101 protein-coding genes, 1 pseudogene and 1 riboswitch (2 of these 103 cut by a window edge) are annotated in these 112675 nt (G+C 65.4%); of the genes and pseudogenes, 56 read left to right on the forward strand and 46 right to left on the reverse strand.

Going from position 1 to position 112675, the window contains the following annotated elements:
* The 3 genes from ACQY39_RS12515 to ACQY39_RS12525 form a co-directional block, all read right to left on the reverse strand.
* Positions 1-408, reverse strand: the 5' end (the start) of a protein-coding gene (locus ACQY39_RS12515) for an alpha/beta hydrolase family protein (protein ID WP_428506662.1). Its footprint begins 2649 nt before the window's first position; only the first 408 of its 3057 coding nucleotides appear in the window; it begins with the start codon at positions 406-408; the stop codon falls past the left edge of the window.
* A gap of 153 nt (positions 409-561) precedes the next feature.
* Complete coding sequence (locus tag ACQY39_RS12520; protein WP_428506664.1) at positions 562-702, reverse strand: hypothetical protein; 141 nt, start codon at positions 700-702, stop codon at positions 562-564.
* The gene (locus tag ACQY39_RS12525; protein WP_428506666.1) at positions 699-908 is read right to left on the reverse strand and encodes a hypothetical protein; all 210 of its coding nucleotides are present in this window, start codon (positions 906-908) and stop codon (positions 699-701) included. Before ACQY39_RS12525 ends, ACQY39_RS12520 begins: the two co-directional genes overlap by 4 nt.
* Before the next feature lie 170 nt (positions 909-1078).
* Between ACQY39_RS12525 and ACQY39_RS12530 the strand changes: the two genes are divergently transcribed.
* From ACQY39_RS12530 to ACQY39_RS12540, 3 genes are all read left to right on the forward strand, one after another.
* Positions 1079-1546, forward strand: a complete 468-nt coding sequence (locus ACQY39_RS12530) for a PRC-barrel domain-containing protein (RefSeq protein ID WP_428506668.1) — start codon at positions 1079-1081, stop codon at positions 1544-1546.
* Positions 1543-3291 (forward strand): ABC transporter ATP-binding protein/permease, encoded by a 1749-nt coding sequence (locus tag ACQY39_RS12535; RefSeq protein ID WP_428506670.1) that lies wholly within the window; start codon positions 1543-1545, stop codon positions 3289-3291. Before ACQY39_RS12530 ends, ACQY39_RS12535 begins: the two co-directional genes overlap by 4 nt.
* 145 nt (positions 3292-3436) lie before the next feature.
* Complete coding sequence (locus ACQY39_RS12540) at positions 3437-4507, forward strand: AI-2E family transporter (RefSeq protein ID WP_263519348.1); 1071 nt, start codon at positions 3437-3439, stop codon at positions 4505-4507.
* 46 nt (positions 4508-4553) lie between these two features.
* Here ACQY39_RS12540 and ACQY39_RS12545 read toward each other — a convergent pair whose 3' ends face one another.
* On the reverse strand, positions 4554-4811 hold the full coding sequence (locus tag ACQY39_RS12545) for a CsbD family protein (RefSeq protein WP_428506672.1): 258 nt from the start codon (positions 4809-4811) through the stop codon (positions 4554-4556).
* A 163-nt stretch (positions 4812-4974) separates the two neighbouring features.
* On the reverse strand, positions 4975-5292 hold the full coding sequence (locus ACQY39_RS12550) for a BON domain-containing protein (RefSeq protein WP_263519350.1): 318 nt from the start codon (positions 5290-5292) through the stop codon (positions 4975-4977).
* Positions 5293-5592: 300 nt separating this feature from the next.
* Here ACQY39_RS12550 and ACQY39_RS12555 point away from each other — a divergent pair, with 300 nt between their 5' ends.
* Both ACQY39_RS12555 and ACQY39_RS12560 read left to right on the forward strand, forming a co-directional pair.
* On the forward strand, positions 5593-5946 hold the full coding sequence (locus ACQY39_RS12555; protein WP_428510799.1) for a DUF4398 domain-containing protein: 354 nt from the start codon (positions 5593-5595) through the stop codon (positions 5944-5946).
* A gap of 86 nt (positions 5947-6032) precedes the next feature.
* On the forward strand, positions 6033-6977 hold the full coding sequence (locus ACQY39_RS12560) for an OmpA family protein (protein WP_428506675.1): 945 nt from the start codon (positions 6033-6035) through the stop codon (positions 6975-6977).
* A gap of 96 nt (positions 6978-7073) precedes the next feature.
* Here ACQY39_RS12560 and ACQY39_RS12565 read toward each other — a convergent pair whose 3' ends face one another.
* The 4 genes from ACQY39_RS12565 to ACQY39_RS12580 all read right to left on the reverse strand — a co-directional run bounded on the left by ACQY39_RS12565 (position 7074) and on the right by ACQY39_RS12580 (position 18335).
* Entirely contained in the window at positions 7074-16001 is an 8928-nt protein-coding gene (locus ACQY39_RS12565) for a GH36-type glycosyl hydrolase domain-containing protein (protein ID WP_428506677.1), read from the reverse strand.
* Positions 16002-16004: 3 nt separating this feature from the next.
* Entirely contained in the window at positions 16005-16256 is a 252-nt protein-coding gene (locus ACQY39_RS12570) for a hypothetical protein (RefSeq protein WP_428506679.1), read from the reverse strand.
* A gap of 93 nt (positions 16257-16349) precedes the next feature.
* Entirely contained in the window at positions 16350-17606 is a 1257-nt protein-coding gene (locus ACQY39_RS12575) for an OmpA family protein (protein ID WP_428506681.1), read from the reverse strand.
* A gap of 150 nt (positions 17607-17756) precedes the next feature.
* Positions 17757-18335 (reverse strand): sterol desaturase family protein, encoded by a 579-nt coding sequence (locus ACQY39_RS12580; protein WP_428506683.1) that lies wholly within the window; start codon positions 18333-18335, stop codon positions 17757-17759.
* 289 nt (positions 18336-18624) lie between these two features.
* On the opposite strand from ACQY39_RS12580, the gene ACQY39_RS12585 reads away from it, so the two are divergent.
* From ACQY39_RS12585 to ACQY39_RS12615, 7 genes are all read left to right on the forward strand, one after another.
* Positions 18625-19332 carry a Crp/Fnr family transcriptional regulator gene (locus tag ACQY39_RS12585; protein ID WP_428506685.1) on the forward strand — a complete coding sequence of 236 codons (708 nt, stop codon included), beginning with the start codon at positions 18625-18627 and terminating at the stop codon, positions 19330-19332.
* A gap of 142 nt (positions 19333-19474) precedes the next feature.
* Positions 19475-20323, forward strand: a complete 849-nt coding sequence (locus tag ACQY39_RS12590; RefSeq protein WP_428506687.1) for a Crp/Fnr family transcriptional regulator — start codon at positions 19475-19477, stop codon at positions 20321-20323.
* A complete protein-coding gene (locus ACQY39_RS12595; protein WP_428506690.1) occupies positions 20313-21299 on the forward strand; it encodes a diguanylate cyclase domain-containing protein in 987 nt (328 codons plus the stop codon). Before ACQY39_RS12590 ends, ACQY39_RS12595 begins: the two co-directional genes overlap by 11 nt.
* A 167-nt stretch (positions 21300-21466) precedes the next feature.
* On the forward strand, positions 21467-22015 hold the full coding sequence (locus ACQY39_RS12600) for a Dps family protein (protein WP_428506692.1): 549 nt from the start codon (positions 21467-21469) through the stop codon (positions 22013-22015).
* A 30-nt stretch (positions 22016-22045) separates the two neighbouring features.
* The gene (locus ACQY39_RS12605) at positions 22046-22573 is read left to right on the forward strand and encodes an RcnB family protein (protein ID WP_428506694.1); all 528 of its coding nucleotides are present in this window, start codon (positions 22046-22048) and stop codon (positions 22571-22573) included.
* 96 nt (positions 22574-22669) lie between these two features.
* Entirely contained in the window at positions 22670-23200 is a 531-nt protein-coding gene (locus ACQY39_RS12610; protein ID WP_428506696.1) for a (2Fe-2S)-binding protein, read from the forward strand.
* A gap of 2 nt (positions 23201-23202) precedes the next feature.
* Positions 23203-25434, forward strand: coding sequence for a molybdopterin cofactor-binding domain-containing protein (locus tag ACQY39_RS12615; RefSeq protein WP_428506698.1), 2232 nt, complete (start codon positions 23203-23205; stop codon positions 25432-25434).
* Positions 25435-25456: 22 nt separating this feature from the next.
* Here the strand turns inward: ACQY39_RS12615 and ACQY39_RS12620 are convergent, their stop codons facing one another.
* Entirely contained in the window at positions 25457-26449 is a 993-nt protein-coding gene (locus tag ACQY39_RS12620) for a DnaJ C-terminal domain-containing protein (RefSeq protein ID WP_428506700.1), read from the reverse strand.
* Between the two features lie 234 nt (positions 26450-26683).
* Here ACQY39_RS12620 and ACQY39_RS12625 point away from each other — a divergent pair, with 234 nt between their 5' ends.
* Together ACQY39_RS12625 and ACQY39_RS12630 are read left to right on the forward strand one after the other, a co-directional pair.
* The gene (locus ACQY39_RS12625; RefSeq protein ID WP_263519366.1) at positions 26684-26842 is read left to right on the forward strand and encodes a DUF3309 domain-containing protein; all 159 of its coding nucleotides are present in this window, start codon (positions 26684-26686) and stop codon (positions 26840-26842) included.
* 54 nt (positions 26843-26896) lie between these two features.
* Positions 26897-27961, forward strand: coding sequence for a diguanylate cyclase domain-containing protein (locus ACQY39_RS12630; RefSeq protein WP_428506703.1), 1065 nt, complete (start codon positions 26897-26899; stop codon positions 27959-27961).
* A gap of 125 nt (positions 27962-28086) precedes the next feature.
* Here ACQY39_RS12630 and ACQY39_RS12635 read toward each other — a convergent pair whose 3' ends face one another.
* Positions 28087-28899, reverse strand: coding sequence for a sensor histidine kinase (locus ACQY39_RS12635; protein WP_428506705.1), 813 nt, complete (start codon positions 28897-28899; stop codon positions 28087-28089).
* A 77-nt stretch (positions 28900-28976) separates the two neighbouring features.
* Between ACQY39_RS12635 and ACQY39_RS12640 the strand changes: the two genes are divergently transcribed.
* Entirely contained in the window at positions 28977-29621 is a 645-nt protein-coding gene (locus ACQY39_RS12640) for a response regulator (protein ID WP_428506707.1), read from the forward strand.
* Positions 29622-29649: 28 nt separating this feature from the next.
* Here ACQY39_RS12640 and ACQY39_RS12645 read toward each other — a convergent pair whose 3' ends face one another.
* The gene (locus tag ACQY39_RS12645; protein WP_428506709.1) at positions 29650-30054 is read right to left on the reverse strand and encodes a response regulator transcription factor; all 405 of its coding nucleotides are present in this window, start codon (positions 30052-30054) and stop codon (positions 29650-29652) included.
* 359 nt (positions 30055-30413) lie between these two features.
* Here ACQY39_RS12645 and ACQY39_RS12650 point away from each other — a divergent pair, with 359 nt between their 5' ends.
* Positions 30414-31262 (forward strand): beta/gamma crystallin-related protein, encoded by an 849-nt coding sequence (locus tag ACQY39_RS12650; RefSeq protein WP_428506711.1) that lies wholly within the window; start codon positions 30414-30416, stop codon positions 31260-31262.
* Between the two features lie 67 nt (positions 31263-31329).
* Positions 31330-31884: a hypothetical protein gene (locus tag ACQY39_RS12655; protein ID WP_428506712.1), complete on the forward strand. Its 555-nt coding sequence runs from the start codon at positions 31330-31332 to the stop codon at positions 31882-31884.
* Between the two features lie 4 nt (positions 31885-31888).
* Here ACQY39_RS12655 and ACQY39_RS12660 read toward each other — a convergent pair whose 3' ends face one another.
* Complete coding sequence (locus tag ACQY39_RS12660) at positions 31889-33454, reverse strand: PLP-dependent aminotransferase family protein (protein WP_428506714.1); 1566 nt, start codon at positions 33452-33454, stop codon at positions 31889-31891.
* A 57-nt stretch (positions 33455-33511) separates the two neighbouring features.
* On the opposite strand from ACQY39_RS12660, the gene ACQY39_RS12665 reads away from it, so the two are divergent.
* From ACQY39_RS12665 to ACQY39_RS12685, 5 genes are all read left to right on the forward strand, one after another.
* Positions 33512-34138 carry an FMN-binding negative transcriptional regulator gene (locus tag ACQY39_RS12665; RefSeq protein ID WP_428506716.1) on the forward strand — a complete coding sequence of 209 codons (627 nt, stop codon included), beginning with the start codon at positions 33512-33514 and terminating at the stop codon, positions 34136-34138.
* Positions 34139-34197: 59 nt separating this feature from the next.
* On the forward strand, positions 34198-34803 hold the full coding sequence (locus ACQY39_RS12670) for a GNAT family N-acetyltransferase (protein WP_428506718.1): 606 nt from the start codon (positions 34198-34200) through the stop codon (positions 34801-34803).
* 108 nt (positions 34804-34911) lie between these two features.
* Entirely contained in the window at positions 34912-36168 is a 1257-nt protein-coding gene (locus ACQY39_RS12675; RefSeq protein WP_428506720.1) for an MFS transporter, read from the forward strand.
* Between the two features lie 308 nt (positions 36169-36476).
* Complete coding sequence (locus ACQY39_RS12680; RefSeq protein WP_428506722.1) at positions 36477-37076, forward strand: hypothetical protein; 600 nt, start codon at positions 36477-36479, stop codon at positions 37074-37076.
* 122 nt (positions 37077-37198) lie between these two features.
* Entirely contained in the window at positions 37199-37738 is a 540-nt protein-coding gene (locus ACQY39_RS12685; protein WP_428506724.1) for a hypothetical protein, read from the forward strand.
* 315 nt (positions 37739-38053) lie between these two features.
* Here ACQY39_RS12685 and ACQY39_RS12690 read toward each other — a convergent pair whose 3' ends face one another.
* A complete protein-coding gene (locus ACQY39_RS12690) occupies positions 38054-38242 on the reverse strand; it encodes a hypothetical protein (RefSeq protein WP_428506726.1) in 189 nt (62 codons plus the stop codon).
* A gap of 207 nt (positions 38243-38449) precedes the next feature.
* Between ACQY39_RS12690 and ACQY39_RS12695 the strand changes: the two genes are divergently transcribed.
* Positions 38450-38839: a DUF1801 domain-containing protein gene (locus ACQY39_RS12695; RefSeq protein ID WP_428506728.1), complete on the forward strand. Its 390-nt coding sequence runs from the start codon at positions 38450-38452 to the stop codon at positions 38837-38839.
* A 121-nt stretch (positions 38840-38960) separates the two neighbouring features.
* Here the strand turns inward: ACQY39_RS12695 and ACQY39_RS12700 are convergent, their stop codons facing one another.
* Both ACQY39_RS12700 and ACQY39_RS12705 read right to left on the reverse strand, forming a co-directional pair.
* Complete coding sequence (locus tag ACQY39_RS12700; RefSeq protein WP_428506730.1) at positions 38961-40889, reverse strand: S8 family peptidase; 1929 nt, start codon at positions 40887-40889, stop codon at positions 38961-38963.
* 54 nt (positions 40890-40943) lie between these two features.
* A riboswitch (cyclic di-GMP riboswitch) is annotated at positions 40944-41039 on the reverse strand.
* 131 nt (positions 41040-41170) lie between these two features.
* Entirely contained in the window at positions 41171-42859 is a 1689-nt protein-coding gene (locus ACQY39_RS12705; RefSeq protein WP_428506732.1) for an electron transfer flavoprotein-ubiquinone oxidoreductase, read from the reverse strand.
* A 218-nt stretch (positions 42860-43077) separates the two neighbouring features.
* Between ACQY39_RS12705 and ACQY39_RS12710 the strand changes: the two genes are divergently transcribed.
* The 3 genes from ACQY39_RS12710 to ACQY39_RS12720 all read left to right on the forward strand — a co-directional run bounded on the left by ACQY39_RS12710 (position 43078) and on the right by ACQY39_RS12720 (position 44930).
* Positions 43078-43860, forward strand: coding sequence for an SDR family oxidoreductase (locus ACQY39_RS12710; RefSeq protein WP_428506734.1), 783 nt, complete (start codon positions 43078-43080; stop codon positions 43858-43860).
* A 6-nt stretch (positions 43861-43866) separates the two neighbouring features.
* Positions 43867-44544, forward strand: coding sequence for a YceH family protein (locus ACQY39_RS12715; protein ID WP_428506736.1), 678 nt, complete (start codon positions 43867-43869; stop codon positions 44542-44544).
* Between the two features lie 137 nt (positions 44545-44681).
* Positions 44682-44930: a hypothetical protein gene (locus ACQY39_RS12720; protein ID WP_428506737.1), complete on the forward strand. Its 249-nt coding sequence runs from the start codon at positions 44682-44684 to the stop codon at positions 44928-44930.
* A gap of 28 nt (positions 44931-44958) precedes the next feature.
* Here ACQY39_RS12720 and ACQY39_RS12725 read toward each other — a convergent pair whose 3' ends face one another.
* Together ACQY39_RS12725 and ACQY39_RS12730 are read right to left on the reverse strand one after the other, a co-directional pair.
* On the reverse strand, positions 44959-46101 hold the full coding sequence (locus tag ACQY39_RS12725; protein ID WP_428506739.1) for a serine hydrolase domain-containing protein: 1143 nt from the start codon (positions 46099-46101) through the stop codon (positions 44959-44961).
* 17 nt (positions 46102-46118) lie between these two features.
* Positions 46119-48899 (reverse strand): TonB-dependent receptor, encoded by a 2781-nt coding sequence (locus tag ACQY39_RS12730; protein WP_428506741.1) that lies wholly within the window; start codon positions 48897-48899, stop codon positions 46119-46121.
* A 315-nt stretch (positions 48900-49214) separates the two neighbouring features.
* Here ACQY39_RS12730 and ACQY39_RS12735 point away from each other — a divergent pair, with 315 nt between their 5' ends.
* A complete protein-coding gene (locus ACQY39_RS12735) occupies positions 49215-50729 on the forward strand; it encodes a cyanophycinase (protein WP_428506743.1) in 1515 nt (504 codons plus the stop codon).
* Positions 50730-50810: 81 nt separating this feature from the next.
* On the opposite strand, the gene ACQY39_RS12740 is transcribed toward ACQY39_RS12735, so the two are convergent.
* Positions 50811-53558: a TonB-dependent receptor gene (locus ACQY39_RS12740; RefSeq protein ID WP_428506745.1), complete on the reverse strand. Its 2748-nt coding sequence runs from the start codon at positions 53556-53558 to the stop codon at positions 50811-50813.
* Positions 53559-53880: 322 nt separating this feature from the next.
* Between ACQY39_RS12740 and ACQY39_RS12745 the strand changes: the two genes are divergently transcribed.
* The 3 genes from ACQY39_RS12745 (at position 53881) to ACQY39_RS12755 (ending at position 57923) form a co-directional block, all read left to right on the forward strand.
* A complete protein-coding gene (locus ACQY39_RS12745) occupies positions 53881-55212 on the forward strand; it encodes a cyanophycinase (protein ID WP_428506747.1) in 1332 nt (443 codons plus the stop codon).
* A gap of 138 nt (positions 55213-55350) precedes the next feature.
* Positions 55351-56472, forward strand: coding sequence for a deacylase (locus ACQY39_RS12750; RefSeq protein WP_428506749.1), 1122 nt, complete (start codon positions 55351-55353; stop codon positions 56470-56472).
* Between the two features lie 8 nt (positions 56473-56480).
* Positions 56481-57923 carry a YfcC family protein gene (locus ACQY39_RS12755; protein ID WP_428506751.1) on the forward strand — a complete coding sequence of 481 codons (1443 nt, stop codon included), beginning with the start codon at positions 56481-56483 and terminating at the stop codon, positions 57921-57923.
* A gap of 29 nt (positions 57924-57952) precedes the next feature.
* Here the strand turns inward: ACQY39_RS12755 and ACQY39_RS12760 are convergent, their stop codons facing one another.
* On the reverse strand, positions 57953-58855 hold the full coding sequence (locus ACQY39_RS12760) for a CHAD domain-containing protein (RefSeq protein ID WP_428506753.1): 903 nt from the start codon (positions 58853-58855) through the stop codon (positions 57953-57955).
* A 246-nt stretch (positions 58856-59101) separates the two neighbouring features.
* Here ACQY39_RS12760 and ACQY39_RS12765 point away from each other — a divergent pair, with 246 nt between their 5' ends.
* The 4 genes from ACQY39_RS12765 to ACQY39_RS12780 are packed head-to-tail and all read left to right on the forward strand — an operon-like array spanning position 59102 to position 61966.
* Positions 59102-59611, forward strand: coding sequence for a hypothetical protein (locus tag ACQY39_RS12765; RefSeq protein WP_428506755.1), 510 nt, complete (start codon positions 59102-59104; stop codon positions 59609-59611).
* Complete coding sequence (locus ACQY39_RS12770; protein ID WP_428506757.1) at positions 59581-60147, forward strand: helix-turn-helix domain-containing protein; 567 nt, start codon at positions 59581-59583, stop codon at positions 60145-60147. The genes ACQY39_RS12765 and ACQY39_RS12770 overlap by 31 nt, the downstream gene beginning before the upstream one ends.
* A complete protein-coding gene (locus ACQY39_RS12775; RefSeq protein ID WP_428506759.1) occupies positions 60144-61220 on the forward strand; it encodes an arginine N-succinyltransferase in 1077 nt (358 codons plus the stop codon). The genes ACQY39_RS12770 and ACQY39_RS12775 overlap by 4 nt, the downstream gene beginning before the upstream one ends.
* The gene (locus ACQY39_RS12780) at positions 61217-61966 is read left to right on the forward strand and encodes an arginine N-succinyltransferase (protein WP_428506761.1); all 750 of its coding nucleotides are present in this window, start codon (positions 61217-61219) and stop codon (positions 61964-61966) included. Before ACQY39_RS12775 ends, ACQY39_RS12780 begins: the two co-directional genes overlap by 4 nt.
* A gap of 529 nt (positions 61967-62495) precedes the next feature.
* Here ACQY39_RS12780 and ACQY39_RS12785 read toward each other — a convergent pair.
* The 8 genes from ACQY39_RS12785 to ACQY39_RS12820 form a co-directional block, all read right to left on the reverse strand.
* Complete coding sequence (locus ACQY39_RS12785) at positions 62496-63740, reverse strand: hypothetical protein (RefSeq protein WP_428506763.1); 1245 nt, start codon at positions 63738-63740, stop codon at positions 62496-62498.
* A 4-nt stretch (positions 63741-63744) separates the two neighbouring features.
* A complete protein-coding gene (locus ACQY39_RS12790) occupies positions 63745-65484 on the reverse strand; it encodes a hypothetical protein (RefSeq protein WP_428506765.1) in 1740 nt (579 codons plus the stop codon).
* Positions 65485-65509: 25 nt separating this feature from the next.
* Positions 65510-66586 (reverse strand): hypothetical protein, encoded by a 1077-nt coding sequence (locus ACQY39_RS12795; protein ID WP_428506767.1) that lies wholly within the window; start codon positions 66584-66586, stop codon positions 65510-65512.
* Between the two features lie 22 nt (positions 66587-66608).
* The gene (locus ACQY39_RS12800; protein ID WP_428506769.1) at positions 66609-67121 is read right to left on the reverse strand and encodes a lysozyme; all 513 of its coding nucleotides are present in this window, start codon (positions 67119-67121) and stop codon (positions 66609-66611) included.
* A gap of 665 nt (positions 67122-67786) precedes the next feature.
* Positions 67787-68311 carry a DUF7482 domain-containing protein gene (locus tag ACQY39_RS12805; RefSeq protein WP_428506771.1) on the reverse strand — a complete coding sequence of 175 codons (525 nt, stop codon included), beginning with the start codon at positions 68309-68311 and terminating at the stop codon, positions 67787-67789.
* Positions 68312-68368: 57 nt separating this feature from the next.
* Positions 68369-69268: an HD domain-containing phosphohydrolase gene (locus ACQY39_RS12810; protein WP_428506773.1), complete on the reverse strand. Its 900-nt coding sequence runs from the start codon at positions 69266-69268 to the stop codon at positions 68369-68371.
* 80 nt (positions 69269-69348) lie between these two features.
* On the reverse strand, positions 69349-69831 hold the full coding sequence (locus ACQY39_RS12815) for a DUF1348 family protein (protein WP_428506775.1): 483 nt from the start codon (positions 69829-69831) through the stop codon (positions 69349-69351).
* 110 nt (positions 69832-69941) lie between these two features.
* Positions 69942-70490 (reverse strand): carboxymuconolactone decarboxylase family protein, encoded by a 549-nt coding sequence (locus ACQY39_RS12820; RefSeq protein ID WP_428506777.1) that lies wholly within the window; start codon positions 70488-70490, stop codon positions 69942-69944.
* A 142-nt stretch (positions 70491-70632) separates the two neighbouring features.
* Between ACQY39_RS12820 and ACQY39_RS12825 the strand changes: the two genes are divergently transcribed.
* A complete protein-coding gene (locus ACQY39_RS12825) occupies positions 70633-71535 on the forward strand; it encodes a LysR family transcriptional regulator (protein WP_428506779.1) in 903 nt (300 codons plus the stop codon).
* A 3-nt stretch (positions 71536-71538) separates the two neighbouring features.
* Here the strand turns inward: ACQY39_RS12825 and ACQY39_RS12830 are convergent, their stop codons facing one another.
* Entirely contained in the window at positions 71539-72165 is a 627-nt protein-coding gene (locus ACQY39_RS12830) for a pyridoxamine 5'-phosphate oxidase family protein (protein WP_428506781.1), read from the reverse strand.
* A 315-nt stretch (positions 72166-72480) separates the two neighbouring features.
* Between ACQY39_RS12830 and ACQY39_RS12835 the strand changes: the two genes are divergently transcribed.
* From ACQY39_RS12835 to ACQY39_RS12890, 12 genes are all read left to right on the forward strand, one after another.
* Positions 72481-73293 carry a spondin domain-containing protein gene (locus tag ACQY39_RS12835; RefSeq protein ID WP_428506783.1) on the forward strand — a complete coding sequence of 271 codons (813 nt, stop codon included), beginning with the start codon at positions 72481-72483 and terminating at the stop codon, positions 73291-73293.
* A 650-nt stretch (positions 73294-73943) separates the two neighbouring features.
* Positions 73944-74126, forward strand: coding sequence for a phospholipase effector Tle1 domain-containing protein (locus ACQY39_RS12840; RefSeq protein WP_428510801.1), 183 nt, complete (start codon positions 73944-73946; stop codon positions 74124-74126).
* Positions 74127-74145: 19 nt separating this feature from the next.
* Positions 74146-75129: a phospholipase effector Tle1 domain-containing protein gene (locus ACQY39_RS12845; RefSeq protein WP_428506785.1), complete on the forward strand. Its 984-nt coding sequence runs from the start codon at positions 74146-74148 to the stop codon at positions 75127-75129.
* Positions 75130-75182: 53 nt separating this feature from the next.
* Entirely contained in the window at positions 75183-75683 is a 501-nt protein-coding gene (locus tag ACQY39_RS12850) for a hypothetical protein (RefSeq protein WP_428506787.1), read from the forward strand.
* A gap of 585 nt (positions 75684-76268) precedes the next feature.
* The gene (locus ACQY39_RS12855) at positions 76269-76754 is read left to right on the forward strand and encodes a site-specific integrase (RefSeq protein WP_428506789.1); all 486 of its coding nucleotides are present in this window, start codon (positions 76269-76271) and stop codon (positions 76752-76754) included.
* A 250-nt stretch (positions 76755-77004) separates the two neighbouring features.
* On the forward strand, positions 77005-77247 hold the full coding sequence (locus tag ACQY39_RS12860; protein WP_428506791.1) for an AbrB/MazE/SpoVT family DNA-binding domain-containing protein: 243 nt from the start codon (positions 77005-77007) through the stop codon (positions 77245-77247).
* A complete protein-coding gene (locus ACQY39_RS12865; protein WP_428506793.1) occupies positions 77244-77639 on the forward strand; it encodes a PIN domain-containing protein in 396 nt (131 codons plus the stop codon). The genes ACQY39_RS12860 and ACQY39_RS12865 overlap by 4 nt, the downstream gene beginning before the upstream one ends.
* Positions 77640-77651: 12 nt before the next feature.
* Complete coding sequence (locus tag ACQY39_RS12870) at positions 77652-78311, forward strand: hypothetical protein (protein WP_428506795.1); 660 nt, start codon at positions 77652-77654, stop codon at positions 78309-78311.
* Between the two features lie 14 nt (positions 78312-78325).
* Positions 78326-78538, forward strand: coding sequence for a hypothetical protein (locus ACQY39_RS12875; protein ID WP_428506797.1), 213 nt, complete (start codon positions 78326-78328; stop codon positions 78536-78538).
* A gap of 16 nt (positions 78539-78554) precedes the next feature.
* The gene (locus tag ACQY39_RS12880; protein ID WP_428506799.1) at positions 78555-78836 is read left to right on the forward strand and encodes a hypothetical protein; all 282 of its coding nucleotides are present in this window, start codon (positions 78555-78557) and stop codon (positions 78834-78836) included.
* A 47-nt stretch (positions 78837-78883) separates the two neighbouring features.
* Complete coding sequence (locus ACQY39_RS12885; protein ID WP_428506801.1) at positions 78884-79411, forward strand: hypothetical protein; 528 nt, start codon at positions 78884-78886, stop codon at positions 79409-79411.
* A 360-nt stretch (positions 79412-79771) separates the two neighbouring features.
* On the forward strand, positions 79772-79906 hold the full coding sequence (locus ACQY39_RS12890) for a hypothetical protein (protein WP_428506803.1): 135 nt from the start codon (positions 79772-79774) through the stop codon (positions 79904-79906).
* A gap of 953 nt (positions 79907-80859) precedes the next feature.
* Here ACQY39_RS12890 and ACQY39_RS12895 read toward each other — a convergent pair.
* Both ACQY39_RS12895 and ACQY39_RS12900 read right to left on the reverse strand, forming a co-directional pair.
* Positions 80860-81834 (reverse strand): IS3 family transposase, encoded by a 975-nt coding sequence (locus ACQY39_RS12895; protein WP_428506805.1) that lies wholly within the window; start codon positions 81832-81834, stop codon positions 80860-80862.
* 202 nt (positions 81835-82036) lie between these two features.
* Positions 82037-83245, reverse strand: coding sequence for a tyrosine-type recombinase/integrase (locus ACQY39_RS12900; RefSeq protein WP_428506807.1), 1209 nt, complete (start codon positions 83243-83245; stop codon positions 82037-82039).
* Between the two features lie 294 nt (positions 83246-83539).
* On the opposite strand from ACQY39_RS12900, the gene ACQY39_RS12905 reads away from it, so the two are divergent.
* Positions 83540-85318 carry a site-specific integrase gene (locus tag ACQY39_RS12905; protein WP_428506809.1) on the forward strand — a complete coding sequence of 593 codons (1779 nt, stop codon included), beginning with the start codon at positions 83540-83542 and terminating at the stop codon, positions 85316-85318.
* A 2494-nt stretch (positions 85319-87812) separates the two neighbouring features.
* On the opposite strand, the gene ACQY39_RS12910 is transcribed toward ACQY39_RS12905, so the two are convergent.
* Positions 87813-88412 (reverse strand): recombinase family protein, encoded by a 600-nt coding sequence (locus tag ACQY39_RS12910; RefSeq protein WP_428506811.1) that lies wholly within the window; start codon positions 88410-88412, stop codon positions 87813-87815.
* Positions 88413-88711: 299 nt separating this feature from the next.
* Here ACQY39_RS12910 and ACQY39_RS12915 point away from each other — a divergent pair, with 299 nt between their 5' ends.
* Positions 88712-89818: a hypothetical protein gene (locus ACQY39_RS12915; RefSeq protein WP_428506813.1), complete on the forward strand. Its 1107-nt coding sequence runs from the start codon at positions 88712-88714 to the stop codon at positions 89816-89818.
* A gap of 339 nt (positions 89819-90157) precedes the next feature.
* Here ACQY39_RS12915 and ACQY39_RS12920 read toward each other — a convergent pair whose 3' ends face one another.
* Positions 90158-90418 (reverse strand): hypothetical protein, encoded by a 261-nt coding sequence (locus ACQY39_RS12920; protein ID WP_428506815.1) that lies wholly within the window; start codon positions 90416-90418, stop codon positions 90158-90160.
* Between the two features lie 250 nt (positions 90419-90668).
* Here ACQY39_RS12920 and ACQY39_RS12925 point away from each other — a divergent pair, with 250 nt between their 5' ends.
* The gene (locus ACQY39_RS12925) at positions 90669-91295 is read left to right on the forward strand and encodes a DUF1566 domain-containing protein (RefSeq protein ID WP_428506817.1); all 627 of its coding nucleotides are present in this window, start codon (positions 90669-90671) and stop codon (positions 91293-91295) included.
* Between the two features lie 284 nt (positions 91296-91579).
* On the opposite strand, the gene ACQY39_RS12930 is transcribed toward ACQY39_RS12925, so the two are convergent.
* From ACQY39_RS12930 to ACQY39_RS12955, 6 genes and pseudogenes are all read right to left on the reverse strand, one after another.
* On the reverse strand, positions 91580-92533 hold the full coding sequence (locus ACQY39_RS12930; protein WP_428506819.1) for a CysB family HTH-type transcriptional regulator: 954 nt from the start codon (positions 92531-92533) through the stop codon (positions 91580-91582).
* Positions 92534-92536: 3 nt separating this feature from the next.
* On the reverse strand, positions 92537-93634 hold the full coding sequence (locus ACQY39_RS12935; protein WP_428506821.1) for a sulfate/molybdate ABC transporter ATP-binding protein: 1098 nt from the start codon (positions 93632-93634) through the stop codon (positions 92537-92539).
* Positions 93631-94528 (reverse strand): annotated as a pseudogene (gene cysW / locus ACQY39_RS12940) (sulfate ABC transporter permease subunit CysW). Before cysW ends, ACQY39_RS12935 begins: the two are co-directional and overlap by 4 nt.
* On the reverse strand, positions 94528-95430 hold the full coding sequence (gene cysT / locus ACQY39_RS12945) for a sulfate ABC transporter permease subunit CysT (protein ID WP_428506823.1): 903 nt from the start codon (positions 95428-95430) through the stop codon (positions 94528-94530). Before cysT ends, cysW begins: the two are co-directional and overlap by 1 nt.
* A gap of 24 nt (positions 95431-95454) precedes the next feature.
* A complete protein-coding gene (locus ACQY39_RS12950) occupies positions 95455-96483 on the reverse strand; it encodes a sulfate ABC transporter substrate-binding protein (protein ID WP_428506825.1) in 1029 nt (342 codons plus the stop codon).
* A gap of 194 nt (positions 96484-96677) precedes the next feature.
* The gene (locus ACQY39_RS12955; RefSeq protein WP_428506827.1) at positions 96678-98258 is read right to left on the reverse strand and encodes an ABC transporter substrate-binding protein; all 1581 of its coding nucleotides are present in this window, start codon (positions 98256-98258) and stop codon (positions 96678-96680) included.
* 254 nt (positions 98259-98512) lie between these two features.
* Between ACQY39_RS12955 and ACQY39_RS12960 the strand changes: the two genes are divergently transcribed.
* The 5 genes from ACQY39_RS12960 (at position 98513) to ACQY39_RS12980 (ending at position 102755) form a co-directional block, all read left to right on the forward strand.
* The gene (locus ACQY39_RS12960) at positions 98513-99400 is read left to right on the forward strand and encodes a dienelactone hydrolase family protein (protein WP_428506829.1); all 888 of its coding nucleotides are present in this window, start codon (positions 98513-98515) and stop codon (positions 99398-99400) included.
* A gap of 95 nt (positions 99401-99495) precedes the next feature.
* Positions 99496-100200, forward strand: coding sequence for a glutathione S-transferase N-terminal domain-containing protein (locus ACQY39_RS12965; RefSeq protein ID WP_428506831.1), 705 nt, complete (start codon positions 99496-99498; stop codon positions 100198-100200).
* Positions 100201-100307: 107 nt separating this feature from the next.
* Positions 100308-100556 carry a hypothetical protein gene (locus ACQY39_RS12970; RefSeq protein ID WP_263519830.1) on the forward strand — a complete coding sequence of 83 codons (249 nt, stop codon included), beginning with the start codon at positions 100308-100310 and terminating at the stop codon, positions 100554-100556.
* 145 nt (positions 100557-100701) lie between these two features.
* Positions 100702-101853 (forward strand): sensor histidine kinase, encoded by a 1152-nt coding sequence (locus tag ACQY39_RS12975; protein WP_428506833.1) that lies wholly within the window; start codon positions 100702-100704, stop codon positions 101851-101853.
* Positions 101850-102755: a LytR/AlgR family response regulator transcription factor gene (locus ACQY39_RS12980; protein ID WP_428506835.1), complete on the forward strand. Its 906-nt coding sequence runs from the start codon at positions 101850-101852 to the stop codon at positions 102753-102755. The genes ACQY39_RS12975 and ACQY39_RS12980 overlap by 4 nt, the downstream gene beginning before the upstream one ends.
* 94 nt (positions 102756-102849) lie before the next feature.
* Here ACQY39_RS12980 and ACQY39_RS12985 read toward each other — a convergent pair whose 3' ends face one another.
* The 7 genes from ACQY39_RS12985 to ACQY39_RS13015 all read right to left on the reverse strand — a co-directional run bounded on the left by ACQY39_RS12985 (position 102850) and on the right by ACQY39_RS13015 (position 111322).
* On the reverse strand, positions 102850-104658 hold the full coding sequence (locus tag ACQY39_RS12985; protein WP_428506837.1) for an aminopeptidase P family protein: 1809 nt from the start codon (positions 104656-104658) through the stop codon (positions 102850-102852).
* A 106-nt stretch (positions 104659-104764) separates the two neighbouring features.
* Complete coding sequence (locus tag ACQY39_RS12990; RefSeq protein WP_428506839.1) at positions 104765-107209, reverse strand: sensor histidine kinase; 2445 nt, start codon at positions 107207-107209, stop codon at positions 104765-104767.
* Between the two features lie 28 nt (positions 107210-107237).
* A complete protein-coding gene (locus tag ACQY39_RS12995; RefSeq protein WP_428506841.1) occupies positions 107238-108059 on the reverse strand; it encodes an ABC transporter substrate-binding protein in 822 nt (273 codons plus the stop codon).
* Positions 108060-108230: 171 nt separating this feature from the next.
* Complete coding sequence (gene kynA / locus ACQY39_RS13000) at positions 108231-109097, reverse strand: tryptophan 2,3-dioxygenase (protein ID WP_428506843.1); 867 nt, start codon at positions 109095-109097, stop codon at positions 108231-108233.
* Complete coding sequence (kynU, locus tag ACQY39_RS13005) at positions 109094-110392, reverse strand: kynureninase (protein ID WP_428506845.1); 1299 nt, start codon at positions 110390-110392, stop codon at positions 109094-109096. Before kynU ends, kynA begins: the two co-directional genes overlap by 4 nt.
* 40 nt (positions 110393-110432) lie before the next feature.
* On the reverse strand, positions 110433-111062 hold the full coding sequence (kynB, locus tag ACQY39_RS13010; protein ID WP_428506847.1) for an arylformamidase: 630 nt from the start codon (positions 111060-111062) through the stop codon (positions 110433-110435).
* 65 nt (positions 111063-111127) lie between these two features.
* Positions 111128-111322, reverse strand: coding sequence for a hypothetical protein (locus tag ACQY39_RS13015; protein ID WP_428506849.1), 195 nt, complete (start codon positions 111320-111322; stop codon positions 111128-111130).
* Between the two features lie 20 nt (positions 111323-111342).
* Here ACQY39_RS13015 and ACQY39_RS13020 point away from each other — a divergent pair, with 20 nt between their 5' ends.
* Positions 111343-112675 carry the 5' portion of a bifunctional salicylyl-CoA 5-hydroxylase/oxidoreductase gene (locus tag ACQY39_RS13020; protein WP_428506851.1) on the forward strand. 1019 nt of this gene lie beyond the right edge of the window, so the window shows 1333 of its 2352 coding nt (coding positions 1-1333); its start codon is at positions 111343-111345; its stop codon lies off the right edge, out of view.

The following is a 112675-nucleotide window of genomic DNA, read 5'->3' on the forward strand; positions in this document are numbered from 1 at the left end:
CTTGCCGCTGCTCAGGTCCAGCCAGCCGGCGCCGGGCTTGGGGGCGTCCTCGCCTTTTTTCTTGTCCTTCTTGGCTTTGTCCAGCTCGGCGCGGCTGGGCTGCACGGCGTAGGCGACAAAGCGGCCATCGGCGCTGAAGACCGGCGCCGTGCCGCGCGGCACGCGCCATTCCTGGCCGTCCGTCAGGCGGCGCAGCACCAGCTCGCCATCGCTTTCCTGGCCCACCAGGGCGTAGGCCGCCCATTGGCCGTCGCGGCTCAGGGCCGTGCCCTGGATGCTGCGCCAGCCGGCATAGGCGGCATGGTCGATTGCGCGCTTGGCGGGCTTGGCCTGGGCGCTGGCCAACGAGGGCGCCGAGACGGCGTTTGCATCTTGCGCCAGCAACTGCGGGCTGAAGCAGCTGCACATTGCGAGCAGCAGTAGTCTTAGCTGTAGCGGTAGCGCGTGGGCGCGCCGAATAGGGGTCGTACCAGAAGAGCCGGACATTGCAGCGGTCCCCGCAGGGAGTGGTCATCAAGCTGCGCTTTATAACCGTCCTGGCCGCAGTGCCGCCCGGCAGCCTCAATCTTCCAGCGTCATACCGCTCAGTTCGCCCAGGCTCAGGTTGTCGAGGTTGAAGCGCGCCATCACCCACCACATCCAGGCCGCCATGCTGAAGGTCGGCACGATCAGCAGCAGAGTCAGCCACCAGCCCGTGCTCATGAGGAGGCGCCGGTGGCGCTGCCGAGCTCGCGGCCTGGCGTGTGCTGCTCGCGTTCGACGTCCAAGGTGTCGGGCCGTTCGTCATGGCGGCCTTGCGGCGGCAGCTGGCGTTCTTCATCGAAGACGTGGTTGAGGTCGCCCGCCCGGGCTTCGGCAGGGCTCGGTGGCAGGCGCTTGGGCAGGCTGAGGACGGGGCGGTTTTTCATGGGGTTCGCTTTCATGGGGGTGGGTGTCTGCTGTTTATAGGTGCGACTGGCGGCCCGGTCGGTTCGCCAGCGCACGAGTCTGGCCTTTCTGTGTGCGCTGGATAACAGACCAGCTGAGCGGTATGGCCCTAGTCTGCAAGCATCCCAACCCGATCCATCAAGGAGCCTCCATGAACTACGAAGAACGCGATCCCTACGGCATGTACAAGGGTATGAACTCAGCCTCGCTGCGCAGCTCGGCTGCACTGAGCGATAGCATGAATCAGCATGGCGGCCCCGGCCCGCAGCTGATGGGTGCCGACACCTTGATCGGCAACGATGTGGTCAGCCTCAGCGACGACGATCTCGGCGACATCAAGGAGCTGATGCTGGACATGAAGAGCGGCCATGTCGCCTACGCGGTGCTGTCCTTTGGTGGCTTCCTGGGCATGGGCGAAAAGCTCTTCGCCGTGCCCTGGAGCGCCTTGCGCCTGGACACCGTCAACAAGCGTTTCGTGCTCAATGTCGAGCGCGAGCGCCTGCAAGACGCCCCGGGCTTTGACAAGGACCAGTGGCCCGATATGGCCGATTCCGAATGGGCTCGTGGCATTCACGCCTACTACGGCAGCAAGCCCTATGCGGATGCACTGAACCGTTGAGCGCCACACCGGCGCCGCCGGCTCCACCCGAGTCGGCGGCGCCGCTGGCCGCCGGTTTCAACCCCGGTCTGGGCCGGCGCTTTTGGGTCATTGCCCGCCTGTTCTGGGTGGCCGAAGGGCGCTGGCGCTCTTTGGCCATGCTCGGCTTGTTGATCGCGCTTCTGCTGGCTCAGACCGCCTTCAATGTGCTCTTCAACCATGAGACGGGCGAGTTCACCTCGGCCCTGGCCGCCCGCGATGGGCCGCGCTTCTGGGCCACGATCTGGCGCTTTGCGGCTGTTCTGGCCGTGGCCGTGCCGGTCTATGGTTTCTACTATTTCGTGCGCGACAGCCTGGCCCTGCAATGGCGGCGCTGGCTGAGCGAGCATTTCTTGGGACGCTACTTCCAGGGCCGCGCCTACTATCGGCTCGGCATGGGTGCTTCTGGCATCGACAACCCCGACCAGCGCATCGCCGAGGACATCAATGCCTTCACCCAGCAGTCGCTGTTCTTTGCCATGGTGCTCTTGGGCGCTTTGCTGCAGCTGCTGGCCTTTGCCGGCGTGCTTTGGTCCATCTCGCGCGGCTTGGTCTACTTTCTGATCGGGTATGCCCTGCTGGGCACGGTCTTCACCGGCGGCCTGTTCGGGCGCCGCCTGATCGGCCTGAACTTCGCGCAATTGCAGCGCGAGGCCGACTTCCGCTTTGCCCTGGTGCGCGTGCGCGAGCATGCCGAGCCGATTGCCTTCCACGAAGGCGAGGCACGCGAGCGCTCGGCCCTGCAGCGCGTGTTCGGACGGCTCTACGACAACTACCGCCAGGTCCTGCGCTGGCAGCTGCGCCTCAATCTCTTCCAATATGGCCACAGCTTTCTGACCCTGCTGCTGCCCAGCGTCATCATTGCCGATGAGGTGCTGGCCGGGCGGCTGGAGGTCGGGCGGGCGCTGCAGGCGGCCGGTGCGTTTGCGGCCATCCTCAGTGCCTTGACCCTGATCGTCGAGCACTTCGAAGGCCTGAGCCGCTTCTCTGCTGGCATCGAGCGCCTGCATGCCTTTTCTCTGGCGCTGGCCGAGCCGCCCCTGCCGGCCCTGCAATGCATCAGCAGCCGGCCGGCTTTTCAGCTCGGCCTGCAAGACCTGACCCTGTTCACGCCGCGCCATGAGCATCTGCTGATCCAGTCCCTGAGTCTGCAGGTGGAGCCCGGCGCCGGCTTGCTGATTGCGGGCGCCAGCGGCTCGGGAAAAACCTCGCTGCTGCGCGCCCTGGCCGGGCTGTGGACGGCTGGCTCGGGCTGTGTGCTGCGCCCAGGCGGCGAGGACATGCTGTTCCTGCCGCAGCAACCCTATCTGCCGCTGGGGGACTTGCGCAGCCAGCTGCTCTACCCGCAGGCCGAGCGTGACATCAGCGATGCCGAGCTGCTGCTGTGGCTGGAACGGGTCAATCTGCCGCAGCTGGCCCAGCGTTTCGGCGGATTGCAGGCGGAGATGGATTGGGCCCATGTGCTCTCGGTCGGCGAGCAGCAGCGTCTGGCCTTCGCCCGGGCGCTGCTGGCCAAGCCGCGCTACCTGCTGCTCGATGAATCGACCAGTGCGCTGGACCGCGGCAACGAGACCTTGCTCTACGGCCAATTGGCCGCTCTGGCCATCACCCCGATCAGCGTCAGCCATCACGAGGCCTTGCTTGGCTTTCACAGCCAGGTGCTGGACCTGGCCGGCGAGGGTGGGGGCTGGCGGCTGAGTGCGGCGGCGGACTATCGGTGGGGGTGAGGGGAGGTGAATGGGTGAATGGGTGAATGGTGAGTCGTGAATCGTGAATCGTGAATCGTGAATCGTGAATCGTGAATCGGGGCCGGTATGCTGCGGCGCAAGTGCTGTGTGTTTTTTTTCTTGTCATGTCTGGAGTGCCTGTTTCGTGAATCCCAAGCTGCAGCAATACCTTCAACTTGCCGCGCTGGCTGTCGTGGTGGTCGGCTGCTTCCAGATCCTGCAGCCTTTCATTCCGGCCCTGCTGTTTTCGGCCGTGGCTTGTCTGTCCAGCTGGCCTTTGTATGCCCGTCTGCGCCGCCGCTTCGGTGGCCATGAGACGGCCGCGGCCTTGCTGATGACGAGCTTGCTGGTGGTGCTGGTGATCGGCCCGAGCAGCCTGCTGGCCCTGAGCCTGGCCGACGATGTCACCCATGGCGTGGAGTGGTTGCGGCATATGCTGGACGCCGGCCCCGTGCAGCCTCCGGCCTGGCTGCGCGAGCTGCCCTTGATCGGCCAGCCCTTGGACAGCTACTGGCACCGCATCGCCGACAGCCGCGATGAGTTCGTGGCCCTGCTCAAGAGCTTGATCGAGCCGACCAAGACCGTGCTGCTGGTGGCCGGCCGGGCGGTGGCATCGAGCCTGATCCAGATGTTGTTCGCGGCCTTTGTGCTGTTCTTTTTCTACCGCGACGGCGAGCGCCTGGTCGGCGCCCTGCGCGCCATGCTGCGTACCCTGGCGGGCGATCATGGCGAGGAGATCCTGGAGACCGTGGACCACACCGTGACCGGCGTCGTGCACGGCATCTTCGGCACGGCGCTTGCGCAAGCCGCGGTGGCCTTGGCCGGCTTCTGGATTGCCGGTGTTCCCGGCGCCCTGGCCCTGGCGGCGGCCACCTTTTTCTTCTCCATGGTGCCGGTCGGGCCGCCCTTGCTCTGGGGCGGCGCCACGATCTGGTTGTTCCAGCAGGGGCAGACCGGCTGGGCCGTGTTCATGCTGCTCTGGGGCCTCTTGGCCATCAGCAGCATCGACAACGTGGTCAAGCCCTTGCTGATCAGCCGGCACAGCAGCCTGCCCATGCTGCTGATCGTGCTCGGCGTGTTCGGCGGCATTGCGGCCTTCGGCTTCATCGGCGTCTTCATCGGCCCACCCATGCTGGCCGTGGGTCTGACCCTGGTGCAGATGTGGACCGCACGTACGGCGGCGAACAAAGAAAAGCCGGATCAGATGTTGCTCTGATCCGGCTCGCAGCACAGGGCCCAAGGGGGGCTGGGCCCTGCTGGCTCTACATGCCGTCGGGCACCTTGCCGTCGCTCTTGGGCTTGGGCTCGCTGAACCAGCCATCCGTGGCGCGGACTTCCCAGGCGGCCAACTGTTTTTCGGCTTCGTCCTTGAGCAAACCGTAGCGCTCCTGGATCAGGCCGGCCAGCTGTTCGCGGCGGCCGGCGACGATGTTGAGGTCGTCATCGCTGAGCTTGCCCCATTGCTCCTTGGCTTTGCCAGAAGCTTGTTTCCAATTGCCTTGAATGCGATCCCAGTTCATGAGGGGGTCCTTTGGGTGGTGGGTGGTGGGTGATGGGTGAATCGTGAATCGTGAATCGTGAATCGTGAATGCGGATGGGGATGGGGATGGGTGATGTGGGGTTCTGAGCCAATAGCTGCCCACGAATCACGATTCACGAATCGCGATTCACCGCGCCCCTTTGTCACGGCCGTACAGCAATCTCGTTCTTGACCGCCTTCACGCCGACCACTTTCCAGGCCAGCGTTTCGGCCGTGGTCTTTTCGCGGCCGCTCTTGGCGAAGCCGGACAGCATCACCGTGCCATTGAGCGTCTCCACGCTGATGGCCGAGGCGTCCACGTCCTTGTTGTCGACAAAGCGGCCCTTGACGGCCGTGGTGATGGCGCTGTCGTCCAGATAAGCGCCGACGGTTTCCTGGCCGCGGGTGACAGCACAGCCGCTGCCGATGAGCAGCAGGCCGGCGCAGAGAACGGTCCAGCTGAGGGTGCGCAAGTTCTTCATGGGTGGCTTTCGTTGGGTGAAGGAAGCGAGAGGTCCGATTCAATGTAGGCAGCCGCCCGCGGCCTGCGAATAGGCCTGCAGGCGAGGCTGCTGTAGGACGAAACGCCGTCGCACCCACCGGCTTGCCTGTGTTCTCTAACGCACCGACCGAGCGCATGGCAGCCGCCAGGCTTGCAGGTCTACGAAACCCTTGGAGACCGCATCATGTTGAAGTTCCATGCAAGACCCGATTCGCTGCCCGGGTCCATCGGGCGAGCAGTTGCGCCAGCGCGGGGCGCCCCGCGTTCTCCCTTGTTTTCAGTGACCTTGAGCCTGGCGCTGCTCGGCGCGAGCTTGCTGGGCGCTTGCGCCAGCATGCCGCCGCCGACCGAACAGATGGCCGTGTCGGCCGCTGCCCTGAACAGTGCCACGGCAGCCGGGGGTGTGCAGTGGGCACCGCAAGACATGCGCAGCGCCCAGGACAAGCTCGACCGCGCCCGCCTGGCCATGAACGACAAGGACTACGAACGCGCGCTTTGGCTGGCCCAGGACGCCCAGGCCAATGCCCAGCTGGCCGAGAAGAAAGCCGGTGCCGGCAAGGCGCGCAAGGCGGCCGAAGAGTTGGCCGAGTCCAGCCGCGTGCTCAGCGAAGAACTGAGCCGCAAGCGCCCATGAGGCCGGCGACCGCCTTGCCCTCTTTTCCCGCGCTCGCGGCGCCGCGCTCCGGCCGGCCCTCCATTCAATTTCGAAAGGCAGCTCCCATGAAGATCCCACGTCGTATCCATTCCCTGTCCTTGGTCAGCGCCGCGCTGCTGGCGGTCTCGGCCAGCCTGATCGGCTGCAGCAGCCTGCCCAGCAACAACGCCATGCTCGATGAAGCCCGCAGCGACTACCGCGCCGCCCAGGACAACCCGCAAACCCAGTCCATGGCAGCGGGCGAGATGAAGCTGGCCGCTGACGCGCTCGGCCGGGCCGATGCCGCTTGGGCCCAGCAAGACGAAGTGGCCAAGGTCAACCACCTGGCCTATCTGGCCAAGCAGCAGGTCGCCATCGCCCAGGAGGCGACGCGCCAGAAGGTGGCCGAGGCAGCCATCAGCAGCGCCAATGTGCGGCGCGACCAGATCCGTTTGCAGGCCCGCACCGAAGAGGCCGATCGGGCCAGCCGCAAGGCCGGCCAGGCGCAGGCTCAAGCGGCGCAATCGCAGCAGGACAGCCTGAACGCGCAAGCGCAGACGGCGGCTGTGCAGCAGCAGGCCCAGATGCAGGCCGAGGACGCGCGCATCCGCACCTACCAGCTGGAGACGCAAATCCGCGAGCTCAATGCCAAGCAGACCGAGCGCGGCCTGGTCATCACCATCGGCGATGTGCTGTTCGACACCAACCGCGCCGAGTTCAAGAGCGGCGCCCAGCGCAGCCTGGACAAACTGGCCAGCTTTTTGAAGGCCTACCCGCAGCGCCGCGCCCAGATCGAGGGCTATACCGACAGCGTCGGCAGCGATGCCAGCAACGAGTCCTTGTCGACGCGCCGCGCGGCCGCCGTGCGCAATGCTCTGATCGCCCAGGGCGTGGATGGCCAGCAGCTGCTCAGCCAATCCTTCGGCGAATCGCATCCGGTGGCCAGCAATGACAATGCCGCCGGCCGCCAGCTGAACCGCCGTGTCGAGATCGTGCTGTCCGATGACAGTGGGGTGATCGCTGCACGTTGAGGAGCTCGCCTTGCAGGCATGACAAAAAAGCGGCCTCGGCCGCTTTTTCTTTTGGGTCTCTCTGTTTTTCCTCCGTGGGAGAAGCGGCGCCAGCCCTCAGATCGGCAGCACGAAGTGCGCCTCTTGCGGCAGGCCCAGCCAGTCCAGCGCCTCGCCTGGCTGCAGCAGCCGGGCACCTTGGGCCTGGGCCAGCTCCTGGGCCGCCGCCTGGCCCCCGCGCAGCAAGGTGAAGTGCATCAGGCGGCCATGGCGGCGCAGGCTCAGCTCGGCGCGCGGCCAGGCTGCGGGCAGGCAGGGCTGCAGCATCAGGCTGCGGGCGCTCAGGCGCAGGCCGAATATGGACTCGATGGCCGCGCGGTGCAGCCAGGCGGCCGAGCCGGTGTACCAGCTCCAGCCGCCACGCCCGGTGTAGGGCGGGGCGCTGTACACATCGCCGGCCACCGCATAAGGCTCGGTGCCATAGACCGGGCCTTGCCCGGGGTCGCTGGTCCGGTGGGCTGGGCACAGGTAGCGGAAGTAACGGTACACCTGCTCGCCGGCCGCATCGGCCTGTTGCCGCAGCGCCGCGGCTGCCTCGGGTTCGCGTGCAGCGGCCTCGCGCAACTGCAGGGCCAGGCCGGCCTGTGCCATCAAGGCCCAGACACCGGCGTGGGTGTACTGGCCGCCGTTCTCGCGCACGCCGGGTGGGTAGGCCTGGATGTAGCCCGGGTTGGGTGCGGGCTCGGCCTCGGGCTCGGTCTTGCTTTTGGGGGCTGACTCCGGGTTCGCGTCCTGGAAGGGCGGGTCCAGCAGCCGTATCAGCCCCGCCTCGCCGTCCACCAGCAGCGCGTCCATGGAGGCCAGCGCTTCTTGCTGCCGCGCCAGCGGTGCCACGCCCGACAGCACACTCCAGGCCTGCGCGATCAAATCGATGCGGGCCTGCGCATTGGCGTGGCTGCCCAGGGCCTGGCCCTCGTCGAAGAAAGCGCGCCGGTACCAGGCGCCGTCCCAGGCCTGTTCGAGCAGGGCTTGCCGCCAGCCCTCAGCGGCGCTGAGCCAGCGCTGAGCCCGCTCGGCCTGGCCGCGTTCGAACGCCAGCGGCGCGAAGTCGGCCACCAGGCGGCACAGAAACCAGCCCAGCCAGACCGACTCGCCGCGGCCTTGCGGGCCGACCAGGTTCATGCCGTCATTCCAGTCGCCCGTGCCGATCAGGGGCAGGCCATGGGCGCCGACACGCAGGCTGTGGTCGATGCACAGCGCCGCGTGTTCGTAGACGCTTGCGCGCTGGGAACTGATCCCCGGCCGGGCATAGCGGTCTTCGCCGTGCTCGGGGAGGGCCACGCCGTCGAGAAAGGGCAGCTCCTCCTTGAGCAGGCCGGCGTCGCCGCTGGCGCGCAGATGGTGCAGGCAGGCCAGGGGCAGCCAGAGCAGGTCGTCCGAGCAATGGGTGCGCACGCCGGCGCCCAGCGGCGCATGCCACCAGTGCTGGACATCGCCCTCGGCGAACTGGCGCCCGGCGGCCTCCAGGATCTGCGCCCGCAGCAGCTCGGGCGCTGCCCAGGCCAGGGCCATGGCGTCCTGCAGATGGTCGCGGAAGCCGCTGGCACCGCCGGCCTGGTAGAAGCCCGCCTTGGCCCAGAGCCGGCAGGCCAGGGTCTGGTACAGCAGCCAGCGGTTGACCATGGCGTCGAACAAGGGGTCGGGCGTGCGCACCTCGGTGGCGCTCAGCAGCTCATCCCAGCCGGCCCGGGCTTCGTGCAGCCGGGCGGCCGGTGGCTGCTGCAAGGCCTGGGCGAGCAGGGCTTGGGCCGCTGCCGGGCTGTCGGAGTGGCCGAGCAGAAAGCTGTGCTCGCTGCGCTGCCCGGCGGGCAATGTCCAGCGGCGGCTGATCATGGCGCAGGGGTCCAGGCCGGCGCCGCTGACCTCGCCGCCATGGTCAGGGAGCTGCAGGCGGCCGCGGGCGTCGAAGAGCTCGCGCCGGTCGCAGGTCCAGTCCAGTCGTTCACCCTCAAAGCCTTGGCCCGCCGCCCCGGCTGTCCCCGCCAGTTTGGGCAGCAGGGCCAGGAAGGCCGTGTTCTGGCCGAAGCCGGCCGAGGCTTCGGTCTGCGTGCACAAGAGGGCGGTGGCGCCGCCTTGCTGGAGATGGCTGCAGCGGCTGCTCATGCGCTCGTTGCGGCTGGCCCCCATCAGCCACTCCGTCAGGCCAATCAGGCGCAGATGGCGCTCGCGCTCGCCGCTGTTGTGCAGGCTGATCTGCAGCTGCTTGATCGCCAGGCGGCTGTCCACGCACCAGCGCAGGGTCCAGCTCAGGCTGCCGCGCTGCTGGCTGATCTCGCTCCAGCCCTGGCCGTGGCGCACCTGGGCCGGCCCGCCGTCGCCCCAGGCCGAGGGGCACAAGCTCCAGGTCTCCTGGCTGCGCTCGTCCTGCAGCAGGCACCATTCGGCCGGCGTGTCGGCCACCGGGTCGTTGGACCAGGCCGTCAGCTGATGCAAGCGGCTGTTGACAGCCCAGCTGTAGCCGGTGCCGCTGTCGGAGATCTGGCAGCCGAAGCCGGCATTGGCCAGCACATTGATCCAGGGTCGATCGGGCCGCTGCCTGGGGCTGACCTCGAATTCAAAGTGACTGCCGTCGGCACTGAACTGGCCTGGCGCGGCCTGCTGCTGTGTCGGCATGGGGCGCAGCTGCACGCTCAGCGCTCCGCCGTCCTGGCGCAGCGCGCAGGCCGTCTCGAACTGTTCGGCCCAGGCCTGCACATGGTGGTGCAGGGGGCGGCCGTCGGCGTCCAGGGTGATGCAGGCGAGGCTGCGCAGGCTGGCGAACTCGGCAGCGCTCAGTTCCTCGGCGCGCAGCAGATGAAAGCCGCTGCGGCTGGGCTGGCCCGGGGGCTGCTGCATTTGCGCTTGCGCACTGCACTCGGCCAGATGGCGCTCGCGCAAGGCCGCGATCTCGCGCTGCAAGCTCATCTGGTAGGACGCGGCCTCGCCATTGACCACCACCAGATCACAGGCCACACCGGCCCAGGCCCAGATCCGCATGGCCTGCGCCAGGCTGCGCAGCAGGCCCAGGCCTTCGATCACGCCGGCTTGAACCAAGACGATGGCTTGATCCCCGGAGATGCCGAAACGCCAGAGCAGGCTGCGGTCGCAGGTATCCGGGGCCGTGCCGGAGCCGGCAGCGCCCGCCTGGGCCAGATGCGGCCGGCTCAAACTCATCAGCAAGGCGGTGCTCAGGGTCTGGGCGGCGGCCAGATTGGCCGGGCTGATGCGCAGGCTGCGCAGACGGATGCCGGTCAGCGTGGCCGACATCAGCGAGGCGCGCTGCACATGGGCGGCCTGGCGGTATTTGTCGATCACCGCATGGAGCAGGCCGGGCAGATGGCTGGCCGCCGTGGCAAAGGTCAGGGTCAGCTTGGCGCCTGGCGCAATGCGCAGCCGGGTTGCCAGCACGCAGACCGGATCAAGGCCGGTGTCCAGGGTGACCGACTCCCGGCCACCGGGCACGGCGCGTACTTGCCCCAGCGGCTGGCTGGCAGGCCGCAGCCGCCCACGCCAGCGCTGGCGGTCGGTCTGCACGGCCAGGCCGAGCAGCGAGCCGCGTTCGGCTGGGGCGTCGCTGTCTTCGCTGAGCACCAGCTCGGTCAGGAAATGCGCCAGGTGCAGCTCCGGCTCGCCGGGCAGGCGGGCCTTGCGCTGCCAGAGCAGGGCTTGTTGCTGCGGGTTCCATTCGGCGCGCAGAAACAGGTTGCTGAAGGCCGGGTGGGCCTCGTCCGCGCGCGGCTCGGCCAGGGTCGGCTCGAAGGCCGAAATCAGCTCCAGCTCCAAGTCCTGCTCGCCGAGGTTGTGCAGCTCCACCTGGCGGAACTCGATGTCGTCTTCGGGGCTGATCCAGACGGTTAGCTGGCTGCTCAGACCCGGCCAGCGCGCGCTCAGGCAGACCCGGTCCGGGTGAAAGCTGCAGCGGTAATGGGCGGCCGCATCGGGCGCCGGGTGCTGGGTCAGCGAGACCAGGCGCTGCGGCGCCGCGGCGTCCAGGCCGCGCAGAAAGAAGAAGCTGCCGTACTCGTCGCGCAAGGCGTCGTCGCGGCGCCGGCTCAGGCCCATGGCGCCCAGGTTCGACGCACCCGCGCCATTGGGGCGCAGGCTCAGCTGGTAGCGGCCGTTGGACAGCAGCTGGCTTGGTTCGATCGCCGCCATGCCAGGGTGGACCTCGCGCAGCAGGCCGCCCGCGCGGCGCTCGAACACCTGGGCCGGTAGCACCGCGGGGGCCTGGTAGAGGCGCGAGATCTCGCGCGGCGAGCGCTCATGCAGCAGCGAGGCCACCGCCTCCAGCGGCGCGCAGGCCATGCCCCAGCGCTGCACCTGGCCGGCCAGCAGCACATTGGCCAGGGCGGCGATGCTCATGCCCTGATGGTGGGCCATAAAGGTGGCCACCGGCACATGGCCGGCCGGACCGGCCTGGGGCAGGCCCGGGCCTTGCTCCTGACCCTGGCGGGCCGGGCTGAAGTCCAGGGCTTCGATGAAACCGTAGCGGCCGCGTGCCGCCAGCGCTTCCAGACGTTCGAAGTTGCGGCAGGCTCGCTGCGGCTCCAGCTGCGCGGCCAGGGCGGTGGCATAGGGCGCGATCACCAGCTCGTCGGGTGGCGTGCGACGCAGGCTCAGGCGTGGCACGCCCTGCGGCGCGTACTGGTAGGCCAGGCTGTGGTCGCGCCCGGCATAGGCCGACTCCGAAATGCCCCAGGGCAGGCCAGCCGCGGCCGTGAACGCGATCTGCTCTTCGATGGCGGCACGGCAGGCCTCGCGCAAGGCGCTGCCCACCGGCTCGTCCAGCATCAGGCTGGGCATCAGGTACTCGAACATGGAGCCCGACCAGGAGCGCAGGCCCGCGGCCAGGCCGACGGCGAAGAATGGCCGGCCCAGCGCCGCCCAATGGCGCACCGGCACATCGCCCTTGGCCATGGCCCAGAGGCTGGTCAGTCGCGACTCCGAGGCCAGCAAGTCGTAGAAGCCGGCATCGAGTTCTTGCTCGGCGACCCGCAGGCCGATGTGCAGCAAATGGCGCTTGGGGTGGTAGAGGAAGGCGAAATCGGGCTCGCCGGCATGGGCCTCGCAGCGCTGCGCCAGGTCCAGCAGGCGAGCGCTGGCGGCTTGCTGCGCAGCGGGCAGGCAAACCGCCAGCTGGTCCTCCAGGGCCGAGCGCAAGGTGTTCAGGTGATCGATCAGCAGCCAGGCCAGGCGCTGGCGCGCCGAGCTTGGATCGATGCCTGGCCCGGGCCGGTTCAGTGCGTCCATGCCCTCGGCGGCCTCGCGCAGCAGCTGCTCAAAAGCTTGTGGCGCGCGGCGCGCTTCCTGCAAGGGGTTTTCGATCAGCAGCAGGCGCATCAAGCCCTGGTTGAGCATGATCTGTGGCTGCTCCGGCCACAGCGGCGCCAGCTCGCGCAGGCGCTGCAGCGAATCCTGTACCGCAGCGGCGGCCGGCTCGGCGGCATACGGTGCCAAGGCCAGGGCGCGGCAGGCCTGGGCCACCGCCAGCAGGTGGCCGCAGAGGTTGCCGCTGTCCACGGTCGAGACATAACGTGGCAGCAGGGCGGCGCCGGTTTCGGTGTCGTACCAGTTCAGCCAGTGGCCGCGGTGGCGCTCCAGCGTGCCCAGGCTGTCCAGCGTGGCCTGCAGGCGGCGCATCAATTCTTCCGTGCCGATCCAGCCGAACTGGCGCGCGCAGGCCACGCTGAGCAGATAGAGGCCGATATTGGTCGGCGAGCTGCGATGGGCCAGCATCTCCTGCGGCAGCATCTGCAGATTGTCGGGCGGCAGGTGGCGGTCTTGCGGGCCGACGCAGCGCTCGAAGAAGCGCCAGGTGTCGCGTGCGATGCCGCGCAAATAGGCGCGCTCTTGCAGGCTGACGCGCTCGGACCGGCGGCCGCCGATCAGGCCTTGCGGCCGGCTGGCCCAGCCGACCCAGAGCGGCGTGGCGGCCCAAAGCAGGCACAAGGCCGTGGCCAGAGCCGGCGCCTCGGTGCCGGCCAGCAAGAGGCCGGCCAAGGCCAGCAAGGCGCCCAGGCTGGCGCGGCGGTGGCGGGCGAACACGGCCGGCCAGCTGCGCGCGGCTGCCGCTTGAGCCGCTGCCGCGGTGGTCCATTGCAGCAGCAGCCGGTGGCTGTGGCCGCTGCGCCAGAGCGCGCGCACGATGGCGTCCAGGGCCAGGGCGCTTTGTTCCAGCAAGAGGGCCAGCTGCCACAAGCTGCCCAGCAGGGCGCGCGCCAGCTCGGTCAGACCGCGCAGCCAGAAATGGCCCGGCGCAAAACCGCCGTGGCTGGGCAACAAGCCGGCCAAGGCGCCCAGCAAGGGCCCGGCGAGGTGGGCGGCCAGCACCAGGGACAGGGCCGGGCCCGGCGCCAGCCACAGGCCCGCGGGCAAGGCCAGGGCCAGCAGCAGGAGCAGCAGGGAGGCGGGCGCCACCAGGGAGCGGCGCAGATTGTCGAGCAGCTTCCAGCGGTTCAGCGCGCCCAGGCGCAGGGCCTGCTGGCTCCAGCGGCGGGGCAGCAAGAAAGGCAGCAGCTGCCAGTCGCCGCGGATCCAGCGGTGCACGCGCGAGGCGGCCACATCGGCGTGAAACGGTGCGTCTTCGACCAGGCTGATGTCGCTGACGGCGGCGCAGCGGGCCAGGGCGCCTTCCAGCAGGTCATGGCTCAAGACCTGACCCTCGGGCAGGCGGCCGTTCAGCACCGCCTGCAGGGCCTGCACATGGAGCAGGCCCTTGCCGGTGAAGCTGCCTTCGTCGAACAGGTCTTGGTAGGTCTCGGAGCTGGCCGAACCATAGGGGTCGAGGCCGCACTGGCCGGCGAACAGCCAGTGGTAGGGCGTGAAGTCGCCGCGCGCCGGCAGCGGCGTGAGCACCCGCGGCTGCAGGATGGCGTAGCCGGCCACCACCCGGCGCGGCCCGGCCTGGCCGGCCGCATCGGCCGGACTCAGGCGTGGCTCGTTGCGTGGGTGTGCGGCCACGCCCACCAGCTCGCGCAGGCGGCCCGGTGGCATCTGGGTGTCGCTGTCCAGGGTCAGCAGATAGCGGGTGTGCGGCGCGGTCTGGGACAGCGGGCCCAGGTCGGCGAAAGCCAGGCCGCTGTTTTCGCCTTGCGCCAGCGCTTCCACCAACTGCTCCAGCTTGCCGCGCTTGCGCTCCCAGCCGATCCAGCGTTGCTCGCTGTCGCTGAAGCGGCGCTGCCGGTGCAGCAGCAGAAAGCGCGCCGGTGCGCCCGCGGCCACCGGTGTGGCCAGATTGAGGGCACGGATCGCGGCCACGGCGGCGTCGAGCAGGGCTTGATCGCCGGGCAGGCTGGCGCTGTCGGCATCGGCCCAGTCGCTGAGCAGGGCGAACTGGGCTTGTGCTTCCGGGTTGGCCAGCTGGTGCAGCTGCAGGCGGTGGGCCAGCTCGGCAATGGTGGCGGCGTCGCTGAGCAGCACCGGCATCACCACCAGCACGCGCTGGGTCGGCGCAATGCCCTCGGCCAGGGCCAGGCGCGGCAGCTGGGCCGGCCGCAGCGATTCACTGAGCAGGCGGTTCATCAAGGCCAGCCAGGCTTCCGAGGCCGGCAGCAGCATCAGCGCCAGGCAGGCCAGCAGCCAGGGCCAGGGGGCGGCGGCCAGCGCGGGATCGAAGCGCGCCAGACCGGCCAGCAAAGCGGCGCAGCCCAGGCCCAAGCCGCCCAGATAAAGGACCAGGGCATGGCGGCGCAGTGCGGCCCGCCAACGCAGGCTGGCCGATTCCTGCAAGCCCAGGGCCTGCAGCAGGGCGGGGCGGCCTTCGCCCTGCAGCCAGTGGCCGGCGGTCTGGGCATGGGGCGGCACGGGGGCGCCGCCGGCGTGTGGGCATTGCATGACATCGATCAGCACCTGCGCCACGCCGAGCTCGCTGCGGCCGCAGCGTCGCGCCAGGGCCTCGATGCCGTGCAGGGTCTGGTCGCGGGTGCGGCTGTGTTCGGCGGCAAAGCTGTCGCAGCTCAAGAGCAGCTGCATCAGCGGGCTGCTGCGCGCCACGATCTCGGGCCAGTCGGCCTCGCCGATCACGCGCAGCGAGCTGACGGCATTGCTGACGCTGAGGTTGTCGGCGGTCTGCTCGGCGGCCTGCTGCAGCTGCGCGCCGGCCGGGTCGGGCAGGGCCTGCAGCAGCCAGGCGCGGCGCAACTCGGCCCCGGCCTGCTGCAAGGGCGTGTCCGCGACCGGGCTGATGCTGCCCGTGCGGTGCAAGAGGCGCTGCGCCATCTGCGCCAGAAAGGCCTGGTCCAGGCCGCGCTGGCGCAGGCCGGCGAGCTGCTGGTCGAGCTCGGCCAGGCCCATGCGCTCGATGCGGTCGCAGCATTGGTTGGCCAGTTCGCGTGCGGCCTTCTGGCCGGCCACGCGTTCGGCCAGACGGCGCAGGTTCTCGATCAAAACCACGCGCAGCGTGGTCGGCAGCGCCCACATCTCACCCAGATTGAGCGGCCGCACCTCCTGGTAGGCACACAGAAAGTGCACCAGCAGCTCTTCGTCAAAGGCACCGTCGGTGTGGGCCACAAAAGCCCAGGCGACCCCGTAGACGCGCGGCAGTCCCGCCAGAGGCGGGTCTTGCAGCACCGGCAGGGCGCGGAAATAGCGGCGCGGCAAGCCCTCGTGGACTTCCTTGAGCTGGGCCTCGATCAGATGGAAATTGTCCAGCAGCCATTCGGCGGCTGGGCTGATGTCAAAACCGGTGCTGGCTTGGGCGGCGAGAAAACGGTGGGCCCGGCGCAGGATGTCGACATTGCTGCGCAGGCGCGGGAAGAAGGTCTGGCCCCGGCGCTGCTCGCGCACCGCGCGCACCCGGTGCGTGGCCGCCAGGCTGCGGCCATGCTGGGCAAAGCGCTGCTGGCCGAAGATCTCGGAGCGTATCGGCGCCAGCACCGGGCCCTCATGCGGGTCCAGCATTTCCTGCAGCAAAGCCGGTGCCTCCGGCTCGGTGGTGGTCAGGAAGAATGCCGGGCCGACATGCCGGGCCAGCCAGGCCCAGGCCTTCAAGCTGCGCAGTTGGACCATGGGTCAGAGCAGGCACAAGGCCAAGAGACCGCCAGCCAGCAGCAGCACCAGAGCGCTGGTGACCAGGCGCGCGCCGATAAAGCTGCGCAGGGCATCGGCGCTGCAGCGCAAGGCGAACAAGGGGCCGCGCAGGCGCAGGCAGGCGATCAGGTGCTCGCCCAGGCCGCTGTGTGCGGCCGGCTCAGCGGAGCCCGATTCGGGTGCGAAAGCGGCCGTGCTCCAAGGTCCGGAGGCGAAGGTCTTGCTGGGGTTCATGAGAGGCTCCTTGTCTGCTCTTAGCGTAGAAACGCCGGGCGGCGCTGTCTGTCAGACAGTCCGGCCCGGCGCTGTAGGACAAGCCGCTGGGCTTCAGCGTTGCGCGCTGATTTCGGCCTGCACTTCGACCTCGACGCGGCGGTCCGCCTTCAGGCAGCTGATCAGGGCCGCGCTCTTGCCCTGACCCTTGCAGTCTTCCGGCCGGGTCACTGGCATGGACTCGCTCTTGCCGACCGCGCTGATCTTGTTGGCGGCGATGCCGCCGGTATTGACCAGGTAGTTTTTGACCGCCTCGGCGCGCTCTTGCGACAGGGTCTGGTTGTACTCACTGCTGCCCAGGCGGTCGGTGTGGCCCTCCACCATGATCAGCTGGAAGTCCGTCCCCTTGAGTTCCTGGGCCAGGGCGTCCAGTGCCCGGGCACCGGCCGGCTGGATGGCGGCCTCGTCAAAGCTGAACAGCGACTCCGCCGAGAAGCTCATGCGGCGCGGCGGGATCGGAATGCCGGCCGCCGGCGGCGGCAGCGGCACGGGCACGACCTCGGGCATGGGCGCGGCCGGTGGCGGCGCGGCGGCCATCATCACTGGCTGCGCTTGCTGCACGGCACTGACACGCGGTGCCGGCGTGGGCGAACGGCCGAAGGGGAAGACCAGGCTCAGCGACACCATGTTGACGGGGATGTGATAACCCAGGCCGTTGCGGACCCGGTAGCGCTCGGCCTCGGCGCGCAGCGCCATACCGCCCATCTGGTATTGCAGGCCTGCGCCAAGCTTGATGTTGGTGTCGCGACGGCTGGGGTCGGAGGTGGCGGCAGCCGCTGCGCCCGAGCCTTCGAAATGGGTGCGGGTGCGGTTGAACTGCGTGCCGATGCGGCCCAGCAGCGACCAGCTCTCGTTCATGGGCAGGCTGCCGACCAGGTCGAGGTTGATGCCCTTGAGGTCAAAGCGCCCGGCGACCGCACCGGTCGGCGTGGTCTGGGCGCCGAGGTTGAAGCGGCCCAGCTGAAAGTAGCCCGCTTCAATCGCCCAGTTGCGGTTCATCTGGTAGCCGAGAAAGGCTTTGTAGGCGGTGTCGCGTTCGTCGCGGCTGATGTCCTGGGCGCTGACGCCGGCTGGCAGGACGGCATTGATCGCCCGTTCAGCGTCCAACTTGGCGCGTGACTGCCCGACGCCGAAGCCGCCGTAGACATAGGGCTCCTGGGCGAGTACGGTGCCGCACAGCAGCGGCATCACGCCGGCCATGCCCAGCCAAGCCAGGCGCTGCAGCGGGCGAGGCCGAGCGCAGAGTGATGATGATGAGGAAGAAGATGAGGCCGGAGTCGGCGAGGGCTGGTGATTGGAACGCTTGTTCATGGTCATCCTTGTGAACGGCAATAGGACCGGATTCCCGATGAGCCCTGCGAGGTTCGGCCAGGGGCCGGTAGCGAACTTTCAGTTTCAGCGGATACAGCGGACCCGGTCTGTGCGTTGGCGTACCGGCCGGGACCCTGTTGTTTTGTGGGCTCATGGGCTACGGCTGCGCTCGCTGAGGCCGCGCTGGCGCAGGTGGCTGCCCAAGGCGCGGTCCCAGAAGGTGGTGCTGACGCCGTAGCAGCGGGCTTGGCCAGATTGGTGGTGCAGGGCATGCCAGCGCTTGCGCCGCTCCATCCACATGCCGCGTGCCGGCCAGTGGTGGCTGGCGTGGTGCGCCATGGAGTAGATCAAGTAGCCGGCCAACACCCCGATCATCAGCGGGCCGGCGCTTGCCGCGCCGAGCATGGCCCGCAGCGGCAGGTAGACCAGGGCTGTGAACAGGGCCAGGCTGAGCCAGGTCGGCAGACCCAGGTGCTCGCGCGGATGGACATGGTGCTCGGTGTGCCAGCCCTGAAAGGGCTGGATGCCGTGCAGCACGAAGCGGTGGGTCAGGTATTCGATCAGCGACCACAGGGCCAGGCCCAGCAGGGCCAGCACCAGCAGACCGACTGCGGCGCGCGCGGTCTCCTGCGGTGCTAGGCTGCCGGCCAGCCCCACCATCAGCAGGGTGTAGACCGCAAAGTCGAGGTAGCAGGCGCGCAAACTCTGGCGCAGGGAGATCAGGGTCATGGGTGGCCTCGGTCAGCAAGAACGGACGCAGACCCGGCTGTGTGCCGCGGGTCCGTGGAAAGTTCAAGGTAGGGGGGGGCTGGGCCAGGGTCTGTGCGCCGACGAACGCTGACGCACTGCTGAATTAGGCTTCTCTGCGGTGCCGAGGCGCTTTTCAGGTATGTGCGCTAGCGAACATACCTCCATGCCGTGCAAACCTATAGTCAGATCGCCAAGGGCATGTCAGGCCGGCAGGGGGGCATGCCTCTTATTGCAGTATGTACAGGGAGTTTGTTAGATGGCGCACACCATGGATCCGAAGAAGAACCACTTGCTCGCCGCCTTGCCAGAGGCCGAATGGCAGCGCTGCCGCGGCTTCATGGAGGCGGTGGACATGCCGCTGGGTCAGGTGCTGTATGAGTCGGGCCGGCCGATGAGCCATGTCTATTTCCCCTGCAATTCCATCGTCTCGCTGCTGTTCGTGATGGAAAACGGCGCCTCGGCCGAGATCGCCGTGGTCGGCAACGAAGGTCTGGTGGGCATCTCGCTCTTCATGGGTGGCGGTTCGACGCCGAGCCGGGCCGTGGTGCAGAGCGCCGGCCAGGGCTACCGCATGCGCGCAGCTGCCTTGAACGAGGAGTTCAATCGCAGCGGCCCTCTGATGCATCTGCTGCTGCGCTACACCCAGGCCCTGATCACGCAGATGGCGCAGACGGCTGCCTGCAACCGCCACCACAGCCTTGATCAGCAGCTCTGCCGCTGGTTGTTGTTGAGCCTGGATCGTCTGCAAGGCGATGAGCTGGTCATGACGCAGGAGCTGATCGCCAATATGCTGGGCGTGCGCCGCGAGGGTGTGACCGAGGCCGCGCTGAAGCTTCAGAAGCTGGGCCTGATCCGCTATGTCCGCGGCCACATCTCGGTGCTTGATCGCCTGGGCCTGGAAGCGCGCAGCTGCGAATGCTACGGCGTGGTGAAGAAGGAATACGACCGACTGCTGCCAAGCAAGCTGGTGGGCTGAGTGGGCGAGCGGCCTCGGACCCGCTCCATGACAAGGCCCTGCCTGTCTGTCTATGTGTGCTGGCAGACAGTTCTACGGCGTCGCAGCCCTCATGCTTGGACCGCAAGCGTCTCTTGTCCTGTGGCGCACAAAGGATTCCGCAGTGAGCGACCTCCGAGTATTGTGCGGCACCGAGACGGCTGCCAGCAGTCGGGCTCCTCCCTCAGCCTCGGCCGTCGAGGCGGCGCTGCAGAATCGCCTGATCGCCGCTTTGCCGGCGGCGGCGCGCAACAGCTTGCTGGCGCTCTGCGAGCCGGTGCAGCTGAGCTTGTCCGAGACCTTGTGCGAGGCCGGCGAGGACACCCGCCATGTCTACTTTCCCACCGAGGCCTTCATCTCCCTGCTGGCTCGCATCGACAAGCATCCGAGCCTGGAGATGGGCATGATCGGCCGTGAGGGCATGCTGGGCATTCAGCTGAGCTTGGGCGTCAACCGGGCGCCCCTGCGAGCGCTGGTCCAGGGCGACGGCCAGGCCTGGCGCTGTGCCGCACCGGTGTTTGTGGCCGAGCTGGCGCGCAGCAAGCCCTTGCAGGCGGTCCTGCAGCGTTATCTCTATGTGCGCCTGGCCCTTCTGACCAGCGCGGCCGGCTGTCTGCGCTTCCATCAGATCGGCCCGCGCCTGGCGCGCTGGCTGCTGATGAGCCAGGACCGCGCTCGCGCGCCGCAGCTGGCCGTCACCCATGAGTTTCTCGCCTATATGCTGGGGGTGCGCCGGGTCGGCGTGACCCAGGCGGCCGGCGCCATGCAACGCAGCGGCCTGATCGAGTACCACCGCGGCGAGCTGACTGTGCTGGACCGCAGCGGCCTGGAAGCCGCCGCCTGCAGCTGCTATGCCGCTGACCTGGCAAATTATGCCGATCAGTTCCCCTGCCCGCAGCTGCAGCCCACGCTGCGCCGCAGCGGCTTGAAGCGCGCGGCCTTTGTGCCGCGCCGGGTCGTGCATGGCCGCTAACCTTCGCCCCGCCAGGCTGGGTCTGCCCCAGACACCGCCGCCTGCGGCCGCCGCGCCGGTGTCAGAGTTGCCAGCCCATGCCCTGCTCAAGGCGGGTGCCGTGCTGGCGGCTCGCGGGCGCGACGGCGTGGCCGTGCAGGACTGGGAGTTGCTGTTCACCGCGGTCAAGCACCGACTGCAGAGTCTGGACGGCGCCGATCGCCCGCCCGGACAGGCGCCGGATGCCTGCGTGGCCGACTGCGTGGAGGCACTCGATCAGCTGCAGCAGACCCTGCGTCATGAGCTGGAACGGCGCGGGCGCTTGGAGCAGGACGCCGAGCAGGCCCTGGGCGACCTGCAGCAGGTCCGCCAGGAGCTGGACCATGCGCACCAAGCCGCGCGCCAGGCCCAGGTGCTGGCGCGCCGCGACAGCCTGACCGGTCTGCCCAACCGACGCTGCTTTCGCGAGCGCCTGTCGCTCACCTTGAGACAGCTCGATCGGGCCTTGCCCGCGGCCACTCAGACGTGCAAGGAGACCGGTCTGGCTGTGCTGTTTCTTGATCTGGACGGGTTCAAGGCCATCAACGATGTGCTCGGCCATGCGGCCGGCGATGAGCTGCTCAAGATCGTCGCTTTGCGCCAGGCCCGGGCCTTGCGCTCGGGCGATCTGGTGGCGCGCTGGGGCGGTGACGAGTTTGCCTGCCTGCGCACCGAGGGCCTGGGTCGCGAGGCCCTGGAGCGCCTCGCCCGCAAGCTATTTGATGCCGTGTCGGCGCCGGTGCAGCTGCAGGGTCAACTCGTGCAGATGCGCCCCAGCATCGGCATCGCCTGCTGGCCTGCCGACGGCCGCAGCGCCGAAGCCCTGCTGCTGCAAGCGGACCGCGCCATGTACCAGGCCAAGCGCCTGCAATGCGGCTCGGTGTTTGCCGCGGACCTGTGCGACAGCGCACCGAGCGAAGACGGGGGCGGGGGTATGTTGGGGGGAAGTGAGAAGTGAGAAGTGAGAAGTGAGAAGTGAGAAGTGAGAAGTGAATGGTGAATGGTGAATGGTGAATGGTGAATGGTCTTGCCTCTCCCCACCCTAAGCCCTAAGCCCGACTCACGACTCACGACTCACGATTCACGATTCACGATTCACCACCCCCCCCACCACCCAAGGCCCCCATGTCCACCACCCAACTCCAAACCGCCCCGAATGCCCTGGCGCGACGCAGTGGCGCGCTTAGAACACCGACCGATCTGCAGGCCAATGCCACGCGTGACATATCGGCCAGCCTGAACGGCATCTTGGCCGACGTCTTTGCGCTCTATATGAAGACCAAGAACTTCCACTGGCATATGAGCGGGCCGCATTTCCGCGACTACCACCTGATGCTGGACGATCAGTCGGGTGAGCTCTTGGCCATGACGGACCCGCTGGCCGAACGCATCCGCAAGGTCGGTGGTTCGACCCTGCGCTCGATCGGCCACATCTCGCGCAGCCAGCGTCTGCTCGACAACGACGCCGCTTTCGTGGAGCCGGCCGATATGCTGGCCGAGCTCTGCGAGGACAACAAGACCTTGGCTCAAATGCTGCGCCAGGCCCATGGTTTGTGCGCCGAACACCGCGACCTGGCCACGGCCAGCTTGATCGAGGTCTGGATCGATGAGGGCGAGCGCCGCACCTGGTTCTTGTTCGAATCGGGCCGCCGCAGCGACAGCAGCGGCCATTGAACCCACGGCCCTTCACCTGAGGAGCAGCTCATGAACGCAGCACGACCCGTCCGCCTGTGGCGCTGGGCAAGAATCCTGACCTTGATGTCGGCCGTCGCGGCGACGATCGCTCCGGCGCTGGCCCAGCCCGGCAGCGAAAGGCGCGGCGCGCGCGAGCGCGATGCGCGCAGCCATGAGCAAGAACGCAGCTCGGACCGAGACCGCGATCGGGATCGTGATCGGGAACTTGATCGTTACGGCGACCGCGGCCCTGAGCGCAACCGTTCGCCCTCGCGCGCCCAGGACGAGCGACACGGCGGCGGGCCCTACCGCGCTCCTGCCTACAACTATGGCCAGCGCCGGGCCGATGACCGGCGCGGTGGCGGGCCCGACCATGCCTACTACCGCGGCGGCCGTCTGCCTCCGGCCTACCGCGGCACGCGCTATGTGGTGGACGACTGGCGCGGCCACCGTCTGAGTGCGCCGCCGCGCGGCTACCACTGGGTGCAATCGGGCGGTGACTACCTGCTGGTCGCTATTGCCACCGGCGTGATCCTGCAACTGTTGCTCAAGGACTGAGCCAGCGGCCAAGGACACTGGAGCGGCCTCAGCGCGGCCGGCGGCTTCTTGCTATGCTGCGCCGCGCCCTCCAGCCTTTCTTGGAAAGCCCGCACCATGAGCTTGTACCGCCTGCATATCAATGGCCAGATCCGTCAGGTCGAGGCCGCACCCGATACACCTCTGCTCTGGGTCCTGCGTGACAGCCTGGAGCTGGCCGGCACCAAATACGGCTGCGGCGTCGGCGCTTGCGGTGCCTGCACCGTGCACCTCAACGGCGTGCCGACCCGGTCTTGCATGACCCCGGTGGCCACCGTCGGCCTCAAGAAAGTGCTGACCATCGAAGGCCTGGATGCCCAGGCCAGCCATCCCCTGCAGCAGGCCTGGGTGGAGCTGGACGTGCCGCAATGCGGCTACTGCCAGGCCGGCCAGATCATGACGGCCGCGGCCCTGCTGAAAGAGAACCCCAAACCGAGTGACGCCGACATCGACGGCGCCATGTCCGGCAACCTCTGCCGCTGTGCCACCTATCTGCGCATTCGCGCGGGCATCCACCGTGCCGCCGAAATCTCGGCCAAGGGGGCCGCCGTGCCGGTCAAAGCGCCCGTGTCCCGCAAGGCCAAGCCGCAAGCGAAGGAGGGCGTATGAGCATGCCCGCGACTGTGAACCCCAGCCGCCGCCGTTTTCTCGGCCAGAGTGGCGCCGGCCTGGTGCTGGCGCTCAGCGGCTCGACCGTGGCCCTGGCTCAAAGCGCCAAGCCCGCAGCGGCAACGGCCTTCAAGCCCAGCGCCTTCATCAGCATTTCGCCCGAGGGCGTGGTGACGCTGATCTCCAAGCAGCCCGAGATTGGCCAGGGCATCAAGACCTCGCTGCCCATGGTGATCGCCGAAGAGCTGTCGGTGAACTGGCGCGATGTGAAGATCGTGCAGGGTGATCTGGACCCCATCTACGGCAGCCAGGGCGCGGGCGGCTCCACCTCCACGCCCACCAATTACCAAGACTTCCTGCGCCTGGGCGCCACCGCCCGCACGCTCTTGGTTCAAGCGGCGGCGCAGCGCTGGGGCGTGCCGGTGGCGGACTGCCAGGCACGCGACTCCTTCGTCCACCACCGGCCCACGGGCCGCAAGCTGGGCTATGGCGAGCTGGCCAGCCTGGCCGCCACGCTGCCACTGCCCGATGCCGCCAGCGTGCAGCTCAAAGACCCCAAGGACTACCAACTGCTGGGTCAGCGCATCGGCGGCGTCGACAACGCCGGCCTGGTGCGCGGCGCGCCGCTGTTCGGCATCGACGTCAAGCTGCCCGGCATGCTCTACGCGGTGTACGAGAAATGCCCGGCATTCGGCGGCAAGGTGCTCAGCGCCAATCTCGCGGCGGTCAAGGCGCTGCCCGGCGTGCGCGATGCCTTTGTGATCGAGGGCACCAGCAATCTCAACGGCTTGATGCCCGGCGTGGCCATCGTGGCCGAGTCGACCTGGGCGGCCTTCAGCGCCCGCAAGCAGCTGCGCGTGCAGTGGGACGAGGGCGCCGTGGCCACGCAGAGCTGGGACGGCTTTGCCGCCCAGGCCGCGGCCCTGCGCGGCAAAGCCGGCACCAGCAGCCTGCGCCGTGACGGCGATGTCGAGCAGGCCTTGCGCGCCGACGGCGCCAAGGTGGTGGAGGCCAGCTACAGCTACCCCTTCATCTCGCATGCCAGCATGGAGCCGCAGAACTGCACGGCCTGGTGGAAACCAGAGAGTTCCAGCCTGGAACTCTGGGCGCCGACCCAGAACCCGGCCTCGGGCCAGAACCTGGTGGCCAACACCCTGAACATTCCCAAGGAAAAAATCAGCCTGCACATCACCCGCAGCGGCGGCGGCTTCGGCCGGCGCCTGAGCTCGGATTTCATCGTCGAGGCGGCCGCCATCGCCCAGCGCGTGGCCGCGCCGGTCAAGCTCTGCTGGAGCCGTGAGGATGATCTGCGCCACGACCATTTCCGCCCGGGCGGCTTCCACCACCTGCGCGGTGCGGTCGATGCGCAAGGCCGGGTCAGCGCCTGGCACAACCATTTCGTCACCTTCGCCAACCGGGTGCAGCGCGAGGGTCAGTCGGTGCTGCAGCCGGGCAGTGGCGGCAGCTTGTCGGGCGATGAGTTTCCCGGTCGTTGGCTGCCCAATATCCTGCTGGAGCAAACTGCGCTGGAATGTGGCGTGCCGATGGGCCCCTGGCGGGCGCCGGGCAGCTGCGTGTTCGCCTGGGTCTTCCACAGCTTCATCGACGAGCTGGCCCATGCGGCCGGGCGTGACCCGCTGGCGCTGCGCCTGGAGCTGCTCGGTGAGCGCGACATCGTGCCGCCCAGCACGGAGCGCGGCCAGCCCTACCATGCCGGCCGCATGCGCGCCGTGCTGCTGGAGGTGGCGGCCAAATCCGGCTGGGGCAAGAAGAAGTTCCCGCGCGGCCAGGGCCAGGGCATGGCCTTCCATTTCAGCCATCGCGGCTATATCGCTGAGGTGGCCGAGGTGACGGTCAGCAAGAGCGGCCAGCTCAAGGTGGACCGGGTGGTGGTGGTGTCCGACATCGGCCGCCAAATCGTCAATCTCAGCGGTGCCGAGAACCAGGTCGAGGGCTCGGTGCTGGACGGTCTGGGCACGCTGATGCATGCCCAGCTGGACCTGCAGCGTGGTCGCATCGTCCAGGGCAATCTGGGCGAATACCCGCTCTTGCGCATGCACGAGTCGCCAACCCGGGTCGATGTGCATTTCCTGCGCAGCGATCAGCCGGTCACCGGCCTCGGTGAGCCGGCTTTGCCGCCGCTGGCGCCGGCGGTATGCAATGCCATCTTTGCCGCCACCGGCCACCGCGTGCGCCAGCTGCCGCTGAGCCTGAGCGACCTGAGCTGGAGTTGAAGGGCTACTTCGTCACTCGGGCTCAGCCGCGCGGCTGGAAGTCGGCGCAAGCGGCCGCCAGCTGCTCGTAGGCGGCGCGTGCGGCCGGGCTCTCGGCCAGGGGCAGGCGCAGTTCCAGCTCGGCATAAAGGTCGCCGGCCGGCAGGTTCAGATGGGCGGGCAGACCTCGGCCCTTGAGTCGCAGTTTCTGGCCCGCACAGGCGCCGGCCTGCACCTGCAGCTCCAGGCGGCTTCCGCCCGGTGTGCGCAGCTGCACGGCCGCGCCCAAGGCGGCTTCCCAGGGTGCCAGCGCCAGGCTGACGAACACATCGCCGCTGCCGGCCGGGTCGCTGGACTTGCCTGCCGGGCTTGATGCACTGTCGAGCCGAAACGGCGGCTCGGCCCGCAGCTGCACGGTGATGTAGAGGTCGCCCGCGGCGCCGCCGCCCAGGCCGGGACCGCCCAGACCGGCCAGGCGCAGACGCTGGCCGCTGCGCAAGCCGGGCGGGATCTGCAAATCGACCGGGCAGTCCTGCAGATGGCGCCGGCCTTGCTCATCAAGCCGTGGCAGCTGCAGGTTCAGACGCCGGCTGGCGCCTGAATAGCTGTCCACCAGGGCGATTTCGGCCTCGGCATGCAGGTCCTCGCCCCGCAGCAGTGGCTCGCGGCTGGCCGCGCGCCAGGCGGTGTTGCCGCGCGCCTTGCGCAAGAGCTCGCCGAGTTCGCTGTCGGCGGCGAACTCGAAGCCTCGGTGCGCCTTGGCCGCCTTCTGTTGCTGCAGCTGGGCGTCATAGGCAGATCGGCGTTCGCTGTCGATCAGCACCTCGTGGGCTTGCGCCACGGCTTTGAACTGTGCCTCGGTGTCGGCCCGGCTGACATCGGGGTGGAAGCGGCGTGCCAGCTTGCGGTAGGCCTGCTTGACCTCGGCCGCGCTGGCGCCATGGGCCACACCCAGGGTGGCGTAGTGGTCGGCTCCGACGGCGCCGCTGGGTTTGGCCTTGGCCCCGGTCTCGTGGTCTTGCGGTTTGGCGTTCAAGTGTGTGGGCTCGCGGCAAGAGGGCGGGGGCGCAGAAGGGATTGATTGTGCGCTGGGTGGGGGCGAGGCCTCTGTGCGACAGCGAACCGGGGCCTTGCACAAATGCTGCGCCCCAAGCCGCTTCTGTGTTCGCCAACGCACCGAGTTTCGGGGCGGCTGCGCCTAATCTCGACGACGAGCGGCGTGCCTTGCATGCCGCCCTGGTCCCTTCCGATTTCTGAACTGGAGTTCCCCATGAGTCTCTTTACCTTGCTGCTGATCATCCTGATCGTCATGCTCATCGGTGCCGTTCCGACCTGGCCGCACAGCCGCGGCTGGGGCTATCTGCCCAGCGGTGGCTTAGGGCTGGTGCTGCTGGTGCTGATCGTTCTGATGTTGATGGGTCGACTCTAGACCTTGAGACTGGTGTCGCGACCTGGTTTGACGGTTCCTTGGGAGAGGAAGGCTATGCACAATATGGGTGGTAAATACCGGGCGCCGCAAGGCGAGGAGGGCCCGTCGCTGGCGGCGGAGCGCGTCTTGCCGAACCGCTGGGCGCGCGCTTCGGCGCAGGCAACGCCGAGCCCCGCGCAGGTCTTTCCTTCAGCCACTGCGCCTTCGCTTGGGTCGGCCCAAGACGGTGTGAATGCCGTGCAGGCACGGCGTTTGGCCGCCGCTGCCGCCGATGTTTCTCTGGCGGACTGGAGCGTGCTGCTGGACGCCGTCAAGCTGCGCCTGCGCGCCAGTGTCGCGGGGCCCAGCGGACCGGCTGGCCTGGCCGAGCCGCTGCAGGCCGGCGCCGCCTCGCCGGCCGCCCCGTCGCCGCAGCTCCAGCGTACGGTGCTGGAGTGCGTGGACGCGCTCGATCAGTTGCAGAGCACCTTGCTCCACGAACTGGCGCGCCGCTTGCAGCTGGAGCTGCAGGTCTTTGATGCCCAAGTGGCTTTGGCCCAAGCGCGCTCCGAACTGGGCGCGCGCCTCGGCGCGGCGGGTGCGGGTGCGGGTGCGGGTGCGGGTGCGCAGGCTGCCACGCCCATGGCGCCTCTGAGCGGCCCCGATGCCTTCAGCCGCAGCCGCCACCAGACCTTGCATGACAGCCTGACCGACTTGCCCAACCGGCGCTTCTTTTTGGAGCGGCTGGAGCATGGCCTGCAACACCTGCCGCGCCCGGATTCCTTGCTGGCCGTGTTCAGCATGTGCATTGATGGCTATGCCGCCATCGAGGCCGAACATGGGGCTGATCTGGCGCAAGCCTTGCTGAAGGTTGTGGCGGCGCGCTGGGGTCGGGTCTTGCGGGTCGAGGACATGTTGAGCCGCTTGGACGGCGCTGAGTTTGCCTGCCTGCGCCTGGCCCAGGGAGAGGATCCGGTCGCGCTGGCGGGGGTCTCGGCCAAGCTGGTCGAAGCCCTGGCCTTGCCCGTCAGCCTCGCGCCGCTGAGCCTGCAGCTGCGTGTCCGCATCGGCATGGCCCAAGGCGGATCCGGCCAGGGCGGCGCTCAGGCCTTGTTGGCGCGTGCGGTGGGGGCGAGGTGAAGGAGTGAACAGGTGAACTGGTGAATGGTGAATGGTGAATGGTGAATGGTGAATACCGTCAGCCACGACTCACGACTCACGACTCACGACTCACGATTCACGATTCACGATTCACGATTCACGATTCACGATTCACGCCCCGGCAACACCACCCGCAGCGTGCTGCCCTCTCCAGGCCTCGAGCGCAGGCTCAGCTGGCCTTGTTCGGCCTCGACGCGAAAGCGCATGCCGAGCAGGCCGTAGGCGGATCCGCGGCGGGCGCTGCTGTCGAAGCCGCAGCCGTCGTCGCGCACGCAGAGCTCGGCGAAGTCCTGCCGCGCCGTGCAGCCGGGCACTGGGCCGGCCGTCATTTGCAGGCTGACCCAGACGCTGCGGGCCTGGGCGTGTTTGGCGATATTGGTCAGGGCTTCTTGCAGGGCCCGGTACAGCACCAGGGCACTGGCTTCGCCCAGGCCCACCGGCCGCAGATCGCTGTGCACTTGCAGGCCGCTGCTGTCGGCGAACTCGTGGCAGAGGATGTCCAGGGCCGCCAGCAGGCCCAGGTGGGCGAGGGCCGAGGGGCGCAGGTCTTCGATGATGCGCCGCTTCATGGCGATGCCGCTGTTGAGGGTGGCGACCAGATGCGCCAGGCGCTCCAAGGCCACGGCCGGCTCGGCCGGCAGGGCGCTCAAACGGGCTTTGATGCGTGCGGCATCGAGCTTGGCCGAGGTCAGCAGGGCGCCGAGCTCGTCATGCAGATCGCGGGCCAGGCGTTGGCGCTCGTCCTCGCGCGCGGTTTGCAGGTGCAGGGTCAGCTCGGCCAGCTGAACGGTGCGCTGGCGCACCAGTTCGTCGAGCTGCCGGTGCAGGCCGGCTTGCAGCTGGCGGCTGCGGCGCTGCTCCATGCGGCAGCTCTGGCGCCAGGCCGCGAGATGGGCCAGGCGGCGCAGCCGGCTCACGGCGGCGCCGCGCGAGCGGCCCGAAGTTTTGGGTTTGGTTTCAACATGACGATGACGATGAAGAAGAGGTCCAGCAAATGATTCGAATTGCACTTGTCGATGATCATGCGGTCGTGCGGGCCGGCTTGCGCCAGTATTTTTCGGAGCAGTCGGATTTCTCCGTGGTGGCCGAGGCGGCCAATGGCCGCGAGGCCCTGGCCATCGTGCGGCGTGGCGAGATCGACGTGATGCTGATGGACATTGCCATGCCGGACCAAAGCGGTGTCGATGCCCTGATCGCCATCCGCGCCCGTGCCCCGCATCTGCCGGTCTTGATGCTGAGCGGCTTTGCCGAGGCCCATTACGCCACCACCTTGCTGCGTCAGGGCGCCAGCGGCTATCTGAGCAAGGACTGCGAGCCCGAGCAGCTGGTCCAGGCGATCCGCACGGTCTGCCGCGGCCGCCGCTACATCAGCCCCAGCGTTGCCGAGCTGCTGGCCGGCCAGCTGGCCGATGCCCCTGGCCCGGGTGGCGCGCTGCCGGTGCATGAGCAACTGTCCGAGCGCGAGCTGCAGGTCTTTCTGCGTCTGGCGGCTGGCGAGACGGTCGGGCATCTGGCCCTGGCCATGTCCCTGAGCGTCAAGACGGTCAGCACTTACCGCAGCCGGGTGATGGAAAAGATGTGCCTGGCCTCGAACAGCGACCTGACGTATTACGCACTCAAGCAAGGCTTGATCCGCTGATCCGCTGATCCGCTGATCCGTGGAGTTCTCAGTGCGGCCCCGGCAGGGTTTGGACCAGGCCTTCGCAGTACTGGATCAGGTCCTCGATTTCGCGCGACTTGTCGAAGATGCGGTCGGCGCCCAGCTCCAGGCAGCTGCGCCGGATGTCGGGCGTGGCGTAGTTGCTGAGCACCACCCAGTGGCGTCGCGGGTCAACTTGTGCGCGCAGATGCTGGGCAGCCCGCAGCACGCCCAGGCCCGAACCGCCCTTGAGGAAGATGTCGACGATCACCACGTCCACCGCATGGCCGGCCTGGCCCAGCCAGAGCAGGGCCGCGGCCTCGTTGTCGGCTGCGCCCAGCACCTGCAGCGGCAACAGCTCTTCCAAGGTGGCGATCAGCTCGGCCTGGATCAGCGGGCTGTCTTCGACAAGATAGGCCGTCAGTGGGCGCATGGTGGGGCTCAGGGCAGGCACAGCCGGGGCTGCGTAGGCCGCCAAGGAGGCAGCGTGGGCTTGCAAGGCGACCCGATTCAACACTCCGGCGGGCCCGCAGCGGCCAGTGTGCCAGCCACTCGGGGCGCCGCCCATCGGCAGCAGGATGGCTCGCCTGTCAGACAAGGCCTACAAGGGCGCGCAGCGGCTAGCGGCTTAGATCGACGGCAGCGGCAGGGTTTGTAGGCAGCGGCCTACGCCGTCTCGCGGCCCTGTCCGCTGGGCGCTGCGGCCCCGGCCTCTCACACTGAGCCAGGGCTTCAAGAGCTGCCTGCCGATTCGGCCGGTGGCCGGCCCGAAACCCTGAGAAAGCCGCCGCCATGAAACTGCCCCGCCTCCTGCCTCTGTGTCCGCCGCCCTCAGCCTTGCTGTGCAGCGCTGTGGCCCTGCTGTCCTGTCTGCCGGGCCTGGCCTGGGCGCAGCTGACCGCCTACGAACGGGAAGACTTCGGCGGCTCCTCCTTTGTGAGCCGGCGTGCCGTTCCCGATCTGCGCCTGCAGAACTTCAACGACCGCGCCTCCAGCGTCGTGGTTGCGAGCGACCGCTGGGAGGTCTGCGAGGACCTGCGCTTCAGCGGCCGCTGTGTGGTGCTGCGGCCGGGCAAGTACGCCTCGCTGGCGGCCATGGGCCTGAACAATGAGATCTCCTCCTTGCGCCGCCTCGATGCGCGGGCGCGCGTGGATGATGACCGTTATGCCCCCGAGCCGCTGATCGTGCGCGACTTCGGTCGCCAGCGCGAGGAGCGCCTGTTCGAGGCCGATGTCAGCTCCGTTCGCGCCGTGCTCGGCCCGCCGCAGCAACGCTGCTGGATGGAGCGCGAGCAGGTCTCGGTGGACAAGCGCGAGGCCAATGTGCCCGGTGCTCTGGCCGGCGCCCTGATCGGCGGCATTCTGGGTCACCAGATTGGCGGCGGCACCGGCCGCGACATCGCCACCGTCGGCGGCGTGGTGGCCGGCGCGGCCATTGGCTCCAAGACCGGCCGCGACGCCGGTGCGCCGCAAATCAGCAGCCGGGATGTGCAGCGCTGCCGCAACCTGCCCGCCGACGCCGACCGGCCCGCCTACTGGGATGTGAGCTACCAGTTCCGCGGCCGCCAGCACCGGGTGCAGATGACCACGCCGCCGGGCGACACCATCACCGTCAACCGCAACGGCGAGCCGCGCGGTTGAGGCTTCAGCCCATCAGTTTCAACTTCACCTTCACTCCGCTTCCCCCACCCACCCCAAGAGGTATTCCATGATTCAACGCCACACCCCCTTCCAGATGTCTCTGCTGACCTTGCTGCTGGCGGCTTTGCCGGTGGCCAGCGCCATGGCCATGAGCAAGGCCGAGCACAAGGATGCGCAGGCCCGCATCGACACCACCTACAAGGCCGACAAGGCCGCGTGCAACAGCCTGGCCAGCAATGCCAAGGACGTCTGCATTGAGGAAGCCAAGGCCAAGGAAAAAGTGGCCTTGGCCGAACAGGAGTTCGCCTACACCGGCAAGCTGGTCGATCAGCGCAAGGTCGGCGTTGCCAAGGCCGAGTCCACCTATGCCGTGGCCAAGGAACGCTGCGACGACAAGGCCGGCAATGACAAGGATGTCTGCGTCAAGGAGGCCAAGGCCGTCGAGACCAAGGCCCTGGCCGACCTGACCCTGGCCAAGAAGGTCGGCGAAGCCGTCACCGAAGCCAAGGACGAGAAGCGCGATGCGAACTACAAGGTTGCCACTGAGAAATGCGATGCCATGGCCGGCTCGGCCAAGGACGCCTGCGTGCTCGATGCCAAGATGAAGTACGGCAAGACCTGATCGTTCAGAGCAGACCCCGCCAGGCATCCGCCAGGGCCCGCACGGCCTGGCGGATGTCTGCCGTGGGCACGGTCGCGAAGCCCAGCAACAGGCCGGCCTGCTGGCTGTGCGCGGGCAGGCCGCCCATCTGCTGCAGGCAACCCACCTCGACCCCGACGGCCTGGGCGCTCTGGCTCAGGCGCTGCTCCTCGCTGCGATGGGCCAGGGGCAGGAAAACCTGCAGGCCGGCCGGGATGGCCGGCAGCTGAAAGCGCGGGTGCAGCGGGGTCAGGTCTTGCGTCCAAGCCTCCATGAAAGCGTCGCGACGTTCGCGCGCGGCCCGGCGCATGCGTCGCACATGGCGCAGGAAATGCCCTTCGGCCATGAAGTCGGCCAGCACCGCCTGGTCGGCGATGGCTGCCTGCCGGTCCAGCACCGAGCGCAGGCGCGCCAGAGTCGGCAGCCAATGGGCCGGGGCCACCAGATAGCCCAGACGCAGGCCCGGGAACAGCAGCTTGGAAAAGCTGCCGACATAGAGCGTGCGGCCGGCCTGGCCCGCTTCCAGCGAAGCCATGGGCGCCAGCGGCACGCCGCTGAAACGGTATTCGCCGTCGTAGTCGTCCTCCAGCACATAGGCATCGTTGGCGCGTGCCCAGGCCAGCAACTCCAGGCGCCGCTGCAGGCTCATGACCACGCCGGTCGGGTATTGGTGCGAGGGCGTGGTGTAGACCAGGCGGACCGGCCCCAGGGCCCGCAAGGCGCCGACACGAAGGCCTTGCTCATCGAGCGGCACCGGCAGCACGCGCGCGCCGCCCAAGCCCAAGGCGGCCGCCGCCGCGCGGTAGCCGGGTGACTCCATGCCGACCCGGTCGCCCGGGCGCAGCAAGGCCAGGGCGGCGATGGCGATGGCCTGCTGCGAGCCTGCGGTCACCAGCACCTGCTCGGGCCGGCAGGGCAGTCCACGTGAATGGCTCAGGTAGGCGGCGATCAGCTCGCGCAGTCGCGGCAAGCCGGCGGGGTCGCCATAGCTGAGCGCCGCATCGGGGTCGGGGCGTGCCTGGCGGCGCCAGAAGCGCGCCTGCAGGCGCGACCACAGCGCATGCGGGAACAGGTCCAGGGCGGGCAGGCCGTGGCGGAAGGCCCGGCCTCGGCCGACGGTCGTGGCCGTGGGCTGGTAGTGCTGCAGCGCCTGCCAGAGCGGGGTTTCTGGTAGCTCGACAGGCGTGGGATCTGGCGCAGGGAGTGGCTTGGCCAGGCCTGCTTGTGCGAGCGGCACGCTCGTTTCACCGGCGCTCAGCGTCTTCAAAGCGCTGACAAAGCTGCCGGCGCCCATGCGCGCTTCGATCAAGCCTTCGCTTTCCAGCTGCTCGTAGGCGCGCAGCACACTGTTGCGCGAGACGCCCAGCGCCTGGGCCAGGGCGCGTGTGGTGGGCAGGCGCGCACCATGGCTCAGCTGACCTTGCAGGATCCGGGCCTTGATCTGGGCGTGGATCTGTCGGCTCAGGCCGAGGCCAGGGCGCAGCTGCATGCCGGCCAGGTCCAGTTCCAGTGCGGAGGGTGGTGCCAGCGTGGGCTCTGGAATTGGTTCCATCAAATCAAGTAAAAGTGGTTCTTTCATGGTACCAAGCGGGCGGCTATTCTTGCGGCCATGTACCAGAACCCATCTTTTCGCTGCGAAGATTTCGCCCAGGCACGCCGCTTCATGGCCGAGCAGCCCCTGGCCTTGTTGGTCGGCCCCGACGCCCAGGGCCAGAGCTTCGGCAGCCACCTGCCACTGAGCCTGCAAGGCGAGGACCCGGCGCTCTACCTGGAGGGCCATATGGCGCGCGCCAACCCGCACTGGGCGTGGCTGAGTGCCTTGTCAGCCGGCGGCCCCGAGGTGCTGGCGGTCTTCAATGGCCCGGGCGCCTACGTTTCGCCGCAGCACTACGACGGCGTGCAGAACGTGCCGACCTGGAACTACATGGCCGTGCATGTCTATGGCCGCTTGGAACTGGTCGAAGGCGAGCTGGAGAAGGACCGCCTGCTCAAGCGCCTGATCGAGCAGCACGAGCCCGGCTATGCCGCGCAGTGGCGTGCGCTGCCCGAGGCTTACCAGAGCCGCATGCTGAAGGCCATCGTCGGCTTTCGTCTGCACATCGTGCGCTGGGAGGCCAAGTTCAAGCTGAGCCAGAACCGCAGTGCGGTCGAGCGCCAGCGTGTGCAGGCCGCTTTTGCCCAGGGCCAACCACGCGAGCAGGAACTGGCGGCCTGGATGGCGCGCTTGGGTTTGTGATGCCCGGCCAGCGCAAAGATGAAGAAGCGAGGAATGAAGTGAGTAGTGAATTGACGACGATGATGAAAGTCCAGCCCCTGACCCTGAAAGGCAGCCTGCTGCGCCTGGAACCCCTGAGCCTGACCCACCTGCCAGGCCTGTGTGCCGTCGGCCTGGATCCCGAACTCTGGCAATGGGTACCGAGTCAGGTGCACAGCGAGGCCGATATGCGGGCCTATGTGGAAACGGCCTTGGACGAGCAGGCACGCGGTGTCTCGCTGCCCTTTGCCATTGTGTTGAATGGTGTTGAGGAGGAGGACGGCGGGGGCGGGCGTGTCATCGGCTGCACCCGCTTCGGCAACATCTCGCCGCGCGACCACCGCCTGGAAATCGGCTGGACCTGGTTGGGCCGCGACTGGCAGCGCAGCGGCGCCAACACCGAGGCCAAGACCTTGCTGCTGACCCATGCCTTCGAAAGCCTGGGCGCCTGGCGGGTGGAACTCAAGACCGATGCGCTCAATGCCAAGTCGCGTGCGGCGATTGCGCGCATTGGCGCTCAGCAGGAAGGCATCCTGCGCCGCCACACCTTGACCGACACCGGCCGCGTGCGCGACACCGTCTACTTCTCGGTGCTTGACCACGAATGGCCGGCGGTGAAGGCCGGCCTGCTGGCGCGCAGACGCTGAAGCAAGGGAGGCTTGCGGGCAAACCCCGGCTCGATGCGGAAGGGGCGGTGTTAGGGTGCGGCCTTCGCATTTTTCCAGCGCGTGGCCTCTTGGCGGCGTGCGCCCGCCATGAGCACCGCTGCCAAGATCCTGGTCGACCCGGACCGCAAGGCCCCGCATCCCGCCCTCTATATGTTCCTGATCGCGCCCTTCGGTGCGACCTCGGGCTACACCGCCGTTTGCGTGGCTTATCTGCTGACCCAGGCCCAGGTCGGCGCCGAGGCGGTGGCCGGCCTGCTGGCCCTGGCCTATCTGCCGCAGACCTGGAAGTTCCTCTGGGCCCCGGTGGTGGACCTGAGCCTCAGCCGCAAGACCTGGTACGGCATCGGCCTGGCCGGCATCGTGCTTGGCATCCTGCTGGTGGGCAGCAGCCCGCTGACACAGGCGGCCATGTGGCCGCTGACCCTGGCCGTGCTGCTGATGGGCACGGCCTCGACCTTTCTGGGCATGGCCGTGGACAGCCTGATGGCGCACCAGACGCCTGAGCACGCCAAGGGCAGGGCGGCCGGCTGGTTCCAGGCCGGCAATCTGGGCGGCGGCGGCCTGGGCGGCGGCGCGGCCTTGTGGCTGGTGCAATCGGGCGGCCTGACGCCGCAAATGGGCGCCGCTGCCTTGGCCGGCCTGTGCCTGCTTTGCGCGCTGCCCATCCTCTGGGTCAGCGAAGGCGAGGCGACGGCCGACAGCGCTCCGCCACCAAGCATCGCCCAGCGCCTGCGCGACACCGGGGCCGATCTTTGGTCCGTGGTCCGCTCGCGCAACGGCGCCCTGGCCATGCTGCTGGTCTTCTTGCCCATGGGCACCGGCTCGATGGCAAATATGTACTCCATCATGGCGACCGAGTGGCAGGCCTCAGCCAACACCGTGGCCCTGGTCACCGGCACGCTGAGCGGCCTGATCTCGGCCCTGGGCTGCCTGATCGGCGGCTACATCTGCGACCGCATGAACCGGCAGCTGGCCTATGTGCTCTTCGGCCTGGTGCTGGCCGGCGCCAGCCTGATCATGGCGCTGGCGCCGCATACGGAATGGCACTTCATCGTCTGGACCAGCGTCTATGCCTTGATCACCGGCCTGTGCTACGCCGGCTTCTCGGCCGTCACCCTGGAGGCCATCGGCAAAGGCGCCGCGGCCACCAAATACAACCTGATGGCCTCGCTGTCCAACACGCCGATCGGCTGGACCACGGCCTTGTACGGCTGGGTGTTCGCGCAGGCCGGGGGCCGCCTGACCCTCTTGGTCGAACTGGCGCTGACGGTGCCAGCGGCGCTGCTGTTTGTGTGGGTTTTTCGCAGGGGGCGGGCACGGGCAGCGGCTGCTAGCGGGGTCTGAGGCCGGGGTGAGTGCTTGGTGGCGCCAGGGTTGCGGTTGTGCCGGTTCAAACCTGAGATGCAGAGTACGGGTGAAGGCGGCGTGAGCTAATCATTCGCCAAGAATCTGCTGCGGATTGTGGAAAGTCACGCTTCAAGGCTCACGGCCTTTGGCGGCTCCGGACGCATGGTACAAACCTCGAAAATCGACGCATCGGCAATGGCTTTGCGGTGGTTTGTCGAGTTGCCAAGACTGGATATGGGCGCAGTCGATGCGATACGGAACGGGGGAGTCGCTCGAAATCATAGTTAGAACGCACGCGCACCACCATGCCAACTGAACCACTCGAGAGCCTTCACGCCCGGTTAACCTCGCAGAATGCGGCCCCGTCGCAACTATCGCGCATCTCCGATGTTCGATCCCTTTGCGAACGTTCGCCCCATTGCCATGGACTGGCGTTGGTCGGCTCCTTCGCCCAGGGTACGGGAGATCGAATCTCTGATCTTGACCTCGCTGCATTCGTTACGGAAGGGCGTGAGGCAGAGTTCATGGCGCAGGCACACGAGTTTCTTGGTTCGAGCGAAGTTTTAAGTGTCTACGGCCAGGATCACATCGGCGAAGCCTCCTTCCGCAAGTACGTTTACTTGGATTTTTCGAGTTGCGAGTTCTATGCGTTCAGCAATCTTGCTCCGTTCAAGCTGAGGCGGCCCTTCCTCTCTGTATGGAACCCGCACGATTACCTCGAAACGCTGGTTGTGGACGAAGACCCTCCACGCCACGAGACCTTTGATCCCTATCCGCACGGGGATGACGCTCTCGTCTGGGAGCTAGTCGACTGCATAAAGTGGCTGAGCCGCGGCCGCCAGGCTCTCGCCAAGAGCTACTTGCTGAGGCTCGCCGAGGCGCTGAAGGCCAAAGGTGCGGTCTAGCTCATTGCTCGAGTGGACCTCAGCCAGCCAACTGGCCGCGCTACGCTGCCTGTATATTCTCAGCTCCGCGCGTCCAGCTAGCTGAAGACGCTCATCTAGAACGTTATGTTTCTAGGGCAAACATGCAATATCGAATCACCGCACTACTTTCCCTGCTGCTGGCAGCATGCACAAGCCAGCAGCGTCAGCCCGCATTCGATGTGCCAGCGGCCGTAGGTGCGCTCAATGCCGAGCTAGAAAGCTTTGCCAACGCCAGCAATCTATCAAACAGTCGTTTTGAGATTCATGGCGACTGCCAAACGATCCTGGTTACGCGCTGGTCTACCCAAGCAGCTAGCCGCAAAGGGTTCGCGAGCGCGCGAACTGAAGTTCCAGTGAACTTCTCGACAGTTAGGGCGATCGATTTCTCCGGCCCAAGGTCTGTCGCGGATGCAAGGGGTGTTCAGTCTTTGGATGCTGGCATCCGGATGGATTTTCTAGTTGCTGGCGTTCGGATGAAGACCACAGCAGTCCTGGCTAGCAATTCGCAGGAGCGATCTGCCGAGTTCGAGACCGATTTCGTCGAGATTTCTGTTGCTCAAGATGCAACAGCGGCAGACGCTTCAGTTCGCAGCCTAATGACCAAGCTTAGGGAAGTTCAAACGGCGTGCAAAGCAAGATGAGGATGCTGGCAATGCAGAAACACAACCGGTCGCGCGGGTGGGCCTTCTCCAGCTTGCCGAGCTTCGCTTCCTACATGTTTTCAGCCCCGCGCGACCAGCTGGCTCCGGCCCCACCCATTCCAGGTGATCAAGCGCCAGTTCGGCCATGTGAAGGTGCGCTATCGCGGGTTGGCGAAGAACACGGCGGAGTTGCACACGCTGTTCGCGCTGTCCAACCTGTGGAGGGTGCGGCGCCAATTGGGCGGGCTTCAACATTCCACTTCAGGTCGGGGCCATCACAGATGACTGCGCTTTGTGCAGACCTTCCCTTGGCGCTTACTGCGTCAGGTCTTTGGTTTGGGTTTCGCTCTGCCGTGTTGCTATCTTTCGACGGCGGTCGAATGCTGGATCGATTTTTGGTTTCGGGGTCACCGTTTCACAATCAACAACCAGTTCGGTGAGTATTGGTTCTTCGTTAAGAATCCTGCTTGCCCGCGCGCCATCTTGGAGGAAGTTGCTCAGCATTTCTCGAGGCTCTTGTCCAGCCAAAAGAACGTCCTCTGAACCTCCGATCAAACGGATGTGTGACGGCCCTTTCGGCCGGTCGCGTCATGCCACGAGCTCGGAGCGGCAAGCCGATTCCATACGAGTTCATGCGTGCATGTTCCCTGGGTTTCCGGCTATGTAAGAGTCTCTCAAGGCCTCTCATGCAACAGTGAAGCCGCAGCCGACATGCATCCACAGACCTTGTCGTACAACGCTGCCCAGGCACCCGCAGATCAGCTGACCTGCGAACTCCTGGCCCAAGAGATCGACCTTGCCTTGCCCGAGGCGGAGAACAAGTTGTGGCATGCCCACCCGGTGTGGTTCCTCGACGGCAACCCGGTGGTGGGCTACAGCAAGCTGAAGGGTGGTGTGCGGCTGCTGTTCTGGAGCGGCCAGTCCTTTGCCGCGCCAGGGCTGCACCCTGAGGGCAAGTTCAAGGCCGCTGAAGCCCGCTTCGCGTCGGTGGATCAGATTGATCTCGCGGCCTTGCGAGGCTGGTTGGCTGAGTGCCGAGTCGTGCAGTGGGACTACAAGAATATCGTTCGTCGAAAGGGCGTGCTGGAGCGGCTGCGCTAGTCGCGTTGCCCGTCAATCGCGGCTTGACGAACCGGTACAGACATCAAGCCTTTCAGGGTCAGCGTCAAACCTAGAACTTCAAGGCAAGACCTGACCCTCCTCTGCCAGAGCTGCAGTCTCTTCAGAGCGCCAGCTTCAGGCTGTAGGCGCCGGTGGTTCCCGCGCTGCGCAGCACGCGCAAGACCAGCACCACGGCCTTGCTGCCGGGGTTGCTGATGCGGACCTGCTGGCTGGCGCCGACGATGCCGTTGGACAGCAGCACGGTCTGACCCGTGCTCATGTAGACACCGACGCCAAAGCCTGAGGTCGCGCTGCCGGCGCTCAGCACGGCGGTGACCGTCTTGCCGGCCGGCAGGGTGAACTTGAAGTAGTCGTTGTCGGTGTTGCTGCTGATCCTGCCGGCCACCTGGGCGGGCAGGATGGTGACAGCCTGGGCCGTGGCGATGCTCTCGTTGGGTTCCTTGTCGCTGAGCTGGAGCAAGGCTGGAATCGGCGAGGGTGCCGGGGTGGGCACGGGTGCTGGTTTGGGAGCCGGGGTGGGAGCAGGTGCGGGTGCTGGCGCAGGGGACGGGGAAGGGGCCGGCGCAGGAGCCGGGATGCTGGCCTTGGCCGCCAGCGCCGCCAGCACGGCGGCATTGGCATCGACCAAGCCGCTGCCGCAGCCGCTGCAGCTTGCAGGGAAGGCGCGGGCGCTGCTCTTGAGCAGGGCGGCCACCTGGTCCGGCGTCAGTTTGGGGTTGGCGGCCAGCATCAGGGCGGCGACACCGCTGACCACCGGGGCGGCCATCGAGGTGCCCATCATCGAGCCGTAGTTGTCCGCGCCGGGCGCGGTGGTGCCGGCGTTCCAGGTGGAGAGGATGCCGAAGCTGCCGTCGCCGCCCGGGGCCGCCAGGCTCACCTTGCTGCCGAAGTTGGAGTAGCTGGCGCGGCCGCCGGTCTTGCCGGTGGCGGCCACGACGATCACGCCGCTGCAGTTGGCGGGCGAGCTGCCCGCGGCATCGGCGCTGCTGTTGCCGGCCGCCACCACGAGCACCGCCCCCTTGGCTCGCGCTGTGTTGATGGCGTTCTGCGTGGTGATGCTGCAGGCGCCATTGCCGCCCAGAGAAAGGTTCAGCACCTTGGCCGGGTTGGGGTTGAGGGGCAGGCCGCTGACGCTGCCGCCCACGGCCCAGACGATGGCGTCGGCAATGTCCGAGGTGTAGCCGCCGCAGCGGCCCAGCACACGCAGAGGCAGCACCTTGGCTGCATGGGCTACACCGGCCACGCCCACGCCGTTGCCGCCGCTGGCTGCGGCGATGCCAGCCACATGGGTGCCGTGCCAGGAGCTGTTGCTGGCCCTGGAGCCACTGGCGCACTGGTTGGCGGTGGTGAAGTCGCCGGGGTCGCTGGCGTCGGCGTCGCGGGCATTGCCGTCGCCGGCAAAGCTGGCACTGCTGATGAAGTCGTAGCCAGGCAGCAGGCGAGCGTTCAGGTCGGCATGAGGGCGCACCCCGGTGTCCAGCACCGCCACGGTGACGCCGACGCCGGTGCTGCGGTCCCAGGCCGTGGGCGCACGGATACCGGCCACGCTGTCGCTGAGGCTCCACTGTTGGGCCAGCAAGGCGTCGTTGGGCACCAGGGTCGGGTGGTGCAGGCGGTCGGGCTCCACGTATTCGATGGCGGCATCGCCCATGCGCAGATTGGCGGCCATGGCGCCAGCATCGGCCAGGCTCAGGCGGCGGTCGAGGTGGAAGACCTGGGCACCGTTGGCCATGCGGCGCAGGTGCTTCATGCGCACGCCCTGGCGGTTGGCGGCCACCTGCATGGCGGCTTCGCTGCGGGCGTTGGGGCTGCCGTCGGCATTGCTGCTGACCGCAGCGCTGCGGTACTTGACGATCAAGCGGTCGGTGTGCACGGCGGGCTCGAATCGCGCCATCATGGGCGTGAACTCGTCGAGCTGCACGGGCGGGCGGGCTTGGGCTGGGAAACTGACCGAGGTGGCCCAGGTGGCCAGGGTGAGCGCGGCGGCGACTTGGGTGGCGCGCAGGGGGAAAGTGGCCAGGTACTGCATCAGGGGTCTGCCTCGTGAGGATCGAGGCCAGGCGCCACCGTGTCTAGGCCGGCACCTGGCAGCCCCGCTACCGTGGTGCGCTGTCAGGCAGCGCGCTTTAGGCCGGAGGCTTTGCGTCCCTTGCTTTCACAAGGTTTGCGGGTGCTCGGACGATAGGGCCGAGGCTTGCAGCAGTCCAGGTGCGCAGAGCGCACACCACTCAATTGTGAGAATTTGTACGCGGCGGGCGCGCAAAAAAGGCGGGCCCTTGTGCAGGGCCCGCCTCAAGCAATGTTTCTCTGTTACATGCCAGCGTAGTTCGGCCCGCCACCGCCTTCGGGCGTGACCCAGACGATGTTCTGGCTCGGGTCCTTGATGTCGCAGGTCTTGCAGTGCACGCAGTTCTGGGCGTTGATCTGCAGGCGGTCCTCGCCGGCATCGCTCTTGACGAACTCGTACACGCCGGCCGGGCAGTAGCGGGCCTCCGGCCCGGCGAACTTGGCGAGGTTCAGCGACACCGGCACCGACGCGTCTTTCAGCGTCAGGTGGGCGGGCTGGTTTTCTTCGTGGTTGGTGTTGGACACGAAGACCGAGGACAGGCGGTCAAAGGTCAGCTTGCCGTCCGGCTTGGGGTAGTCGATCTTGGCGCAGTCGGCCGCGGGCTTGAGGTAGAGGTGGTCGGGCAGGGGGCGGTGGATGGTCCACGGCGGGCTCTTCATGCCCAGCTTGGGCAGCAGCCATTGCTCGATGCCGGTCATCAGCGTGCCGACGGTATTGCCCTTCTTGAACCACTGCTTGAAGTTGCGCGACTGGTTCAGCTCTTCATGCAGCCAGCTTTGCTCGAAAGCGGCAGGGTAGGCGCTCAGCTCGTCATGCTGGCGGCCGGCGGCCAGGGCCTCGAAGGCGGCCTCTGCCGCCAGCATGCCGGTCTTGATCGCGGCATGGCTGCCCTTGATACGCGCGGCGTTCAGGTAGCCGGCATCGCAGCCGACCAGGGCGCCGCCCGGGAACACGGTCTTGGGCAGGCTCAAGAGGCCGCCGGCCGTGATGGCGCGGGCGCCGTAGCCCAGGCGCTTGCCGCCTTCGATGTGCTTGCGGATGCTGGGGTGGGTCTTCCAGCGCTGCATCTCTTCAAAGGGCGAGAGCCAGGGGTTTTTGTAGTCCAGGCCGACCACATAGCCCAGGGTGACCTTGTTGCCCTCCAGGTGGTAGAGGAAGCCGCCGCCATAGGTGTCGCCGTCCATGGGCCAGCCGGCGGTGTGCACCACCAGGCCGGGCTGCGCTTGGGTTGCGGGCACTTCCCAGAGTTCCTTGATGCCGATGGCATAGCTTTGCGGGTCTTTGCCGGCGTCGAGCTGGAACTGGGCGATCAGCTGCTTGCCCAGATGGCCGCGGGCGCCTTCGGCAAAGATGGTGTACTTGCCGAGCAGCTCCATGCCGAGCTGGAAGTTCTCGGTCGGCTCGCCGTCCTTGCCCACGCCCAGATTGCCGGTGGCGACACCGCGCACGCTGCCGTCTTCACCGTAGACCACTTCGGCGGCGGTGAAGCCGGGGAAGATCTCCACGCCCAGGCCCTCGGCTTGCTCTCCCAGCCATTTGGTGACGGCGCCCAGGGAGATGACGTAGTTGCCATCGTTGTGGAAGCAGCCCGGGATCAGCCACTGCGGCGTGCTGGTGGCGCCGGTTTCGTTCAAGAACAGCACCTCGTCGGCCTGCACCGGCTGGTTCAGCGGCGCGCCGAGCTCCTTCCAGTTGGGCAGCAGCTCGTTGAGCGCGCGCGGGTCCATGACAGCGCCCGAGAGGATGTGGGCGCCCGGCTCCGAGCCTTTTTCCAGCACCACGACCGACAGCTCCTGGCCTTTGGCCGCCGCCAGCTGCTTGAGCCGGATCGCAGTGGCCAGGCCGCCAGGGCCGCCGCCGACGATGACCACGTCGTATTCCATCGATTCACGCGGTCCGTACTGGCTCAGAAGATCTTGGTTTGTCGTCATGGTGTTCTTGTCCTGGCTGAAGCTGTTGAGCTGGCTTGTCTGCGCGGCATTCTATAAGGGGCTTTGATAAAACGAACGGTCGTGCTTTTCTTGCCGCTAGGTGCAAGGCTCTAGCGGCTTGTCGCATGTCAATCAGACCTCGGCCGGGCGCTCTGTTTTCCTCGTAGGCCCCGGGGTCGCGTGCTACGCTTCCCCAGCAGTTTTCCCAGAGGATGACCATGAGTTACAGCATTGATTTGTCGGGCCGCGTGGCCCTGGTGACCGGCGCATCGAGCGGCCTGGGCGCCCAGTTCGCCCGAACTCTGGCCCAGGCCGGCGCCTGTGTGGTCCTGGCCGGCCGCCGCACCGAGCGGCTCAAGACCTTGCGCAGCGAAATCGAAGGCGCCGGTGGCGACGCCCATGTGGTGACCCTGGATGTCACCGATCTGGACAGCATCAAGTCGGCCGTGGCCCATGCCGAGACGGAAGTCGGCACGCTCGACATCCTGATCAACAACTCCGGCGTCAGCACCACCCAGCGCCTGACCGAGGTCACGCCCGACGACTACGACTTCGTCATGGACACCAATGTCCGCGGCGCCTTCTTCGTCGCGCAAGAGGTGGGCAAGCGCATGCTGGCCCGCGCCCAGGGCTCGGCGCCCGGCACCTTCATCGGCGGCCGCATCGTCAACATCGCCTCCATGGCCGGCCTGCGGGTGCTGAGCCAGATCGGCGTCTATTCCATGAGCAAGGCGGCGGTCATCCACATGACCCGCGCCATGGCGCTGGAGTGGGGCAAGTACGGCATCAATGTCAACGCCATCTGCCCCGGCTATATCGACACCGAGATCAACCACCACCACTGGGGCACCGAGCAGGGCAAGAAGCTGGTGGAGCTGCTGCCGCGCAAGCGCGTCGGCCAGCCCAAGGATCTGGATACCTCCTTGCTCATGCTCTGCGCCAACGAGAGCCATTTCATCAACGGGGCCATCATCCAGGCCGACGACGGCTTCGGGGTCTGAACATCCATGTCTTTGCGAACCTTGAGCGCCCTGGAGGCGCGCGTGCTGGCGGTGCTGGTGGAAAAAGAATCCACGGTGCCGGACAGTTATCCCCTCTCCCTCAATGCCCTGACCCTGGGCTGCAACCAGAAGACCGCGCGTGAGCCGGTCATGAACGCCAGCGAGGCCGATGTGCTGCTGGCGCTGGAAGAGCTCAAGGCCATGCACCTGGTCAACACCGTCAGCGGCAGCCGCGTCGTGCGCTTCGAGCACAACGGCGCGCGCGGCCTGGGCGTGCCCGGTGCCGGCCTGGCCTTGCTGACCTTGCTGATGCTGCGCGGCCCGCAGACCACGGCCGAGCTGCGCCTGCACACCGAGCGCCTGCACCGCTTTGCCGATGTGTCCTCGGTCGAGGGTTTTCTGGAAGAACTGGCCGAGGCCACCGAGCGGCGCCCGGCCTTTGTCGTCAAGCTGGCGCGTGCACCCGGAGCCCGCGAAGCGCGCTGGGCCCATTTGCTCAGCGGTGAGCCGGCGGCCGATGCTGGCGCTTATGCTGGCCCGCCCGGTGCCAGTGCGGCGCAGGACGAAGACATTGCGTTTTTGCGCGCCGAACAGCAACGCATGGGCAAGGAGCTGGAGCAGCTCAAGGCCTTGGTTCAGCGCATGGCCGCTGAGCTGGGTATGGACGCCGGCGGGGCGATCTGAGAACGTTTCCGTCGATGAACCGGGTTATCCCGGAGTGGCGGCCGGCCAGTGCTGGGCAGAATTCGCAGGCCCGATTGAGGGTTGAGATCGCGACCGGTGCTCAAGAGGCCCGGTTCGACACCAGGGAGACCATGTCCATGAAGCAAGAACAACGCAATTCCATCCTCGGCCTGCTGTCGGCCGTCGCTTGTCTGGCCCTGACGGCCTGCGCCAGCAACCAGGCCCCGGACGAAAAGGACGCCGCCTACGAGCGTCCCGAGTACACCACCGGTAGCAATCTGGCGCGCAAGGACCGCAATGCCCTGAACGTCAAGCTGGTGGACAAGGATGCCTACCAGTCCAGTCTGTCGGGCAACTCGGGCACCGCGCAAGGCGCCAAGAACTGAGGGCACTGGGGCCTTTGAGCCTGGTGGCTTAAAGGTCGCCCCAGCGCTTGATCATGGGCTGCCAGAGCTGATGGCCGGCCAGGCTGTTGCTCAAAAAGACCAGGCCGCTGCCCTGTGAAGGGTTGAACTGGCAGAAGGCGCGAAAGCCGCTGCTGTTCGTGCCGGTGTGATAAATCACCCGGCTGCCATCGGCCATGTGATTGAGGATCCAGCCCAGGCCCCAGTGGACCTTGACTGGCGGGCCTTTGACTGCCTGGGCTTGCCCGGCGCGGTCCAGGGGCTGGCGGTCTGTAGCGACGGCCTGCGCGGCCAGCATTTCGGCGCGCAACTCGGCGCTGAGCAGGCCTGGGCCCGATTGCCTTGGGCGCAGCAAATGAGCCAGAAAGCGGCTGTAGTCGCCCGCCGTGGTGTAGAGGGTGTAGGCGGCATTGGCTCGTTCGTAGCGGCTCCAGGGCAGGGCGCGGCCATCTTCGGCGTGGCCGCGTGCCCGCTGGGCTTCTATCGCTGGGTTCAGCACAAAGCTGCTCTGGCTCATGCCCAGGGGCTGAAACAGCTCGCGCTCTGCCGTTGTCTGCAAGGGCTCGCCCAGCAGATGCTCCAGCGCTCTTTGTAGATAGAAATAGCCTTCGCCCGAGTACTGAAAGCCCTCGCCCGGCGCAAAGCTCAGGGGCAGGGGACCGGTGCTTTCATCGCCCTCGCGCCAGTTCGGCAGGCCCGAGCTGTGGCTGAGCAGTTGGCGCGCGGTGATGCGCGCCTGCGCAGGCTGCGCCGGGCTGAAACGTTCGGGGTAGAAGTCCAGGATGGGCTGGTCCAAGCCCAGTCGGCCGCGCTGCACCTGCTGCAGCAGCAGGAATGCAAACACCGGCTTGCTCATGGACGCGCATTCGAACACCGTGCTGGCGTCCACCGGCGCGCCGTCCTCCGAGCGTTCGCGCCACCCCAGATGCCAGGCCTGGCTGGGTTCGCCGTGACGCAGCAGTTGCAAAGACAGGCCGGGCACGCCCAGGCGCCGCATGCTGTCCGGCAACTGCTCGTTCAGCTCGCGCTGGCGTTGCTCCAGGCGCTGCGCCACTTGCAGCGCCGACAGGGCGGCATCGCTCTGTGCCCAGCTCAGCCTCGAGCCGGCCAGCAGGGCACCGGCCGCGCCACCCAGGCAGTGCCGGCGCTTCATGGCTGCGATACCCGGGATCAGCGGAACTGGTACTGGGCACTCAGATAAGCGAAGCGGCCGCGCGGGTCGGTGTAGCTCGGGTCATAGCCGGACAGGAAAAAGTAGGCCTGGTTGGAATAGGGCGGCGTGGTGTTCAGTAGGTTCTTCACACCGGCGCGCAGGGTCAGGTCTTTCGTTGCGTTCCAGGCACCGGACAAATCCCACAGCGAATAGGCCTTGACCTTGTTGGGCGCCACGATGGTGCCGGAATTGGTGTCGATGGCCGAGTTCTGATCGGTGTAGGCGCTCGAGTAGGTGTTGCTCAAGGCCAGGCTGTACGCGCCTTGCGTCCAGTCCAGGGTCAGGCGATGGCGCCAGCGTTGCACCACGCCGTCGGTGACGAATTTGCCGAGGTTGCTGATGTAGTTGTCGCCGAAGCCGGTCTGCTTCTGCGATTTCAGCACCACGGTGCCGGCCAGGCGCACGCCGAACTCGCCGACGCTGCTCTTCAAGCCCTTCAGATCGATGCCGATGTCCAGGCCCGAGGCGCGCTGGCGGCCGCGGTTTTCCTTGCGCAGCTCGATGAAGCAGATGGTCGAGTCTTCTTCGTCGTAGTCGCAGCCGGCCAGACCTTCATCTTCGTTGTAGCGGTGCACCAGGCTTTCGTACTTGGACAGATTGCCCAGGATCACGTCGTCACCGATGGTGCTGATCACGTTCTTCTTGGCAATATTCCAGTAGTCCAGGCTGACGGTCCACTGCGGATGCGGCTCCATGACGAGGCCGAAGCTGAATTGCTTGGAGGTCTCGGGCTTGAGCTTGGCGTTGGCGTAGGTGCGGGTCTCCCAGAAGTCGGCGCAGGTGGCGAGGTCGTTGTCGTTTTCCTTCATGCAGACCGGGTCAGGCAGCACCGCGGTCTGGCCGGTCTTGACCGGGCGGTAGAGGTCGTTCAGCGAAGGCGCGCGGAAGCCGGTGCCGGCCGATGCGCGCAGCAGGACCTGCTTGCTCGGCGCATAGCGCAGGCCGATCTTGGGGTTGGTGGTGGAGCCGACCACGTCGTAGTGGTCATGCCGCAGGGCCAGCTGCACTTCCAGCTCCTTGCTGATCGGGGCGTTCAACTCGCTGTAGACGGCCCAGACCTTGCGTGAGCTGTTGGTGAATTGGGCATCGCCGGGCGTGCTGTCGCCGACGATATTGTCGGACAGCAGCAAGTCCGAGGCGGCTGAGCTGCCCTTTTCGCGTCGCACTTCGGCGCCGATGGCCAAGGCCATCTCGCCGCCGGCCAGCTGGGTCAGGGCGCGTGTGCCCTTGATGTCGAAGACATCCATCGTGCCCTTGGCACTGCGCACTTCCTCGTTGATCTGGTTGTTGCGCAGGAAGGCCAGGCCCTTGTCGCTTTGTGCTCCGAAGGGGTTGATGGTGCCGTCGGCAAAGGCGGCCATGGTCTTGTCGTAAAGCAGGTAGCCGGCGGTGTCGCGGTCAGCGATGCGGTTGCTGCTGTGGTTGTAGGCCAGGTCGTAGTCCCAGCCGGCGCCGCTGCCGCTCAAGCCCAGCACGACACGGCTGCCGGTGCTGGTCAGTTCACTGGCGCGCTTGCCGGCGTCGAGCAGGCGGGTGCGCACGGTGATACTGCGGTCCTCTGCGTCGGGGAACTCTTCGGCAATGCCGGAGTTCTTCAGACCCGGGATCATGGATACATCGACCTCGGCGTCAATCCGGTTGGAGGTGCCGACGTACCAGCTCTTGGATCGAGTCAGCGAGGTCTCGACAAACGCTTGGGTGTTGGCATTGATCTGCAGCACGCCACGCCCCAGGAAGCCGACTTTGTCGGTCTTGGGGTAGAGCTCGATGTCGCGCATGAAGTCATAGGTGCAACCGGTCTCGCCGCCGATGCCGTCCTTCAGGTAGAGCGTGTGGGGGGCCTGGCAAGTCGGGATGCTGAAGTTGATGGTGCGGCTGACGATGTCCTTGCCATTGACCTTGAAGCCTTGGTCTTGCAGGAAGCTGCGCTGCGCGCGGCTCAGGATGATGTTGGACGGAAAACCGGCCGAGGACAGCAGATGGGGCAGGCGCTCGGGAATTTTGAGGTCGGAGATGAACTGGCGCTGCGAGGTGCTCAAGGCGTCGGTGCGCTGCACATCGAGCACGCCGAAGACATTGAAGCCATCACGCACCACATCGCCGCTGCCTCCGGCGATCGAGAAGCTGCGCTTGCCCGCGCCGCCTTCCTTGCTGGCGCCGACGTAAGCGTCAAGCTGCACGCCCTGGTAATCCTTGCGGGTGATGAAGTTGACGACGCCGCCAATGGCGTCGGTGCCGTAAATGGCCGAGGCGCCGTCCAGCAGCACTTCCACGCGCTGGATGGCGGCCATGGGGATGGTGTTCAGGTCCACGCCCGAGTCGTCACCGGGCGAAGCGAAGTTGGCCATGCGTCGGCCGTTCAGCAGCACCAGGGTTGAGGAGGTGCCCAGGCCGCGCAGATTGGCCGAGTTGAAGCCCATCTGGTCCTTGAAGCCACCGGTGCCGATGGACACACCGTCGGTCAGGCTGTTGCTGGCGGCGCTGAGGCTGGCGACCAGCTCGGCGGCGGTGGTGATGCCGGCCTTGACGATGTCGGCCCGCGTGATCACCTGCACCGGCAGGGCGGTCTCCGACTCCAGGCGCTTGATGGCCGAGCCGGTCACTTCGACGCGGTTCAAGGTGCTGGGCGCTTCCTGGGCTTGGGCCAGGTTGCTGGCCAGGCCGGCCGTGGCCATCAGGGCTGCCAGGGCGGTGGCGCGCAGAACGGGGGTGGGGGTGCAAGCGCGGGGCTGGGTCATCTGTACTTCTCCCGGGGGTGTGAGGGGGCCGGGGCACGCGCCGAGGCGGGTGGCGACCGGTCGTCCAATGAGGATTCCGCACCAGTCTAGGAAGCATGTGCCTGTCGGGCCATAGGGGATTCACGCGCCAGTCGCATCAGCGCAACTCAGGGTGCATATCTTTCGCGCGGCGTTCGCATAGCGTTCCAAGTGTCCCGTGCTCTGCCTCAGACTGGCTGGTGCAATGAGCCGTCGGTGCGGCCGTGCCATGATTCGTTTCGTCGCCATCGATCCCCTTGAATTGAACGGCGGCCAATCCACACAGTCTCCCAGGCCATGAACACCAAGCACGTTTCTGATTTCTTGATTTCCACCCTGGCAGCCGGCCTGCTGGTCACGGCGAGCCTGGGCGCCCAAGCCCAGGGCGGCACCGTGCACACCTTGAAACCCGGCTCCTTCGGCCCGGCTGGCACGGTGCTGGGCGCCACGCCGCCGCCGCCGACCACGCCGGTCAAGGGCGTGCATGCGCCCTCGCCGGTGCCGGCCAAACCGGCCAGCTCGACGGCAGGCAGCAACGCTTCGAACAGCAATGCGGCGGGCCCGGGGCCGCTGGGCGCGGGCGAGGGCGCCATCAAGGGCTATGCCGTGCCCATCGGTGGGGCACTCAAGGCCGACAACGAAGACGTCTGGGGCCGCATCGTCCAACTGGCCGGCGGCAAGGGTGCGCGCTTCGTGGTCTTCGGCACCGCGGCCGAGGACCCCGAGGCCAGCGCCAAGACGGCGGTGGAGATGCTGCAAAAGCGCGGCGCCGTGGCCGAGGCCCTGCCGGTGGCGCCCAAGTTCAGCTGGGTGGACCTGAGCAAAGTGGTGCGCGACCCCTCCCTGATCGCCAAGGTCAAGAACGCCCGCGGTGTGTTTTTTACCGGCGGCTCGCAAGAGCGCATCGTCGACGTGCTGATGCCGGGCGGCAACAGCACGCCCATGCTGGAAGCGATCTGGGACGTCTACCGCCGCGGCGGCGTGGTGGCCGGCACCTCGGCCGGCGCCGCCATCATGAGTACGGTGATGTTCCGTGACGCCCCCAGCGTCATCAACATCATGAAAGGCAAGTGGGCCGAGGGCAAGCAGATCGACCGCGGCCTGGGCTTTGTCGGCCCCGACCTGTTCGTGGACCAGCATTTCCTCAAGCGCGGCCGTTTCGGCCGCATGATCCCGCTGATGATGGCCAAGGGCTACAAGCTGGGCTTGGGCGTGGAAGAGAACTCGGCCGCCGTGGTGCACGGCGACGAGGTCGAAGTGATCGGTGCCAAGGGCGCCTTGCTGGTGGACCTGACCGATGTGAAGACCGACCCGACCCTCGGTGCCTTCAACGTGACCAATGCGCGACTGAGTTTTCTTGACCAGGGCGATCGCTACAACCTCAAGACCCGGCAGACCACGCCCGCGCCGATCAAGCTGCGCGGCGCCAAGCATGACCACACGGCGCCGGACTTCAAGCCTTACTTCACCGAAGACCGTTTCGATCTGGACATGCTGGGTGACTCCACCATCGCCAATGCCATGACCTATCTGATCGACAGCAGCCGCAACGAGGTGCGCGGCCTGTCCTTCGACGTGCTGCCCAGGCCCGGTGACCCGGTGGCCGAGCTCGGTTTTCTGTTCCGCCTGTACAAGGGCAAGGGCAGTTATGGCTGGAGCACCGAGGAGTGGGGCGGCGAGGAGTTCACCGTCGTCAACCTCTACCTCGACGTGACTCCGGTGCGCATGCCCCAGCCGCTGTACAGCCCCTGGCCGGGACCGGACCGTGCCACCGGCCCGGCCCCCGAGCGGGGCGACGGGCCCAGCAAGTAAAGCAGGCCAGCCGCGAACATGAAAGCAAAAAGGGCCGGGAGCGTGATGCTCCCGGCCCCGTTGCTTTGGGGCTTGGCGGCTTCAGCGGAAGCTGTAGTTCAGGCTCATGTAGAAGTTGCGGCCGCGCGGGTCGGTGTAGGTCGGGTCATAGGTGGCGAGGAAGTAGTAGCCCTGGTTGGAGAAAGGCGGCTGCGTGTCCAGCAGGTTTTGCACGCCGGCGCGCAGCTTGAGCTGCTTGTTGATGCGCCAGGAGCCTGACAGGTCCCACAGCGAGTAGGCCTCCACGCTGCGGGCCGGCAGCAGTTGGCTGGTGTTGGGGTTGAAGGCGGTGTTGTGGTCGCGGTAGCCCGAGTAATAGGTGTTGCCCAGGGTCAGGCCGTAAGGGCCCATATCCCAGTCCAACGACAGGCGGTGGCGCCACTTCTGGATCACCTGGTCGCTCAGGAACTGGCCGGCGTTGTTCATGAAGGGCTCGCCGGCGCCGGGCTGGCGCTCGTACTTGAGCACATAGGTGCCGCTCAGCGAGGCAGTGAAGCGGCCCCAGCCCTCGGTGGACTGGCGCAGCGTCATTTCCAGGTCCAGGCCCGAGGTGCGCAGTTCCCCCTGGTTGTCCTTCTTGAGCAGGATGGTGTCGATGAACTCGCCGAACTCGTCGCGCTTGACGTAGTCCTTGCCGTACTTGGGCAGGTTGCCCAGGATCACCTGTTCCGAGAGGTCGCTGATGACATCGGTCTTGCGGATCATCCAGTAGTCCAGGCTGGCGGTCGCCTCTTTGCTGGCCTCGAAGACCACACCGAAGGAGGCCTGCTTGGACTTCTCGGGCTTGAGGTTGGGGTTGCTGCGGCGCTCGACGCGCCATTGGTCGGTGCAGTCGGCGACGGCAAAGCCTTGGGCCACGCAGCCGGGGTCGGTCAGGAAGGCCGAGCTGCTGCCAAACGAGGTCGGGCGGGTCAGTTCGTTGATGGTGGGCGCCCGGAAGCCGGTGCCGGCCGAGCCGCGCAGCACCAGCTGCTTGCTCGGCTGCCAACGCACGCCGAGCTTGGGGTTCAGGGTGTCACCCACACCGCTGTATTTGTCGTAGCGCAGGGCGGCTTGCAGCTCCAGCGCCTTGCTCAGCGGTGCATTCAGCTCGGCGAACACGGCGCCCACCCTGCGGCTGTTGCTGCTGGCCACCGGGGCGTCGCCACGCGAGCTGCGGTCGCCCTGGATGTTGTTGGTCAATAGCAGGGCCGAGGGCGTGAACTCGCTCACCTCGCGGCGCAGCTCGGCGCCCAGGGCCAGGCCCAGGTCGCCGCCTTCCAACTGGGCCAGGCTACCGCTCAGTTTGAAGTCCAGGGTGGTGGTCGTGCCCTTGGAGCGGCGCGATTCGTCCTGCACGCGGATGCTGTTCAGCAAGTCCTTGCCGGCTTGCGGCGAAGGGCCGAAGGGGTTGATCTTGCCGGTGCGCACGCCGGCCACGAACTCGTTGTAGAGGAAGTAGCCGTCCTGGATGGCGTCGGTCGAGCGGTTGACGGCGCGGTTCAGGGCGACGTCATAGTCCCAGCCGCCAAACAAGGGCAGGCTGCCGCTGGCGCCCACCACCAGGCGCTCGGCATCGCTGGTCACTTCGTTGCTGCGGTTGCCGGCTTCGCTCACGCGCTGGCGGATGTCCACATTGCCGCCGAAGGGCAAGGGCTTGCTCAGGAAGGGGTTGATGGCAGCGGTCGGCACCGCGGTGATTTCGATCGGATTGGGGCTGGCCACGTACTGTGTCGTGGTCTTGCTCTTCAGCACTTCGGCAAACAGCTGGTGTTGCTCGTTCAGCTGGAAGACGCCGCGGCCCAGGAAGGCGAGCTTCTCGGATTCGGGGTAGAGCTCGGTGTCCTGCATGTAGTCGAAGCTGCAGGCCTCGGACAGGTTGTCGGGCGCGTAGACCGTGGCCGGCGGATTGCAGGCCGGGGCCGAGAGGTTGATGGTGCGCTGGGTCAGCGGTTTGCCGTTGAAGTTGAAGCCGGCGGCATTGAGTGCATCGAGCTGCACCTTGCGTGCGGCCGCCCGGCTGGCCAGGCGGATGTTGCCGGGGTAGGTGCGGCTGCTCATGTAGAAGGGCAGGGTGCTGGCCAGCGGGCGCTCCTTCAGGAAGTCGCGCTCGCTGCTGCGCAGGGCGCCGAGCTTTTGTGCGTCGATCACGCCGAAGACATTGAAGCGGTCCTTGGCAAGGTCACCAAAGCCACCGCCCAGCGAGGCGGCCGTCTTCTCCGCGCCACCTTCTTGCGTGCGCGAGGCGTAGACGTTGACATCGGCGCCGCGGTAGTCCTTGCGGGTGATGAAGTTGATGACGCCGCCGATGGCGTCGGTGCCGTAGATGGCCGAGGCTCCGTCCTTGAGGATTTCCACCCGCTCGATGGCACCGGCCGGGATGTTGTTCAGGTCCACGCCCGAGTTGTCGCCGGGCGAGGCGAAATTGGCCATGCGTCGGCCGTTCAGCAGCACCAGGGTGCTGGAGACGCCGATGCCGCGCAGATTGGCGCCGTTGAAGCCGCGTTGGCCGCCGGTGCTGTCGGTGATGGAGGCGCCGTCTGTCAGGCCGGCCGCATTGCCGCTGATGGACTTCATGATCTCGGCCGCGGTGGTGGCGCCGGTCTTGTCAATGTCCGCGCGCTTGAGGGTCTGCACCGGCAAGGCGGTCTCGCCCTCCAGGCGCTTGATGCTGGAGCCGGTGACTTCCACGCGCTCCAGTTTGGCTTCCTGGGCCTGGGCGGTGCTCAAGAGCTGGCTGCCGAGCAGCAGCATCGCGGCCTGGGCCAGGCGCTGGGTTTGAAATCGATGGGGGCTGCGGGGTTTGGTCATGGCGGGGCCTTGGGGAGGTGGGGAGGGGAGGAACAGGTGAATGGGTGAACGGGTGAACAAGTGAATGGGTGAAGCGTGAGTCGTGAGTCGTGGGGTGACGGGTTGGAGCGGACTCTAGAAGTGGCCCTCGTGACTTGCCTATGGGGTTTTGGCGCCTCGGTCGCTTGCGTGTAAATGCATGTCGCAAGCGCGCAAACCTCGATGAACAGGGGTGAAACGCGCTTGCATGGATGCGACACGCACTTGCGCTTTGCGTCCTTTGCGGGCGCTGCAGCGGGCCAACCCGCTGGTTTTGCGGCGCGCGCGCTGACAGACTGGCGCCATGCAAACCCCACGCCACTCCATCGCATTCGGCGCTCGCGCCCCAGGCCGCCGTCGCTTTCTGCTGGCCTCGCTTTTGGCCAGCGCTGGCCTCTTCGCCACGCCCAGCCATGCACAAGCGCAGACCTCAGTCGAGACCGCGCCGCGCGGCACGGCCATCGTCATTGGCGGCGCCCTGAAGTACGACAACGACGCGGTCTGGAAGCGCATCGTCGACGAGGCCGGCGGCCCCGGCGCGCGCTTCGCCGTGTTCGCCACGGCCGCGGCCAACCCCGAGCGCAGCGCCGGGCAAATCATCGAAGCCTTGCAGCGGCAGGGCGCACGTGCCGAGCACATCCCCGTGGCGCCGCGCCTGGCCGGTAGCGATGTGGCCGCTGCCGTGCGAGACCCGGCCTTGCTGGCCAAGGTGAGTGCGGCGCAAGGCGTGTTCTTCTCGGGCGGCGCGCAAGAGTTGATCGTCGACAGCCTGCAGCCCGGCGGCCAGCCCACGCCCATGCTCGATGCCATCTGGGCGCTCTACCGGCGCGGCGGTGTGGTGGCCGGTACCAGCGCCGGCGCGGCCATCATGAGCAGCACCATGTTCCGCGACGCGCAGGACTCGCTCAAGGTGCTCAAAGGCCAGCTGCGCCGCGGCCAGGAGGTGGACCGCGGCCTGGGCTTCGTCGGCCCCCATCTCTTCATTGACCAGCACTTCCTCAAGCGTGGCCGCATCGGCCGCCTTCTGCCCCTGATGCAGGCCGAGGGCTATCGCCTGGGCCTGGGCGTGGAAGAGAACAGCGCCACTGTGATCAAGGGCGAGGCGCTGGAGGTGATCGGCGCGCGCGGCGTGCTGCTGGTGGACTTGAGCGAGGCCAGCCGCGATGCGCGCTTGCCGGCCTTCAACATCCGCGGCGTGCGCCTGAGTTTTCTCGACCGCGGCGACCGCCACCACCTGGGCAGCGGCGAGACCACGCCTTCGGCCGCCAAGCGCGCCGGCCACAAGATCGACCCGCGCGCGTCGAACTTCAAGCCCTTTTTCACCCAGCAGCCTTTCCTGATGGACATGTTGGGCGACAACACGATTGCCAACGCCATGGCCCAGCTGATCGACAGCCCCTTTCCGGACTTGCTGGGCCTGGCCTTTGCTGGGCCGCGCTCGGCCGCCGCTCAAGCCGCCGGAGGGGGCGACAGCGAGCTGGGCTTTGAGTTCCGCCTCTACAAAGGCCCCGACAGCCTGGCCTGGTTCACCGGCACCATGGGCGGCGAGGACTACACCGTTCTGAATTTGCGCCTCGATGTGCTGCCGGTGCGGGTGCAGCAGCCCTTTTATAGGGCCATCAGCCCACAGCCTTGAGCTGAGCCTGCGCCACCCGCGGGCGGACCACTCCCTTGAGTCTTTCGAACTCGGCCCTGGGCTCCTGCCCAGCCGAGCCGGGCAGGGCTGTGCCCGCCCACTTCATTCCAGCTCTTTCTCTTCTTCATCCACACCATCATGCGCCGCCACGTTCATGCCCTACCGCCGGCCCATGCCGGCAGCGCCCGCCAGCTGCACAGCCTGCATTTCGGTGCGGGCCACAGCGGCCGCAAGGTCTACATCCAGGCCTCACTCCATGCCGACGAGGTGCCGCCCATGCTGGTGGCCCAGCATCTGAAGGCCCTCCTGCTGGAGCTGGAAGCGGCCGGCCAGCTGCCCGGCGAGATCGTGCTGCTGCCTCTGGCCAACCCCATCGGCCTGGCCCAGGAGCTGCAGGGCACGTCCTTCGGCCGCTTTGATCTCAGCACCGGCGTCAATTTCAACCGTGGCTATCAACACCTGACCCCGGCGCTGCTGCCGCGCCTGCAGGGGCAGCTGGGCGCCGATGCCGCGGCCAATGTGCGCCTCGTGCGCGCGGCCGCACAGGCCTTGCTGGCCGAGCGGCCCGTTGCCACCGAGACCGAGGCCCTCAAGCGCCTGCTGCAAAGCCTGGCCTTGGATGCCGATGTGGTGCTGGACCTGCACTGCGACAACCAGGCCGTGCTCCATGTCTACACCGGCACGCCCCTGGCCTCGGCACTGGCGCCGCTGGCCGCTCGCCTGGGCGCCCAGGCCTATCTGATCTCGCGCGAGTCGGGTGACGACCCCTTCGATGAATCCCTGGCCCGCCACTGGTGGGAGCTGGCCGAGCACTTCGGCCCGGCCACTCCGGTTCCCCTGGCCTGTCTGGCCGCCACGGTGGAGCTGCGTGGCGAGACCGAGGTTTCGCACGAGCTGGCCGCGGCCGACGCCGCCGCCCTGATCGAGTTCCTGCGCGAGACCGGCGATGTGACGGACCGCTCGCCTGTCGCGGTGGAGGGCATCGCTTGCCCGGCCACGGCGCTGGAGGCGGTGGAGCCCATCGTCACGCCCCATGCCGGTGTGCTCGTCTTCCTCAAGGCGCCCGGTGATCGCGTCGCCGCCGGCGAGGCCGTGGCCGAGCTGATCGATCCTTTGAGCGAGCAGCGCAGCCTGCTCTGTGCCCGTGCCGCTGGCCTGATGTTTGCCCGTGTGTCTCGGCGTTATGCCAGCGCCGGCATGCGGGTCTGCAAGGTCGCAGGCGCCATTCCTTTCCGCAGCGGCAAGCTGCTTTCCATGTGAGCCCGGCCATGTCAACGCCCATCACCCCAGCCACCCCCGCCACCCCCACCGCCACCCCCGCCAAGCCTCTCAAGTTTCCCAACACCTTTGTCCTACTGTTTGCCCTCTTGGCCCTGATCGCCCTGGCCACCTGGGTGCTGCCCGGCGGCCAGTACCAGACCGAGCTGGTTGATGGCAAAAAAGTCATCGTGGCCGATTCCTTCCGCCACATCCCCAGCCAGCCGCAAGGTCTGGTGGCCTTGATGACGGCGCCGATCAAGGGTTTTGTCGAGGCGGCCCTGATCATCGGCTTTGTGCTCATCGTCGGCGGCGCGTTTTCGGTGCTTCAGCGCAGCGAGGCCATCGACGCGATGATCAAGTCCGTGGCCCGGGCTCACCGCCATTCGGCCCTGGTGCGCGCCGGCCTGATCCCGCTCTTCGTCGGCCTGTTCTCCCTGGGCGGCGCCACCTTCGGCATGGCCGAGGAGGCGATTCCCTTTGTGCTGATCTTCATCCCCCTGGCCCTGGCGCTGAAGTACGACAGCATCGTCGGCGTGGCGATTCCCTTCGTCGGCTCGCAGATCGGTTTTGCCACGGCCTTTCTCAACCCCTTCAATGTCGGCGTGGCCCAGAACATTGCCGGTGTGCCCATGTTCTCGGGCCTGGGCTACCGCCTGCTCTGCTGGCTGATCTTCACCACGGTGACCATCGCCTTTTTGATGTGGTACGCGGCCCGCGTGCAGCGCGATCCGCGCCTGAGCCCCTGCTTTGAACAAGACCAGGAGCGCCGCCGCCATCTGGACCTGAGCAGCTTCGAACAGTTCGAAGGCCTGCAGCCACGCCATAAGTTGGTGCTCGGCCTGTTCGTGCTGACCTTGCTGTCCATGATCGTCGGCGTGGTGCGCTTCGGCTGGTACATCGAGGAGATTGCGGCTCTGTTCCTGGTGATGGCCCTGGCCGTGGGCCTGGTGGCGCGGCTCTCGGCCGAAGACTTCGTCGCCGCCTTCATGCAAGGCGCCAAAGACCTGGTCAGCACCGCCCTGGTGATCGCCCTGGCCAAGGCCACCGTGGTGCTGATGCGCGACGGCCACATCATCGACACCGTGCTGCACAGCCTGGTGCCCTTGGTGGAATCGAGCAGCCCCATCTTCTCGGCGCAGAAGATGTTTTTGATCCAGTCGGTGATCAACTTCTTCATCCACTCCGGCACCGGCCAGGCCGCCCTGACCATGCCGGTGATGGCGCCGCTGGCCGATCTGGTGGGTGTGAGCCGGCAGACCGCCGTGCTGGCTTTTCAGTTCGGTGAGCTGACCACGCCGGTCATCCCGACCTCGGGCATCACGGTCGGCGTGCTGGCCCTGGCCGGCATCCCTTGGACCAAATGGGCGCGCTGGATGATCCCTTTGCAGCTGGCCTATCTGGTGCTGGCCCTGGGCTTGCTGGCCCTGGCGAGTTCCATGTCATGGCAGTGAAGCAGGCTGCTTGATTGCCGGTCATGGCGTCAGGGCGTGGGCGGGCCGGTGACGAAGGCCGGCAGCAAGGCCGTGACCATGTGGATGCGCTGCTGCGACTGCGCCCACAAGACACCGCTGGCAAAGGCGGCTGGCCGGCCTTGCTTCGGGGCCAAATGCAGCAGCAGCTCGCGCCCCACGTCCGCATCGTTGAACTGGCCCAACAAGTCCTGCAGCGCGCTGAGCTGCGTCGACTGGCCGTTAGCTCTTGCGACAGCGAAGGACTGGAAAAACCCATGCGCATAACGAAGCTTCTTGACTGCAATGCGTAGCCGGTGCCAGTCCTCAGCGCGGGCAGGGTCCGGCAAGCTCGTGATCCGCTGGCTCAGCTTTTGGTTGCGCAGCGTCAGCATCGCTTGTGCCGCAGCCTCCAGCGGCATGCCCAGCTCCTCGGGCCGGGGTGAATCAACGCGCCAGCCGCGTCGCTTGAGCCAGCGCTGCAGATCGGTCTGCAGGTGCTGGTATCGCTCCGAGTCCAAGGCCTGCACGGCTTTGCGACGTCGCTTTTGGGCCAGACCCGCTGCGGCGTCTTGCAGCTTGCCCAGGTCCTCGACTCCGGCGCAGGCCAGCGCCAGGGCGGGCAGCGTCGTGTGGGCCAAGACCTCGGCATCGCGCACCGTGCCCAAACGCTGGCCCAGCCAGCGGAGATCATGGGCCAGAGCCTGCGGCAGCGGGATCCAGGGCTTGAACAGACTCAAGGCTGAACGCAGACGGCGCAAGCCGACGCGGATCTGGTGCACAAACTCGGGGTCGCTGCTGAACTTCAGGCCGGCCTCATTGGCGCGGATCTGGCGCAAGCATTGGCGCGTGATCAGGGCGAAACCGGCCTCCAGGTCGAGGCCGGCACGCAGCACGAGCGGCCTGGCTTTGTTCGCTGATTTCGCTTGGGGCATGGAGCGTCCGAGGGGTGAGGCTTGCGGTGTGGGTGTGTCTCAGGCCAGGCTTGTCGCGCCGCGCGCAGCTCAGCCTGTCGCGGCATTCGTTCTGAGGGCCATACCTGGGCGACGGCTGGTCAGTGTGCGCCATCCTGGCGCTTCGTTCCGGCGCCGATGCCAAGACCCCATGCCGGCTTGGATGTTCCAGGGTTCACGGCGTGGCCAGCGAGATTTGCCATGCTGAGCTGCCTTACAGTCCAGGCGGTGAACAGCACTGCCTATTCCGCCTTGCCAGTCGAAGCCGGCGCCGCCACGGCGGCGCTGCGGCGCTGTGGCTTGCTCGTCATGCCCGGTGCTTCGCTGCTGGCCTTGGCCGGCGTGCTGGAGGCCTTGCAGGCGGCCAATGGCTTGCAGCCAGAGGCGCGCTATGAGGTTCAACTGCTCTCTTTAGACGGTGCGCCTGCCGCCTGCTCCGGCCAGCTTTTGAGCCCGCAAGCCTGGGCGGCGGCGCTGCCCCTGCTGGCGCCCGAGCGAGCCTGGGATTTGCTGTTGGTGTTCAGCGGCGAGTCGCTGCCTGCCGATGCGGCGCTCTTGCTCGCGCTGCAGGCCCAGGCTGCTGCGGGCGTGGCCCTGGCCGGCGTGGACGGCGGCAGCGCCTTGCTGGCCGAGGCCGGCCTGCTCAGCGGCCAGCGCGCCACGGTCAACGGCGCCTGGATCGATGCCTTGCAAGAGGACTGGCCCGAGTGGTCTGGAGCGACAAGGTCTGGGAGATGAACGCCGAAGCCAGCCGCATGAGCTGCGCCGGCGGCAGCGCCAGCCTGGACCTGATGGTCGCCTGGCTGGGCCGGCGCCATGGTGAGCGCTTCGCGCAAGACCTGACCCTGGCCCTGGGCCTGGAGCGCGCGCGTGGCCGCGACGAGCGTCAGCGCCGCGCTGTCGCCGAGCAGCGTGGCGGCAGCCCCAAGCTGGCCGAAGCCCTGAGCCTGATGGAGGCCAATCTGGCCGAGCCCCTGCCGACCGAGGAGGTGGCGCGCCTGGTGGGCGTGTCACGGCGCCAGCTGGAGCGCCTGTTCAAACAGCATCTCGACGCGCTGCCCTCGCGCTACTACCTGGAGCTGCGCCTGAACCGCGCGCGCCGCCTGTTGCAGCAGGGCAGCCAATCGATTCTGCAAATCGGCCTGAGCTGCGGCTTTTCCTCGGGCCCGCATTTTTCAAACGCCTACAAAGCCCATTTCGACAAGACGCCGCGCGATGAGCGCAGCCAGCGAGCCGCGGCCTGGCGCCGCCCGGCAGGAGAGAGCCCCCCATGAATGTCACTGAGCCGCACGATCTGCGCGAGCTTGTCTTGCGCCCTGTGGCGCTGTCCGACCTGGCGGCCCTGGAGCGCATTGCCGCGGCCAGCGCGCATGGCATCGGCTCGCTGCCGCATGACCGCGAGCAGCTGCGCCAGCGCATCGCCCATTCCATCGAGTCTTTCGCCAGCGCCGACGATGCCAGCGGTGAAGAGCGTTATCTCTTTGTGCTGGAGGATCTGTCGCGAGCCCAGGTGGTGGGCTGCAGCGGCATCGCCGCCAGTGCTGGTTTTCACGACCGCTTCTACAGCTACCGCAATGAATTCGTGGTCCACGCGAGCGCCGCCCTGGGCGTGAGCCGGCGCCTGCACACCTTGCATCTGTGTCACGACCTGACCGGCTACACCTTGCTGACCTCGTTCTACATCGACCCGGCCTATGCCGAGGGCCCGGCGCCGCAGCTGCTTTCGCGTGCCCGCTTGCTGTTCATCCTGCGCCATCTGGAGCGCTTCAACGACCGCATCGCGGCCGAGAGCCCCGGCCTGGCCGACGAAGCCGGGCAAAGCCCATTCTGGGACGCCGTGGGCCGGCGCTTCTTCGACATGGACTATCCGCAGGCCGAGGCCGTCACCGGCGGGCGCAGCAAGTCCTTCATCGCCGACCTGATGCCGCAGTCGCCCATCTACGTGCCCCTGCTGCCCGAGGCCGCGCAGTTCGCCATCGGCCAGCTGCACCCTGTCGGCGAGCTGCCGTTTTCCATCCTGCAGGACGAGGGCTTCGATGCCGACAGCTATATCGACATCTTCGACGGCGGCCCCACGGTCGAGGCCAGCCTGCATCTTCTGCGCAGCGTGCGCCACGCCCGCGAGCTGGCCGTGCAAGCCGATGCCATGGCCCTGGGCCAGCCGGTCTGGCACCTGGCCGTCAACAGCGCCCGGCCCGGTTTTCGTGCCGTGCTGGCCGAGCTGCCGCCAGCCGCCCAGGCCCTGGCGCCGGGGCATGAAGCCGTGCAACGCCTGGGCCTGAGCGAGGGCCAAAGCCTGTGGGTGACGCCGCTGCAGCCTGAAGCCCTGGAAAGGAGCAGGTCATGACCGAGATCGGAAGCTTGCGTTCCTGGCGACCCGAAGACGCGACTGAGATCCTCTCGGCCGGCTGGCGCAACCAGACCGGTGCCGCCCTGCAGCTCGACGCACCGGCCGAGCAATGGATGCTGCTGGCGGACCCGTCGAACGACCGGCCCCTGGCCTGCTTGCGCCTGGTCGAACGCCTGGGCTTGGCGCCGCTGCCGCGCTACAGCTACCACCTGGGCCAGATCGTCCACGCCGCCGCCGAGCTGGGCTTGTTCCGCGCCCAGCCGACCTTGCTGCTGGGCAATGACCACACGGGTGAGAGCGAGCTGGCCGATCTGGCCTGCGCGCCGGAGCTGGACGCTTCGCAACAGCAGGCCGCCCTGGCTCAGCTGATCCACGCCGCACTCCAGCGCGTGGCCGCTCAGCGTGGTCGTTATGGCCGCCAGCTGGTGCTGGAGCTGGCAGGCCCGCGTGATGCCTCGGGCGCCTCGCCTTTCTGGCTGGGCCTGGGCGCGAATTTCTACAGCGGCGACCCGGTGGCCGCTGAGGCGAAGCTGGGCGAGGCGTGGCGCAGCCACCTGGCCGCGGTGCTGCCTCGGCAGACGCTGTACCTGTCCTTCCTGAGCGCCGAGGCGCAGGCTGCGGTGGGGCAGGTGGGTGCCAGCGGCTTGGTCGCTGCGGCCGCTGCCGCCTCGCTGGGCTTTGCAGATTCCAGCCATGTGCGGATTGATGATGGCGGGCCGGTGTGGGGGCTGCGGCTGGATTGAGTTGGATGGCGCTGCTTGGGGTCTGAGGTGGCGAGTTCGGCTGCCCTCTGACCGGGGCTGCTGCCTGCATGGTGTGCGTGCAGGCAGCGGCGGGCAAGGACCCAAAGGAGACGGTCGGGCTTCAATCGTCAGTGGCAGCAAAGTGCCCAAAGCCGAAGTTCGCCGACCCGTAGCGGTAGGCTGGTCAGAGACATAGGTCGAGTGGAGGCAGACGTCGGCGGCCGCACAGAGCCACCAGTCAACTGGGGCGGCGGTGGGTGACGAGTATTGACCCCGAACCGGCCGCACTGCGAACGCTCGACCGACGCCGCCCGCTTAAGCACGTGCTCGGCAATTTGATCACCGCTGCCGATCACGGTGAGCTGCCTACTCCGCCATGTCGCCGACATGGCGTGAGCCAATTTTGAACGTGGGAATCGGTCAGTTCGGCTGTACCGCATTGCGGTTTGCCATGCATCCCAAAGCGCTCGCCCCTGAGCCCGCTTATTTGCGACGAAGTTCAAATAGCTATAGCCATGGACCAGGCGCCCTACGGCACGTCCATCGGAGCAATGGCCGCCCCGGCGGGGTAGCGGCGCCAGAAGTCCAGGTTGAATATCTGCCACGCTGGGATGGCCCATGACGATCCCAGGTCGTTGCCCGCGATATGCATACCCACGAGGGTCATGCTGCCGTCGCTGTGCCGCACGACGATGGGCGACCCGCTATCGCCGCCAGCGGGGATCTTGCTGCCGTTGGTCTTGAGCACGATAAGTCCAACCTGCAGCACGGCGCAGCTGACCGCGCGGCCGTTGCGTGAAAGCGTGTATTTGATTGAGACGATGGTGGAGTCGGTTGGAATGACGCTCAACATAAGCGGTATGGCGCCCCGAGGATCGGGGTGGTTGTCTGGAGTAAGGAGATGGAACGCGTTGGTGCCGTTGGCGTTCAGAGCCATCAGCTCCTTGATGTCTCGCACCCACGGTTGCTTGGGGTGAAAACGTCGGAGGGCGATGAGATCAAATAGTTGTGCTCCGGCCTGAGCCAACTGGACGTCGAAGCTAGGGCGATCCTTCAACTCATCGCTGCGCAACACGCCGCCATAGGGCAAGGTCGTTGCAAGTGAAGGCGAGTCCAACGGATCACCGTTGCTCGCGCGGGGCAGCATGGAACGTTGCGAGTCCATCTGCAGGGAATCCGCGTCTGCAAAGGGCGTGAGCACGTGCTGCGCACTCAGAACGCAGGTTATGGGTTCGGCGTCGCTGCTTGTTAGCTTCACGAGGCAGGTGAAGCTGCCCGGCGCGTCTGGCCAAGGCGAGCGACTCACCCAGACGCCACTGTTGGTGTGTGCTGTTGCGCCGGCGAAGGCGTTGGCGTCTTGCACGTCAGTAGGCACGGCAAAGACCTTGCGCGTGCCGCCATGCTCCGCATAGACCATCAGCGCCTTGGGTAGCATTTGCGGTCTGCCTTCGGCCACGCTGCCCTTTTCTCGGACGACGAACAACACACAAACCTGTTTCGTGAGACGCCGGCGCTCCTGTCGGGTGACTTGCCGAAAGCCGGGCACCATCCAGACGAGGTTCTTGTAGGCAGGCGTCATATCCACCGCCCGCGTATCGCAGAGCTCTTGGGCCAGGCGCATTTGGAACACAGGGTCATCGTTGGCGGCGCGCCAGTTTGCGCGCCCCTCCTTGAGTAAAGAGGGTAGCGCGGCCAGAGAGCGCTTCTCCGCGGCGCCGGCCCACGCCTTGACATGGCGCGCAGAGCGGACGGCATCAGTGGCACGGCGCGGCATCAGCTCAGTCTTTCACGCAGGGCTTGCTGCGCGTCAGGTCGATCTGCGCAAGCTTCGCGTCCAAGGCGTTGTTCTTGCGCAGCGTGGCAATGGCCTCAGGAGCGGCTGCCGCAAGCTCGTCTCGCACGGCATCGGTTTCGAGGCCGGCATCAGGCTTGCTGCACTTGAGCTTGATGAACAGGCGACCGGACTTGAGTTGCGTGGACTCCACGTTCAGCGTCACGCCCTTCAACGCACGGCTGAATCCTGGCGTCTTCAGCGTGGCCTCCAACGAACGCCAAGCCGCCTCGGTAGCGGTGGGGTCGGGGGCAGGAGCAGGCGTTGGGGCGGGCGCCGGTGTTGGAGAGGGCGAAGGCGAAGGTGCAGGAGAGGGCGTTGGTCCCGGTTTGGGCCCGGGCTTAGGACCGGGCGTAGGTGCCGGCGTGGCCGCAGGTGAAGGCGCGGGCGTTGGGGAGGGGGGCGGCGCGGCATTGACCTTGATGACCAGCTGCTGCGTCTGAGATGGGTTGCTGCGGTCACTGACAAGGATGCGCGCCTCCACGGGCTGCACCTTGTCGTTGGCGGCGATGCTGACGGTGTTGGATGAGTCGCCTTCGAAGGTGATACTGAGGCCATCTGGCAGGGTGCCCAGCACCTTGACACGGTAGTTGGGTAGGCCGCCCTTGATCTCGAAGCCTTTGGTCTCGGCATGGCCTTGCGTGAAAGCTAGAGTGGCGGGCACCAACACAAAGGGTTTGATGACATCGGCCACGGTGCAGACCTTCAGTGCTGTGATCGCAGCGGCGCTATCGACCTTCGCGAGTGAGGTGTTGATAGCCTTCTGCGTTTCTGCCAGATCCGACAGCGCCTGGTTCAATGCCTTGGTGGCGTCGACCGCCTCGCTGCCGGCCTGGGCTGTAGGAATCGAACTAGCAGGCGCTGGCGGTGGGGTCAATGCACCGGGAACGATTGCGTTGATCTGTTGCGGCAGTCCGGCGAGGATGTCCTTGACTGCAGATACCGGCAGAGAAACGGTGCCTTGAACCTGGGTCACCTTGCTGGAGATGCGGTTCACCGTCGCTGACAACTCACCGCCGCGAGAAGCCCGTAATTGTGTCTGGCCGGCTTCCTCAGTCTTAGTCGCCTGCTTCACCGCCTCGTCTGCTTTGGCGAGCAAATCGTTGATGGCCTGATCATTTTCGGCGGTGTTACCGATTTGGCCCCGGTACGCGGCTAATCGGGCTTGCGCGTTCTCGACAATCGTTTTGCGCGCCCGAAGTTGCCTCAGGTAGTCCACCAGCAACTGACGTTCGCCGTCGCTCATCTCCAACTGCAAGATGGCATCGCGCGCGCAGTCCAGCGCCTCGATGCCTGCCTGCCAAACGTCGATACGGCGCTTGTCGAGCTGGGCGGCCGTGAGCCCGTAGGTAGTGCCGCCTACAACGCCCGTGGTGACCAGCACGTCACGATGCACGTGCGACGACGCCCCCAGCAGTACGGCACCCAGCCACACCAAGCCGGTGACGGTGTTCTGTGTAGCTCCCGTCTGGTCGCGAATGGCCTCGTAGTAGGTCGCCCGCACGTAATTGAGCTTGGCGACGGCCTGCGCCATGGACTCGGGTTCGCCATTCGGTGCGGGACTAGCTTGGAGGCCGTGGCCCGCGACGTCCAGCTTGACGATGGGGTTGGCGCAGCCGCCGAGCAGCGCCAGCACGGCGACGCAGACGAGGCGGCTCGCCGGAAGGCGAGGGTTGGACTTGGACATGTTTTCCTCCTTGGCGTGGCGCGCGTTACTGGGGCGTAGCCGAATAGCCCACTTTGGCCTCGGCCACGGTGTCGACGATCAGCGCTGCGTCGCCATCGGTCTTCTTCTCGGGGATCTTGAGACCCACGTAGGTGGCAGCGCTGATTCCCATCAAGGTGATCAGCGACGCGTCGAATTCGGGCATGGTCAACTGCCGCGCCACGTGGGACAGGAACACCAGCCCCAGCGCCATGGTCATGACGACCATCTGGAAGCGGTGGATGGTGATGCCGTCGGCATCGCTCAGCAGGTCACCGAAGAAAACGTCCTTGACGCCATCTGCGCCTACGCGGGGGCCGTTCACGCCCATTGACGCTGCGGTCGTTGTGCTGGAGATGCCCAGGAGCATCAATGCCTGGGCGCTGATCGCCGGCGTCTCGCCCGTCACCATCCACAGGAAGACGAAGCTGGCGAAGATGATGGCGAACCACCAGGCCATCTGCACCTTGGCCAGGCTGAACGTGCGTTGCGCCAGCGGAACGCCCGACGCGCCGGCGTCTCGTACCAGCGCGGAGCGAGCACCGAGATAGCACATCGCCCCCCAAACCAGTAGCACCAGAGCCACTGCGCCTGACGCCCACCACTCGAAGATCACGAGGGAGACCTTACCGTCGCCACTGGTTTCAGTGCTAGCGGGCGCGATGTTGCCGTCCTTACCGTCGGAACGACGGATTTCATAGCGCAGCGGCCGGCCTTCTTTCAAGGTTTGCAGTGGACGGCCCAGGATTACGGACCACACAGCCTGATCGTCGGCTTCGCTCAGGCTGTTGGGCTTAGCATGCTTGAAATCGAACCTGGCCGTCGACCCTTCAAGAGGGGAATCGAGGCAGCTGTTTGTGCGCAGGCCGGTGTCCATGCCCTCAATGAAGAGCATGAGCGTCGTGGACCTCAACTCCTCGCAGCTAGGCACGCTCAAGCGCTCGAAGGAGTGCACCGTGTTGATGCGCAATGGCTCAAAGCGGGGTGGCTTGCTGAACTGCTTGCATACCCCCATCGCGATGGCCACCGCCATGGCATACAACGCCAGCCAGACTAGGCCTTTGCGATGCTCGTGCAGGAACATGGATTTCTCCCTATCTATCGATTCAGGCGGCAGCGAGGAACAGCTCTCGTTCGGCGTTGCGGCGCCTGACGAGGCCCGCGAACGGCTTGCCACCGGCCAAGATCCAGCGGCCGAACTGGTCCGCCGCGCCCTGGCGGTCGCCGCGGTTAAGCAGTCGCAGCAACGTGGAACTGCGCAGGTTGGCTGCACCAAGGTTGAACGTAAAGCTCACCAACGCCGCGAACTCGTTGTCATTGAGCGGCACGACCACAGCCGCGGTGACATCGCGGCCCGAATCCGAAAGATCGGCCGCGAGCAAGGTTTCCGCCTGGGGTTCCGTCAACCCACCTTGGTACAAAGCCGTAGCCGTCGCCCGGTCAGCCTCACCACGCAAGAACCGGCCCTGGTAGCGAATGGCATGGCCCCAGCCGATCGTCCAGATATTCACCGGGTCCAGGTAGGGATCGATGTTGACGGTAGCCGGATCGCCGTCTGGAATGCCTTCGAACGACTTGACCAGCTCGATTCCCGCCTGATTTACCTCGCGCTGCCCCATTGCTCGCTCCTCCCTTGTCTTCGTAGTCTTGTTACCACTGCAGACGGCGTCATCCACACTTGTGATGAACGTAGGGCTATGACCTCCGGCTTGAATCGCCGCAGGTTTTACACAGGGCCGTTAGTTCTGGTCAGGCGGTAACGGCTTGAAGTCAGAAAAGGCTGCGACTGGGCACCGAGCCAGTTGAGGCTGAAAGTCTTCGATGGGTCGGGTTGAGCCCGTCGCCCCGACCCGGACCGTGCCTTGATCATGCGAGACCACCCAGCCGATTTGCGAAAGGCTGCTGTCCATCGCTTCTCTGTTATTCACGGCGTCACCTGCCGCCGTACCGAAGGTCGGCTTGAATCGCCCTGGGGCGATTCATACTCGCCGACATCATTGATTGGTTCAGCCAAGAATTGGCACGTCCAAATTTGGCAGCGCAGGTTGGATTTGACACAGGTCACTCATGGTGTCTTCAGGGCGCAACGCACGATGGGCCTTTTCGCTGGCACGATTCGGTTCGAGCTGTTTCAAGCCCCAATAGCAAGACCTGACCCTACGCCAGGCACAAGCGCATTGTGCCCAGACTCCGCCTGCGCATGGGCTCTTCGAGCGCCTGGCAACGCTCTGAACTGAATTCAATACACGCCGGCCCGGCTTTGCCCAAGCCTCGCCAGCTTGCGCTATTTGGCCCCAACAATGGCCCGACCGTCGACCGAGCGGGTGATCGGGCAGTTGACGATGATGTCCGTCATCTGCAGCGAGAGTTCCTGGGCTTCCACGGCGCTCAGGATCTGCTCCTCGGACTTTAACTCCCGCACTTGAGCCGACTGCTTCCACTTCACCAGCACCATGCGCCACAGCGGGCTGTAGGAGGTGTCGGTGTTGCCCGGGCCGGTCGGCGAAGGGGCGGACTGGAAGACAGTGATCTGGGAGTCGTCGACGAATTTGTAGACACGCTCCACCACCGAAGGTCGGCCTGGCGCCGGCAAGGCCAGGGCCAGCCGCGGCACGAGATTGACGCCCAGGGCCTGGGCCATGGCTGGATCCGAGATGTCCGTGGTCACATAGTCGACCTTGCGTCCGTCGAACCAGGCGTGGTGCAAGGGCAAGGACACCGTCGGTGACCGGCCCGCATCGGGCACGGCGCTGCATGCGCAGAGCAGGACCGAGGCCAGAAGAGGCAAGTAGATACGGGTACTGCGCATGGCTCTAGGTCCTCGAAATCATGGTGTGGATGGATGTAGGGATGGATACGAAAGCCTTCAGTCGCCCGCGATGGCATCGGCCCAATCGAGCACCAAGGCTTCGATCTGAGCGCGGTCCAGGTCGGGCTCCAACTCTTCGGGCAAGGCGTGGTCGCCGCTTGGCAGGGCTTGCAAGCCCTGTTCGGCGGCGGCCCAGGTGAACCGGGCCGCGCAAGCGGGGCAGGCCAGGTGGTTGCCAGCGCGCGCGCTGCGCGTGCGCACCAGGGTCGGCCCGCAGGCGGGGCAGTGCTGCAGCGGAATGCCCTCATCGCTATGGCCGACCACCGCATCCAAGGCGCCGGCCCGCCCCATGCGTACAAACGTCGCCCCCAGCGCCCGATCGAACTGCTGACCCAATTCCGACTCGATGATGTCGAGGGCCTTGGCGATCGGCATACCCGCGCGGTAGGGCCGTGTGCTGGTCATGGCATCGAAGGCATCGCAGATGCCCACCAGACGGGCATCGAGCGGAATCTCCATGTCCACCAGGCCCATGGGATAGCCACGCCCATTGGGCATTTCGTGGTGATGGTGAATCACGCCGACGACCAGGTCCGCCAAGGGATGGCCGGCCAGCATGCGTGCGCCTACGCGCGGGTGGGTCTTGATGGTTGCGAACTCTTCGTCGCTGAGCCGCCCCGGCTTGCGCAAGATGGCGTCGGGGATGCCGACCTTGCCCAGGTCGTGCAGAAAGCCGGCCATGGCGATGCGGCTGGCCTCGCGCGGCGTGCTGCCCGAAGCCAGGGCCAGGGCATGCGCCATGCGAGCCACGCGCCAGAGGTGGCCGCCGGTGTAGGGGTCGCGCGCTTCGACCATCCAGGCCGAGACCAGCAAACTGGCCAGCAAAGCCTGGCGCTGGCTGGCCAGCTGCTGGCGCAGGCCTTGCACCTCATTCGAGGGCGCATCAGAACTCGTCATGGCAATTGGGGTCGTGTTGCGGGCTGGCACTGCCTGCCATGGTAGACCCAAGACCGCCATGGGGCCTATTTCAGAAGCGTTCACAGGCCCAATTCACTGAGGCCGGCATGATCCGCGGGGCGCGGCCCTTGGGGCCAATGGAACAGGCGCTCCTGCGTCGAGATCGGCCGGTCGTTGATGCTGGCGTGGCGCACAGCCATGTAGCCGCCGTCATCGAACTCCCAGTTCTCGTTGCCGTAGGAACGAAACCAGTTGCCGGCATCGTCGCGCCATTCATAGGCAAAGCGCACCGCGATCCGCCTGCCCTCGTGTGCCCACAGCTCCTTGATGAGGCGGTAATCCAGCTCACGCGCCCACTTGCGCTCGAGCAGTTGCTGAATCTGCTCGCGGCCGCGAGGGAACTCGCTGCGGCTGCGCCAGCGGCTGTCCGGCGTGTAGGCCAGAGCCACTCGCTGAGGATCACGCGTGTTCCATGCGTCCTCGGCCATGCGGACTTTCTGCACCGCGCTCTCCAGCGTGAAGGGCGGCAAGGGTGGACGTGGGGCTTCAGGGTTGTGGCTCATGATCGCTGGCAGTGGGAAGTGAGGGCAAAGACGGACCGGCAGCCAGGCCGCCCAGCGCAGGCGCAGGCTCAGGCTCAGGCTCAGGCTCAGGCTCAGGCTCAGGCTCAGGCTCAGGCCGCAGCCTTGGCGGTGACGACGGGGAAGTCGATGTCGGTCTGAGCCACGTTGTTGACGTAGTTGGTCAGCACATTGAGGGCCACGTTCAAGATGATCTCCAGCACGGCGGCTTCGTCGAAATCGGCGGCGCGCAAGGCTGCCAGATCGGCATCGGCGACACGGCCGCGCGACTCGGCCACGCGGCGCGCAAACTGCAATGCAGCCGCGGTACGCGCATCATCGGAGCGGGCCTCGCGGGCGGCTTCGACTTCGCTCGCGCTGATCTTGGCCACGTTGGCAGCGAGGTAGCTGTGGGCCGAAAGGCAGTAGTCGCAACCATTGAATTCGGCCACGGTGAGGGCGATACGTTCGCGCAGCTGCACACTCAGCTTGCCTTTGGCCAGCGCACCACTCAGCGACAGATAGCCTTCCAGGGCGGCCGGACTGTGGCCAACCAGCTTCATCAGATTGGGCACCACGCCCAGTTGCTTGTGGACAGCAGCCAGCAAGGGCTTGGAAGCTTCGAGGGATTGGTCGACGCTAGGGATGCTGAGGCGGGACATATTCATTCTCCAGATGGGTCAAACAAGGTGGGTTCGCGGTGGGTATCCGCTGCGTATTCAGCGAATGACTGAACTGTCGTTGAATCGGCCGATGATTAGAATAACCAGAAAATCCAATACACCGTTACGCCTGGAGGAACAGTTGGACCGATTGCATCTCATCAGTGTCTTTGTGGCGGTGGTCGATGCCAGCGGTTTTGCTGGCGCGGCGCGCAAGCTGGGCATCTCGCCGCCAGCCGTCACACGGGCCATCAGTGAACTGGAGGTGCACCTGGGCGCACGTCTGCTGACCCGCACCACGCGGGTCGTGCGGGTGACCGAGGCCGGAGCGCGTTATGTGGAGGACTGCCGGCGCATCCTGGCCGAGCTGGCCGAGGCGGATGAGTCGGTCAGTGGCCTGCATGGGGCGCCACGTGGGCGTCTGACCGTCACGGCGCCTGTGCTGTTCGGCGCCCTGCATGTCACCCCGGTCGTGACCGAGTTCCTGCAGCGCTATCCCGAGGTCAGTGCGTCGTGCTGGTTCCTGGACCGGGTGGTGAATCTGACGGACGAAGGGGTCGATGTGGCGGTGCGCATCGGGGAGCTGCCGGACTCCTCATTGCAGGCCATTCGCGTGGGCAGCGTGCGCCGCGTGATCTGCGCCGCGCCGAGCTATCTGGCCCAGCACGACGAGCCGCAAGTACCCGAGGACTTGCTCGCCCACACCCTGATCTCGGCCAATGCCGTGACGCCGGCGCCGGAGTGGCGCTTCAAGGTGGAGGGGGATGTGCGGGCGGTCAAGGTGGTGCCACGCATGCTGACCACCACCAACGACTCGGCCATTGCGGCCGCGGTGAGCGGCTTCGGTCTGACGCGCCTGATGTCCTACCAGGTCGACGCCCTGGTTAACAGCGGCCAGCTGCAGCGGGTGCTCGAAACCTACGAACAGGCACCGCTGCCGGTGCATCTGGTGCACCGTGAAGGCCGCCACGCGTCTCACAAGGCGCGGGCCTTCATGGACCTGGCCATCGAGCGGCTGCGCGAGCGGCTGCTGCCGCCCGGCTGACGATCAAGGCGCTGGCTGCGAGGCGGCTCGCAAGAGCGCGAGCTCGCGCTGGGCTTGCTCCAGTTCCATGCGCAGGGGCAGCACGGCGTGCTCGATCTCGGCCTCGGTGAAGCGCGGCGTGATGTGCTGGGGGCAGTTCCAGTCGAAGGCCTCGACCGTGATGACAAAGGCACGCTCGACTTGGGCGCGGTACTGCAGCAGCTGAAGCCGGGCCAGCATGGCCGGGTCTTCCTGCACATCGACCAGGCGCACCCGGCCGAGAATCTTCAGGCGCCTCTGATGGGCGTAATCCATCAACATCAGGGAGACGCGGTCATTGCCCGCGAGATTGCCCACGCTGATGTATTGGCGATTGCCGCGGAAGTCGGCGTAAGCCAAGGTCTGGGCGTCCAGCACTTTCAAGAAGCCGGCGGGGCCGCCGCGGAATTGGACGTAAGGCCAAGCGGTCTCGCCCACCGTGGCTTGATAGAAGCCATCGCGTTCGTGAATGAACTCGGCCTCGTGCGCCGTCAAGGCATCGCGCCGGTTGTCGGCCTGATCCAGGCGCGCGTACGCGGAGCGGCTGCCCATGCGGGTCTGCATGGCGCGCACAGCAGGCGTGAAGGCAAGGTCGGAATAGGCGCGGCTCATGTTCGTTCGGTCCGGTGAGGTGGATCAAGCTGCAAGGTCTGCAGCGAGTGACAGAACTGTGATGGGCGACGCCCAAAAACAGAATGCCCAGCCCACTGAATGGAATGTTTCGCTGAGCGGAACAGCGCGGGTGTGAGCTGGCCAGCCGGTTCGACGGCAGCGCCCATCCATCCGGTCAGCAGGGAAATGGACTTTTATCAGGAAGCGTAAGGAATTCACGCTGCACCGCGACTCAGAGGGGCACGCAAGACGGCGTCACGGCCAGGCGTGCGAATCCCGTTCACCCAGCCCACATCAACCTCTCTGGAGAAACCTATGCACCCATCCTTCAAGCCCGGTCTGCGCAAGACCGTGGCCAGCGCGGCCCTGATCGCCGCGGCCGGCTTCAGCCACATGGCCCACGCAGCGATCGTTGATTTGACGATCACGGTTCACAACCTGGCGCCGAGCAATGGAGTGGTGGTGGCGCCGCTGAGCGTCGGCCTGGGTCAAGGCGTGTTTGACGGTTTTGATCTGGGCGCAGCGGCCCATGCATCCATCGTCAGAGCGGCCGAGCTGGGCAATGGCGGCCTGTGGCGCGATGCATTTGCAGCGACGGATTCGGGCGCTGTGCTCGGTGTGGTGGGCGCGGCACCGCTGGCTGCGGGCCTGTCGGCCACCCAGACCTTTCGCATCGACACCTCGCTGAACAGCTATTTCAGCTTCATTGCCATGGTGGTTCCCAGCAATGACTTCTTCATCGGCAACGATGCTGCCCAGGCCTACAAGCTTTTCGACGCCGCCGGCAATTTGCAGATCAGCAGCATTGGCCAAAAGGCACGCGACATCTGGGACGCCGGCTCGGAAGAGTTCAACATCGCCAACGCGGCCTTCATCGTCGGCTCCAATGCCCTGGCACGCGATGAACAGAACTCCGTGGTGGCGCGCAACTTCGCAGAGTTCGCGGCCTACAATGGCCAAAGCACCGCCTACGGCTACACCTTCAACAGCGGCTTGGCGGCCGGCACCGATGTCTACCGCATCGACTTCTCGGCCCAACCGGTGCCCGAGCCCGAAAGCTACGCTCTGATGCTGGCCGGACTGGCAGCCATGGTGTCCGTGGTTCGTCGGCGCAGCCGGAAGTCCTGAGCCGGGAGGCTCTGCCCGCCGCGTTGAGTCGTCAGCTTGGGTTGCCATGCTGCGTGTTGGCGCAGTATGGAGCCCGGGCCGACGTCGTCACCCAGAAGCCCGGGTGCTAGGACCGCAAGGGTCAGAGAATCAAGGCCAAGATCACGGAACCCGAAGCCAAGCTGTGGCGCCCACAGAGGCGTCATTCAGTGCCGTGCAGCGCAAGCGGCTAGGGGTCAGGTACGCCAGACCTGCAAGTACAGGCACCGTTCAAAAAGGCACCATTGAGCCAGTTTCTGTCGGGATGCGGCAATGTTGGCTACAAGCCTCGAGGCTTCGAGATCCCGCCCGTCAGTTCGGGGACGGCTTCGGCTGCGGCATTTTCCGACGCCAAAGAGGTTCTTCAGCCGGCCCGCAAGATCGTGATCTTTTTCGATGGCACTGCGAATGACGAGGGCTCCGATAACAACGTCAAACGCTTGAATTCGTTGATCGCGCTCCAGGAGCGTGGTGACATCGTTAGCCGGTACGTGCTTGGCGTCGGGACTAGAGTCGACCCGATCGGTGTCATCACTGGATCCGGAATCAACGCTCGCGTCAGGCTTGCCGACTAGTTCATCCTCAACCATTACCGAGCCGGCCAAGGCAAGGGGCCGGCAGACGAGATCTACATCTTCGGCTTCAGTCGAGGCGCGTTTGGCGCTCGCATTCTGGCTACCATGCTGAACTTCGCTGGCATTGTGAGAGAGGCACCGCAGCAGCCAAGGCAGTTGAGGAGACACACGCCTCACGAGTTGGGAGAGATCGTGCACGGGGGTGTCCTTCCCAGGCTTTGGACAAGGCGATGCGGATAGGACGCCGCTGCGCGCGCATATGCTGGCACTGGCTTTGAAAGAAAGGGGGGTGGAGTCCGTGGCAAACGACGACACGCACGAAATCTCTGTGCCAATCAAGGTGCTCGGACTGTGGGACTCGGTCGAGGCGCTGGGGCTGCCTGCCGTGATTGGAAACCTGCGGGTTCGCTTCCTGTCTGCTCCGCCAACGATCGACTTCGATGAGCCGAATCGCCGTTACGGAGAGAAGCTGTGCAATGTCCAGCGCGCATACCAAGCCCTGTGTATCGAAGATAGCCGAGCCACGATCTCTACGCCGTTGCAGCTCTCACGCGCCCACGTGTTTGAAGATTGCCCCAAGGGCAAGGGCAAGGGCAAGGGCAAGGGCAAGGGCAAGGGCAAGGGCAAGGGCATGCTCGACAGCGGCGGGCGAATCAAGACCGGTGCGTTGCAGGAGGTATGGTTCTCAGGGGCTCACTCGGATGTTGGCGGTGGCTACGCCCCAGGGGCTCTAAGTGGAGTCAGCCTGAACTGGATGCTCAACCGACTGCGCTGCACCGGGCTTTTGCCTAGAGAATTATCAGGCAAGGAGACGTGCCCAAGGGCTGACGGCAACGACTTGGTCGATAGCAAATACCTGCGTGACGATGCTCTTGGCGGCAGCCATGACCCCACGGATGGAATATGGTCCTTTTACCCAAAGGTCAGCCGCAACCTCGTGGCATTGGCCTTCGACAAGGCGTCTGTATGGCCAGGCAATCCCGCAGCCATCTGCGTACATTCAAGCGTTCTGAATCGACGCGCGCTTATAGGACCCGAGCCTCATGAGTACGACCAACTGTCCCTCGAGCACCCAGGACGGGTGGAGTTGGTGATCGGAGAGTATGGCAAGGGACGCAATTGGACTTGGTTGCGCGAGCGTCGAGATTCAATGGAGCCATCGACGCCCGAATCGATTGAAATTCAGCAGTATCCGAAGTGCTACTTCAATGCAGGCTTCACGCCCGTCGAGGAACCTAGATAGTGAAATTCGTACTAAGCCTTGTCGCCATTCTCGCCTTGTCAGCCTGTGCAGCCATGGACTATACGACCGCGACGGTGGATTCCGCTCCACCTGCTAATGCAGCGCAGTTGTCCAAGTGTCCCGCCGAGTTGAAGAACGGCATGTCGTGCACGGCCCGAGTACAGGCTGATCAGTGGGTGTCTCCGACCGGCATCGGTACGAAGGTCATTGGTGAAATCTATTGCGTTGCTGTGTGGCCGAACCAGGTGTGGTTCGATGCGAGTCGGCGCAATAGCCCCCCCGATGGCGAGAAAGGCAGTTGGCTTATGAACTTAGCGAAAAAGCGGCATGAAGGCGCGGGGTTCTTCAGCCTAATGATCGATGTTCAATCCGCCGCCTCCACTGGCGAGACCGCAAAGGAAGTCGGCGAGCTTTCCGGAGGGGCCTTTGCTGCACCAGGTCCGGGTGAGTTGGTACTCTATCCCAATGATGCGATCGGTCCGGTGAAGGAGCCAGCGTGGTACTACAAGAACAACTCTGGCTACGTCTGGGTGACCATCAAGCGTTGCGGTTGATGGAGCACCCCAAGGTGTGAGCTTAAGGACCTGAACTAGACCGCTCAAGCTGATCGCGACACTGCAATGTAGTGCTTGCCGCAGCCTCAATCGTGCCGAAAGCCAGAGTGTTCGCGCGAGCGCGAACACTGCCCTGACCGTAGTTCGGTCAGCGTTGATCTGCCGTTATCATGGCCTTGAGTCGAACCGAGTGAAGTCGGTCACCGCCCCTTAATGACGGTTGATTGGCACTGGTGAATGAAGCAGATCCGGTCCCCCTAAGCAGGCGATCACGGCAGGCCGCTTGTGGCCAGAGACGGACCTGGGTTCACTGCGGCTGAGCGGCGGCTTTGGGCACGAAGCAGTCGGCCATCAACGTCCGGAACGTGCCCATTGCGGGTGTTGGACTGAGTTCGCTCAGCTCACCCAGTCGGCCAGGAGCTGTCGCGCGAATCGATGGATTTATCGGCCGGTAGCGGACGTCCAGCCGCCAACGATTCAGCCCAACTTTCCGAGGTTGCGAGGGATGGCGCGGGCTGGCGGCCCGTTCTGCCAGGTCCCTACAGAATTTGCCTCGTATCCTCGGGCCAAAGGAGGACCGTTCCGATGGCCAAACCGCCAGTGATCGAGGACGCACAGATGCGCCACGCCTTCAAGGTTGCGGCCGCCACCGGCCAGACGCCAGCCCGCGATGTGGCCCTGCTGCATGTCCTGTACGGCACCGGCATGATGGCCAACGAAGTGGCCCAGTTGGAGGTGGCCGATGTGCTGGACGAGCGCGGCGAGTTCCGCAGGCAGTCCGCCGTGCGGGCAGCGATCAGCTTCAACGGCCGGGCGCGGCCCGTGTTCTGGGTGAACCAGAAGGTGCGCGATGCACTTTCGGCCTACTTCGAGGAGCGGCTACGGCTCGGCCACGGAGTCACGGCCTGGCGCTCGCAGTGGCGCGGCCTGGTGCAACTCGGCCCGGTCTTCCTCACCAACGATGGCCGGCCGTTCACACTGACCGCGCGCCGGACGGCTGCAGGTAGCACCTCGCGTTCCTGCGAGTCGCTTACGCAGGTGATCGCAAACTGCACGACCAGGCCGGCATAGAGGCTGCTGGGGCCACCGCAGCGCGTCGTACGTTCGGCGTGCGCCTTAAGCGCGAGGGCTACGACCTGAGGCACATCCGCGAGGTGTTGGGCCTCGCCACGCTCTCGGCGGCCAAGGCACTTTGCGAGGGCGATCCGGTCGATTTGGGAAGGATCGTGTCGCAGGTCCGGTGAATGGTTCAGAACAGCAGTTTAGGGCTTGTGCAAAATGTTGCCTTACATTAAAGTAAGGCGCAACAGGAGAAAGCAAGATGACAACGGCAACAGTCAGCAGCAAAGGGCAGATCACCATCCCGGCAAACGTCCGCCAGGACCTTTCGGTGAACACCGGGGATCGTGTGGAATTTGTTCAGATCAAACCGGGTCAGTACCTCTTCGTCGCAGCCAATCGCTCGGTCACCGAGTTGAAGGGCATGTTCGGCAAGGCGCACAAGACCGTTTCCATTGAGGACATGGGCCGAGCCATTGCTGGTCGTGGAGCTGCAGCGCGATGATCGGACTGGATACCAACGTGCTGGTCCGCTACATCATGCAGGACGATGCCAAGCAGGCGGCCAAGGCGACCAAGCTGATCGAAGGCCTGACGGCTGATGCGCCGGGCTTCGTGCCCCTGGTGTCGGTGGTCGAGTTGGTTTGGGTGTTGTCCTCGTGCTTTGACCTGACCCGCGAGCAGATTGCGCAGATGCTGGAAGTGCTGCTGCGCTCCAAGCAACTGGTGATCGACCAGGCCGAGCATGTGGTTCGTGCGCTTCGGGCCTTCAGTGCCGGGAATGCGGACTTCGCTGACTGCTTGATCGAGCGCACGGCGGCTGCGGCTGGCTGCGCTCAGACGATGACCTTTGACGTTGCTGCAGCCAAGACGGCAGGCATGACGTTGATTCAATAACAGGGAAAGAAGATGCGAAAACCTGTCGAGAAAAGCTATGTGAAATCAGCTGCTTTAGTGGCCTTGATCTTGGCAGCCGCGTCAGCACTTCAGGCTTTCGTTCCAGGGTTTCTTCGCGACTCCCTGCGTGTCGCCTACAACGTGCTGCGCGACCTGGGTCCATCTCTGTTCGCCGGAGCGACGCTGGTTGTCTTGGTACAGCAAACACGATTACTGAGACATAGCAAGATTGTCGAAATGATGTGGCAGGCGAACTCGCGCTTCGAGGCTGTGTCTGCGCTACGCTTTGGCTACCAGGCCAAGCCCGACTGCGCGCAAGAGACGAAGGAGGCCGCACTTGCCTTTTTCTTCCGGTTCTGGAGCCTCCAACTGGATCAATTCGACTCTTGGCAACTGGGATTCATTCCCGACGAGATCTATATGCGTTGGTTGGCCCAGCGGCAGGCTGAGTACAAGAAAGAAGATGACGGGTTCCCATTCGGCGGCTATGGACAGCCAGGATTCATGAGCTTTCGTGAGGGTTGGGAAAGAGTGAGCGGCAGTTGGAATGAGGATAGGTATCACACGTTCAAGAACGCGATGGAGGCGGCGATGCGCTACGCCGGTCCCTCAACCGTGATCGTGGCCCGAGGGTTCTTGCCGCCTGCATCCGCACCACATAACCTGCCATGAAGCCGGAATGCACGATGAAAACCAAGATCCACTTTGACTCGCGTTTCGACGGCGAGTCTGGAAAGTTTGCTGCTGTAGTTAAACCTGGACCGGGCTCGCGGGTCGAGCCCTTCACGTCTGAGCCACTTTTTGAATCACACGAGCACGCCGTGATTGCGGGCATCAAGCATGTCGAGGCGCAAGGCTTCAATATCAATTGGCATGCGATTGCTGAGCTGCTTGCATAGCCAAGGAAAGAACATCATGGCCAAAGGGACCATCGGGCAGTTCGGGTACGAACTGTTGAAGCGCACGAAGGATCAGCCGATTCCGGTGCACCCATTTATTCGTCTATGCCTTCAGCATTGGGACGGGACACTGGAGCAATCAGCTGCGCCGGTGATCTCCGGTCATTTGATAACGGAGCAAGAGATCTTGACCCATATCCAGCTTCTTAAAGAGGATCTGGACAAGGTCGGCGCGGAGGCGATTCGTGCCTTGCACAAGGCCGTCGTTGCCCACAAGGCTGATCCGAACAAGAACTGAACGGAAAGCAAACCAATAGTCCATTGCCCCACTTCCTAGGAGATGACATGAAGATCAAACGCTTTGCCGCCGCCGTGGTTCTGCTCGCAGTTGCGTTGACCGTCGCATCAGCAGCGGGCAGGCCTTGGTATGTCGTCCAGTCGGCCTCATCGAACGTGGCCCTCATGCTGGTCGATGCTGACGGCACCCAAAACAATGGCGGCGACATCACGACGCTGGCGTTTGTGATGCTCAAGGGAATGACCGAACAGGAGCCACGTTGGGACACCCAAAAAGCATACGTGCAGTTCAACTGCCATGCCAAGACGGCAAGAATGATCGTTGCCCAGTCCCTACTCAGAGGGCAAGAGGTGGCCAGCAATGTAACGGTGCTGTTGCCCCTGGAGAATTTTGCTCCTGGCTCGCCCGTCGCGCCGCTCGTCCCTTTCGCGTGCCCTCCCGATGGGGATTTGAAGACGGTGGCCAGGCCCACCTTCAAAGTCGATTCGCTTCCAACCACGGACGAAGCACGCAGGGACGTGTTTAGCAAGTTCAACCGCTGGCGCCGCCAAAACGGCCTCAGCACAGACGACTAGGAAAGAGATGTCGATGTCGATCATGACTTGGAGGTGCGAGCTGCAGGAGCAGGGTGATCCGAGGATCGTCGTCGAGTACCCGAGCAACGATGAGATGGCCAAAGTTATCCAGTTGGTTGAGGAGACGCTCTCTAATCACTCGTGAAGGCTACGAGATTCAATGCGCTGGCAGTTGCTGCAAGGCTCCGCAACGCATCAATTGGACGGTCAGCGTTGAGTTCGAGTCGGTTGGTGTGGCCAACGTCGTGGCGCAAGCCTTGACGCTTAAGTTTGGGCCGCCCGAAGATTTGAGCAAGGCTGCGTATGAGAGCCGGCAGCAAGTGCTCACCCGATAAGCCATAGGAAAGCAGAGAGAACACCATGGCATTCGAGGAATTGAACGCACAAATCGAGGTGATGGACTGCCTCTTCTCCCAGGCCTGCGTGATTAAGAGCTTTGCGCTGTGCAACCAGCTGCTCAATGACGCGCGCTACGCTAAGGGTGAGCTGTTTTAGGCCTGGATAGACAGCGCAAGGGGGAGACATGACGTGTATCCGCACTTTGGCATTTGCTCTAACGACCGTGCTGGCGTGGCCTGCGTTCGCAGAGCCAAAAATTAGCTTCGCTTGTGTGAGCGGAAGCGGCCTTGGAATCAACAGCGTTCGCCCCGAAGTGAAGCCGTACGCGAATGGTGTGACCGGTGCATCCGGTGCGACGAGTGATCCGGTGGCCTTCTATGTAAACCAGCGTGCTCGTTACACTGGAGTGGTACTCAATAGCGAAGGCGGCAACTGTTTAGCGCTCATCGAAGGTCCTTATCAGTTCACCGAGGGAAGCAGCTTCTACGAAGTACTTAGCTGGGAACACGAAGGCAGAGGCGCAACGGTCCCGTTCGGCACTGCAGTGCGTGTGTCAAGCGACCTGTTTTGGCACCGGAAGGCTATTCGCTGGCATGTGCGCTCAAGCTTTCCGCGCAAGGCAAGCATGTCGCTGAAGTTCAGCGTCGAGTACATCAACGAGGCCGACGCGCCGCCCTTGCCACCGCCACCGCCACCGCCACCGCCACCGCCACCGCCACCGCCGCAACCGCAACCGCAACCGCAACCGCAACCACTACAGCCAACGCCGGTAAAACCGGCCCCTCCCGGCGTTGATGGCCCTGGATGCATCATTTGCATGACACAACGCTACCAGGCGTGTGACATGGATTTTCAGGGGTGCGAAATGAACTGTGCGACGACCTACTCTTTCCCTGGCGAGGCAGCCGCGAAGGCTGCGTGCCGCCTCCGTTGCGCCTCTCAATCATCGAGATGTAAGTCTGGTGCACGCGGGTACTGCGTGGGGCATTGCCGGTAGTCAGATCCAGCCTCTCATCGCAACCGTCAATGATCGGAAAGAGCTAAGCAATGAATGCTGACGATACGAGGGCCCCGGTTGCGGGCGAATCTTGGGAGCGTAAGCTCACCTGTCAAGAAGACAGTTGATTTCTAGAGTCCGCGGCGGTTGTGGTGATCAATCGGGGCATGAACTGCTTGGGCGGCACGCCGCCAAGCACGTCATGTGGTCGGTACTCGTTGTATTGGGTCAGCCAGTCGTCAGCGATCGTCTGCACCTGCTCAATGGAATTGAACAGGTAGGCATCGAGCACTTCCGTTCGGAACGTCCGGTTGAAGCGTTCGATGTACGCGCTCTGGTTGGGCTGGCCGGGTTCGATGTAGTTCAGGGCAATGCCTTTGCGCTGTGCCCATTCGACAAAGTCGTGGCTGCTCATCTCCGGGCCGTTGTCCATTCGAATCGACAGCGGCGCGCCGTACCAGTCCACCAGGCGGTCCATCGTGCGGATTAGCATCGAGGCGGGCAGCGACTGGGCCACCTGGATCGCCAGCGCCTCGCGGTTGGCCTCGTCGATCACGTTGAGGGTGCGGAACCTGCGGCCGTCGTAGAGCACGTCATGCATGAAGTCCAAGGCCCAACCCTGGTTGACGAACGAACCCGCAGCCAACGGCACCGGCTCTCGTTTGGGGATTCGGCGCTTGGTGCGGCGAGGGATGTATAGCCCCAGCTCGCAATACACGCGCCAGACCCGCTTGTGGTTCCGGGGCCGGCCATCCAGGCGCAATCGGTCGAAGCATTTCCAGAACCCCCAGCGGCCATTGCGCTCGACGACGCCATTGAGCGCTTCGATCAGCGTCACCAAGCGTGTTCTGGGAAGGCGTATGGCCTCAATGCGCGCCGCGTTGGCGGCGACACGCTGAAGATAGATTTCTACGACCGCGACCGGATCGCCCGCTGGGTCCGGCAGTACCCGGGTGTTGAGATGTGGGTGCGCGCTCGAGTCGGCATTCCGTTGCAAGGTTGGCAGGGATACGGCGCTTGGGCGATGTGCACGTACCGTCACCGATACCGTCGACATATGCTTGAGCAAGAGTCGCGATACCGTCATGGGATCGCATTTCATGTTGGAGCGACCAAAGTTTGTCCCTCGGGAAAGAGGTAGGTTAGGGCGTACATCTGGCGCCGCTGCTTGTTAGTTAGTACAGCCGCGTTAACGGACGGTACTGGTGACGGTATCGAGCTGGGCGTTGGCGGCTAGGCCACGTTCATTTCCCAGGAGGGGCGTTTCGGGTTGACAATCGAGTGGGCACCTAGCTCACCCCAGTAGCCTGTTTCCTAAGAAAAAGTTCCCAGTCGCTCATCAGAGTTCTTCGCTTCTCAAGCGCATCCCCACGGCGATAAGCCGCTTCGACTTTGTTTTCAAGCACGTGTGCAAGGGCTTGCTCAGCAACTTCTCTCGGATGGTTGGTCCGCTCGCCGGCCCAGTCTCTGAAAGTGGATCGGAACCCATGAGGAACTGCGTTAGCTCCCATGCGTCGTAGCAATTGGGTCAATGCCATGTCCGATAGCTGTCCGCCTCTCGGGGCGGAGAAGATGAATTCGCTGCCGTCGATCCTGGGCATGCTTTCAATCAAGAAAAGTGCACCATCGGTCAATGGAACTCGGTGTTGCTTGCCGGCCTTCATGCGCTCTGCAGGAATCGTCCATACTTTGCTGGACTTGTCTATTTCGGCCCAGGTTGCACCCCGGGCCTCACCACTACGAGCTGCGGTCAGAATCGTGAACTCAAGGGCTCGTGCCGCGGTGCCTTCGCGCTGTCGCAGGTCGCGCATGAACTCGGGCATGGTATCGATGGGCAGGGCTCTAAAGTGCTCTACCTTCTGAATCTTGCCGGGCGCTGCCAAGAGCTTGTCGAGATGCCCTTTCCACCGGGCTGGATTGTCTCCAGTTCTGTATTTGCGAACTGTCGTCCAATCCAGAACAGCCTCCAAACGCCCACGGAGTCGGCTTGCGGTTTCAGTCTTGTTTTTCCAAATCGGTTCGAGAATCTTCAGGATATGCTCTTGCCCAACGTCTTGGACTTGTAGGTCCCCAATAACGGGGTACACGTAGTTCTTCAACGAGCCTGTCCATTGGGAACGGTGTTTTGCACTTTTCCATGTGTCTCCGTGAGCGGTGAGGTAGGCCTCAGCTGCAGTTTGAAATGTGATGGCAATCGCCTGCTTGGCGCGGAGTTGACTCGCTGCTTCGCGCTTCCGCACGATTGGATCGATGCCTTGAGCGATCTCGTCGCGGGCCTTTCTGGCGCGCTCCTTTGCTTGAGCCAGAGAGACATCTGGGAATCCGCCTAAACCTATGTGGCGTCGCTTTGACCCCACCATGACCCGCAGGACCCAAGACCGCGAGCCGGATTCGCCGACGTAGAGGTAGAGGCCTGCAACGCCACCTACGGCGTGGCGGCCTTTTTGATTCAGGCGTCCAACCGAAAGTGGGGCGAGCTCTTTTGCCTTCCGTGCCATGTGTGTAAGGCTAGGACTTTTCCGCCATCCTTTCCACCATTAAATTTGCGATTGAGGTGGCTTTTGGCGGATCAGTTCGAACCTTGAAAACTGTCTTTCCCCTATGACACGAGTAGTTTTTTGGATGTTTATGGATGCCTAAAAACTAGGCAAATCACAGACCCCCTCTCCTCCATTTTGCTCATGTGTCTCCTCCCCTCATAGGGGGCGCGTACTTGCAAGCGTTTCTGCCCTGTTGACTGTGTACTTTTGATGTGTTCCGACGCGGCCCGCCTTGACCAACAAGAGGGCAGCATGAGGAAAGCAAAAGGTGTGAGCACCCGCAATGGGACTCGCATGTATCAGTGGGCCATCAAGACCCCAAAAGATCTACTCATCGACGGCGCGAAGCCATGGGCTTGCCGCGTATCGCTGGGCACCGAAGATCTTGCAACCGCCAATCGCAAAGCTGCGCAGCTTGAGCACGAATGGCTTGAGCGGTTCGAGCGTCAGCGTAAACAGCGCACCCCCACTACGATTCACAAGGTAACCCCCGCGGTCCTGCAACTGATCAAGAGCAGTGCTTCCCATGGGCTTCTGAACTTCGACCAACAGTTACGTTGGGACGACGAGTACCTGCGCCACGTATGCATCGCATTGAATGTGATGGACGAAGCGAGAGAGTCCCCTGGCATCGCACCTGACGCCATTCAGCTTCCAGCTCATCTGGACATTGAACCGGCGCAGATCGCGTCGGAACATCTGCGCAGAGGTTTTATTGAGTACCGCAAGGACCTCATGCTCAAGCGGCTCCGAGTGCTCATGCAGGAGATGAGGGATCGAAGCGGCAAAGCCTACACCCATGGCGACCGGCAAGCCGCTGTTGAGATCGCCAACACCCGAGCTAAGGAGTGCGGCCTTCAGATCGACTGGCTAGCCCCTGAAAACAGCGCTTACTTGCCAGAGATCCTGGAAGCGGAGTTGCAGGCTATTGACGCGGTCCTTGCGCGACATGACGGCGCAGTGATCCCGACGCCTGCGAAGCCTCAACCACCCGTCGAGATGGAGTCAACACCTGCGTCAACGACTCACACGATCTTTGATGCTTTGGCCGAGTGGAAGCTGAACGAGGTCAAGAGGCCCGCAAAGACCGTCAGTCAGTTCACGTATGCAGCGAAGCTCTTTGATAGTCTGATGGTCGGGCGTTCGCTTGAGTCCTTGACGACTGCCTGCGGGGTTGCTCTGACCAACGGCCTAAAGCGCTGGGCTGACAGCGAAGGCCGCAGCCAGACGACCGCGCACAATCGACATCTTGAAATACGTGCACTACTGAAAGTCGCAACCCGCAAAGGTTGGTGCGCAGTCGATCCGATGCAAGGGACTTCGATCAAGAAGCAAAAGACTGAGCGAGAACCCTGGACCCCTGACGACCTCAAGCGCTTGTTCTGTGCGCCGCTGTTTGACTCTTACGCCCTGCCGAAGACCAGCAAAGCCGGGCTAGACGCTGCCTACTGGATCCCCTTGCTGGGCCTGTTCACTGGTGCTCGCATCTCGGAACTTTGCCAACTTCGCACCGACGATGTGAGCGAAGGGACTGAGGGACTGGTCATCGAGATTCGCGAGAGCACCGAACACGGGCAGCGACTCAAGAACGACAACTCACACCGAGCGATACCGGTTCACTCCGAACTGATACGCCTTGGTTTCCGCGACTACTGGAAGGCCATTGCCGAAGCTGGTGCTACCCCAGGCCCACTGTTCCCTGTACTACCCCAAAGCGGCATGAACGGCGCGGGCGGTCAATTTGGGAAATGGTTCGGCGAGTTTAAGAAGGCCCAAGGCTTCGACACCTCGCGCACCTTCCATAGCTTCAGGCACACCCTGGAGACGGAGCTGGGCTTCGCTGGGGTCGGTCAGACGCTGGTAGATGCCATCACCGGGCACGCTGGACAAGGGATCGGTCGAACCACCTACGGGACGACACTGCGCCGCCACGCCGACCGCCTACGGCCAGCCCTTGAGCGCCTGACTTTCCCCGACCTGAAGCTCCAGCGAGTCTTCGTCGCTCCCGCCTGGACCAAACCGACCGCCTGAATCAGGCGCACCAACTATGCGCCATCAGTCGATGGCCGCACCCGGTTTGGCTGGCCCTGGGCATGAAGTGCCGCCGCATGTTCTCTGAACGAGACGAATGATCCCCCACGCCCTCTTCACGACGCAAGACCGCGCCGCCATCAGCGCCCTCTGCCTAGAGTTGACCCGCGCCTGTGAGACCCTGGTAACGGCAGAATTCTGCGGCTTGGATGGCGACTAATGGGCCGCGATCTGCCTGCCAGTGGACGGCATCAAACCGTCTGTCCTGTCGATCCAGACGGCAAGGGGCTCCGGTGCTCATCGGGCGTGATGGCCGCAGCATTCAGCGAGGCCCCCTTGACCGACTGAGCCTTTTCGCTCAGTTCATGGATGCTCGCGAAAGTGTGCTGACCTGACGTAATTCAAAGACCATGGGGGTCAGTCGTACCCCTAAGCCTTTGCGTTCCCCCAAACCATTGTGCAATCCATGACGAAGAAGGTGCTGAGAAAAGCACCCCCATGCAACTTCCAGGCGACCGTCTGAGCATGAGGTGCGCAGTAGACCGGAGAACCAAAAGGTGCGCAAGAGGAGGGGGAAAGGGGGCATCTCCAGTTCTTGAGAACTTGAGAACCATCGGAAGAAACTGATGAACTTCACTAGCTTCAGATAGTGGGGGCTTTTCAGCCTCAGCGCCCCATCAGATTGAATCTCCAAGTCCGTGAGATCCCCTTGATCCTATGAAGGCACGCGACCCCCCCAGCTATGCCTGCAAGGAATCGCCAGCTCCTATGGTTTCGCTCCACGCTGCCGGGTGCCCGAGAGGTCGCCTGAATCGCTGGCTGAGATCAATGACCCTGGGGGTCAGTCTGGCCCCTGTGCCTGTGAGCTTACCCAAGACCATGGGGAGTCCTTGACCGACGATGCTGGGAAGCATCTGCTGTCTGCCCCTCGCGAATCGCCGTGACCCGCCAGGGTCCGACCGCCCGCCATCCCGGTAGCACTAGCTGCTTTCCGAGAGCAAGCGGACCTCTACCAACAACCACTAACCCCCTTGACCTGCTGACCCTTTCGGGGCCGGGCAGTTTCGCCCATTCCAACCTAACTGACTTGCGCCAACCATGACAACCACTTCTATCCACACATCCAGCACCGCCACCTTACCTAAGCACACTCTGCGCCTCACGAACCACGGAACCCATTACGGAGTGCGGGTTCCGAATGGACTAAACGCCCTAGAAGGCTGCGAGATCCTGATTGACCATGGCGACCTCGCAGCGCTCCTGAACGAAGGTTTTACGTGTGGGTGGCAAGTTGACGGAAAAGCACACTGGAACCAACACGTGAAGCTATACATCCCCACTACAGTGCGTGATCGCTACCCCGATCCCAGTGACCGTGCGAAGAAGCGATACGCGCAAGCCGGCCGCATCATCTGCGGAGCACGCAGCGGGGAAATTGTCCGGCACAAGAACGACAACAGCCTTGATCTGCGACGGGGCAATCTGGAACTGCGAAGCTCATCGGCATACCACGCGCCCAGTCTCCCCCCGCGCGACCTTGAGTGGGTCAGCGACCCTCGCAAGACGCATCTGGCGCCGAAGCCTGCCGATGCTCAGCAGACCCCTCCGACCGGCCTTGGTTCCGAAGAGGTCCCCGCGCTGCGACCAGAGCCAGGACAGCGGAGCCCCGCCGCGCACGCATTGGCACTGTCCATTCTGCTACTGGTCCCAGAAGCCCCTGACGCCACAATGCTACCCGGGGAGGTCACCACCGTTCGGTATTTGGCACAGAGGCTTAGCAACCATGCGCGTAGTCATGAAGAGCACACACTGGCGACGACTCTCCTTGAAGTAGTTCCCTCAAGCTACAGACCCTGCGCAGCTGAGCGCACCGCAATTCGGACCTTAGCCCAGAGCTTGCACGACAGCATGTCGGCCTAAGGACGAAGCGCCTCGGTGCGTCGATGAGGCCGTCAAGCGCTCACAGTTTCCGCATGTTGGCGGATGCAAAGAATGGAGATCGGCAGTCCCTTCGGGGGCGGCTGATCTCCATTTTTTTGGCAGAGCTACGAGCCAGCCGGGGCTATCGGAAGAACCCCGGTACACCTCGGGCTAGGTCAAGCGCCTCAAACGCTTCCTGAGGCCTTTGCGGGCTCCGCAGACCCATCGCGCTGTACGCCCCGCGATACCAAAAATTCCCAAAAAATTTCCAGCCATCCCCCTGCCCCCGCAGGATCACACGGTTCCCCCCATACCGGGGGTCACGCGACCCTGACCGCTTGGTCGCTTGAGTCCCCGCCAGCTCAAACGAACCGCAAGAATTGACGGCTTCGGCCAGCGCCGATGAGCCATCAGGCGACCACACCACCAGCAGGGCCAGAGCAACCGCTGGGACCATCGAAAGAGTCCCGGCATACCAGGGCCTGCCGAAGCGACTCAAACGCTTCCTGAGGGCTTTGCTGGCTCTGAGGCTAACGTCGAGTGTCCTGAGGGCCTCTTTCCCCCCCCTGAGCTGTCAGGCTTCCCGATGATCTTGGGCTGCGCAGTACCGCTTGACGGTCGAGAGGGACAGTCCGAACTGAGCCGCCGTCTGGCTCATGCTGGCGCTGTTTGAGTTCCTCCACTCGGCCACCTCGCTAGGGTCAGCCTCAAATGGACGCCCCATGCTGGCCTTACCCCTATGGGTTTTGCCGGTTGCTTCCAAAGCCGCCTTCGCTGTCGCTCTGCCTGCCGCAGTGCGCTCTGAAATCCTGGCCCGCTCCATGCTAGCGACCTGGGCCAGTACGGCAAGGATCAACTCCCCGACACCCTTAGCAATCAGACCGAGCCCGTGGACATGGACGGAGACCCCCCGATCAATGAGACCTCGGACAGTTCCTTGGACATCCAGGGCATCGCGGCCTAACCGGTCAACCGCGTATACGTACAAGGTGTCGCCCTCCCGAACGTAGGCCAGCAAGTCCTTGAAGCCAGGACGAGCAGCAGCTAGGACCGCACCACTGACCCCTTCGTCCTTGAATTCCTTGTCGAACTCCTGACCGCCACTGATGGCAGTTCGTTGGGATTCGATCGTCTGGTCACGGGTTGAGACTCGGTAGTAAGCGATGCGGGGCATGAGGTTCTATCGGTGTCAAAAGATATGCAATCATTTTGACCCAAGACCACAAGTGCACGCAAGTAACTTCTGAGCCCACTAAGTCATGTAGTTCTGGCTGGTGTCAAAAGGAACAACTACTGAACCCTGCCGATTGGCCAATTGTCTTAACGAGATGGCATTGACTCGCATTGCCCACAATGAATGCCTGACGCTGGTCGTATGGCCTGTCAATTCCGATCTCCACTCTTTGGAGGGAGAGGCTAATGCCTTCGTGGCCGACTACATTTGAGACTTTTCGCTGCAAGTGAGGAGAAATCGTGCTCAGAAAAGACCTAGCCGCGGGCGTCAATGAAGTTCTTGGTGCAATCAAGAAGTCATCGATTATGGAAGCATTAAAAATTGAACGCACTGATAAAACACGCGACTTAGGTGCAGCCCTGAAGGCATTTCGTGACTACTCCATAGCCGCTCAGTCCTTTTCTCCAGTCGCACGGACAGTCGCGGACACTTTCAATATGGAGCTTCTTGAAGATACCCAAAACTGGCTAGCGTTGATTACCGATGCCTCACCAGGGAAGATGAGACTGGTTCGAAGCATTACGACGATGCAATCTGAGTTACCACGGCTATTGGCCCTTCTTCATCAAGACTCTGTGCCGTCAAGTTTCTCCAGTTTGACTGACTCCGAGCATCCCGGTGAGGCGAACGTCGTCTCGGTTCGAATCTCGCTCGTCGAAGACGCTGGCCAATTCTCAACGGTCCAGCGGGTGATCGATGGTCTTTCTGCCTGTCAAGAGATGTATTCAGCCCTGCAACGAATCAACAGTGACTACAGTACCCCGCTGGCGATTGGCGCGATTGATTCCGGCAGTGATAAGTCGTTCGACCTATTTGGTGCTGCGGAACTGATGAAGCAGTTTCGTGAACTAGTTGTCTCAATCTGGGGTCTAGTTGTGTTCCACAGAGAGCAGAAGATTGGCAAGCGGCTCGAACTCATCGCTGCAGCACTCCCTATCCTCGAGCAAGTTAATACGCTTGAGCAATCGGGACGCCTGGGCCGAGAAGAAGCCCAGATCATCAGAAATGAGCTGATTGATGGCACGAAGAAGTTCGTTGCAACGGGAGTCGTAACAGAAGACTTGGCCTCTCACGCGACCTATAGCCCACGTGCGCTCATGGCACCCGAGCCAAAGTTGCTAACTGGACCTGCGTCAGCCCCATCGGCCAAACCACCTTCACACCAATCTCAGAGCCTTGGAGACCATGACAATTCTTTAGCCCACAACGGGCGACCTACACTCGCAGGTCTGTCTGAGGAGGATTTAGATCGGCTGGCTGAAATGCTGTCTAGCCGTGACCAGGGAACAAGGAGTTCGGTGCCGAAAATGCCAGATGCTCCTACCGTAGATGAAAACGAGTCCTAACCCTTCAATTGGGGGCCGCTCAGAATGCCGCGCCGTCTAGCAGGCCGAGGCAAAATGACGCACCGCCATGCGCCACTGATTTTTTGGCATTCCATCGAGCGGCCTGCATGGCACAATGGCAACAGTGGTGTGGCCCGACTGTGTACCTTGACACTTGCACGACGCAATCAAGCACTTGATTCATAAGGACTTTCGGAAAGATCGCGGGAATCCCCCCCTCTCCTCCAAAAAGCCTGCCTCAGCAGGCGCAGCGAAAACGGGCCCAAGTGGCCCGTTTTTTGTTTGGTGCGTGCCGATTCATGATCGGCGCTGGAGTAGCGGCAGAGGGGCGCCGTCGATTCAGTCCGGCACACCCATCAGCAGGTCGCCGCCGGCATCGAGCCAGGTTTCCCAGTCGCAGTCTTCGAGCTCTAGCGTTTGCGGAGTGGCCGTAGGCAGGGCGGGTGCCATTGGGGCGATGTTGCCGTGCTGGGATTCGCGCATGCTGCGGGCCTTGATGCGGCGGCGCACGGCGTGTTGCGGCGTGGCGGCAGCGTGGACCTGCGGCAGGACCGAACTGAGAAACGAGGCGTGGCTGCTGGAACGGTTCTGGAACTGCATGTGGGCTCTCCTGTCGATGGATGCAACTGTCCTCCGAAGGTGGCCTGCTTCACACCCCCGCAAAGGGTGCCCTCCGATGGGGGAGGTGAGCTGGCTTGACCGATGCTCCCAGCTCTGATTGTCCGGCGTGCCCGCGCATCTGTGACGCCCGGCGTGAAGATGACCAAAATCTCCTGAGGCCGCCCTCACAATGAGTCCATGGGTCAGCGCCGTCGATGCTTGCGCTGTGATGAACGCAAAGGAGTCTTTCATGTGGCCACGCAATTCGTTGGCAAGGCGTCTTTTGCTGGCCATTCTGTTCGGCCTCGCTGGCTTCGCGAACAATGCTCTGGCCAGTACGAGTTCACTGCAGATTTCGGCTGACGGCGCTTGGGTGCTGGAAGGCGAGGGCCTGCTGCGCTGGCCGCGCTGCGTCGAGGGCATGCAGTGGGATGGCAAGACCTGTCGCGGCACGCCGATGTTGATGACGCGCGACGAAGCCATCTCCTTGGTGCGGGCGCGCAATGCAGCCCTGGCAGCCGACAAATCTGCCGGCTCGGACGGTGTGTGGCGCTTGCCGCGCGTGCCCGAGATGCGACGTCTGGCTCAGGCCGCGCACCGGACTGCCGGCGGCAAGGATGGCGCACCTGCGGGCCTGGACCCGCGCTTCTTTCCTGCAGCGCCGGCAGGGCTGCACTGGTCGGTCACCTCACAGGTCGATACCGCAGCGGTCAACCCTTACAACTACGGCAATATCGCCCAGGGCAGGCGGCCAGACAACGCCAACAGCATCGCTTTTCTGCATGGCTGGGCGGTCGATCTGGACAACGGCGAAGCCCGGGGCGAAGTGCCCAAACGCAGCCGCTTGCCGGTGCGCCTGCTGCGAGTTCTGCCCTGAGCTCCAGTACGCGGTGCGGGCAAAAAAATGCCCCGGCAGACTCACAAGCCTGCAGGGGCCGGTTCAGTCGCCCGGAGGCGGCAAACCAATCGATCGGGCATCCGATCGAGGAGACAAAGTGGAACTGAAGCGCGGTGTGGCTTGCTTTTCAGCAGCGAGCGGCCTTCAGTCACGATGAATGCCACTATAGGACCAATTCGTGGTCCTGGCTTCGAAGGATTCCGGCTTTCTATTGCCGTTTTTTGCACGATTGAACGAAAGTTACAGGCTTCGTTCTGTGCCGCTCAGAGGCTGGCCGGGGATGCTGATTCCTGTGCGGCTGCTTCCACGGCCTCGCGCGTCAAGGGTGCGGCGAAGGTGGACATGAAAGCGTAGACATAGTCCCGCAGATAGGCGCCACGGCGCACCGCCAGACGAGTCATGTTGTCGGCAAACAGATGACGCGCGTCGATGGCCGAGAGATGCAGGTCGCGCTCGTCGTCGTAAGCGATCGAAGCGACGATGCCCACACCCAGGCCCAGCTCCACATAGGTCTTGATCACGTCGGCGTCCATGGCGGCCAGCACGACATTGAGGTCCAAGCCAGCGGCGCGGAACGCGTCGTCGATGTGGGACCGGCCGGTGTAGCCGAGCTCGTAGGTGATGATGGGGAACTTGGACAGGCGCTCCAGGGTCAAGACCTGACCCTCGGCCGCTTCTTTCGCCAGCGCATGGTCGGGCGGAACGACCACCGAGTGGGTCCAGCGGTAGCAGGGCAGGGCGATCAGCTCGTCATATTGGGCCAGGGCCTCGGTGGCGATGCCGATGTCGGCCTCGCCGTCCAACAGCAGGCGTGCCACCTGCTGAGGTGAGCCCTGGTGCAGATGCAGGGCGACATCGGGATGGGCGGCGCGGAAGTCGCGCACCACCGGCGGCAGGGCATAGCGCGCCTGGCTGTGGGTGGCGGCTATGCGCAAGGTGCCCACTCCGGTGCGGGCAAAGTCATCACCGGCGCGGCGAAGGTTGTCGGCCTCGTGCAGCATGCGTTCGATGATGGGCAGCACATGGCGGCCCGGTTCGGTCAGGCCGGTCAGGCGCTTGCCCGCGCGCATGAAGATCTCGATGCCCAGCTCGTCCTCCAACTCGCGGATCTGCCGGCTCACGCCCGGCTGCGAGGTGTGCAGGGCATGGGCGACCTCGGTCAGGTTGAAGCCGCGGCGCTGGGCCTCGCGGATGGAGCGCAGTTGCTGGAAGTTCATGCCTCAGGCAGCCCGGGTGGTGCTGGCCGCGCGCGGGGTTTCGGAGTTCTGGCCCGCTTCAAACAAGCTCAAGCGGCTGGCCGCCAGATGCACGCGCTGGCCGCTGTACAGGCTCAGGGCCTCGGCGCGTTCACGGCTCAGCTCGGCCTCCAGGTGCTGGCCCTTGGGGCCGAGCAGCTCGACGCGAGCGCTGGCGCCAAAGCTCAGCACGCGCTCCACCGTGGCCGACAGGCCTTGCGCATCCGCCGCAGTCAGGATCTGCAGCTCATGCGGGCGGGCATAGGCCTGCACCGGACCGGTGGTGTTGAAGGTGGCGCCGTGTTGCAGCTGGTGTTCGCCGATGTGGACCACGCCGTTTTCGGCATGGCCCTCGAAGCGGTTGACCGCGCCGAGGAAGCCATAGACGAAGGGCGTCGCCGGCTTCTCGTAGACCTCTTGCGGCGTGCCGATTTGCTCGACCCGGCCGTGGTCCATCAGCACCACCCGGTCGGCCACTTCCAGGGCTTCTTCCTGGTCGTGGGTGACGAAGACGCTGGTGATGTGCAGTTCGTCGTGCAGGCGGCGCAGCCAGCGGCGCAGTTCCTTGCGCACCTTGGCGTCGAGCGCGCCGAAGGGCTCGTCCAGCAGCAGCACGCGTGGCTCCACCGCCAGGGCGCGGGCCAGGGCGATGCGCTGGCGCTGGCCGCCGCTGAGCTGGGGCGGGAATCGGTCGGCCAGCCAGTCCAGCTGAACCAGGCTCAGCAGCTCGTGGACCTTCTTCTTGATCACCGCCTCGCTGGGCCGCTCCTTGCGCGGCTTGACGCGCAGACCGAAGGCCACGTTCTCGAACACCGTCATATGTCGGAACAGGGCGTAGTGCTGGAACACAAAGCCGACCTGGCGCTCGCGCACATGGGTGTCGGAGGCGTCTTCGCCGTCCAGCAAGACCTGACCCCGGTCGGCCGTCTCCAGGCCGGCAATGATGCGCAAGAGCGTGGTCTTGCCGCAGCCCGAGGGGCCCAGCAGGGCCACCAGCTCGCCGGTGGGGAAATCGAGGCTGACGTCGCCCAGCGCGGTGAAGGCGCCGAAGGACTTGTGGATGTTGCGGACTTGGATGCTCATGTCGATGCTTCCTTCAGGGATCGGTGGGCGCGCCACTCGACGAATTGCTTGAGAACCAGGGTCACCAGGGCCAGCAGGGCCAGCAGTGAGGCGACGGCAAAGGCGGCCGCGAACTGGTACTCGTTGTAGAGAATTTCCACGTGCAGAGGCAGGGTGTTGGTGTAGCCGCGGATATGGCCGGACACCACCGAGACGGCGCCGAACTCGCCCATTGCGCGCGCATTGCAAAGAATCACGCCGTAGAGCAGGCCCCACTTCACATTGGGCAGGGTGACGCGCCAGAAGGTCTGCCAGCCGCTGGCGCCGAGCACTGTGGCGGCTTCTTCCTCGTCGCGGCCCTGCGCCTGCATCAGCGGGATCAGCTCGCGCGCCACGAAGGGGAAGGTCACGAAGATGGTGGCCAGCACGATGCCGGGCACGGCGAAGATGATCTTCACATCGTTCGCCTGCAGCCAGGGCCCGAACCAGCCTTGCGCGCCGAACAGCAGCACATAGACCAGGCCTGCCACCACCGGCGAAACCGAGAAGGGCAGGTCGATGAAGGTGATCAGGAGCTGCTTGCCGCGGAAGTCATGCTTGGCCACGGCCCAGGCGGCGCTGACGCCAAAGACCAAATTCAAGGGCACCGAGATGAAGGCCGCGATCAGGGTCAGCTTGATGGCCGAGACCGCATCGGCTTCGACCAAGGCGGCGATGTAGACATCCCAGCCTCTGCGCAAGGCCTCGTGGAAAACAGCCACCAGGGGCAAGCAGCAGGAAGAGGAAAAAGAAGCTCAGTCCCAGGGTGAGCAGGGTCCAACGTACCCAGGGCGCTTCGCGGGTGGCGGGGTTGCTCTGGTAGCGGCCGCCGCTGCTCTTTTGCGGCACGCCCAAGGCGGAAACGATGCCGGCCATTATTTGCGTCCTTCCTGTCCGTTGCGGCGCGAGCTCCAGGCTTGCAGGCCGTTGATGGCCAGCAGCAGCACGAAGCTGAACATCAGCATCACCGCGGCAATTGCCGTGGCGCCGACATAGTCGTATTGCTCCAGCTTGGAGATGATCATCAGCGGCGTGATTTCGCTGACCATGGGCAGATTGCCGGCGATGAAGATCACCGAGCCGTATTCGCCCACGGCGCGCGCGAAGGCCAGGGCAAAGCCGGTCAGCAGGGCCGGCGTCAGCGTCGGCAGCACGACCAGGCGGAAGGTCTGCCAGCGGTGCGCGCCCAGCGAGGCGGCGGCTTCTTCGAGCTCGGTCTCCATGTCCTCCAGCACCGGCTGCACCGTGCGCACGATGAAGGGCAGGCCGATGAAGATCAGGGCCACCAGAATGCCCAGCGGCGTGAAGGCCACCTTGATGCCGTAAGGCGCCAGCAGCGAGCCGAGCCAGCCATTGCCGGCGTACAGCGCGGTCAGCGCGATGCCGGCCACGGCCGTGGGTAAGGCGAAGGGCAGGTCGATCAGCGCGTCCACCAGCTTCTTGCCCGGGAACTCATAGCGCACCAGGCTCCAGGCCAGGATCAGGCCGAAGACCAGATTGATGGCGGCTGCGAGCAGCGACAGGCCGAAGCTGAGCTTGTAGGAAGCCACCACCCGCGGCGCACTGGCTGCTGCCCAGAAGGCCTCGGCGCCATGGCCTGCCGACTTGATGAACACCGCCGAGAGCGGGATCAGGATGATCAGGCCGAGGTAGAAGAGCGTGAAGCCCAGGGTCAAGCCGAAGCCGGGCAGCACGCGGCGCTTGGCCCGGCGCTGGCCCGGGTCCAGCGAAGGCAGCCCGGCCGGACCGGCGCCGCCGGCGATTGCGTGAGAACTCATGAGAAGCGATTCCAGCCCTGAGGTTCAGCGCTTGATGGCGGCGACGATCTGGTCGTACTGGCCACCGTCGGCAAAGTGGGTCTTGCTAACCTTGGCCCAGCCTCCCAGCAATTGGTCGACGCTGAACAGCTTGATCGGTGCGAAGCGCTTTTCTTCGCGCTTGAACACGGCCGCATCACGCGGGCGGAAGTTGTGGCGGGCCATGATGGACTGGGCCTCGGGCGTGTAAAGGAAGTCCAGGTAGGCCTTGGCTGCGGCGGCTGTGCCCTTCTTGGCGGCGACCTTGTCGTTGATGGCCACGGGCGCGTCGGCTTCAATGGAAACGCTGGGGTTGACCACCTCGAACAGGCCCTTGCCGAATTCGTTTTCGATCAGCTCGGCTTCCGACTCGAAGGTCAGCAGCACATCGCCGATGCCGCGCTGGGTGAAGGTGGTGGTGGCACCGCGGCCACCGCCGTCCAGCACCGGCACATTGGCGAAGATCTTGCTCACCAGATCCTTGGCCTGCGCTTCAGAGCCGCCCTTGGCCAGCACGCTGCCCCAGGCCGCCAGGTAGCTGTAGCGGCCGTTGCCGGTGACCTTGGGGTTGGGGATGATGACCTGCACACCGGCACGGGTCAGGTCGTTCCAGTCCTTGATGCCCTTGGGGTTGCCTTTGCGAACCAGGAACAGGATGGTGGAGCTGTAGGGGGCGGCGCCGTTGGGAAAGCGGCTGCGCCAATCGGCCGGGGTGAATCCTTTTTCGGCCAGCACATCGACGTCGGTGGCCTGATTCATGGTCACTACATCGGCTTCCAGGCCGCCGATGACGGCACCGATCTGCTTGCTGGAGCCGCCGTGCGATTGGTTGATCGCCAGCGTCTTGCCGGTCTTGGCCTGGTACTGCTTGATGAAGGCCGGGTTGATCTCTTTGTAGAGCTCGCGGCTCACGTCGTAGGACACGTTCAGCAAGGCATCGGCTGCGCCTTGGGCTTGCGCAGCGGCGGGCATCAGGCTCCAGGCCAGCAGGGCGGTGGCGGCCAGGGCAACGGTGCGGCGGGAGGTCTTGTCCATGATGTGCGGCGGGGCAGGGCATGCCCGGATATGAGGTCGGACCCGCACTGTGCCTGCCGCTCTTTATTCATGGAACAACAGTTTTTTAATTTGTTTATCTGCCAATCGAATAACGAGCCGAATTGAAAGCCGGCCGCCGCTGCAGGAGTTCGGGCGCTGCTGTCGGCCGCCCGAGGGCGTGAAGCTCCTCTGATTCACTTGGAGCCCACGGTGACCCAGCGCCATTCCAGCCAGTTGTCCGGCCGGTGCACGACTTGGACATTCGCGCGTGCGGCCCAGGGGATGAACTGGCGGTGCAGGGGGATGTAGTGCACCTGCTCGGCCTGGCGGCGGAAGGCCTGTTTGATCAGCAGCTGGCGCTTGGCCTCATCGGGCTCCTTGCTGGAGGCGGCGACGATGGCATCGAGCTCATCGTCCTTGAAATTGCCGCGGTTGTACTCGCCCACACCTTTCTCGCCACGGTTGCGGAAATGTGAGGTGAAGATGCTCTCGGGGTCGGTGATGGAGCCACCCCAGCCGAAGAGATAGGCCGAGGTGTCCAGCTGCTCCAGCTTGCTGAAGATCAGGCCCTTGGGTTGGGCGTTCACACGGGTCTTGATGCCGAGCTTGGCCCATTGCGAGGCCAGGGTCATGCAGATGCGCTCGTCGTTGACATAGCGGTTGTTGGGGCAGTCGAGCGTGAACTCGAAGCCATTGGCATAGCCGGCCTCGGCCAGCAGCTTCTTGGCGGCCGCCAGGTCGTAGGGCAGGCGGGCCTCCAGCGCCGGGTCCTTGAAGCTGCCCAGGGGCGAGGGCACCAGGGCGCCGGTCGGGGCCGACTGGCCGTTCATCAGCTTGGTTTTGATCAGATCGATGTCGATGGCCTGGTAGAGCGCACGCCGCACACGTACATCTTTGAATGGGTTCTTGCCTTTGACATTGCTGTAGAGCAGCTCGTCGCGGCCCTGGTCCAGGCCGATGAAGATGATGCGGTTCTCGGGGCCGTTGATGATCTTGACGCCGGGCGTGCGCGACAGGTTTTCCAGATCACGCGGCGAGGGGTCGAGCACGAAATCGACCTCGCCCGAGACCAGGGCGGCGGTGCGGGTGGCGTCGCTCTTGATCGGGGTGTAGATCACCTCCTGCACATTGCCCTCGATCTGGCCCCAGTACCTGGGGTTGCGCTTGAACACCGTCTTGCTGTCGGGCGCGCGGCTGACCAGCATGAAAGGCCCCGTGCCGTTGGCGTTGAAGGCGGCGTAGGACTCTTCTTTGGACGAGAAATCCTGGGTGCGCGTGGCCTTGTGGGCCTCGGCCCAGCCACGGCTCATGATGTAAATCGTGGCCAGGTGCTGCAGAAAGACCGGGTTCACCTGGGGCAGCTTGAACTCCACGGTCAGCTCGTCCACCTTACGCGGCTCGCCGACGGCGTTGGCGTACATGGCGATCTGCGAGCTCGGCTGCTGGGCGCGCTGGATGGAGAAGACCACATCGTCGGCCGTGAAGGGCCGGCCGTCGTGGAACTTCACGCCCGGGCGCAACTTCAAACGCCAGCTCTGCGGCCCCATCTGCTTCCATTCCGTGGCCAGCTGCGGCACCAGGTTCTGCTGCGGGTCGCGTGTGACCAGGAACTCATAGATCTGGCCGTTGACGGTGTTGGTCAGGGTTTCGTTCTGGGCGTAGGGGTCCAGGGTCAGCGGGTCGCCGGCGCTGGCCCAGCGCAGGGTTTGGGCCTGGGCGGGGGCCAGCAAGCCCAGGGCGGCACTCAAGAGACAGGCCAGCAAGGGCGATTTCATGAAGGGGACTCCGGGGAACAAAAGCAGGTGGGCATGGGGGAGGGGCGGCAGTGTACGCAAACCGCTCCTTCGGCGTGCCCCGAGTGGCCAATGGTCGCAGCTTTGCCATTGCCATTGCGAAGATCGTCTTGCGAAAAGCTTCGTAGACAAGGAGACTGCCAAGCGGTTTGAATGCCGGGTTGATGGCCCGAGCTGACCGCTCCGGTCTCAAGACCGGCCCAGCGCCCCTCAATGCACCCACGGAGCCGCGACCCATGACACGTTTGACCGCCCAGGATTTCTCGCCCGAGATCCTCCAGCTCTTCGATCACTATGTGCACGGTGGCCTCAGCCGCCGTGGTTTTCTGGACCAGGCCCAGCGCGCCTTGGGCAGCGCGGCTGCGGCCACGGCCACCCTGGCCGCTTTGTCGCCGCGCTTTGCTGTCGCACAGCAGGTCAAGCCCGACGATGCGCGCATCAGCAGCCGCTGGCTGGAGATCGATTCGCCGCAAGGCAATGGCCGGGTGCGTGGCTATCTGGCCCGGCCCGCTGGCGCGAAGGGCCGCCTGCCGTCGGTGTTGGTCGTGCATGAGAACCGCGGCCTGAACCCGCACATCGAGGACATCACGCGCCGCCTGGCCCTGGACGGCTTTCTGGCGTTTGCACCCGATGCCCTGTTCAATCTGGGCGGCTATCCCGGCGATGAAGACAAGGCGCGCGAGCTCTTCGGCAAGCTCGATGCCGGCAAGACCCGGGCCGATTTCGTGGCCGCGGCCCGCGCGCTACAGGCCTTGCCTGAGGGCAATGGCCGTGTGGGCGTCGTCGGTTTCTGCTTCGGCGGCGGCATCGCCAATTACCTGGCCACGCAGCTCCCCGATCTGGCCGCTGCCGTGCCTTTCTATGGCGGCCAGCCGCCGGCCGAGGAAGTGGCCAAGATCAAGGCGCCCCTGCAGATCCATTACGCCGCCCAGGATGAGCGCATCAACGCCGGCTGGCCCAAGTACGAAGCCGCGCTCAAGGCGGCCGGTGTGCCGTTTGAGGCCTACATCTATGCCGGCACCCAGCATGGCTTCAACAACGACACCACGCCGCGCTTCGACGCCGAGGCGGCCAAGCTGGCCTGGCAGCGCACGGTGGACTTTTTCAAGGCCAAGCTGGCTTGATGTTGATGCATCGATGAGCTTGTCAGGGCAAGGTCATGGGCAGGCGGCGATGATCTGCCGCTGCGTTTCATTTCAACTCCATTCCTTGCTTGCCCATGTCTGATCTGAGCTCCTTCGCCATCACCCGCAAATGGCCGGCCCGCCACCCTGAGCGCCTGCAGCTCTACTCGCTGCCCACGCCCAATGGCGTCAAGGTTTCCATCGCGCTGGAGGAGCTCGGTCTGCCCTACGAGGCGCACCGCGTCAGCTTCGACAGCCAGGACCAGTTGTCGCCCGAGTTCCTGTCCCTGAACCCGAACAACAAGATCCCCGCCATCCTGGACCCGCAGGGGCCGGGTGGCGCGCCGCTGGCGCTGTGGGAATCTGGCGCCATCCTGGTCTATCTGGCCGAGAAGACCGGGCAGCTTTTGCCCACCGATGCGGCGCGCCGTTATGAGACTTTGCAGTGGCTGATGTTCCAGATGGGCGGCGTCGGCCCCATGTTTGGCCAGCTCGGTTTCTTTCACAAATTCGCCGGCAAGGACTATGAAGACAAGCGCCCGCGCGATCGCTATGTGGCAGAGTCGCGCCGCTTGCTGGCTGTCCTGAATCAGCGCCTCGCGGGGCGCAGCTGGCTGATGGGCGATGACTACACGGTGGCTGACATTGCGGTGCTGCCCTGGGTCAGCAATCTGCTGAACTTCTACGGCGCCGGCGAGCTGGTCGGCTTTGCGGATTTTCCCGAGGTCGACCGGGTGCTGCGCAGCTTTCTGGCCCGCCCGGCCGTGCAGCGCGGCTTGCAGCAGCCAGCCACGCCTTGAGCGCCAGCCCCTCCAAAGGGGGCCCTCTTTGGAGCTAGAGCGAAATGGAGCGCCGGCGCGCACAGTGCACCGCAAGCGGGATGTTCCGCGGCGCACAGGAGCTCATCATGCATTTCGAAGAAGTCGACACCGGTGACTACCGCATCTACGCCGGGGCCATGAACCGCCTGAACAGCTATGGCTATGTGGCCGCCGTGGTGGTGGTGCGGGTGCGCGGCCAGCAGGCGCGGCAGGAGGCCTTTCGGGATGAGAGCCTGGCGGGAGGTTTTGGCTGGTCTTCGCCGGCCGAGGCCCTGCGCTTTGCCATCAATGCCGGCCGCGACTTTGTGATGTGCCGGGTCGGCGCCCTGGCCTGAGGCGCGGGCCGGCGCTGTGGCCTGTGGCTGAAAAGCGCCGTTCCCTGGGGCGGGCGGCAGTCGCCCAAGGTCGATAAACCGCTGTTCGTCGCCTCGACGCTGGCAAAGCCTTGGTCGCCGGGCGCGGTGCGGCTACGCTGGCCAGATGTTGAAAGTTCCCTCTCCGCTGAGCCGCTCGCCGACTGGCACCGCCAGCCCGATCGCTGGCCTGCACCCTCCGGCCGAGTCGGCCGTGCTCAGCCAGGGCGAAGCCTGGCAGGCCTTTCTGGCCTATCTGAACCCCAGCCGGGTCTTGTCGACCTTGGGTCTGGCCGGCTTTGCGGCCTTGCTCTTGTCGCCGATCTTCGCCACCAGCTTCCCGGTGCTGCTGGGCCGCACGCTTTTCGTGGGTCTGCTGGGCCTGTTGGCTTTTGCTGCAGCGGGCCATTGGCCCCGCCGCTTGCCCAAGTGGTTGGGGCGTTGGCTGATGCAGGTGCTGGCCGTGGTGCTGATGGTGCCCACCGCCACCTTGGTGGTGTATCTGGTGGCGGTCGGTGGTGATCTGCAGCGCTTGCTGAACAGCGAGAACCGCATCTTTGGCTTCCTCTGGATCGCTGGCTCCGGCTTGCTGGTGGCACCTTTGCTCGCCATGGGGGCGCTCTACCGGCAGCGCGACGCCGAGGCACGTAGCCAGGCCTTGCGTTTTGAGCTGGAGCGCAGCGAACTCGAGCGTCAGGCCCTCGATGTGCGCCTGCGTCTGCTGCAGGCCCAGGTGGAGCCGCATTTCCTGTTCAACACCCTGGCCAATGTGCGTGCCTTGGTCGAGACCGGCAGCCCGCAGGCGGCGCCGGTGCTGCGCAGCCTGATCGCTTACCTGCGCGCTGCCATGCCGCGCCTGCAGAACGAAGCGGCCACGCTGGGCGACGAGCTGACCCTCGTGCGCGCCTATCTCGAGCTGATGCATCTGCGCATGCCCGACCGGCTCAGTTTCGAGATCCAGCTCCCTCAGACCATGGAGGCCTTGCGCTTCCCGCCCATGGCCTTGCTGACCTTGGTAGAGAACGCGGTGCGCCATGGCATTGACCCCAGCGAAGAGGGGGGCCACATCGAACTCGGCGCTGCGCGCGAGGGAGATTCGGGGGCGGTGCGCCTCTGGGTCAGCGACAGCGGCATCGGTCTGCAGCAGGGTGGCGGCAGCGGTACCGGTTTGCGCAATCTGCGCGAGCGCCTCAAGGTCTTCTACCCGGCCGGCGCCCAGCTGACCCTGAGTGAAAATTCGCCGCACGGCTTCCGTGCCGAGATCGAGTTCCAGCCATGACTCACAGCCTACTTTCGAATACTCATGATGCCGTGAAGGCTGCACCCACGGCCTTGGTCGCCGACGACGAGCCGCTGCTGCGCGACAGCCTGGTGCGCGCGCTGGCGCAGGCCTGGCCTGAGCTGCAGGTGCTGGGCCAGGCACGCAATGGCCGCGAGGCGGTCGAGAAATTCGAGCAGCTGCGGCCCGACATTGTCTTTCTCGATGTCCATATGCCGGGCATCAATGGCGTGGAAGCAGCGCGCCAGCTGGCTCGGCGCGCCCACATCGTGTTCGTCACCGCCTATGAGCAGTACGCTGTCCAGGCTTTCGAGCAAGGGGCTTTGGACTATCTGGTCAAGCCGGTCGAAGAGGCTCGCCTGGCCGACACCGTGGCCCGGCTCAAGCAGCGTTTCGCCGAAAAACAGCCGCAGCCGCAGCAGCTGCAACAGCCGCAGGCAGCGGAGCAGTCCGCGGCGGCGCTGGATGCTGTGCTCGCCCAGCTGCTGGAGCGGCTCCACCGCGCGCCGACGGCGAGCGCGGCCATGCCCTCAGACGCGGTGGCAAGCACCTCGCCGACCACCTCGCCGGCCGGGCCGTTTTTGCAATGGATACGCGCTTCGGTCGGCGCCAGTTTGAAGCTGATCCCGGTCGACGAGATCATCTATTTGCGCTCGGACGAGAAGTACACCCTGGTGGTCTGGCCCGAAGGTGAGGCCTTGATCCGCACGCCGATCCGGGAGCTGATGGAACAGATCGACCCGCAACGTTTTGCCCAGGTCCACCGCTCGGTGGTGGTCAATCTGCATGCCATCAGCCATGTCACCCGCGGGCCCAACGAGACCGCCGATGTGCACCTGAAGGAGCGGCCCGAGGTGCTGCCGGTCAGCCGCAGCTACCTGCACCTGTTCCGGCAGATGTAGCCGTTCGCGACATCGCCGCCGTGCTTGCCGCGGCATTTTGGGCATGGAAAAAGCGGCCGAAGCCGCTTTGCTGAGAGGTGCACTGCGGGTGCGATCAGATCGCTTCCGTGCGCGCCATCAGCCAGGCCAGGCCCGCGCCGCTGAGCAGCGGCGCCAGGCGGCGGCGAACTTCGGCGTGGTACTGGTTCAGCCAGGCGATCTCGTCCGCGCGCATCAGGCTCAGGTCGATGCAGCGGGTTTCGATCGGGCACAGGGTCAGGGTCTCGAAGCGCAGCATCTCGCCGAACTTACCGCGCTCAGGCGTGTCCAGACCGGTGTTGAGCACCAGGTTCTCGATGCGCACGCCCCATTGGCCCGGGCGGTAGAGGCCCGGTTCGATCGAGGTGATCATGCCGTGCTCCATGGCCATGGTCGCGTCGGGCACGGCCTTGGAGATGCTTTGCGGGCCCTCATGGACGTTCATGAAGTAGCCGACGCCGTGGCCAGTGCCGTGGCTGTAGTCCAGGCCGTGTTCCCACAGCGGGCTGCGTGCCAGCGCGTCCAGCATGGGGCTGAGCGTGCCGCGCGGGAAGCAGGCGCGCGAGAGGTTGATCGTGCCCTTGAGCACCAAGGTGTAGTCGCGCTTTTGCGCGGCGCTGACCTCGCCGATGCCCCAGACGCGGGTGATGTCGGTGGTGCCGCCCAGGTACTGGCCGCCCGAGTCGATCAGCAGCAGGCCGTTGCCTTCGATCACGCTGTGCGAGGCGGGCGTGGCGCGGTAGTGCGGCATGGCGCCGTTGGCATTGAAGCCGGCGATGGTGGGGAAGCTCAGGCCCTTGAAGCCAGGGCGGCGGGCGCGCGCGGCCGTCAGCTCTTCGTCGATGGTCAGCTCGGTGATGCGCTGCTGGCCCAGGGCACCTTCCAGCCAGGCGTAGAACTCGCACATGGCGGCGCCGTCCTGCTCCATGGCTTCGCGCACAAAGGCCGCTTCGGCGGCGGTCTTGCGGCTCTTGGCCAGGGTGCTGGGGTTGATGGCTTCGCGCACGCTGGCGCTGGCCGGCACGGCCTGGCGCAGGCCGAAGGTGACGCGCTTGGGGTCCATCAGCACGCGCGCCTCGGCCGGCAGGGCGGCCAGGGCGGTGGCGGCTTCAGCGTAGGGGCGCAGGCTCACGCCGTCGGCGGCCAGGCGGGCCTGCAGGGCGGCGTCGATCTTGCCTTCGGCCACGAACAGGGTGGCCGCTTGCGCGTCCAGCAGCACATGGGCCATGAAGACCGGGTTGTAGTCGACATCGGCGCCGCGCAGGTTCAGCAGCCAGGCGACATCGTCGACGCTGCTGATGAAGTGGTGGCTGCAGCCTTGGGTGGCCACGGCGGCGCGGATGGCGGCCAGCTTGTCGGCGCGGCTGACGGTGGCTTGCGGGGCGGCGTGTTCCCAGACGGCGCTGTCGGGCAGGCCCGGGCGCTCGGCCCAGACTTCATCGATCAGGTCGATGTCGGTGCGCAGGTTGATCCGGGCCTCGGCCATGGCCGTGCTCAGCAGGCGGGCCAGGGCCAGGCCCAGCACCTGGCCGTCCACAGCCAGGGTCTGGCCGGCTTGCAACTGGCTGGCGATCCAGGCGATGTAGTCGGTGGCAGCGCCGCTCATGACCTTGACCAGCTCAATGCCGGTGCCGGCCAGCTCGGCCTCGGCCTGGGTCCAGTAGCGGCTGTCGGCAAAGATGGCGGCGCGCTCGCGTGTCACCACCAAGGTGCCGACCGAGCCGGTGAAGCCCGACAGCCACTGCCGTGCCTGCCAGCGCTCGGGCAGGTACTCGGACAGATGTGGGTCGGCCGATGGCACCAACACGGCGTGCACATTGTTGCGCTGCAGGGCATCGCGCATCTTTTCAATGCGCAGGGTCAGGGTGGAAGTGCGGGCGTCCATGGTCTGGTCTCCGAAGCTGTCGAGCGGCGCGGGTGTGTGCCGGAAGTGGGCGGAATTGTAGGTGGCCCGGCCCGATCGGGTGGGGCCTCAGACAGCGCGGCCGGTTTCAGGCGGGCGGCAGCCGGAGTTCGAACAAGCAGCCGCCTTGGGCATGGTTGTGGGCACTGATGGTGCCGCCATGCGCGGCCATGATGCGGCGCGAGATTGCCAGACCGAGGCCGATATTGCCAACGCTGGGCTTGTGGTCGCGCCCCTGCACAAAGGGTGCAAACACCAGGTCCAGCTCGGCCGGCGCAATCCCGGGGCCGTGGTCGCGCACGCTCAAGCAGAGGCCGGCGGCGTCTTGGCTGGCGCTCATCTCGACGCTCGATCCCTTGGGGCTGAAGCGCAAGGCGTTGTCCAGCACATTGCGCAAGGCCTGCTGCAGGCGTGCGGGTTCTACCGCGGCGCGCAGCTCATGGGGCGGCAACTGCAGGTTCAGCTGCACGCCGGCCTGCTCGGCCTGGGTTTGAAGTTCGCGTGCCAGGGCGATCAGCAAGGGGCTCAGGTCCTGCACGCCCAGCTTGAGCTGGCCGGCGGTGCTTTCCAGCTGGGACAGGTCGAGCAGCTTGTCCACCAGCTCGAGCATGCGCTGGCTGGCGGCATGGATGCGCGCAAACATGTCCTGCAGGCGCGGCGTCTCACCGCTGCGGCCCACCCCCAGCTCCGAGAAACCGATGATGCTTTGCAGTGGCGTGCGCAGCTCGTGGCTCATATGGGTGACGAACTCGCTCTTGACGTTGTTGGCGCGCTCGGCGGCATCGCGTGCTTCGCGGGTTTGGCGTTCGGCCTCGACAAAGCGGCTGATGTCGATGGCGCTGCCCAGCACGCCGGCGGTGCGGCCCTGGGCGTCGGTGAAGACGGTGCGGTGGGTCAGCAGATCGCGCCCGTCCTCCTGAAACTCCAGCTGCTCGCTGCCACCGCTGCGCAGCAGGCGCGCATCCTGTTCCTCGGCCTGGCGGGCCAGCGTGACCGGGCGCAGCTCGCTCAGGCGGCGCCCCAAGGCCAAATCCTTGTCGACCCCGGCCATCTCGCTCCAGGCCTGGTTGACCATGACAAAGCGCAGGCCCAGGTCCTTGGCGAAGATGGGAATCGGGCAGACGTCGATCAGCCGGGCCGTGAAATCGAGCTGGGCCTGCAGGCGCTGGCGCGCATCCTCGCGTTCGGTCACGTCGATGGCAAAGCCGACGAAGCCGCCAATCTGGCCGTTGTCCTGGCGCACCGCCGTGACGCTGACCTCCAACACCCGTTGGCGCCCTTGCTGGCCTTGCAGGCGCAAGGCGATCGGCAGATTCAGCAAGGCATTGCCAGCGTGAAAGAGGCTGCGCGCGCGCGCCTGGTCGCGCGGGTCGATCAGCGCTTCGAACTGGGTGCCCAGCTTCGCGCCCTGCTTGCCCAGGAAATCGGCATGGTTGATGAACTGCAGCCGGCCCTCGGCGTCGGTGCGGAACATCAACTCCTGCACGCTGCTGATCAAGAGTCTTTGCTCGCCTTCCTTGCGCGCCAGATCGGCATGCGCAGCCTGCAGATCCTGGCGTGCCAGGTCGTAGGCGGCCAAGGCTCGCCAGGCCATGGCGCCCAGCAGGGCCATCAGCGCCAGACCGGCCAGCACGCTCAGGCCAACCACCTGAGCTCGCTGGGCGAAATGCTGGGCCAGCAGACTTTGCGAGCGCTCGACGATCAGAACCCAGGGGTAGTTGCGCGTGAGGCGGTAGCTGCCCAGAGCCGGCTCGCCGTCCAGGCCATCGGCCGTGCTGTAGCTGCCGAACTCCCGGTTCTGCACCAGATTCTTGAATACCTCATGGGAGGGCAGCAGGCTACCTGGCGCCAGATGGAGGGCCTGGTTGGCAGCGATCAGCTGGCCCTGAAGATTGAACAAGCCCACCCGGTGCTTGCTTTGCCCGAGCTGCCGCTCGAACAGGTTGGCAAAGTAGTCGGGGTTGAGCACCGCGATCAAATGCTGGGCCCCTTGGCTCTGCTTCAGGGGCATGTTGAAGGCCAGCAGGGATGCGCCCGAGGCCGGCACCGCCTCCTGCACTTCATACAGGTCGCGCCCGGCGATCAAGCCACCCAGGCCAGGGCCGCCGCCGCCGGGCAATAGCCGGGCCAGCTCCACCACGCGGCCTTGGTTGTCCGGGTTGCTGCTGGCCAGCACCCGACCACGTTCATCGAGCAGGGAAAAGCTGCGCACAAAAGGCAGGTTGTTCAGGCTCTGGCTGAGCAGGCGGTCGATGGCCCGGCTGTTCCCCGGGCTCGTTTCCAAGCTCTCCAGGCTGCGCGCCACGCCCAACAAGGCCAGCTCGGAGCTGCCCAGGGCCTGGTTGCTCTGGACTTCCAGGGTGTGGGCGTAGAAGGTGCAGTGTTCAGTTTCGGCCTGTCGCTCCTGGCTGTTGACCAGCCAGAGAAAGCCCGCGCCAAGCAGGACCAGGGCCAGGCTCAGCAAGCTGCAGCCCCAGATGGCCACTCGGCCGTTCACCCAGGCGGGAAGTTGCTGTGCTCGGTGGCTGCTCATGAAGGCCAAGCTGGGCGCGCTGCAGGCTTCAGCGTTTCAGCACGATGTCGCTGAGCCCATGCTTGCGGGCAGCCACGGCCAAGCGCCCGTCGCCTTGGATGGCGCTGACAAAACCGTTCAGACGCTGCAGCCATTCCTCGTCACCGGGCTTGGTGGCGTAGGCATAGGGCATGACCGAAAAAGGCGTGGGTGGCGACACCAGGCGCGCCCAGTCGGCCTTGTCCAGCAGGCGGCGGCTGTAGGGGTAGTCGGTCATGAAGATATCGACCCGGCCCGCTTCGAGCTCTTGTTCACGCGTCTGCGGGGGGCGGATCACCACGGTCTGCGCCTGTTTGAGCCAGGCGCTGACGATGGGCTCCATGAAGGTGCCAGCCTGCACGGCCACTTTGACACCGGGCTTGTCGATGTCGGCCCAGCTGCGGATGCTCCGGCTGGACCGGGTGGTGATGCCATAGACATCGCTCTGCAAATAGGGCTTGCTGAAGCTCAGCTGCTGGCGCCGCTCGGCCGTCATGCCAATGGCGAACATGGCGACATCGCAGCGATCGCTGCGCAGGTCCTCGATCAAGCTGGCGAAGGACGATTCGACATGCTCCAGCTTGACGCCCAGGTCTTGGGCCAGGGCGGCCGAGAGGTCGATGTCGATGCCGATCAGCTCCTGCGTGCGCGGGCTGCGGAAGGTGACGCCGTAATAGGCGGGCCAGATGCACACGCGCAGCAGCTGGCTGCGCTGCACGCGTGCCATGACCTCACCGGCCTGGGCCGGCACTGGCTTGATGCTCAGGAATGCGAAACAGCCCAGGCCAGCCAAGACTGCCGCAAGGCCTGGAATACGGGTCGAACTGCGCATGACTAAAACCCCAGTGTGCGGCATGCATCCCGGCACTTCTGATGGGGCCGATCAGGGCCCGGTGCTCCCACGGGCTGCCGACCTCGGCGACTGTATAGCAAAGCCCGGGGGGTGAAAGTCATGGAAAGGGCGGAGAAGCCGACTTGGCCACGCTTTGCCGCCCGTTCTGCCTCACAGTTCCGTGCGCAGGGCCCAGAGCTCGGGGAACAGCACCGTGTCCAGCATCTTGCGCAGGTAGGACACGCCCGAGGTGCCGCCGGTGCCGCGCTTGAAGCCGATCACCCGTTCGACCGTGGTGACATGGCGGAAGCGCCAGAGCCGGAAGGCGTCTTCCAGGTCGACCAGTTCCTCGCCCATCTGGTACAGGTCCCAGTGCCGTTCGGGCTGGCGGTAGACCTCCAGCCAGGCGGCCTTGACGCCTTCGCTGGCGGCATAGGGTTGGGTCCAGTCGCGCTCCAGTGCTTCGGCCGGCACGGTGATGCCGCGGCGCTGCATCAGGCGGATCGCCTCGTCGTACAGCGAAGGCGCGCGCCAAGCCGCCTCCACCTCGGCCAGCAGATCGGGCCGGTGGGCGTGCGGCTTGAGCATGGCTGCGTTTTTGTTGCCCAGCATGAACTCGATGCGCCGGTACTGCGCACTCTGGAAACCGCTGCTGTTGGACAGGTAGGGGCGGATGGCCGTGTACTCGGGCGGCGTCATGGTGGCCAGCACATCCCAGGCATGGACCAGCTGCTCCATGATCTTGGACACCCGGGCCAGCATCTTGAAGGCCTCGGGCAAGCGGTCGGCCGCCACACAGGCCACGGCCGCCTGCATCTCATGCAGCATCAGCTTCATCCAAAGCTCCGAGGTCTGGTGCTGGACGATGAAGAGCATCTCGTTGTGTTCGGGCGAGAGCGGATGCTGGGCGCTGAGGATCTGGTCGAGCTTGAGGTAGTCGCCGTAGCTCATGTCTTTCGAGAAATCGAGCTGCGCACCTTCGTCTCTAACGATCTGTTCGGTTCGGCCGCCTTGGCCTTCGCGGTGCGGGCAACTCATGTCACCGCTCCTTGTCGTGCGAATTCAGGGCGCTGCCACTCTTCGGTCTTGAGCACCTGGTAGAGGTGTTCCACGGCGGCATAGACGTCCGCGAAGCCGATGTAGAGCGGCGTGAAGCCGAAGCGCAGGATGTGGGGCACTTCGGCGAGGCGGGCGGGGTCGCCGGCGCGGAAGTCGCCGATCACGCCGCGTGCGATCAGGGCCTGGATCACCGCATAGCCGGCATGCTGCAGCGGTGCGTCCAGGCTTAGGCAGACCTGGCTGCCGCGTTGCTCAGGCTTGCGGGGCGAGGCCAGGCGCACGCCCAGGGCGCCGCAGCGTTCCTCGGCCAGCTCAATGAAGAGCTCGGTCAGCGCGATGCTCTTTGTGCGCAGCGCGGCCATGCCGCCCAGGCTCTCGGCCGCCAGCACCGTGTCGACCCCGCATTCCAGCGCCGCGGTGGACAGCATGGCCGGCGTGCCGCAGATGTATCGCTTGATGCCGGGGGCGGGTTGGTAGTCCGGCGTGAACTGGAAAGGCGCGGCATGGCCCAGCCAGCCCGAGAGCGGCTGCCAGAAGCGGTCGGCATGGCGCGGGTGGGCCCACACAAAAGCCGGGGCGCCGGGGCCGCCGTTCAGGTATTTGTAGCCGCAGCCGACGGCAAAGTCGGCATCCGCGCCTTTCAGGTCCACCGGCACGGCGCCGGCCGAGTGGGCCAGGTCCCAGATCACCAGGGCGCCGGCCGCGTGGGCGGCGGCGGTCAAGGCCTTCATATCGTGCTTGTAGCCCGTGCGGTAGTTGACCTCGGTGATCATCAGCACGGCCAGATCGGCGTTCAGCGTGCCGGCGATCTCGTCCACGCTGTCCACCAGATGCAGGCGCGCGCCATGCTGGCGGGCCAGGCTTTCGGCGATGTAGAGGTCGGTCGGGAAGTTGCTGCGCTCGGAGACGATCACTTTGCGCGCCGGGGCATCCGCTTGCGCAATGCGCAGGGCGGCGGACAGCACCTTGTAGAGGTTCAGCGAGGTCGAGTCGGCCACCACCAGCTCGCCCGGGCCGGCGCCCACCAATCGCGCGATCTTGTCGCCGATCTTGCCGGGCAGGTCCATCCAGCCGGCCGTGTTCCAGCTCTTGATCAGGTCCTGGCCCCATTCGCGCTGGATCACCTCCTGCACGCGGCCCAGGGTGGCGCGCGGCAGCACGCCCAGGGAATTGCCGTCCAGGTAGATGACGCCGGGCGGCAGGTCGAACTGCTGGCGCAGCTCGCGCAAGGGGTCCTCTTGGTCGAGGACGTCGCAGTCTTGCAAGGTGGTCATGGTCGTGTCTCCAGGGGAAAGTCGAAATCAGTGGGTTCGTTCAGAGCGCGCGCAGCACGGCGCGCACCGGCGAGGCGCAGGCGCCGGCCAGCTTCAGGGGCAGGGCGATCAGCTCGTAGTCGCCCTCGGGCACCTCGTCCAGCACCAGGTTCTCCAGCACGCGCAGGTCCAGGCGCAGCAGCTGCTGGTGGCTGTCCAGGCTCTTGCTGCTGGCCGGGTCCACCGAGGGTGTGTCCAGGCCGATCAGGCGCACGCCGCGCGCGGCCAGCCAGGCCACGGTCTCGGGCGCGAAGGCGCTGAAATCAGGGTTCCAGACCGTGTCTGCGCGCTCGCAGCAACGCACCAGCACGCGCGGCGGCAGTCCTTCGGCCGCATGCTGCACATGTTCGATGCGAATCAGCGGCCCGCAGCCGATGGCATGGATCACCCGGCAGGGGCCCAGGTAGACGTCGAGCGCCACGCTGGCCGCGTCGGCGGCATCGTTGGCGTAGTGCAAGGGCGCATCGGCATGGGCGCCGACATGAGGCGACATGGTCAGCGCGCTCAGATTGACCGGGCAGTCGGGCGAGAGCCGTGCCGTCCAGTTCAGGCGGTAGGGCTCGTCGCCGGGAAAGATCGGGGCCTCGGGCGAAACCGTGGGCGAGATGTCCCAGAGTGTCTTGGGCGGCATGTGTGGGTTGCTCTCAGTGAATCATCAACAGCTCAGAAACTGCGGCCGGCCCGGAGGGGCCAAGCTCACAGCGGGCGAGACCTTAACAAGGCCTGAAAGCGCGTGGTGTCGGTTAATTCCAACATCTGCTCACGCGCATCCAGCGCCGGGTTTGAAGCGAAATATGAAGCCAGATTGAACAGGGTAAGTCCCGATCCGGCAAGCTCAGAATAATTGTTGACGCTTAAACTATCAAGGCCTAAAGTGCGTCGCAAGTTCACAGATTCAGCGGGAGCAGAGCATGCGCATCACCTGTATCGGCGGCGGTCCAGCCGGCCTGTATTTCGCCCTGCTGATGAAGCAGCAAGACCCCAGCCACGAGATCACCGTGCTGGAGCGCAACCGCCCCGGTGACACCTTCGGCTGGGGCGTGGTCTTCTCCGACCAGACCCTGGGCGCCATGCGCGAAGCCGATGCGCCCACGGCCGAGGCCATCCTGACCGCCTTCAACCACTGGGACGATATCGATGTGCACATCGCCGGCCGCAGCATGCGCTCGGGTGGCCATGGTTTCTGCGGCATCGGCCGCATGAAGCTGCTGAACATCCTGCAGTCGCGCTGTGCCGAGCTGGGTGTGAAGCTGGTCTACGAGCACGATGTGCAAGACGATGAAGGTGTGGAAGCCGATCTCATCATCGCCTGCGACGGCCTGAACAGCCGCATCCGCCAGAAGTACAGCGCCACCTACCAACCCGATATCGATCTGCGCCACTGCCGCTTTGTCTGGCTGGGCACGACCAAGCTCTTCGACGCCTTCACCTTCGATTTCCAGAAGACCGAACATGGCTGGTTCCAGGCCCATGCCTACAAGTTCGACGAGACGCACTCGACCTTCATCGTCGAGACGCCCGAGTCGGTCTGGCAGGCCGCCGGCCTGGAAGCCATGAGCAAGGAAGAGGGCATTGCCTTCTGCGAGCGCCTGTTCGCCAAGGTGCTGGACGGCCACTCGCTGATCAGCAATGCCTCGCACCTGCGTGGCTCGGCGCAGTGGATCCGTTTCCCGCGCGTGGTCTGCAAGAACTGGGTGCATCACAACGGCCGTGCGCCTGTAGTGCTGATGGGCGATGCCGCCCACACCGCGCACTTCTCCATCGGCTCGGGCACCAAGCTGGCGCTGGAAGATGCGATCGCCCTGGCGCGCGATATTGGCGACGCCGGTGGTGATCTGACGCGCGCCCTGGAGGTCTATCAGGCCAGCCGCAGCATCGAGGTGCTGCGCATCCAGAACGCCGCGCGCAACTCCACCGAATGGTTCGAGAACGTCGAGCGCCACGCCCATCTGGCGCCTGAGCAGTTTGCCTATTCCCTGCTGACCCGCTCGCAGCGCATCTCGCACGAGAACCTGCGCCAGCGCGACGCTGGCTATGTGGGTCGCTTCGAAGCCTGGCTGGCGGCGCAGAGCGGCTTGCCCGAGCAGGCGGTGCCGCCCATGTTCACGCCCTTCCGCCTGCGCGGGCTGACGCTGAAGAACCGCGTCGTGGTCTCGCCCATGGCGCAGTACTCCTGCGTCGATGGTGTCGTCGGCGACTACCACCTGATGCACCTGGGCGCCCGCGCCACCGGCGGCGCCGGCC

It is taken from the genome of Roseateles sp. (genome assembly GCF_965262435.1).
Taxonomy (GTDB): Bacteria; Pseudomonadota; Gammaproteobacteria; order Burkholderiales; family Burkholderiaceae_C; genus Paucibacter_A.

Coding starts and splice junctions, on each gene's coding strand:
- ACQY39_RS12730 (WP_428506741.1), bottom strand. CDS start 48,899: ATGACCCAGCCCCGCGCTTGCACCCCCACCCCCGTTCTGCGCGCCACC.
- ACQY39_RS12890 (WP_428506803.1), top strand. CDS start 79,772: ATGGCATTCGAGGAATTGAACGCACAAATCGAGGTGATGGACTGCCTC.
- ACQY39_RS12725 (WP_428506739.1), bottom strand. CDS start 46,101: ATGAAGCGCCGGCACTGCCTGGGTGGCGCGGCCGGTGCCCTGCTGGCC.
- ACQY39_RS12660 (WP_428506714.1), bottom strand. CDS start 33,454: ATGGAACCAATTCCAGAGCCCACGCTGGCACCACCCTCCGCACTGGAA.
- ACQY39_RS12585 (WP_428506685.1), top strand. CDS start 18,625: ATGGATCCGAAGAAGAACCACTTGCTCGCCGCCTTGCCAGAGGCCGAA.
- ACQY39_RS12900 (WP_428506807.1), bottom strand. CDS start 83,245: ATGGCACGGAAGGCAAAAGAGCTCGCCCCACTTTCGGTTGGACGCCTG.
- ACQY39_RS12675 (WP_428506720.1), top strand. CDS start 34,912: ATGAGCACCGCTGCCAAGATCCTGGTCGACCCGGACCGCAAGGCCCCG.
- ACQY39_RS12870 (WP_428506795.1), top strand. CDS start 77,652: ATGCGAAAACCTGTCGAGAAAAGCTATGTGAAATCAGCTGCTTTAGTG.
- ACQY39_RS12925 (WP_428506817.1), top strand. CDS start 90,669: ATGTGGCCACGCAATTCGTTGGCAAGGCGTCTTTTGCTGGCCATTCTG.
- ACQY39_RS12835 (WP_428506783.1), top strand. CDS start 72,481: ATGCACCCATCCTTCAAGCCCGGTCTGCGCAAGACCGTGGCCAGCGCG.
- ACQY39_RS12745 (WP_428506747.1), top strand. CDS start 53,881: ATGCAAACCCCACGCCACTCCATCGCATTCGGCGCTCGCGCCCCAGGC.
- ACQY39_RS12865 (WP_428506793.1), top strand. CDS start 77,244: ATGATCGGACTGGATACCAACGTGCTGGTCCGCTACATCATGCAGGAC.
- ACQY39_RS12905 (WP_428506809.1), top strand. CDS start 83,540: ATGAGGAAAGCAAAAGGTGTGAGCACCCGCAATGGGACTCGCATGTAT.
- cysT (WP_428506823.1), bottom strand. CDS start 95,430: ATGAGTTCTCACGCAATCGCCGGCGGCGCCGGTCCGGCCGGGCTGCCT.
- ACQY39_RS12880 (WP_428506799.1), top strand. CDS start 78,555: ATGGCCAAAGGGACCATCGGGCAGTTCGGGTACGAACTGTTGAAGCGC.
- ACQY39_RS12525 (WP_428506666.1), bottom strand. CDS start 908: ATGAAAAACCGCCCCGTCCTCAGCCTGCCCAAGCGCCTGCCACCGAGC.
- ACQY39_RS12545 (WP_428506672.1), bottom strand. CDS start 4,811: ATGAACTGGGATCGCATTCAAGGCAATTGGAAACAAGCTTCTGGCAAA.
- ACQY39_RS12910 (WP_428506811.1), bottom strand. CDS start 88,412: ATGCCCCGCATCGCTTACTACCGAGTCTCAACCCGTGACCAGACGATC.
- kynA (WP_428506843.1), bottom strand. CDS start 109,097: ATGAGTTGCCCGCACCGCGAAGGCCAAGGCGGCCGAACCGAACAGATC.
- ACQY39_RS12830 (WP_428506781.1), bottom strand. CDS start 72,165: ATGAGCCGCGCCTATTCCGACCTTGCCTTCACGCCTGCTGTGCGCGCC.
- ACQY39_RS12875 (WP_428506797.1), top strand. CDS start 78,326: ATGAAAACCAAGATCCACTTTGACTCGCGTTTCGACGGCGAGTCTGGA.
- ACQY39_RS12595 (WP_428506690.1), top strand. CDS start 20,313: ATGGCCGCTAACCTTCGCCCCGCCAGGCTGGGTCTGCCCCAGACACCG.
- ACQY39_RS12935 (WP_428506821.1), bottom strand. CDS start 93,634: ATGAGCATCCAAGTCCGCAACATCCACAAGTCCTTCGGCGCCTTCACC.
- kynU (WP_428506845.1), bottom strand. CDS start 110,392: ATGACCACCTTGCAAGACTGCGACGTCCTCGACCAAGAGGACCCCTTG.
- ACQY39_RS12750 (WP_428506749.1), top strand. CDS start 55,351: ATGCGCCGCCACGTTCATGCCCTACCGCCGGCCCATGCCGGCAGCGCC.
- ACQY39_RS12710 (WP_428506734.1), top strand. CDS start 43,078: ATGAGTTACAGCATTGATTTGTCGGGCCGCGTGGCCCTGGTGACCGGC.
- ACQY39_RS12815 (WP_428506775.1), bottom strand. CDS start 69,831: ATGAGCCACAACCCTGAAGCCCCACGTCCACCCTTGCCGCCCTTCACG.
- ACQY39_RS12600 (WP_428506692.1), top strand. CDS start 21,467: ATGTCCACCACCCAACTCCAAACCGCCCCGAATGCCCTGGCGCGACGC.
- ACQY39_RS12700 (WP_428506730.1), bottom strand. CDS start 40,889: ATGCAGTACCTGGCCACTTTCCCCCTGCGCGCCACCCAAGTCGCCGCC.
- ACQY39_RS12560 (WP_428506675.1), top strand. CDS start 6,033: ATGAAGATCCCACGTCGTATCCATTCCCTGTCCTTGGTCAGCGCCGCG.
- ACQY39_RS12780 (WP_428506761.1), top strand. CDS start 61,217: ATGACCGAGATCGGAAGCTTGCGTTCCTGGCGACCCGAAGACGCGACT.
- ACQY39_RS12795 (WP_428506767.1), bottom strand. CDS start 66,586: ATGTTCCTGCACGAGCATCGCAAAGGCCTAGTCTGGCTGGCGTTGTAT.
- ACQY39_RS12800 (WP_428506769.1), bottom strand. CDS start 67,121: ATGGGGCAGCGCGAGGTAAATCAGGCGGGAATCGAGCTGGTCAAGTCG.
- ACQY39_RS12685 (WP_428506724.1), top strand. CDS start 37,199: ATGCAATATCGAATCACCGCACTACTTTCCCTGCTGCTGGCAGCATGC.
- ACQY39_RS12970 (WP_263519830.1), top strand. CDS start 100,308: ATGCATTTCGAAGAAGTCGACACCGGTGACTACCGCATCTACGCCGGG.
- ACQY39_RS12845 (WP_428506785.1), top strand. CDS start 74,146: ATGCTGGCACTGGCTTTGAAAGAAAGGGGGGTGGAGTCCGTGGCAAAC.
- ACQY39_RS12740 (WP_428506745.1), bottom strand. CDS start 53,558: ATGACCAAACCCCGCAGCCCCCATCGATTTCAAACCCAGCGCCTGGCC.
- ACQY39_RS12920 (WP_428506815.1), bottom strand. CDS start 90,418: ATGCAGTTCCAGAACCGTTCCAGCAGCCACGCCTCGTTTCTCAGTTCG.
- ACQY39_RS12985 (WP_428506837.1), bottom strand. CDS start 104,658: ATGGACGCCCGCACTTCCACCCTGACCCTGCGCATTGAAAAGATGCGC.
- ACQY39_RS12820 (WP_428506777.1), bottom strand. CDS start 70,490: ATGTCCCGCCTCAGCATCCCTAGCGTCGACCAATCCCTCGAAGCTTCC.
- ACQY39_RS12530 (WP_428506668.1), top strand. CDS start 1,079: ATGAACTACGAAGAACGCGATCCCTACGGCATGTACAAGGGTATGAAC.
- kynB (WP_428506847.1), bottom strand. CDS start 111,062: ATGCCGCCCAAGACACTCTGGGACATCTCGCCCACGGTTTCGCCCGAG.
- ACQY39_RS12605 (WP_428506694.1), top strand. CDS start 22,046: ATGAACGCAGCACGACCCGTCCGCCTGTGGCGCTGGGCAAGAATCCTG.
- ACQY39_RS12760 (WP_428506753.1), bottom strand. CDS start 58,855: ATGCCCCAAGCGAAATCAGCGAACAAAGCCAGGCCGCTCGTGCTGCGT.
- ACQY39_RS12520 (WP_428506664.1), bottom strand. CDS start 702: ATGAGCACGGGCTGGTGGCTGACTCTGCTGCTGATCGTGCCGACCTTC.
- ACQY39_RS12715 (WP_428506736.1), top strand. CDS start 43,867: ATGTCTTTGCGAACCTTGAGCGCCCTGGAGGCGCGCGTGCTGGCGGTG.
- ACQY39_RS12610 (WP_428506696.1), top strand. CDS start 22,670: ATGAGCTTGTACCGCCTGCATATCAATGGCCAGATCCGTCAGGTCGAG.
- ACQY39_RS12810 (WP_428506773.1), bottom strand. CDS start 69,268: ATGACGAGTTCTGATGCGCCCTCGAATGAGGTGCAAGGCCTGCGCCAG.
- ACQY39_RS12990 (WP_428506839.1), bottom strand. CDS start 107,209: ATGAGCAGCCACCGAGCACAGCAACTTCCCGCCTGGGTGAACGGCCGA.
- ACQY39_RS12565 (WP_428506677.1), bottom strand. CDS start 16,001: ATGGTCCAACTGCGCAGCTTGAAGGCCTGGGCCTGGCTGGCCCGGCAT.
- ACQY39_RS12550 (WP_263519350.1), bottom strand. CDS start 5,292: ATGAAGAACTTGCGCACCCTCAGCTGGACCGTTCTCTGCGCCGGCCTG.
- ACQY39_RS12630 (WP_428506703.1), top strand. CDS start 26,897: ATGCACAATATGGGTGGTAAATACCGGGCGCCGCAAGGCGAGGAGGGC.
- ACQY39_RS12975 (WP_428506833.1), top strand. CDS start 100,702: ATGTTGAAAGTTCCCTCTCCGCTGAGCCGCTCGCCGACTGGCACCGCC.
- ACQY39_RS12655 (WP_428506712.1), top strand. CDS start 31,330: ATGATTCAACGCCACACCCCCTTCCAGATGTCTCTGCTGACCTTGCTG.
- ACQY39_RS12895 (WP_428506805.1), bottom strand. CDS start 81,834: ATGACGGTATCGCGACTCTTGCTCAAGCATATGTCGACGGTATCGGTG.
- ACQY39_RS12575 (WP_428506681.1), bottom strand. CDS start 17,606: ATGAACAAGCGTTCCAATCACCAGCCCTCGCCGACTCCGGCCTCATCT.
- ACQY39_RS12670 (WP_428506718.1), top strand. CDS start 34,198: ATGATGAAAGTCCAGCCCCTGACCCTGAAAGGCAGCCTGCTGCGCCTG.
- ACQY39_RS12950 (WP_428506825.1), bottom strand. CDS start 96,483: ATGGACAAGACCTCCCGCCGCACCGTTGCCCTGGCCGCCACCGCCCTG.
- ACQY39_RS12805 (WP_428506771.1), bottom strand. CDS start 68,311: ATGCGCAGTACCCGTATCTACTTGCCTCTTCTGGCCTCGGTCCTGCTC.
- ACQY39_RS12665 (WP_428506716.1), top strand. CDS start 33,512: ATGTACCAGAACCCATCTTTTCGCTGCGAAGATTTCGCCCAGGCACGC.
- ACQY39_RS12955 (WP_428506827.1), bottom strand. CDS start 98,258: ATGAAATCGCCCTTGCTGGCCTGTCTCTTGAGTGCCGCCCTGGGCTTG.
- ACQY39_RS12755 (WP_428506751.1), top strand. CDS start 56,481: ATGTCAACGCCCATCACCCCAGCCACCCCCGCCACCCCCACCGCCACC.
- ACQY39_RS12695 (WP_428506728.1), top strand. CDS start 38,450: ATGCATCCACAGACCTTGTCGTACAACGCTGCCCAGGCACCCGCAGAT.
- ACQY39_RS12885 (WP_428506801.1), top strand. CDS start 78,884: ATGAAGATCAAACGCTTTGCCGCCGCCGTGGTTCTGCTCGCAGTTGCG.
- ACQY39_RS12705 (WP_428506732.1), bottom strand. CDS start 42,859: ATGACGACAAACCAAGATCTTCTGAGCCAGTACGGACCGCGTGAATCG.
- ACQY39_RS12680 (WP_428506722.1), top strand. CDS start 36,477: ATGCCAACTGAACCACTCGAGAGCCTTCACGCCCGGTTAACCTCGCAG.
- ACQY39_RS12640 (WP_428506707.1), top strand. CDS start 28,977: ATGATTCGAATTGCACTTGTCGATGATCATGCGGTCGTGCGGGCCGGC.
- ACQY39_RS12995 (WP_428506841.1), bottom strand. CDS start 108,059: ATGCGCAGTTCGACCCGTATTCCAGGCCTTGCGGCAGTCTTGGCTGGC.
- ACQY39_RS12775 (WP_428506759.1), top strand. CDS start 60,144: ATGAATGTCACTGAGCCGCACGATCTGCGCGAGCTTGTCTTGCGCCCT.
- ACQY39_RS12960 (WP_428506829.1), top strand. CDS start 98,513: ATGACACGTTTGACCGCCCAGGATTTCTCGCCCGAGATCCTCCAGCTC.
- ACQY39_RS12580 (WP_428506683.1), bottom strand. CDS start 18,335: ATGACCCTGATCTCCCTGCGCCAGAGTTTGCGCGCCTGCTACCTCGAC.
- ACQY39_RS12930 (WP_428506819.1), bottom strand. CDS start 92,533: ATGAACTTCCAGCAACTGCGCTCCATCCGCGAGGCCCAGCGCCGCGGC.
- ACQY39_RS12735 (WP_428506743.1), top strand. CDS start 49,215: ATGAACACCAAGCACGTTTCTGATTTCTTGATTTCCACCCTGGCAGCC.
- ACQY39_RS12625 (WP_263519366.1), top strand. CDS start 26,684: ATGAGTCTCTTTACCTTGCTGCTGATCATCCTGATCGTCATGCTCATC.
- ACQY39_RS12650 (WP_428506711.1), top strand. CDS start 30,414: ATGAAACTGCCCCGCCTCCTGCCTCTGTGTCCGCCGCCCTCAGCCTTG.
- ACQY39_RS12850 (WP_428506787.1), top strand. CDS start 75,183: ATGGACTATACGACCGCGACGGTGGATTCCGCTCCACCTGCTAATGCA.
- ACQY39_RS12855 (WP_428506789.1), top strand. CDS start 76,269: ATGGCCAAACCGCCAGTGATCGAGGACGCACAGATGCGCCACGCCTTC.
- ACQY39_RS12965 (WP_428506831.1), top strand. CDS start 99,496: ATGTCTGATCTGAGCTCCTTCGCCATCACCCGCAAATGGCCGGCCCGC.
- ACQY39_RS12980 (WP_428506835.1), top strand. CDS start 101,850: ATGACTCACAGCCTACTTTCGAATACTCATGATGCCGTGAAGGCTGCA.
- ACQY39_RS12570 (WP_428506679.1), bottom strand. CDS start 16,256: ATGAACCCCAGCAAGACCTTCGCCTCCGGACCTTGGAGCACGGCCGCT.
- ACQY39_RS12785 (WP_428506763.1), bottom strand. CDS start 63,740: ATGCCGCGCCGTGCCACTGATGCCGTCCGCTCTGCGCGCCATGTCAAG.
- ACQY39_RS12615 (WP_428506698.1), top strand. CDS start 23,203: ATGCCCGCGACTGTGAACCCCAGCCGCCGCCGTTTTCTCGGCCAGAGT.
- ACQY39_RS12860 (WP_428506791.1), top strand. CDS start 77,005: ATGACAACGGCAACAGTCAGCAGCAAAGGGCAGATCACCATCCCGGCA.
- ACQY39_RS12690 (WP_428506726.1), bottom strand. CDS start 38,242: ATGCTGAGCAACTTCCTCCAAGATGGCGCGCGGGCAAGCAGGATTCTT.
- ACQY39_RS12720 (WP_428506737.1), top strand. CDS start 44,682: ATGAAGCAAGAACAACGCAATTCCATCCTCGGCCTGCTGTCGGCCGTC.
- ACQY39_RS12790 (WP_428506765.1), bottom strand. CDS start 65,484: ATGTCCAAGTCCAACCCTCGCCTTCCGGCGAGCCGCCTCGTCTGCGTC.
- ACQY39_RS12645 (WP_428506709.1), bottom strand. CDS start 30,054: ATGCGCCCACTGACGGCCTATCTTGTCGAAGACAGCCCGCTGATCCAG.